Source organism: Isoptericola sp. 178, assembly GCF_030586525.1.
Classification (GTDB): domain Bacteria; phylum Actinomycetota; class Actinomycetes; order Actinomycetales; family Cellulomonadaceae; genus Isoptericola; species Isoptericola sediminis.
Genome location: NZ_JAUQYN010000004.1, coordinates 114702 through 207580, shown reverse-complemented (window position 1 = coordinate 207580; position 92879 = coordinate 114702). Strand labels below are relative to the sequence as shown.

The 92879-nt window shown below is 72.5% G+C and carries 73 protein-coding genes, 1 tRNA gene, 1 pseudogene and 1 riboswitch (1 of these 76 only partly in view); of the genes and pseudogenes, 45 read left to right on the top strand and 30 right to left on the bottom strand.

The window, feature by feature from the left end; genetic code table 11:
- Nucleotides 1-277 precede the first annotated feature (277 nt).
- The 3 genes from Q6349_RS14135 to Q6349_RS14125 all read left to right on the top strand — a co-directional run bounded on the left by Q6349_RS14135 (nucleotide 278) and on the right by Q6349_RS14125 (nucleotide 2612).
- A complete protein-coding gene (locus Q6349_RS14135; RefSeq protein WP_171248401.1) occupies nucleotides 278-736 on the top strand; it encodes an Rrf2 family transcriptional regulator in 459 nt (152 codons plus the stop codon).
- A 129-nt stretch (nucleotides 737-865) separates the two neighbouring features.
- On the top strand, nucleotides 866-1777 hold the full coding sequence (locus Q6349_RS14130; RefSeq protein WP_304604620.1) for a sulfite exporter TauE/SafE family protein: 912 nt from the start codon (nucleotides 866-868) through the stop codon (nucleotides 1775-1777).
- A 106-nt stretch (nucleotides 1778-1883) separates the two neighbouring features.
- Nucleotides 1884-2612 (top strand): PAS domain-containing protein, encoded by a 729-nt coding sequence (locus Q6349_RS14125; protein WP_304604619.1) that lies wholly within the window; start codon nucleotides 1884-1886, stop codon nucleotides 2610-2612.
- 89 nt (nucleotides 2613-2701) lie between these two features.
- Here the strand turns inward: Q6349_RS14125 and Q6349_RS14120 are convergent, their stop codons facing one another.
- Nucleotides 2702-2986 (bottom strand): DUF4235 domain-containing protein, encoded by a 285-nt coding sequence (locus Q6349_RS14120; RefSeq protein ID WP_304604618.1) that lies wholly within the window; start codon nucleotides 2984-2986, stop codon nucleotides 2702-2704.
- A 106-nt stretch (nucleotides 2987-3092) separates the two neighbouring features.
- Nucleotides 3093-3196: riboswitch (TPP riboswitch) on the top strand.
- 57 nt (nucleotides 3197-3253) lie between these two features.
- Between Q6349_RS14120 and Q6349_RS14115 the strand changes: the two genes are divergently transcribed.
- Genes Q6349_RS14115 through Q6349_RS14105 form a run of 3 tightly spaced genes read left to right on the top strand, consistent with a single transcriptional unit; the run spans nucleotide 3254 to nucleotide 6836 of the window.
- Nucleotides 3254-4357: a thiamine ABC transporter substrate binding subunit gene (locus tag Q6349_RS14115; protein WP_304604617.1), complete on the top strand. Its 1104-nt coding sequence runs from the start codon at nucleotides 3254-3256 to the stop codon at nucleotides 4355-4357.
- Nucleotides 4354-6090 (top strand): ABC transporter permease, encoded by a 1737-nt coding sequence (locus Q6349_RS14110; protein WP_370375404.1) that lies wholly within the window; start codon nucleotides 4354-4356, stop codon nucleotides 6088-6090. The genes Q6349_RS14115 and Q6349_RS14110 overlap by 4 nt, the downstream gene beginning before the upstream one ends.
- Nucleotides 6090-6836, top strand: a complete 747-nt coding sequence (locus tag Q6349_RS14105; protein WP_369810848.1) for an ABC transporter ATP-binding protein — start codon at nucleotides 6090-6092, stop codon at nucleotides 6834-6836. The genes Q6349_RS14110 and Q6349_RS14105 overlap by 1 nt, the downstream gene beginning before the upstream one ends.
- Before the next feature lie 46 nt (nucleotides 6837-6882).
- Here the strand turns inward: Q6349_RS14105 and Q6349_RS14100 are convergent, their stop codons facing one another.
- The 8 genes from Q6349_RS14100 to pgi form a co-directional block, all read right to left on the bottom strand.
- Nucleotides 6883-7995 (bottom strand): PrsW family intramembrane metalloprotease, encoded by a 1113-nt coding sequence (locus Q6349_RS14100; protein ID WP_304604616.1) that lies wholly within the window; start codon nucleotides 7993-7995, stop codon nucleotides 6883-6885.
- A 9-nt stretch (nucleotides 7996-8004) separates the two neighbouring features.
- Nucleotides 8005-9609 carry a SpoIIE family protein phosphatase gene (locus Q6349_RS14095; RefSeq protein WP_304604615.1) on the bottom strand — a complete coding sequence of 535 codons (1605 nt, stop codon included), beginning with the start codon at nucleotides 9607-9609 and terminating at the stop codon, nucleotides 8005-8007.
- Nucleotides 9606-10841, bottom strand: a complete 1236-nt coding sequence (locus Q6349_RS14090) for a HAMP domain-containing sensor histidine kinase (protein WP_304604614.1) — start codon at nucleotides 10839-10841, stop codon at nucleotides 9606-9608. The genes Q6349_RS14095 and Q6349_RS14090 overlap by 4 nt, the downstream gene beginning before the upstream one ends.
- 8 nt (nucleotides 10842-10849) lie before the next feature.
- Nucleotides 10850-11872 (bottom strand): SpoIIE family protein phosphatase, encoded by a 1023-nt coding sequence (locus tag Q6349_RS14085; protein ID WP_304604613.1) that lies wholly within the window; start codon nucleotides 11870-11872, stop codon nucleotides 10850-10852.
- A gap of 32 nt (nucleotides 11873-11904) precedes the next feature.
- Nucleotides 11905-12321 (bottom strand): ATP-binding protein, encoded by a 417-nt coding sequence (locus tag Q6349_RS14080; RefSeq protein ID WP_304604612.1) that lies wholly within the window; start codon nucleotides 12319-12321, stop codon nucleotides 11905-11907.
- On the bottom strand, nucleotides 12318-12719 hold the full coding sequence (locus Q6349_RS14075) for an STAS domain-containing protein (protein WP_304604611.1): 402 nt from the start codon (nucleotides 12717-12719) through the stop codon (nucleotides 12318-12320). Before Q6349_RS14075 ends, Q6349_RS14080 begins: the two co-directional genes overlap by 4 nt.
- Nucleotides 12716-13546, bottom strand: a complete 831-nt coding sequence (locus Q6349_RS14070; RefSeq protein ID WP_171248391.1) for an STAS domain-containing protein — start codon at nucleotides 13544-13546, stop codon at nucleotides 12716-12718. The genes Q6349_RS14075 and Q6349_RS14070 overlap by 4 nt, the downstream gene beginning before the upstream one ends.
- 91 nt (nucleotides 13547-13637) lie before the next feature.
- Nucleotides 13638-15347 carry a glucose-6-phosphate isomerase gene (gene pgi / locus Q6349_RS14065; RefSeq protein WP_304604610.1) on the bottom strand — a complete coding sequence of 570 codons (1710 nt, stop codon included), beginning with the start codon at nucleotides 15345-15347 and terminating at the stop codon, nucleotides 13638-13640.
- A 213-nt stretch (nucleotides 15348-15560) separates the two neighbouring features.
- On the opposite strand from pgi, the gene Q6349_RS14060 reads away from it, so the two are divergent.
- The 4 genes from Q6349_RS14060 (at nucleotide 15561) to Q6349_RS14045 (ending at nucleotide 19361) form a co-directional block, all read left to right on the top strand.
- Nucleotides 15561-15935 (top strand): hypothetical protein, encoded by a 375-nt coding sequence (locus Q6349_RS14060; RefSeq protein WP_304604609.1) that lies wholly within the window; start codon nucleotides 15561-15563, stop codon nucleotides 15933-15935.
- A gap of 80 nt (nucleotides 15936-16015) precedes the next feature.
- The gene (locus tag Q6349_RS14055; RefSeq protein ID WP_171248388.1) at nucleotides 16016-17227 is read left to right on the top strand and encodes a phosphotransferase; all 1212 of its coding nucleotides are present in this window, start codon (nucleotides 16016-16018) and stop codon (nucleotides 17225-17227) included.
- Nucleotides 17203-18708 carry a cell wall metabolism sensor histidine kinase WalK gene (locus Q6349_RS14050; RefSeq protein ID WP_171248387.1) on the top strand — a complete coding sequence of 502 codons (1506 nt, stop codon included), beginning with the start codon at nucleotides 17203-17205 and terminating at the stop codon, nucleotides 18706-18708. The genes Q6349_RS14055 and Q6349_RS14050 overlap by 25 nt, the downstream gene beginning before the upstream one ends.
- Nucleotides 18705-19361 (top strand): response regulator transcription factor, encoded by a 657-nt coding sequence (locus tag Q6349_RS14045; protein ID WP_304604608.1) that lies wholly within the window; start codon nucleotides 18705-18707, stop codon nucleotides 19359-19361. The genes Q6349_RS14050 and Q6349_RS14045 overlap by 4 nt, the downstream gene beginning before the upstream one ends.
- Nucleotides 19362-19387: 26 nt before the next feature.
- On the opposite strand, the gene Q6349_RS14040 is transcribed toward Q6349_RS14045, so the two are convergent.
- A complete protein-coding gene (locus Q6349_RS14040) occupies nucleotides 19388-20455 on the bottom strand; it encodes a LacI family DNA-binding transcriptional regulator (protein WP_304604607.1) in 1068 nt (355 codons plus the stop codon).
- 200 nt (nucleotides 20456-20655) lie between these two features.
- Here Q6349_RS14040 and Q6349_RS14035 point away from each other — a divergent pair, with 200 nt between their 5' ends.
- The 6 genes from Q6349_RS14035 (at nucleotide 20656) to Q6349_RS14010 (ending at nucleotide 28627) form a co-directional block, all read left to right on the top strand.
- A complete protein-coding gene (locus tag Q6349_RS14035; protein ID WP_304604630.1) occupies nucleotides 20656-21948 on the top strand; it encodes an ABC transporter substrate-binding protein in 1293 nt (430 codons plus the stop codon).
- Between the two features lie 8 nt (nucleotides 21949-21956).
- Nucleotides 21957-22982 (top strand): carbohydrate ABC transporter permease, encoded by a 1026-nt coding sequence (locus Q6349_RS14030; RefSeq protein WP_304604606.1) that lies wholly within the window; start codon nucleotides 21957-21959, stop codon nucleotides 22980-22982.
- Nucleotides 22979-23863, top strand: a complete 885-nt coding sequence (locus tag Q6349_RS14025) for a carbohydrate ABC transporter permease (RefSeq protein WP_369810849.1) — start codon at nucleotides 22979-22981, stop codon at nucleotides 23861-23863. The genes Q6349_RS14030 and Q6349_RS14025 overlap by 4 nt, the downstream gene beginning before the upstream one ends.
- Nucleotides 23864-23939: 76 nt before the next feature.
- Complete coding sequence (locus Q6349_RS14020) at nucleotides 23940-25673, top strand: glycoside hydrolase family 43 protein (RefSeq protein WP_304604605.1); 1734 nt, start codon at nucleotides 23940-23942, stop codon at nucleotides 25671-25673.
- A gap of 116 nt (nucleotides 25674-25789) precedes the next feature.
- Entirely contained in the window at nucleotides 25790-28156 is a 2367-nt protein-coding gene (locus Q6349_RS14015; protein ID WP_304604629.1) for a glycoside hydrolase family 3 N-terminal domain-containing protein, read from the top strand.
- Between the two features lie 111 nt (nucleotides 28157-28267).
- Nucleotides 28268-28627 carry an RNA-binding S4 domain-containing protein gene (locus Q6349_RS14010; protein ID WP_171248383.1) on the top strand — a complete coding sequence of 120 codons (360 nt, stop codon included), beginning with the start codon at nucleotides 28268-28270 and terminating at the stop codon, nucleotides 28625-28627.
- A gap of 44 nt (nucleotides 28628-28671) precedes the next feature.
- On the opposite strand, the gene Q6349_RS14005 is transcribed toward Q6349_RS14010, so the two are convergent.
- Complete coding sequence (locus Q6349_RS14005) at nucleotides 28672-29040, bottom strand: MerR family transcriptional regulator (RefSeq protein WP_304604604.1); 369 nt, start codon at nucleotides 29038-29040, stop codon at nucleotides 28672-28674.
- A gap of 222 nt (nucleotides 29041-29262) precedes the next feature.
- Between Q6349_RS14005 and Q6349_RS14000 the strand changes: the two genes are divergently transcribed.
- Nucleotides 29263-30834, top strand: coding sequence for a SulP family inorganic anion transporter (locus tag Q6349_RS14000; protein ID WP_369810850.1), 1572 nt, complete (start codon nucleotides 29263-29265; stop codon nucleotides 30832-30834).
- Nucleotides 30835-30879: 45 nt separating this feature from the next.
- Complete coding sequence (locus tag Q6349_RS13995) at nucleotides 30880-31998, top strand: dipeptidase (protein WP_304604603.1); 1119 nt, start codon at nucleotides 30880-30882, stop codon at nucleotides 31996-31998.
- A 39-nt stretch (nucleotides 31999-32037) separates the two neighbouring features.
- Here Q6349_RS13995 and Q6349_RS13990 read toward each other — a convergent pair whose 3' ends face one another.
- The gene (locus Q6349_RS13990) at nucleotides 32038-32277 is read right to left on the bottom strand and encodes a hypothetical protein (protein WP_246246830.1); all 240 of its coding nucleotides are present in this window, start codon (nucleotides 32275-32277) and stop codon (nucleotides 32038-32040) included.
- A 208-nt stretch (nucleotides 32278-32485) separates the two neighbouring features.
- Here Q6349_RS13990 and Q6349_RS13985 point away from each other — a divergent pair, with 208 nt between their 5' ends.
- From Q6349_RS13985 to Q6349_RS13975, 3 genes are all read left to right on the top strand, one after another.
- Complete coding sequence (locus Q6349_RS13985) at nucleotides 32486-34579, top strand: hypothetical protein (RefSeq protein ID WP_304604602.1); 2094 nt, start codon at nucleotides 32486-32488, stop codon at nucleotides 34577-34579.
- A 153-nt stretch (nucleotides 34580-34732) separates the two neighbouring features.
- A complete protein-coding gene (locus Q6349_RS13980; RefSeq protein WP_304604601.1) occupies nucleotides 34733-35272 on the top strand; it encodes a hypothetical protein in 540 nt (179 codons plus the stop codon).
- 23 nt (nucleotides 35273-35295) lie between these two features.
- Entirely contained in the window at nucleotides 35296-35943 is a 648-nt protein-coding gene (locus Q6349_RS13975) for a response regulator transcription factor (RefSeq protein WP_304604600.1), read from the top strand.
- Here Q6349_RS13975 and Q6349_RS13970 read toward each other — a convergent pair whose 3' ends face one another.
- Complete coding sequence (locus tag Q6349_RS13970; RefSeq protein ID WP_304604599.1) at nucleotides 35944-37566, bottom strand: GAF domain-containing sensor histidine kinase; 1623 nt, start codon at nucleotides 37564-37566, stop codon at nucleotides 35944-35946.
- Nucleotides 37567-37691: 125 nt separating this feature from the next.
- Between Q6349_RS13970 and Q6349_RS13965 the strand changes: the two genes are divergently transcribed.
- Nucleotides 37692-38609: a universal stress protein gene (locus Q6349_RS13965; protein WP_304604598.1), complete on the top strand. Its 918-nt coding sequence runs from the start codon at nucleotides 37692-37694 to the stop codon at nucleotides 38607-38609.
- Nucleotides 38610-38700: 91 nt separating this feature from the next.
- Here Q6349_RS13965 and Q6349_RS13960 read toward each other — a convergent pair.
- A pseudogene (locus Q6349_RS13960) lies at nucleotides 38701-39096 on the bottom strand (GNAT family N-acetyltransferase); the annotation flags it as partial.
- A gap of 37 nt (nucleotides 39097-39133) precedes the next feature.
- A complete protein-coding gene (locus Q6349_RS13955; RefSeq protein WP_171248374.1) occupies nucleotides 39134-39709 on the bottom strand; it encodes a 1-acyl-sn-glycerol-3-phosphate acyltransferase in 576 nt (191 codons plus the stop codon).
- A gap of 63 nt (nucleotides 39710-39772) precedes the next feature.
- Between Q6349_RS13955 and Q6349_RS13950 the strand changes: the two genes are divergently transcribed.
- Nucleotides 39773-40444: an O-methyltransferase gene (locus Q6349_RS13950; protein WP_304604597.1), complete on the top strand. Its 672-nt coding sequence runs from the start codon at nucleotides 39773-39775 to the stop codon at nucleotides 40442-40444.
- 82 nt (nucleotides 40445-40526) lie between these two features.
- On the top strand, nucleotides 40527-41495 hold the full coding sequence (locus tag Q6349_RS13945; protein WP_370375623.1) for a cold-shock protein: 969 nt from the start codon (nucleotides 40527-40529) through the stop codon (nucleotides 41493-41495).
- Nucleotides 41496-41541: 46 nt separating this feature from the next.
- On the opposite strand, the gene Q6349_RS13940 is transcribed toward Q6349_RS13945, so the two are convergent.
- Nucleotides 41542-42612, bottom strand: a complete 1071-nt coding sequence (locus Q6349_RS13940; protein WP_304604596.1) for an acyl-CoA desaturase — start codon at nucleotides 42610-42612, stop codon at nucleotides 41542-41544.
- Nucleotides 42613-42839: 227 nt separating this feature from the next.
- Between Q6349_RS13940 and Q6349_RS13935 the strand changes: the two genes are divergently transcribed.
- The 7 genes from Q6349_RS13935 to Q6349_RS13905 all read left to right on the top strand — a co-directional run bounded on the left by Q6349_RS13935 (nucleotide 42840) and on the right by Q6349_RS13905 (nucleotide 50157).
- A complete protein-coding gene (locus Q6349_RS13935; protein WP_304604595.1) occupies nucleotides 42840-44078 on the top strand; it encodes a septum formation family protein in 1239 nt (412 codons plus the stop codon).
- A gap of 101 nt (nucleotides 44079-44179) precedes the next feature.
- Nucleotides 44180-45340 (top strand): MFS transporter, encoded by a 1161-nt coding sequence (locus tag Q6349_RS13930; protein WP_304604594.1) that lies wholly within the window; start codon nucleotides 44180-44182, stop codon nucleotides 45338-45340.
- 169 nt (nucleotides 45341-45509) lie between these two features.
- A complete protein-coding gene (gene dnaK, locus Q6349_RS13925; RefSeq protein ID WP_304604593.1) occupies nucleotides 45510-47399 on the top strand; it encodes a molecular chaperone DnaK in 1890 nt (629 codons plus the stop codon).
- Nucleotides 47396-48052 carry a nucleotide exchange factor GrpE gene (gene grpE, locus Q6349_RS13920; RefSeq protein ID WP_304604592.1) on the top strand — a complete coding sequence of 219 codons (657 nt, stop codon included), beginning with the start codon at nucleotides 47396-47398 and terminating at the stop codon, nucleotides 48050-48052. The genes dnaK and grpE overlap by 4 nt, the downstream gene beginning before the upstream one ends.
- Before the next feature lie 120 nt (nucleotides 48053-48172).
- Nucleotides 48173-49180 (top strand): DnaJ C-terminal domain-containing protein, encoded by a 1008-nt coding sequence (locus tag Q6349_RS13915; RefSeq protein ID WP_304604591.1) that lies wholly within the window; start codon nucleotides 48173-48175, stop codon nucleotides 49178-49180.
- A 38-nt stretch (nucleotides 49181-49218) separates the two neighbouring features.
- On the top strand, nucleotides 49219-49677 hold the full coding sequence (locus Q6349_RS13910; protein ID WP_171248365.1) for a heat shock protein transcriptional repressor HspR: 459 nt from the start codon (nucleotides 49219-49221) through the stop codon (nucleotides 49675-49677).
- Nucleotides 49678-49848: 171 nt separating this feature from the next.
- Nucleotides 49849-50157 carry a DUF1540 domain-containing protein gene (locus Q6349_RS13905; RefSeq protein ID WP_304604590.1) on the top strand — a complete coding sequence of 103 codons (309 nt, stop codon included), beginning with the start codon at nucleotides 49849-49851 and terminating at the stop codon, nucleotides 50155-50157.
- Nucleotides 50158-50229: 72 nt separating this feature from the next.
- On the opposite strand, the gene Q6349_RS13900 is transcribed toward Q6349_RS13905, so the two are convergent.
- On the bottom strand, nucleotides 50230-50991 hold the full coding sequence (locus tag Q6349_RS13900; RefSeq protein ID WP_304604589.1) for a hypothetical protein: 762 nt from the start codon (nucleotides 50989-50991) through the stop codon (nucleotides 50230-50232).
- A gap of 179 nt (nucleotides 50992-51170) precedes the next feature.
- On the opposite strand from Q6349_RS13900, the gene Q6349_RS13895 reads away from it, so the two are divergent.
- Nucleotides 51171-55175, top strand: a complete 4005-nt coding sequence (locus tag Q6349_RS13895; protein WP_304604588.1) for a sigma-70 family RNA polymerase sigma factor — start codon at nucleotides 51171-51173, stop codon at nucleotides 55173-55175.
- Between the two features lie 33 nt (nucleotides 55176-55208).
- Here the strand turns inward: Q6349_RS13895 and upp are convergent, their stop codons facing one another.
- On the bottom strand, nucleotides 55209-55844 hold the full coding sequence (gene upp / locus Q6349_RS13890) for a uracil phosphoribosyltransferase (RefSeq protein WP_171245974.1): 636 nt from the start codon (nucleotides 55842-55844) through the stop codon (nucleotides 55209-55211).
- 98 nt (nucleotides 55845-55942) lie between these two features.
- Nucleotides 55943-57523, bottom strand: coding sequence for an LPXTG cell wall anchor domain-containing protein (locus tag Q6349_RS13885; protein ID WP_304604587.1), 1581 nt, complete (start codon nucleotides 57521-57523; stop codon nucleotides 55943-55945).
- Between the two features lie 286 nt (nucleotides 57524-57809).
- Here Q6349_RS13885 and tadA point away from each other — a divergent pair, with 286 nt between their 5' ends.
- The 4 genes from tadA (at nucleotide 57810) to Q6349_RS13865 (ending at nucleotide 61298) form a co-directional block, all read left to right on the top strand.
- Entirely contained in the window at nucleotides 57810-58241 is a 432-nt protein-coding gene (tadA, locus tag Q6349_RS13880) for a tRNA adenosine(34) deaminase TadA (RefSeq protein ID WP_304604626.1), read from the top strand.
- Nucleotides 58242-58411: 170 nt separating this feature from the next.
- Complete coding sequence (locus Q6349_RS13875; RefSeq protein ID WP_304604586.1) at nucleotides 58412-59761, top strand: sensor histidine kinase; 1350 nt, start codon at nucleotides 58412-58414, stop codon at nucleotides 59759-59761.
- Nucleotides 59749-60408 (top strand): response regulator transcription factor, encoded by a 660-nt coding sequence (locus tag Q6349_RS13870; protein WP_304604585.1) that lies wholly within the window; start codon nucleotides 59749-59751, stop codon nucleotides 60406-60408. The genes Q6349_RS13875 and Q6349_RS13870 overlap by 13 nt, the downstream gene beginning before the upstream one ends.
- Complete coding sequence (locus tag Q6349_RS13865) at nucleotides 60405-61298, top strand: DUF4097 family beta strand repeat-containing protein (protein ID WP_304604584.1); 894 nt, start codon at nucleotides 60405-60407, stop codon at nucleotides 61296-61298. Before Q6349_RS13870 ends, Q6349_RS13865 begins: the two co-directional genes overlap by 4 nt.
- A 10-nt stretch (nucleotides 61299-61308) precedes the next feature.
- On the opposite strand, the gene Q6349_RS13860 is transcribed toward Q6349_RS13865, so the two are convergent.
- Genes Q6349_RS13860 through Q6349_RS13850 form a run of 3 tightly spaced genes read right to left on the bottom strand, consistent with a single transcriptional unit; the run spans nucleotide 61309 to nucleotide 65888 of the window.
- A complete protein-coding gene (locus Q6349_RS13860) occupies nucleotides 61309-62817 on the bottom strand; it encodes an NAD(P)/FAD-dependent oxidoreductase (RefSeq protein ID WP_304604583.1) in 1509 nt (502 codons plus the stop codon).
- Between the two features lie 9 nt (nucleotides 62818-62826).
- Nucleotides 62827-64923 (bottom strand): acyltransferase family protein, encoded by a 2097-nt coding sequence (locus tag Q6349_RS13855; protein ID WP_304604582.1) that lies wholly within the window; start codon nucleotides 64921-64923, stop codon nucleotides 62827-62829.
- A 56-nt stretch (nucleotides 64924-64979) separates the two neighbouring features.
- Nucleotides 64980-65888 (bottom strand): Sir2 family NAD-dependent protein deacetylase, encoded by a 909-nt coding sequence (locus Q6349_RS13850; RefSeq protein WP_171245981.1) that lies wholly within the window; start codon nucleotides 65886-65888, stop codon nucleotides 64980-64982.
- Nucleotides 65889-66159: 271 nt separating this feature from the next.
- On the opposite strand from Q6349_RS13850, the gene Q6349_RS13845 reads away from it, so the two are divergent.
- The 3 genes from Q6349_RS13845 (at nucleotide 66160) to Q6349_RS13835 (ending at nucleotide 77152) form a co-directional block, all read left to right on the top strand.
- Nucleotides 66160-75897: a calcium-binding protein gene (locus Q6349_RS13845; protein WP_304604581.1), complete on the top strand. Its 9738-nt coding sequence runs from the start codon at nucleotides 66160-66162 to the stop codon at nucleotides 75895-75897.
- A 192-nt stretch (nucleotides 75898-76089) separates the two neighbouring features.
- Nucleotides 76090-76950 (top strand): SDR family oxidoreductase, encoded by an 861-nt coding sequence (locus Q6349_RS13840; protein WP_304604580.1) that lies wholly within the window; start codon nucleotides 76090-76092, stop codon nucleotides 76948-76950.
- A gap of 116 nt (nucleotides 76951-77066) precedes the next feature.
- Nucleotides 77067-77152 (top strand) — tRNA-Ser (locus tag Q6349_RS13835).
- A 138-nt stretch (nucleotides 77153-77290) separates the two neighbouring features.
- Here the strand turns inward: Q6349_RS13835 and Q6349_RS13830 are convergent.
- The 6 genes from Q6349_RS13830 to Q6349_RS13805 form a co-directional block, all read right to left on the bottom strand.
- The gene (locus tag Q6349_RS13830; RefSeq protein WP_304604579.1) at nucleotides 77291-77953 is read right to left on the bottom strand and encodes a DUF2625 family protein; all 663 of its coding nucleotides are present in this window, start codon (nucleotides 77951-77953) and stop codon (nucleotides 77291-77293) included.
- Between the two features lie 54 nt (nucleotides 77954-78007).
- Nucleotides 78008-79216, bottom strand: coding sequence for a site-specific integrase (locus tag Q6349_RS13825; RefSeq protein WP_304604578.1), 1209 nt, complete (start codon nucleotides 79214-79216; stop codon nucleotides 78008-78010).
- Nucleotides 79217-79219: 3 nt separating this feature from the next.
- Nucleotides 79220-79450 (bottom strand): helix-turn-helix domain-containing protein, encoded by a 231-nt coding sequence (locus Q6349_RS13820; RefSeq protein ID WP_304604577.1) that lies wholly within the window; start codon nucleotides 79448-79450, stop codon nucleotides 79220-79222.
- A gap of 196 nt (nucleotides 79451-79646) precedes the next feature.
- Nucleotides 79647-81239 carry a replication initiator gene (locus Q6349_RS13815; RefSeq protein WP_304604576.1) on the bottom strand — a complete coding sequence of 531 codons (1593 nt, stop codon included), beginning with the start codon at nucleotides 81237-81239 and terminating at the stop codon, nucleotides 79647-79649.
- A complete protein-coding gene (locus Q6349_RS13810) occupies nucleotides 81232-82797 on the bottom strand; it encodes an FtsK/SpoIIIE domain-containing protein (RefSeq protein WP_304604575.1) in 1566 nt (521 codons plus the stop codon). The genes Q6349_RS13815 and Q6349_RS13810 overlap by 8 nt, the downstream gene beginning before the upstream one ends.
- Nucleotides 82797-83228, bottom strand: coding sequence for a plasmid replication, integration and excision activator (locus Q6349_RS13805; protein WP_304604574.1), 432 nt, complete (start codon nucleotides 83226-83228; stop codon nucleotides 82797-82799). The genes Q6349_RS13810 and Q6349_RS13805 overlap by 1 nt, the downstream gene beginning before the upstream one ends.
- Nucleotides 83229-83395: 167 nt before the next feature.
- On the opposite strand from Q6349_RS13805, the gene Q6349_RS13800 reads away from it, so the two are divergent.
- On the top strand, nucleotides 83396-84163 hold the full coding sequence (locus Q6349_RS13800) for a GntR family transcriptional regulator (RefSeq protein WP_304604573.1): 768 nt from the start codon (nucleotides 83396-83398) through the stop codon (nucleotides 84161-84163).
- Nucleotides 84164-84176: 13 nt separating this feature from the next.
- Entirely contained in the window at nucleotides 84177-84824 is a 648-nt protein-coding gene (locus Q6349_RS13795) for a YdcF family protein (protein ID WP_304604572.1), read from the top strand.
- Nucleotides 84825-84870: 46 nt separating this feature from the next.
- On the opposite strand, the gene Q6349_RS13790 is transcribed toward Q6349_RS13795, so the two are convergent.
- Nucleotides 84871-85476 (bottom strand): TIR domain-containing protein, encoded by a 606-nt coding sequence (locus tag Q6349_RS13790; protein WP_304604571.1) that lies wholly within the window; start codon nucleotides 85474-85476, stop codon nucleotides 84871-84873.
- A 91-nt stretch (nucleotides 85477-85567) separates the two neighbouring features.
- On the opposite strand from Q6349_RS13790, the gene Q6349_RS13785 reads away from it, so the two are divergent.
- The 3 genes from Q6349_RS13785 to Q6349_RS13775 all read left to right on the top strand — a co-directional run bounded on the left by Q6349_RS13785 (nucleotide 85568) and on the right by Q6349_RS13775 (nucleotide 88183).
- A complete protein-coding gene (locus Q6349_RS13785; protein ID WP_304604570.1) occupies nucleotides 85568-86458 on the top strand; it encodes a DUF4231 domain-containing protein in 891 nt (296 codons plus the stop codon).
- Between the two features lie 387 nt (nucleotides 86459-86845).
- Entirely contained in the window at nucleotides 86846-87445 is a 600-nt protein-coding gene (locus Q6349_RS13780) for a hypothetical protein (RefSeq protein WP_304604569.1), read from the top strand.
- Nucleotides 87446-87739: 294 nt separating this feature from the next.
- The gene (locus Q6349_RS13775; protein WP_304604568.1) at nucleotides 87740-88183 is read left to right on the top strand and encodes a DUF4304 domain-containing protein; all 444 of its coding nucleotides are present in this window, start codon (nucleotides 87740-87742) and stop codon (nucleotides 88181-88183) included.
- Between the two features lie 384 nt (nucleotides 88184-88567).
- On the opposite strand, the gene Q6349_RS13770 is transcribed toward Q6349_RS13775, so the two are convergent.
- Complete coding sequence (locus tag Q6349_RS13770) at nucleotides 88568-91519, bottom strand: discoidin domain-containing protein (protein WP_304604567.1); 2952 nt, start codon at nucleotides 91517-91519, stop codon at nucleotides 88568-88570.
- Nucleotides 91520-91810: 291 nt separating this feature from the next.
- Between Q6349_RS13770 and Q6349_RS13765 the strand changes: the two genes are divergently transcribed.
- Nucleotides 91811-92879 carry the 5' portion of an extracellular solute-binding protein gene (locus tag Q6349_RS13765; RefSeq protein ID WP_304604566.1) on the top strand. 215 nt of this gene lie beyond the right edge of the window, so 1069 of the gene's 1284 nt are visible here — the first part of the coding sequence; the start codon lies at nucleotides 91811-91813; its stop codon lies beyond the right edge, outside the window.

Genomic DNA, 92879 nt, shown 5'->3' with positions numbered 1-92879 from the left:
CAGCGCCGATGGTACTGCCCTGGAGACGGGGTGGGAGAGTAGGACGCCGCCGGACACCCTTCACAGCAGGCCCCCCACCACAGGTGGGGGGCCTGCTGCATTTCCCCACCGAACCCCCGAGACCGCAGCGGACCGCGCGGACGGCGTCCACCCGGCCCGCGGCGGCGTGCCGGCATCGCGGACGGGTCCGTGGCGGACGGCCCGCTCTCCACCTCTACGATGAGCGCAGGGTGCGCGGTGAGCGTGCGGGGCGGACTGCTGAACGGGAGGAACCAGGGTGAGGGTCTCGGCGAAGGCCGACTACGCGGTGCGAGCGACGGCCGAGCTCGCCGCGGGCGACGACGGTGCACCCGTGCCCGCCGAGTCGCTGGCCGAGGCGCAGCACATCCCGCACCGCTTCCTCGAGTCGATCCTGCGTGACCTGCGCCGCGAGGGCATCGTGGCCAGCCGCCGGGGCGCGCGGGGTGGCTACGTCCTGGCACGACCCGCCGACCAGGTGACGGTGGCGGACGTCGTGCGGGCCGTCGACGGCCCGCTGGTGTTCGTCCGCGACGAGCGTCCCGCCGACCTGGACTACGAGGGGGCCGCCGCCGACCTCCTGCACGTCTGGGTGGCCCTGCGGGCCAGCGTGCGGCGTGTCCTGGAGGAGGTCACCGTGTCCGACCTGGCGGCGGGATCCCTCCCGGACGAGATCCGGTCGTTGACGTCCAGCGACTCCGCCTGGCAGAACCCCTGATCGCGGCCCCCTCCGGGTCCGGCGACGCAGATCCGACCAGGATGTTGCGCGTCGTTAAACCCGACTAGCCCGATCGGATATAGTCACTTCAGCGGGGTCGCCGACCACGCACGGACGGAGGGACTCGTGATGCAGACACTGGTGCTGCTCGCTCTCGTGGGCCTGGGGGCTCAGCTCGTCGACGGCAGCCTGGGCATGGCCTACGGCGTCACGTCGACGACGCTGCTCCTGGCGATCGGGACCAACCCTGCCGCGGCGTCGGCCACGGTGCACCTCGCGGAGATCGGGACCACGCTCGCGTCGGGGGCGTCGCACTGGCGGTTCGGCAACGTGGACTGGCGCGTCGTCGCGCGCATCGGCGTGCCGGGGGCGATCGGCGCGTTCGCCGGGGCGACGTTCCTGTCGTGGCTGTCGACCGATCTCGCCAAGCCGGTCATGTCGGTGCTGCTGCTCGCGCTCGGCGTGTACGTGCTGTCCCGGTTCACGTTCCGCGGCCTGCGCACCGACAAGATCGGCCAGCCGCTGCGTCGCCGCTTCCTCGCGCCCCTCGGCCTGGTCGGCGGCTTCCTCGACGCCACCGGTGGTGGCGGCTGGGGGCCGGTCGGGACGCCGGCGATCCTCGCCAGCGGACGCCTGGAGCCCCGCAAGGTCATCGGTTCGATCGACACCAGCGAGTTCTTCGTCGCCGTGGCGGCCAGCCTGGGCTTCTTCGTGGGCCTCGGGACGGCGGGGATCGACCCGATGTGGGCCACCGCCCTGCTGCTGGGCGGCCTCGTCGCCGCGCCGGTCGCGGCCTGGTTGGTCCGGCTCGTGCCGCCCCGGGTGCTCGGATCGGCGGTCGGTGGCGTCATCGTGCTCACCAACAGCCGGACCCTGCTCGCCACGGTCGACCTCGCGCCGGCCTGGACGACGGTGGTCCTCGCCGCCGTCGTCGTGCTCTGGGCCGCGGCGGTCGCGTGGTCCGTGCGGGCGCACCGCCGCGAGCAGTCGGTGACCATGGCCCGGACGACGACCCAGGACGCGCACAGCGTCGGCGGGTGAAACCCGCGGGTGAAGACGTCCGCCCAGGTGGCGCTCGTGACTCCGCGGAGTACGGTGGGCCACACCGGCCCGGCCCGGCCCGGTGAGATCGTCGGGAGGAGAACACATGAGTTCGCTGTCGTCGTCGCGGATCATGAAGAGTTCCGCGCTCTCATCGGTGACCGACGCACTCTCCACCGGGACCCAGCTCGTCGTGGGTCAGTACCGGATCGACGCGCCCTCCGGTGCCGTGTGGTGGTCCGACGAGGTCTACCGGATGTACGGGTCGGAGCCCGGCGATCTCACACCCACCGTGGACATCATCCGGGCGCGGACCCACCCGGACGACCGGGCGCGCGTGTCGCGGACGGCGATCGTGTCCCTGCGGGCCGGGCGGCCGTTCAGCAGCGCCCACCGCATCATCGACCCGCACGGCAAGGCACGTACGGTCGTCGTCACGGGTCGGGGGCAGCTGGACGAGGACGGGGCCATCGCCCGGGTGGGCGGGTACGTGCTGGACGTCAGCCCGGTCGCTCGCGAGGTGCTGGACCGCGAGTCCCACCGTGCCGTCGGGCGGGCGATGGTCTCCGCCGCCGCCGTCGAACAGGTCAAGGGTGCCCTCATGATCGTGCGGGGCCTGGACGAGGCCGACGCCACGGACCTGCTCGGCGAGGTCGCCGCACGAGCCGGGATCCCGATGCAGTCAGCGGCGTCACAGGTCGTCAGCGAGCTCCGCACGTCCCGTGGAGAGCCTGACGACCGGCTGCAGGCCGCGCTCGACGCGGTCCACAGCGTGGACCGCCCGCACGGGCACGAGGCCCAGCTGGCCCGTCGACGTCAGAGCACCCGGCGCTGAGCACCGGTACCGGTCCGACCTCTCGCGAGGCGCGCCGGTCACCGTCCGACCGCTCGCGGGGCGAACGAGCCGCCCCGCGAGTCCGGGACTCAGACCGTCGAGATCTTCTTGGCGCGGCGGTCGACCGCCTTGACGACTCCCTGCTTCGCGAGCCGGCGGGCCATCACCGCGGCGCCACCCGTGACGGCGGCGAACGTGATCGCCTGGACGATCGGGATGTCGTCCGCGTCCAGGTCGATCGGGGCTTCCTTGCCCGTGGCCTTCTCCCAGATCGTCTTGATGATCTTCTGGGCCACCCAGCCGGCGGCGAGGGTCGCCGCGATCGTCCCGACCTTCACGGCCAGCGTCGGCTCGGTGCTCTTGGACAGCTCCACGGGTCCTCCAGTCGTTCGGTGCGCCGGGCGGTCACGGACGGACTCCGTCGGGAGGTCCGCGCCACGGACGCCACCACCGTAGCGTGCTCGAGGTGTGTAGGCTCGGGGGGAACGACAGGGGAGCGCCATCGGCGCTGAGAGTGCGGACCACCGCAGACCCTCGAACCTGATCCGGTTAGCACCGGTGGAGGAAGTCGGGCTTCTCGATCCCGTCGCCTCGGACCCTCCGAGCGGCGGACCCCCTTCTCGAACGTCTGAGGAGGACACATGAGTCATCGTCTCCGTCGCACCGTCGCGACCACCGCCGTCGTCGCGCTGCTGCCCGCGCTGGCCGCCTGCGGCGGCGAGGAGTCCCCCGGAGCAGCGCCCAGCAGCTCCGCGGGCTCCGCCGACGCGAGCGCCACGCCGGAGCTGTCCGGTACCGTCACGCTCGTCACGCACGACTCCTTCGCCCTGAGCGAGGGGGTCCTGGAGTCGTTCGAGGAGGAGACCGGGCTCACCGTCGAGCAGGTCGCCGCCGGCGACGCCGGCACCTTGGTCAACCAGCTCGTGCTCACGGCCGACAGCCCGCTCGGCGACGTCGTCTACGGCGTGGACAACACCTTCGCCTCGCGTGCCGTCGAGGCCGACGTCTTCGAGCCGTACACGCCGGCCGACCTCGACCCGTCCGCGACCGGGCTCGTCGACCCGGCGCTCGAGGGGCTCACCCCGATCGACAAGGGCGACGTCTGCCTCAACGTCGACACCACCTGGTTCGAGGCCGAGGGCGTCGAGCCGCCGAGCACCCTCGAGGACCTGACCGACCCCGCGTACGAGGACCTGACGGTCGTGACCAACCCGGCGACCTCGTCGCCCGGCTTCGCGTTCCTGCTCGCCACCGTCGACGCCTTCGGGGAGGACGGCTGGCAGCAGTACTGGGCCGACCTCTCGGACAACGGTCTCAAGGTCACCGACGGCTGGTCGGACGCCTACTACGTCGACTTCTCCGGGGCCGGCGAGGGCGGTGAGCGGCCGATCGTGCTCTCCTACGCCACCTCTCCGGCCTTCACCGTGACCGAGGACGGCAGCGAGAGCACCACCGAGGCGCTGCTGGACACCTGCTTCCGCCAGGTCGAGTACGCCGGCGTCCTCGCCGGCACCGACAACCCCGACGGCGCCCGGGCCCTGGTGGACTTCCTCGCCTCCGCCGAGGTGCAGGCCGACATCCCCGCCAACATGTACATGTACCCGGCCGACGACACCGTCGAGCTGCCGGCCGAGTGGGAGCAGTTCGCCCCCCTCGCCGAGGAACCGTTCGACGTCGCGCCGGACGAGATCGCCGCGCACCGTGACGAGTGGATCGAGCAGTGGACGGCCACGGTCATCGGGTGACGCCCTCCACCAGCGGCGGGGCGTCCCTGCGGCCGCCCCGCCGTCGGCCCGCCCCGGGGACCTGGCTGTGGTGGGTCCTCGCCGCGGGCCTGCCCCTGCTGTTCCTCGGGGTGTTCTTCGCGTGGCCCGTGGCGGCGCTCGTCGTCCAGGGGTTCTTCACCGACGACGGCGGCACTCGCGCGCTCGACCTGTCCGGGTTCGCGGAGGTCCTGTCCCAGCCCCGCACGTGGCGCGTCGTCGGGCAGACCCTCGCCCAGGCGTCCGTCGGCACGGTCCTGGCCGTCCTGCTCGGGCTGCCCGGCGCCTACGTGCTCTACCGGTGCCGGTTCCCGGGCCGGGCGCTGGCACGCGGCCTGGTGACCGTGCCGTTCGTGCTGCCGACCGTCGTGGTCGGCGTGGCCTTCCGGGCGCTGTTCGCCCCGGGCGGCACCTTCGGGTGGCTCGGCATCGAGGAGTCCTTCGCCGGGGTCGTCGTGGCCCTGGTGTTCTTCAACTACGCCGTCGTCGTGCGCACCGTGGGCGGGCTGTGGGAGCGGCTCGACCCGCGGGCGGAGCAGGCGGCCCGCTCCCTCGGCGCGAGCCCGTGGCGGGCCTTCCGCACGGTCACCCTGCCGGCGCTGGGGCCCGCGATCGCGTCCGCGGCCGCCGTGGTCTTCCTGTTCTGCTCGACGGCGTTCGGCGTCGTCCTGGTGCTCGGGGGCATGCGGTACGGCACGATCGAGACCGAGATCTGGATCCGCACCACCCAGTTCCTCGACCTGCGCGCCGCCGCCGTGCTCAGCATCCTGCAGCTCGTGGTCGTCACCGGAGCACTGCTCGTCAGCGCCCGGCTGCGTGCCCGCCGCGAGCGCGCGCTGCACCTGACCAGCGACCGGTCTGCGGCGCACCGCTTCTCCTGGCGACGGGCCAGCGACGCCGTCCCGGCGGCCGCGACCGTCGCCGTCGTCGGCCTGCTGGTCGTCGTGCCGCTCGCGGGTCTGGTCGCCCGCTCGCTGCGGACGCCCGACGGCACCTGGGGGTTCGACAACTACGTCGCCCTCGGCACGACCGGGGGCCGCAACGCGCTGTCCGTCACCGTGTGGGAGGCGACGGCGAACTCGCTGCGCACGGCCGTGCTGGCCGCCCTCATCGCCGTCGTCGTCGGCGGGCTCGTGGCCCTGGTCGTCTCGCGCCGTCCCCGGTCGGCCGGGCTGCGCCGGGCCGTCGGGGCGCTGGACGCCGCGTTCATGCTGCCCCTCGGGGTCTCCGCGGTGACCGTCGGGTTCGGGTTCCTCATCACCCTGGACCGGCCGCTCGGGCTCGACGTCGACCTGCGGACGTCGGGCCTGCTCGTGCCGATCGCGCAGGCGGTCGTCGCGATCCCGCTCGTGGTCCGCACCGTGCTGCCCGTGGTGCGGGCGATCGACCCGCGGCTGCGCGAGGTCGCCGCCACCCTGGGTGCCGCCCCGGGCCGGGTGCTGCGAACCGTCGACGGCCCCCTGACCGCCCGGTCCCTCGGGCTGGCCGTCGGGTTCGCGTTCGCGGTGTCGCTGGGCGAGTTCGGCGCGACGTCGTTCCTCGCCCGGCCCGACGCGGCGACGCTGCCGGTCGTCATCTTCCGGCTCATCGGCCGGCCCGGGGCGGAGAACTACGGGATGGCGCTCGCGGCGTCCGTGGTGCTGGCCGTGCTCACCGCGACGGTCATGATGGTGGCGGAACGCCTGCGCGGTGACGCGGGCGGAGGGGAGTTCTGATGTCCGGGGCCGAGGGCCTGAGCGTCCGTGACGTCGTCGTGCGCTACGAGGGCACGCGGCACGAGGCGGGCACGACGGCGGTCGACCACGTGTCGCTCGACGTCGCGACGGGCGAGGTCCTGGCGCTGCTCGGGCCGAGCGGCTGCGGCAAGTCGTCGCTGCTGCGCGCGGTCGCGGGGCTGGAGCCGCTGGTGGCGGGGTCGGTGTCGTTCGCGGGGCAGGACCTGGCCCGGGTGCCGGTGCACCGGCGCGGGTTCGGCCTGCTGTTCCAGGACGGTCAGCTGTTCCCGCACCGGGACGTGGGCCGGAACGTCGCCTACGGGCTGGAGATGCAGGGGATCCCCGCGGCGCAGCGGCGCGACCGGGTGGCCGAGCTGCTCGCGGACGTCGGGCTGGCCGGGTACGCGCGGCGGGCCGTGTCGACGCTGTCCGGCGGGGAGAAGCAGCGGGTCGCGCTGGCCCGGGCCCTGGCCCCGCGGCCGCGGCTGCTGCTGCTCGACGAGCCGCTGTCCGCCCTGGACCGGCAGCTGCGCGAGAAGCTCGCGATCGACGTGCGCGACACGCTGCGGGCGACCCGCACGACGGCGGTGTTCGTCACCCACGACCACGCCGAGGCCTTCACGGTGGCCGACCGGGTCGCCGTGATGGACGCAGGGCGGCTGCTGCAGGCCGACACCCCGGAGCGGCTCCGCGCCGCACCCGCCTCGGCGCGGGTCGCGGAGTTCCTCGGGCTCGAGCTCCCCTGACCGTCGCCGGTGGGCCCTGCCGTAGACCGTGGGCCGCAGCCCTCCGTCAGCGCGCGAAGACGACCCGTGCGTGCCCCATGAGCAGCAGCAGCGGGTCGCGGCGGGCCACGAACGCGTCGTCGTCCACCAGGCCCAGGTCGTACCGGCGGTGCAGCATCGCCAGCTCGGTGGCGGCCTGCTGGTAGTCCGCCAGGGCCCGCGCCGCGCCCCGGCCGAGGGCACCGCGGACCTGCTCGCGGGCCCGCTGCCGTGCCCGCAGCGACGACAGCATCCGCAGGTCGCCCGTGCCGATCACGCCGAGCTCCTGGTAGCGGGGCAGGTGCCGGCGCACCAGGCCGACGATCCGACGGCGGTCGCGGTGCAGCACGACGCCGAGCGCCACCAGCACGCCGGCGCCCAGCAGGTACGCGACCCCGAGACCGAGAGCACCCGCCGCCGTCGAGGCGTTCCACAGGGCGTGCAGCGCGGTCGCCCCGGCCACGCCGGCCACGACGGGCAGCGCACGCCGTCCGGGCCGGCGCAGGGCCGCCGCGGCCACGCCCACGCCGATCAGGGACGTGCACAGGGGGTGCAGCAGCGGGGAGACGATCCCGCGCACGACGAAGGTCCCCGCCAGCGTCCCGGCCGGAGCGGTGGCGTAGTAGCTGATGTTCTCCACGGTGGCGAAGCCCAGCGCCACCGTGGAGCCGTAGATGATGCCGTCGGTGGGGCCGTTGAGCTCGTGACGCCTGAACCAGAGCAGCCCCACGAGCACCGCGCCCTTCGCCAGCTCCTCGACGACCGGGGCGGTGAGGGACGCCGTGGCGTACCGGCCGAGCTCGGCGCCGAGCATCGGCCGCCACACGAGGTCCAGCCCGGCGGTGTTGAGGAGCGTGGCGAGCAGGACGGCGACGCCCGCACCCCAGCCGAACGCGGCGACGAGGACGTCGGGGGGTTCGGGCTCGAGGCGGTCGAGCGCGAGGACCCCGGCGAGCAGCAGCGGCAGGGGGACGAGCGCCAGGACGACCGCCGTGACCAAGCCGTCCGCACCGTCCCGCAGCAGCAGGGCGAGAGCCACCGCCAGGCACAGGGAGGACGTGGCCACCGTGACGACGACCCCCACCGACGGCCGGGCGGTGGGCCTGCCGGCCAGGATCGCCCGTGGCTCCAGGGGTGGCATGCCCTGACCCTACTGAGCGGCCCCGCTCGTGCGGCGCACGATCACCACGGCCACGTCGTCCTCGCGCGCGCCGTCGTCGAAGGCGTCGAGCAGGTGCTGGCACGCGTCGTCGGGGCAGGTCCCGGGGATCTGCGCGGCGGCGGTCCGGAGCCGGGCCAGGCCGTCGCGCAGCGAGCCGTCCCGGCGCTCGACCAGTCCGTCCGTGGCCAGGACCAGCAGGTCACCGACCGCCAGCGTGGTGCGGTACGGCGGGCGGCTCTCCGGGCTCGGCAGCCCCAGCAGCCGGGAGGTGGACTTCACCGGCCGTGCCGTGCCGTCGGAGCGGACGAGCATCGCCGGCAGGTGCCCGGCGTCGGTCAGCTCGACCTCGCCGGTGACCGGGTCCGCGAGGCAGACGCACACCGTCGCGGTCTCGGTGTGGTCGGTGCGCAGCACCTCGTTGAGCAGCTCCAGCGCGCGTTCCGCCCCGTGCCCCTCGCGCAGGTAGGCGCGCAGCGTCAGGCGGAGCTCGCCCATGACGGTGGCGGCGTGCAGGGAGTGGCCCTGGACGTCGCCGATCACCACCGCGACCCGGCCGTCGGGGAGGTCGAAGGCGTCGTAGAAGTCGCCTCCGACGTCCAGCAGGTCGTCCGAGGCCTCGTAGCAGGCGGAGACGTCGAACCCGGGGCGCACCGTGAGGTCGGACGGGAGCAGCGCGTCCTGCAGGGCGCGGGTGATCCGGTGCTCCTCGGCGAGCAGGCGCAGGTTGGCCAGCGCCACCGCGGTCGCCTGCGTGAACCGTCGCACGGTCTCCCGGTCGTCGTCCGTCGGGCCGGTCTCGGAGTCGGCCAGCTGGACGCCGAGGCCGCCGACGAGCCGCCCGCGGGCGTCGCGCATCCACGTGGTCCACCACGAGGAGGGCCTCACCCCGGCCTGCGTGAGCAGCTCCCGCCACGGCGCGGGGACGCGGTCCCTCGGCAGCAGCGCCGAGCTGACCCCTCCCGGCGGCGGGACGGGCGTCTCGCCGGCACCGCGGACCAGCGGGGCGCCCGGCGCCGGGCACACGGTGCGCAGGACGTGGTCGGCATCGACGACCACCATGGCGATCGCGGCACGTCCGAGGACGCTCGACGCGCCCCGGGCCGCGAGGTCCACCGCCTCCTCGGCGGAGCGCGCCGAGTGCAGGGGGACCAGCGCCGTGCCGAGGTCGTCGAGCCGCTGCGCGGTCCGGTGCGCCCCTCGCTTCTCGTCGTAGCTGCGGCACAGCGCGCCCACGGTGGCGAGGAACTCGTCACGGTCGAGGGGTTCGGGCAGGTAGGCGTCGGCGCCGTGCTGCAACCCGGCCGTGCGGGCCGCCGCGTCGATCGACGTGGCCGACACGTGCAGGACGGGCACGGGGGACGTCTCCGGCCTGTTCTTCAGCTCCCGGCACACCTCCGCCCCCGAGACGTCCGGCAGGTTGACGTCGAGGACCACGGTGTCGAACTCGGCCGAGGCGCGCTGCAGCGCCTCGCTCCCGGTGGCGGCCTCCGCCACCGCGTAGCCGGCGGCGCGCAGCCAGGTGGCCATGAGGTAGCGGTGGGCGTGGGTGTCGTCGACGACGAGCACCCGTCGCCGTCCGTTCTCCTCGATCACGGTCCTGCTGTCCCTTCGGTGTCGAGTGCCGCGACGAGTGCGGCACGGTCGATCCGGTCCTTCGGCAGGAACCGCGCCGTGCGCGTCCACGGGCCGGGGGCGGGGCTCGGTCCGCTCGACATCAGGACGGCTGCCAGGCCCGGCCGTTCGTCCAGCATCCGAGCCAGCAGCGCCGTGCCGGTCGTGTCCGGCATGCGCACGTCCAGGACGACGGCGTCGACGTCGTCCTGCAGCATCGCCAGGGCCGTGCCGGCGTCGTGGGCGACGCTGACCCGTGTCGCCTCGTCGCGGAGCAGACCGGCGACCGAGGAGCCGAAGGCGTGGTCGTCGTCCACGACGAGGACGTGGCCGACGCGACCGCTGCGGGCACCGGCGGGGGCGTCCGCCCCGGCGGCGTCCTCCAGCGAGGGCAGGGTGAGCGTGAAGACGCTCCCCTCGCCGAGCGTCGAGGTCGCGGTGAGGCTGCCGCCGAGCGCCTCGGCGGTGCGCCGCGCGTACGGCAGCCCCAGACCCGTCCCCCGCGCGCCCGGCTGCAGGTGGTGGGGCACCTGGACGAACTCCTCGAAGATCGCGTCGAGCTGGTCCGCGGGCACGCCCAGCCCCGTGTCCCGGACCTCGCACCGCGCGCCGTCGGCCGTGGGCGTGACGACCAGGTGCACCGACCCGCGCTCGGTGAACTTCACCGCGTTGGTCAGCAGGTTGCGGAGCATACGCGCCACGAGGCGCCGGTCGCTGCACAGCACGGGCACGCCCGGCCGGTCGACGACGAGCTCGACGCCGTCCCGGACCAGCGGGCGCGTGGTGCCCTCCAGCTCGGCGAGGAGCTCGGCCATGTCGAACGGGGCGGGGTGGACGTCCTGGTGCCCGGCCTCGGCGCGCGCCAGCTCCAGGAGCTCGTCCACGAGGGTCAGCAGCGTGTCGGCGCTGTCGCGCACGAACCGGACCTGCTGGGCCTGGTCGTCGTCCAGCGACGACTCGGCGAGCAGTCCCGCCAGGCCGATGATCGAGTTGACCGGGCTCCTCAGCTCGTGGCTCACGTTGCGCAGGAACCGCGACTTGGCCTCGTTCGCCGCGGCGAGCTGGCGGCCGCGCTCGTCCAGCTCGGCGTAGAGCGCGACCACGCCGGAGTTCGTCTCCTCCAGCTCGGCCGAGAGCTGTTCGTACTGGGCCGTCAGTGCCTCGTGCGCCTGCTCGAGCCGGGCCAGCCGACGCTGCAGAGCTGCGGCCTCCACCGCCCCGCTCATGGCCGTGTGGCCCCTCGGACGGGCAGGACCACCACGCAGGCGTCGTCGCGCCGGACGGCGAAGTCGCGCATGATCACGCCGGCGACGACGGTCGCGGAGCGCAGCAGCAGACCGGGGTAGTCCACGAGGTTGACCCGGTCGGTCAGTCCGTCGGAGTACAGGGTGACGACGTCGCCCTCGCTGACGGCGTGCGTCGTCTCCGAGATCGCGGGGGAGCGCGACCCGCCGATGCCCGGGGGGCTCAGCAGGCTGCGGGTGCGGGTGCCGTGGATCGCCCCGGCGATGTTGCCGATGCCGGCGTGGCGCAGGGTGGAGCCGATCTGCTGCACCACCGCCACGGCGGCGCCGCGCGTGCCCGCCAGGGCACGGTGCACCCGCTCGAGGAGGATCGCGGGGCCGGCCGCGGGAGCCGCGCGGAAGGCCCGGACGGCGGCCTGCGAGGCCGCCGCCGCGAGCGGGCCGTGACCCAGCCCGTCGGCGACCAGCACGCTCGACGCGCCGTCGTCCACGCGGACCGCGAACGCGTCACCGCAGACCTGCTGACCCGTCATGGCGCGGGTGATGCCGCTCGGGGCGCCGGCGGTGGACGCCGGACGCTCGTCGCCGGCGACGGGACGGCGCGCGTCGAACGCGGCGGACACGACGGTCCCGGCGCCGGGGGCCGACCACGCGTCCCACGAGCCCGCCAGCCGGGGCAGCGTGCCCAGACCGATGCCGAGGGTGCCCCGCGAGGAGACACCGTCCCGCATCGCCGCCGCGACGTCGCGCATGCCCGGCCCCGAGTCGACGGCGAGCACCGTCAGGCGGGCGCACCCGTCCGTCCGGTCGACCGCGAGCAGCATGCGGCCGGAGCCCGCGTGGCGGGTCTGGTTCGTGGCCAGCTCGGACACGACGAGCCCGACCTCGGCGGCACGGCTCTCGTCGTGCCCGAGCCGGATCGCGGTCGTCACCGCCGCGCGGCGCACCCGGCCGACGGCCGACGGGTGGTCGACCGTGTACCAGGCGCCACTCTCGAGCACACTGCGTGGCTCGTCCGGATCGACGACGCCGGTCATCGCGCCCAGGCCGCGATCTCGACGCGGGTCCCGACCCCGGGCGTCGTGTCGATCGCGAAGTGCTCGACCAGACGACGCGACCCCGACAGCCCCAGCCCGAGCCCGCCGCCGCTGGTCCAGCCGTCGGTGAGCGCGAGGTCGAGGTCGGCGATGCCGGGGCCCTGGTCCGAGAAGACGGCACGGACACCGGTGCGCCGCCCGCTCGTGACCAGCTCGACCTCGGCCTCGCCGCCGCCGCCGTGCACCAGGGTGTTGCGCGCGAGCTCGCTCGCCGCGGTGACGAGCTTCGTCTGGTCGACCAGGGACAGCCGCGCCTGCTGGGCGAGCCGTCGCACGGCCTGGCGGACCCGGACCACGTCCGAGTCGTCGCGAACCGGTTGTCGGGTGCCGGTGGTGGGAGAGGTCGTGGTCATCCGGCGTCGCGTTCGACGGCCGCGAGGAGGACGTCTTCGGCCGCCACGCTGTCGGGACTGAGCAGGGCCAGACCGCGGTCGACGTCGAGCGCCGTCTGCACCCCGTGCAGCCCCAGCCCGAGCTCGACCATGGTGATCGCGACGGCGGGACGCATCCCGACGACGACGGTGCGGGCGTCCAGCACCCGCGAGACGGCGGCGACGGAGGCCAGCATGCGGCCGATGAAGCTGTCGACGATCTCCAGGCCGGAGATGTCGATGATGACGCCCCGCGCACCGGTCCGGGTGATCCGGGCGGCGAGGTCCTCCTGGAGCTGGAGCACGGTGTCGTCCTGCAGCTCGACCTGGATCGACACCAGCAGCGTCGACCCGATCTTGAGGATCGGGACCTCGTTCACCCGCGCACCTCGCTGGTCGGTCGCTTCTTCTCGCGCAGCGCGTCGACCAGGGCGTCGGCCAGGGACGCGCGGGTGCGGATGTCGCCGAACTCGATACCGAGGGCCACGATCGTCTGGGCGATCTGCGGCCGGATGCCGCTGATCGTGCACTGGGCGCCCATGAGGCGCGCCGCCACGACCGTCTTGAGCAGGTGCTGGGCGACCTGGGTGTCGACCGCCGGCACACCCGTGATGTCGATGATCGCGTGCTCGCTGCCCGTCTCGACGAGGGTGTTGAGGAGCTTCTCCATGACGACCTGCGTGCGGGCCGAGTCGAGGGTGCCCACCAGCGGCACCGCGACGATGCCCTCCCACAGCTTCACCACCGGGGTGGACAGCTCCATGAGCTGCTCCGCCTGCTCGGTGATGATCGCCTCGCGGGCGTCCGCGTAGTTCTCGAACGTGTACAGGCCGAGGTCGTCCACCAGCCGCATCAGCGGCGTCAGGTGCGCGCGGACGTCGTCGTCGACCAGGCTGTACAGGCCCTCCTTGAGCGCGAACACCGCCATCGCCGTCTCCCGGGGGGTGAACCCCAGGCGGGCGCGAGCACCGGAGACGTCGGCCAGGATGCCCCGCAGCTGGTCGAACGCCGCGTCGCCCAGCTCGGAGCCGCCGTCGCGCAGCCCCTCCACGAGCGCGTCGTAGATGTCCGACTGCTCGCGCTCGAGCTCGCCGCGGGTGCTGCGGCCCCGCAGCTCGACGCTCGACGCGTCGAGCCACGCGGCGCGGACGGCCTCGGCGTGGTCCGTGAGGATCGTGGAGAGCTGGGCACTCCGGGCAGTCGGCACGTGGGCTCCTTTCGGGCGGCGCGAGGGTGGATCGCGGAGACAGTGTAGGAGCAGAACGCCCCCGCGACCCACCGGTTCGCGTCGCCGCAGGTCAGGCCCGGTGTGTCCGGTAGAACTCCACCAGCCGGCGGGTCGAGGAGTCCTGTTCCGCCAGGGCGGCGTCGTCCCCGGACACGGCCGGGGCGACCTCCAGGGCCAGCTTCTTGCCGAGCTCGACGCCCCACTGGTCGAAGGAGTCGATGCCCCACACGACGCCCTGGACGAAGGTGATGTGCTCGTACAGCGCGACGAGCTGACCCAGGACGGACGGCGTGAGCGCCGGCGCCATGATCGAGGTCGTCGGACGGTTGCCGGAGAAGGTCCGGGCGCTGACCAGCTCCTCGGCGGTGCCGTCGGCCCGCACCTCGTCGGCCGTCTTGCCGAACGCGAGGGCCTTGGTCTGGGCGAAGAAGTTCGCCAGGAACAGCTCGTGCACGTCCGCGCCCGGCGCCACCGCCTTGCCGTCACCGACCGCGTCGACCAGCGGGTAGGCGGGGGTCGCGAACGCGACGAAGTCGGCCGGCACGGTCCGGGTGCCCTGGTGGATGAGCTGGTAGAAGGCGTGCTGGCCGTTCGTCCCCGGCTCGCCCCAGAAGACCTCGCCGGTCTGCGTCGTGACCGGCGACCCGTCCCAGCGCACCGACTTGCCGTTGGACTCCATCGTGAGCTGCTGCAGGTAGGCGGGGAAGCGGTGGAGCTGCTGGGCGTAGGGGAGCACCGCGTGGGTGTGGGCGCCAAGGAAGTTCGTGTACCAGACGTTGAGCAACCCCATCAGCGCGGGCACGTTCCGCTCGAGCGGCGTCGTGCGGAAGTGCTCGTCGACGGTGTGGAAGCCGGCGAGCAGCTCCCGGAAGACCTCCGGGCCGAAGGCGACGGCGAGCGAGGTGCCGATGGCGGAGTCGACCGAGTACCGACCGCCGACCCAGTCCCAGAAGCCGAACGCGTTGGCGGGGTCGATGCCGAACGCCTCGACCTTGTCCAGCGCGGTGGAGACGGCGACGAAGTGGGCGCGGACCGCGGCCTGCTTCGCGTCGTGGTCGTCCTCGATGGCGCCGACCGCGTGCAGACGCTCCCACAGCCAGGCCCGGGCCAGGCGGGCGTTGGTGAGGGTCTCCAGGGTGCCGAACGTCTTGGACGCCACGATGAACAGCGTCGTCTCGGGGTCCAGGTCGGCGGTCTTCTGCGCCAGGTCGGTGGGGTCGATGTTCGAGACGAACCGGACCTCGAGGTCCTCGCGCCCGTAGGGCTTGAGCGCCTCGTAGACCATGACCGGGCCGAGGTCGGAGCCGCCGATGCCGATGTTGACGACCGTCCGGACCGGCTTGCCGGTGACGCCGCTCCACTCCCCGGAGCGCACCTGCTCCGCGAACGCCCCCACCTTGTCGAGCTCACGGGCGACGTCGGCGTCCACGTCCTGGCCGTCGACGACGAGCGACGGCTGCGTCCCGGGGGCCCGGCGCAGCGCGGTGTGCAGCACGGCACGGTCCTCGGTCACGTTGATGTGCTCGCCGGTGAACATGGCCTCGATGCGTTCGGGCAGGTTCACCTCGTGCGCGAGACGGACGAGGAGGTCGAACGTCTCGTCGGTCGCCAGGTTCTTCGACAGGTCGACCAGCAGGTCCCCGGTGGTGTGGCTGAACCGCTCGGCGCGGCCGGGATCGGCGGCGAACCAGCCGCGCAGGTCCCCGCGGAACTCCTGGTGGTGGCGGAGCAGCTCGCCCCAGGCGGGCGTGGTGGTGGCGTCGACAGGAGAGGTCGTCATGAGGCCTACCGTAATGACCGCGACGAGCGTCTGCGCGCCCGGTCCGCGGTCCGGGAGGCCCGTGCCCACGGCGACGGCCCGTCCGGCCCTCGGCGGGTCGCGCCCGGAGGATGAGAGGACTCTCATGCTCGTCTCCGCGAGGTCTCATGCCGGCGCCGAAGGATGGTGCACGTCCGCAGGCAGCGGATGCCGTCACCGTTCGAGGGAGCAGCCATGAGACCGTCCGTGAAGAAGCGTTGGATCGTCGTCGGCACCGCCGCGGCCCTGGGCATGGGCGTCGCGGGCGCCGCCGCCGTCGGGACGAGCGACCAGGACGACCCGTCCGGGGGCGTCGACGCCGTCACGCTGGACGGCCCGGAGGAGGGCGCGACCGACGAGTCGTCCGTCGACGAGTCGTCGGGCTCGACCGGTCCCGCGTCGACCGACGTCAGCGACCCGTCCCCGGAGTCCTCCGACTCTCCGACCACCGCCGTCGACACCTCCGACTCGCCCGACGACCCCTCGACGCAGAGCGCCCGCAGCGCGGAGACCGCCTCGCCCTCCCCGCAGCACGTGCAGAGCGCGGACTCGGCCGATTCCGACGACTGAGCACCGTGCCGGTCCTGGTGGGGATCGCCGACCGGAGCGGTGAGCGCGCGCTCCGCGCCGGTTCTGGCGAGGATGGACCGATGGCACAGAGCGACCTGGACCTGTTGACGGGCGAGGAGGCGACCGAGCTCCTCGCGACCGCGGTCTCGACGGCGGGCGGCGAGCTCGTCGACTGGTCGGTCCGGCAGGTGGACCACCGCCCCGGACGGTCGACGACCGTCGCCTACCGGGCGCGCGTGCGGTGGGGCGAGGGCGTCGAGGCGGGGCGGGTGCGTACCGAGACGCTCGGGGCGTCGCTCGGCCGCCCGGGCGACCAGCAGGTCCCCGGTGTCCTGACCCTCGACGACGGCGAGCACGCCGTGGCCGTGTGGCGGTTCCCGGGCGATCCGGCGCTGCCGGCGCTGGCCACGGCCTACGACGCGGAGGCGGTCGCCACCCTGCTGGGCGACCTGGGCGTGCCCGAGGTCGCGCGGGGCCCCGTCACGCTGAGGGTCCGTGCCTACCGTCCCACGCGCCGCGCGGTCATCGAGGCGAGCACCCCCGGGGCCCGGGTCTTCCTCAAGGTCGTGCGCCCCGAGAAGGTGGACGACCTGCACGCCCGCCACGCGCTGCTCGCCGGCGCCGGGCTGCCGGTGCCGAAGCCGCTCGGACGCAGCGCCGACGGTCTGCTCGTCATCGCGCCCCTGTCCGGGGAGTCGATGCGGCACGCGGTCCGCGACGGGGGAGCGGTCCCGAGCGCCGCCGAGGTCGTCACCATGCTCGACCGGCTGCCGGACAGCGTCGCCGAGCTGCCGCTGCGCACCTCGTGGAGCGAGAACGCGGGCCACTACGCGTCGGTGATCGGCGCGGCGATGCCCGCGGAGGCCGACCGGGCACGGCACCTCGCCGAGACGATCGCGACCCGGATCGCCGGGCAGCGCCCGGACGAGCCGACGCACGGGGACCTGTACGAGGCCCAGGTCATGCTCGCCGACGGGCGCATCACGGGTCTCCTCGACGTCGACTCGGCCGGTCCGGGCCGGCGCGCCGACGACCTGGCGTGCCTGGTGGCGCACATCGAGACGCTGTCCTTGCTGCGCGGGTGGGACAACGAACGTCTGCACGCCCTGGCGCTCGAGTACGCGGCGGGTTTCGCCGGGCAGGTCGAGCCGGTGGAGCTGTCGGCGCGGATCGGCGGGGTGCTGCTGTCGCTGGCGACGGGGCCGCACCGGGTCCAGGAGGCGGACTGGCCGCTGCAGACCTCCCGACGGCTGGACGCCGTCGAGCGATGGCTGGGCGGCGTGCCGGGGTGACCGGGCGCGGCCGGCGGCTCCGTCCGTCGGCGCTGCCGGTCCGCACCAAGGCGGTGCTCTCGGTGCTGCTGCTGTCCGCCCTCGGGCTGGCGGTGGCATGGGCGGTGACCGACACGATCCACGCCCGGGCGGTCCTCGAACGGATCGACGGCGAGCTCGACCAGGAGGTCGAGGAGTTCCGGGTCCTGGCCGAGCGGGGCGTGGACCCGGACACCGGGGAGCCCTTCAGCAGCGTGGAGCAGCTGCTGCGGGTGGCGATCGAGCGCAACGTGCCGGGCGCCGACGAGATGCTGGTGACCTTCGTCGGCGGCGACGCCGACCTGTACTCGCCGTCGTGGGCCTCCGCGGTGGTCGACGACCCGGACCTGGTGGGGCTGGTGGGCGACCTCGGGCCGCAGGCCCGGAGCGCGGTCGAGGAACGGATCCCGACCGCCGTGGGTGAGATGCACGTGATCGCCGTCCCGGTGCAGGTCGCCGACGGCTCGGAGCACGGCACCTACGTCGTCGGCGTGGGGACGGATCTCGCGCTGGCCTCGCAGCAGGAGCTCCGCCGGACCTTCGCCCTGGTCTCGCTCGGCACGCTCGTCCTGGTCGGGGCGGTGGCGTGGTGGGTCGTGGGGCGGCTGCTGCGGCCGCTCGAGCTCCTCGCGGCGACGGCGCAGCGGGTCGGCGGCGACGACCTGACGCTGCGGGCCCCGGTGCACGGCGAGGACGACGTCGCCACGCTCGGCCGGGCCTTCAACACGATGCTGGACCGGGTGGCGGCGGCCTTCGACGCCCAACGGCAGTTCCTGGACGACGCCGGTCACGAGCTGCGCACCCCGTTGACGGTGCTGCGGGGACACCTGGAGCTGCTCGAGCCGGACGACCCGCACGACGTCGCCGAGACGCGAGCCCTGCTGCTGGACGAGACCGCGCGGATGAGCCGCATCGTCGAGGACCTCGTGCTGCTGGCGAAGTCCGAGCGCCCCGACTTCGTGCGGTTCGGCGAGGTCGACCTCGGGCCGCTGACCGACGACCTGCTGGACAAGGCGCGCGCCCTGGGGGACCGCGCCTGGCGGGTGGACGCCCGTGCCGAGGGGGTCGTGCCCGGCGACGAGCAGCGGCTCACCGAGGCGGTGCTGCAGCTCGCCGACAACGCGGTGAGGTTCTCCCGTCCCGGGACGCGGATCGCGGTCGGCAGCGCCGTCACCGGCTCCACCGCCCGCCTCTGGGTGCGGGACGAGGGGCCCGGTGTGGCACCGCAGGACCGCGAGCGCATCTTCGAGCGCTTCGTCCGGGTGGGCGACGCGGACGTCCCCGGGTCGGGGCTGGGCCTGGCGATCGTCGCCGCCGTCGCGCACGGGCACGGCGGGACCGTCACGGCGGAGGCCGGGTCCCCGGCGTCCGACGGCGTGGGGGAGCACGGGCTGCGTGTCACCGTGTCGTGGCCCGTCGCCGGCGGCCCGGTCGGCGGGGTCCGGGAGGGGACGGTCCGATGAGCAGGATCCTGGTGGCGGAGGACGAGGACCGCATCGCGCAGTTCGTCCGCAAGGGGCTGCGGGCCCACGGGTTCGTCCCGACCGTCGTCTCCGACGGCGCGTCGGCCGTCGAGCACGCGCTCAGCGGCGAGTACGACCTCATGGTGCTGGACATCGGGCTGCCGGAGGTCGACGGGTTCGAGGTGCTGTCCCGGCTGCGCGGCTCCGGGTCCACGATGCCCGTGGTCATCCTCACCGCCCGGGACTCCATCACCGACCGGGTCACCGGGCTCGAGGGCGGTGCGGACGACTACATGGCCAAGCCGTTCGGGTTCGAGGAGCTGCTGGCCCGCATCCGGCTGCGGCTGCGGGAGCCGGGACGCGCCGAGCGGGAGGTGCTGGAGCACGGCGGTCTCGGCCTCGACCTGGGGTCCCGCCGTGTGACGGTGGAGGGCCGGTCCGTCGACCTGTCGGCCCGGGAGTTCGCGCTGGCGGAGGTGTTCCTGCGCAACCCGGGACGGGTGCTCTCGCGCGAGCAGCTGCTGTCGCGGGTGTGGGGCTACGACTTCGACCCGGGGTCGAACGTGGTCGACGTGTACGTGCGCTACCTGCGCCGGAAGATCGGCACGGAGCGGATCGAGACGGTGCGGGGGATGGGCTACCGGCTCGTCTGACCCGTCGGGCGGGGGACCTCCGCCGCCTACCTCGCGGGCGGAGGGGGAGGGGCCGTGCTGCCGCGCACCACGAGCGAGGTCGGCAGGCGCAGGTGCTGGTCGCGGGGGGTGCCGTGGAGCAGGTCGAGCACCATGCGCAGCGCCTCGGCGCCCATCTGGTGCAGCGGCTGGGCGACGGTGGTGAGCGCCGGGGTGGTGGTCATCGACTCGGGGACGTTGTCGAACCCGACGACGGACAGCTCCTCCGGCACCCGGATGCCGAGCTCGGCGGCGACCTCCATCAGGTGGATCGCGGAGAGGTCGTTGGCGGCGAACACGGCGGTGGGCCGCGCGTCGCCGGTCGCGGTGAGGAGCTCGCGCGCGGGGGTGTCGGCGGTGTCGGGACGGTAGCCGCCCACCCGCACCAGGTCCGGGTCGACGTCGATGCCGGCGGCCTCGAGCGCCTGGCGGTAGCCGAGCTCGCGCAGCCGCGCGGACTGCAGGTCCGTGCGTCCGCCCAGGTGCGCGATGCGCCGGTGCCCGAGTCCCAGCAGGTGCTCGACGGCCTCGCGCGCACCGGTGACGTTGTCGGAGTCCACGGTGTGGGTGCCCTCGGGGCCGGTGTGCGGGTCGATGGCCACGACGGGGACCCCGTAGGCGCCCGACATCACCATGGTCGGGGTGACGACGATCGCGGCGTCGATGAGGGTGCCGGCGAGCCGGGACAGCGATCGGCGCTCCCACCCGCCGGGCACTCCGCCGTCGGACCCGCCGCTGTAGGCGAGCAGCTCGTAGCCGGTGCCGCCGACGGCTGACGAGATCCCCTTGAGCAGCTCGGTCGAGTAGGGCTCGAACTCGGCCACCAGCACGCCGACCACGTTGGTGGACTGGCGCCGCAGGCTGCGGGCGACGAGGGAGGACTCGTAGCCCAGCTCGGCCACGACGGCGAGGACGCGCTCCGCCGTCGACGAGGCGACCCCGTACCGGTTGTTGACGACCTTCGAGACGGTCGCGACCGACACGCCGGCGACGCGCGCGACGTCGGAGATCGTCACCCGTCCGGCGGGCGGGCTGGTCCTGGGACCCGCGGCGGACGGGTCGGCGGCGGTGCTCACAGGAAGACGGTATCCCGCGCAGCCCGGGGTGACGAGCCACGGAAGGCAGTGATGAAATCGTTATCGAAAACGTTTGACGAAAGCTGCGTCCGTCGGAAACGCTAGGGGCTGGCCACACCCGTGCAGGTGCGGGTTCAGGTGCCGTCGTGGGGAACACCCCCAGCGGTAGGCATTCTCGACGAGGAGGATCAGTCATGAAGATGCGTTCGCGAAGGTCGCTCGCGGTCACGGCCGCCCTGGTCATGGGCCTGGGCACGCTGACGGCCTGCGGAAGCGGTGACGAAGGCGGCTCCGCCGAGGAGGGCGGCCCGGTGACGCTCACCGTCTGGCACAACTCGACCACGGGCCCGGGCAAGCAGTACTGGGAGGACGCGACCGCGGCCTACACCGAGGAGCACCCGGACGTGGACTTCGAGATCCAGTCGATCCAGAACGAGGACATGGACGGCAAGCTCCAGACGGCCGTCAACTCCGGCGACATGCCCGACGTCTTCATGGCCCGCGGTGGGCAGAAGCTGGCGGACATCGTCGCCAGCGGCAACGTGAAGGACCTGACCGGCACGCTCAGCGACGAGGCCAAGGACACGATGGGCGCGGCGCTGTCCGCCTTCACCGTGGACGGGAAGAACTACGCGATGCCGCTCGCCGTCCTGCCCGGCGGCATGTTCTACTCCCAGGACCTCTACGACGAGGCCGGCGTCTCGGGCACCCCGACGACGATCGACGAGCTCGAGCAGGTCGACGCGCAGCTCAAGGACGCCGGCATCGAGCCGATCGCGCTCGGCGCTAAGGCCGCGTGGCCGGCCGCGCACTGGTTCTACTTCTTCGCCCTGCGCGAGTGCTCGCAGGAGACGATCGAGAGCCTGTCCACGTCCGCGGACTTCTCGGACGAGTGCTGGCTCCGGGCCGGCCAGGACCTCGAGGACTTCGCGGCCACCGAGCCGTTCCACGAGGGCTTCCTGACCACCGATCCGCAGGAGGGCGCGGGGTCGTCGGCCGGGCTGGTCGCGAACCACGAGGCCGCCATGGAGCTCATGGGTGGCTGGAACGTCGGTGTGATCGCCTCCCTCACCCCGGACCAGCAGCCGCTGGACGACCTCGGGTGGTTCCCGTTCCCCGAGGTCGAGGGTGGCGAGGGTGACCCGACGGCGATGATGGGCGGCGTCGACGGCTTCAGCTGCTCGCAGGACTCCCCGTCCGCGTGCGAGGACTTCCTGAACTTCATCGCGACGAAGGACCAGCAGGAGCAGTACGCCGAGGCGTACCAGACCATCCCGGCCAACCAGGACGCCCAGGAGGTCGTCGAGGACCCGGCGCTCCAGCCGATCATGGAGGCGTACAACGACGCCGCCTACGTCAGCACCTGGATGGACACCGTCCTGGGCCAGAACGTCGGCAACGCGCTGAACACGGCCGTCGTGGAGCTGCTGGCCGGTCAGGGTGACGCCGCGGGCATCGTCTCGACCATGGAGACGGCCGCCTCGCGCGGGTGATCGCACCGATGTCCGACTCACAGGTCATGGCGCCTGAGGGTCCCTCGGCCGCAGGGGGCGGCAGCACGCCGCCCCCTGCGGCACAGCCGGCGGCCGAGCCGTCCCGGCGAGGGGCCGACTGGCGCAAACGCGCAGAGATCACGCTCCTCACCGGCCCCGCGATCCTCGTCTTCCTGACGTTCGTCATCGTGCCGGTGCTCATGGCGGCCTACTACGGATTCTTCCGCTGGAAGGGCTTCGGCCCGCCGACGGACTTCGCCGGCCTGCAGAACTACGTCTCGATCCTGACGGATCCCACGTTCCAGGACGCGGTCCGCCACAACTTCATCATCGTGGTCCTGTCCCTGGTCATCCAGGGCCCGGTGGCCATCCTGTTCGCGCTGCTGATGAACCAGAAGATCCGCGGGCGGTCCGTCATCCGCATGCTGATCTTCGTGCCCTACGTGATCTCCGAGGTCATCGTCGGCACGGGTTGGGCGCTGATGATGTCCGACACCGGAGCGGTGAACACGGTCCTGGCCAAGATCGGTCTGGAGAACCTGCAGCAGAGCTGGCTCGCCGACCCGAACATCGCCATGGGCACCCTCATGCTCATCCTCACGTGGAAGTACGTCGGCTTCGCGGTCATCCTCATGCTGGCCGGTCTGCAGTCCATCCCGGAGGAGCTGTACGAGGCCGCCGCCATCGACGGCGCCTCGTTCTGGCAGCAGCAGTTCCGCATCACGCTGCCGCTGCTCGGACCGACGATCCGCATCTGGGCGTTCCTGTCGATGATCGGGGCGCTGCAGCTGTTCGACCTGGTCAACATCATCTGGGGGCAGTACGTCGCCGCCACGGCGGGCACGTCGACGATGGCGACCTACATGTACCTCAACGGTCACCTGGCGGGGAACTACGGGTTCGGTAGTGCCGTCGCCGTGGTGCTGTTCATGATCTCCCTGGTCGTCGCGCTGTTCTACCAGCGCTTCGTGCTGCGCCGCGACACCGAGGGCGCGGTGACCGGAAACTCAGGCCGGAAGAGGAGGAAGAAGTGAGCGCCTCGACCGTTTCGCCCACTCGCCCGCAGACGTCGCCGCAGGTCCTGCGCCACTCCACGGCGTTCGCGTGGGGCAGCCCGGCCACCTACCTGATCGCCGTCGTGCTCATCGCGGCGTGCATGGGACCGGTCCTGTACATCGTGCTCGGCGGCTTCCGCACGAACTCGCAGATCACCGAGGACCCGTCCGGGCTGCCGTCGCCGTGGGTCACCACGAACTACACCGACGTCCTGGCCAGCAGCGAGTTCTGGGTCGCCATGGTGAACTCGACGATCTCCGCGCTCGCGACGACGGTCGGCACCGTCGTCCTGGGCGTCATGGCGTCGTTCGTCATCGCCCGGTACGACTTCGTCGGCAAGGGAGCCATGTACTCCCTGTTCGCCGCCGGGCTGATGTTCCCCATGACCGTGGCGATCACGCCGCTGTACCTGATGGTGCGCATGCTGGGCCTGACGAACTCGCTGATGGGCATCATCCTTCCGCAGATCGCGTTCGCTCTGCCGGTGACGATCATCATCCTGGTGCCGTTCCTGCGGGCGATCCCTCAGGAGCTCGAGGAAGCGGCGAGCATCGACGGGGCGAGCCGCCTCGGATTCTTCTGGCGGATGGTCGTCCCGCTGTCGATGCCCGGCGTGATCACCGTCGGCATCCTGGCGTTCATCAACGCCTGGAACAACTACATGCTGCCCCTGTTCATCCTCAGCGACCCCGCGACGTTCACCCTCCCGCTGGGCGTGGCGAACTTCGCGTCGCAGTACTCGGTGGACACCGCCCGGGTGCTGGCGTTCACCTCGCTGTCGATGATCCCGGCGCTGCTGTTCTTCACGCTCTTCGAGAAGCGGATCGTCGGCGGACTGACCGGCGCGATCAAGGGCTGAGCCCGGCCCGCGAGGACGACGTCCCGGCGACGCCCCGACGTCGTCCTCGCACCCCGTCCTGTGGAGGTGGACTTCCGTGTCGCTCGTACGCAACCCCGTCCTGCCGGGCTGCTATCCCGACCCCAGCGTGTGCCGGGTGGGGCAGTGGTACTACCTGGTCTGCTCGACCTTCGAGTACCTGCCCGGACTCCCCGTCATGCGCTCGCGTGACCTCGTCACGTGGGAGACGGTCGGTCACGTCGTCGACCGTGAGGGCATGCTCGACCTGGGAGGTATCCGCTCGTCCGGGGGCCTCTACGCTCCGACGATCCGTCACGACGGCGAGCGGTTCTGGGTCGTGTGCACGCTCGTGGACCAGAACGACGACCAGCGGGGCGGCAACTTCGTGTGCCTCGCGGACGACGCGGCAGGACCGTGGTCGGACCCGATCTGGCTCGACGAGCGCGGCATCGACCCGTCGCTGTTCTTCGACGACGACGGGCGGGTCTGGATGCACGGCACCCGTCTGGTCGATCCGGACCGCGCGGAATGGCACGACCAGACCGAGGTGTGGATCCGGGAGCTCGACCGCACGTCGATGAAGCTCACCGGGCCCGAGCACCTCGTCTGGAACGGTGCGCTCACGAACGCCGTCTGGGCCGAGGGGCCGCACCTGTACAAGGTCGACGGCACGTACTACCTGCTCGCGGCGGAGGCCGGGACGGAGTTCCACCACGCGGTCTCGGTCGCTCGCGCCGAACGCGTGACAGGTCCGTACGTCGGGAACGCGGGCAACCCGGTGCTGACCCACCGACATCTGGGCAGGCGCCACCCGGTCGTGGGTGTCGGGCACGCCGATCTCGTGGAGACGCCCGACGGCGACTGGTTCGCCGTGCTGCTCGCCATGCGTACCTACGGGGGGTACCACTACCCCCTGGGCCGGGAGACGTTCCTCGTGCCGGTGGTGTGGGAGGACGGGTGGCCGGTCTTCGCGCCGGGAGTCGGCATGGTGCCTCGCGAGGTCGAGGTACCGGGTGCGTCGGCGGCCCCCTCGGGATGGAACCCCGGGGGCCGGCCCGGAGTCGTCGCCCCGTCGGACCGGCGGTGGACGGCGCTGCGTGCCCTGCCCGCCACCGTCGCCGCGCCGGACGGCGACGGGTGGCACCTCCCGGTCCGGGCGGACGGCCTCGGCGAGCCGGGCGTGCCGGCTTTCGTCGGGCTTCGCCAGCAGCACCAGGACGTCGACGTCACGCTCGAGCTGGACGTCGCCGCGTTGCAGGTCGGCGAACGAGCAGGGCTCGTGCTCCGGCAGTCCGAGCAGGACCACGTGACGCTCGACGTCACGCCGGAGGACGGCCGGCTCGTCGTCCGCGCCCGCCGACGTGCCGGTGCCGGCGGCGAGGGCGTCCCGGGGCGTGCCGACCCCCGGGCGGACGCCCTCCCGGGCAGCGGTGAGCCGATGGGCCACGCCTCCGTCGCCGCCGACGCCGGACGGATCGTGCTGGGCATGAGGGCACGGGGCACCGACGTCGACCTGTTCCACAGGGCACCGACGCCGGACGGCCCCGGGCGTGAGCACCACGTCGCGACCGCCGATGCGCGCTGGCTCGACACGGTCACCACCGGCGGATTCCTCGGACTGTGGATCGGTGCGTTCGCCACCAGCGACGGGAGACCGGCCGCAGGGTCGGTACGCGTCCGGCTCGCCTATCACCCCGCGGGAGGGAGCATCCCGCGCCACCAGACCACCACCACGTCGCTCTCGACGCACGACGCCGCCGCAGGCAGCCTCGAGTCCGAGCTCGTGTCCACCGAAGGAGACCGACCGTGACCCACGTCCAGCCGAACGCTCAGGGCAGGTCGGACACCGTCGCCGACACCGCGGGCCCGGGCACGCCCGGCGCGGCGCCGCACGCCTCCGACCGGGTCGTGGCGCTGCACGCGCGGATGAGCCTCGAGGAGAAGGTGGCCCAGCTCGCGGGCTACTGGCTCGACCAGGGCGGCGACGTCGTGGCCCCCCTGCAGGACGAGATGGCGGCCGGGCAGGCCGGGGCCGACCGGCTCGGTGACGTCACCCGGCACGGCATCGGTCACTACACCCGGGTGTACGGCACCCGGCCGGTCGACCCCGTGGAGCGTGCCCGGTGGTTGTGGGGCGAGCAGCGGCGCCTGCGCGCCGAGACCCGGCTGGGCATCCCCGCCCTCGTGCACGAGGAGTGCCTGACCGGGCTGGCGGCCTGGCAGGCCGCCACGTTCCCGACGCCGCTGGCCTGGGGTGCCGCCTTCGATCCCGAGCTCGTGGCGGAGATGGGCGCCCTGATCGGCGAGTCCATGCGCTCCCTCGGCATCCACCAGGGCCTGGCACCCGTGCTCGACGTGATCCGGGACCCGCGCTGGGGGCGCGTCGACGAGTGCATCGCCGAGGACCCGTACCTGGTCGGCACCGTCGGCACGGCCTACGTCCGCGGCCTGCAGGGAGCAGGGGTGCACGCCACCCTCAAGCACTTCGTCGGGTACAGCGGGTCGCGGGCCGGACGCAACCACGCACCGGTCTCGGCCGGTCCGCGCGAGATCGCCGACGTCTACCTGCCGCCGTTCGAGATGGCGGTGCGTGACGGCGGCGTCCGGTCGGTCATGGCGTCCTACAACGACATCGACGGCGTGCCGCTGCACTCCTCGGACGAGTACCTCACCGGGGTCCTGCGGGACCGGTGGGGGTTCGACGGCGTGGTCGTCGCGGACTACTTCGGGGTCGCGTTCCTGGAGGTCATGCACGGGGTGGCCGCCGACCGCGGCGAGGCCGCGGCGACGGCGCTCGCGGCCGGGGTGGACGTCGAGCTGCCCACCGGCGACGCGTTCCTCGACCCGCTGACGGCCGCGGTGCGCGACGGCCGTGTCGACGAGGCTCTCGTCGACCGGGCGGTGCTCCGCGTCCTGGCGCAGAAGGACCGGCTGGGACTGCTCGAGCCCGACGCGTTCGCCGACGAGCCGCCCGCCGACGTCGACCTCGACTCGCCACGCCACCGTGAGGTGGCGCGGCGGCTGGCCGAGGAGTCGGTGGTGCTGCTGTCCAACGACGGCGTGCTGCCGCTGGGCCGCTGGACCAAGGCGCCCGGACGGGTCGCGGTCGTCGGCCCGAACGCGGCCCGCGCCGACGCGCTGATGGGCTGCTACTCGTTCGCCAACCACGTGCTCGCCCACCACCCCGAGCACCCGCTCGGGTTCGAGATCCCCACCGTGCTCGAGTCCGTCGGTGACGCCTTCACCGCCGCCGGGGCGGCTCGTCCGGAGGTCGTGCACGCCCGCGGTTGCGACGTCGCGGGAGAGGACACCTCGGGGTTCGCCGACGCGGTGGCCGCGGCGTCCTCGGCCGACGTGGCCGTGGTCGTGGTCGGGGACCAGGCAGGGCTGTTCGGCCGGGGCACCGTCGGGGAGGGCAACGACGTCGAGTCGCTGGACCTGCCCGGCGTGCAGCGGGAGCTGGTCGAGGCCGTGGTCGCCACCGGGACCCCGGTGGTCATGGTGGTCCTGTCCGGTCGGCCCTACGCGATCGACTGGGCGCTGGACGGTGACCGCGGTCCCGCGGCCGTCGTGCAGGCGTTCTTCCCCGGCGAGGAGGGCGGTCCCGCCGTCGCCGGGGTGCTGACCGGTGCGGTCACCCCGTCCGGACGGCTCCCGGTGTCGTTGCCGCGGTCGGCCGGGGCGCAGCCGTACTCCTACCTGCACCCCGTGCTCGGTGGCCCGAGCGACGTCACCTCCACGGACTCCACGCCGTTGCGGCCGTTCGGGTTCGGGCTGTCGTACACGACGTTCGAGTACAGCGAGCTCCGGGTGGACCCGGCCGTGGCCACCGCCGGGACGCTGTCCGCCACCGTGCGGGTCACGAACACCGGGGACGTGGCAGGTGCCGACGTCGTGCAGCTCTACGGCCACGACCTCGTCGGGTCGGTCGCTCGGCCCGTGGCCCAGCTGCTGGCGTACCGACGGGTGGCGCTCGCGCCGGGGGAGTCGGTCGAGGTCGCCTTCTCGGTGCCGACGGCCCGGTTCGCGTTCAGCGACCGGCGTCTGGACCGGGTGGTCGAGCCGGGAGCGGTGGACGTCTGGGTCGGGTCGCACGCCGCTGCCGTGGCGGGCGAGGCCGGTGACCTGCGGCACGTGACGGGCGGTGCGATCCGGAACGAGCGGGTCGCCCCCAAGCGTCAGGTGCCCGGGACGGCGACACCTCGGGCCCGCGTGGACCTCACGGGTCCGGTGCACGCGGTGACCGGTGCCGACGCCCGGGTCGCGACCGCCGTGGTGGTGCGCGAGCCCTGACCCGCGGGTCAGGACTGCTGCCCGCGGCTCAGGGCTGCTGCGCGCGGGTCAGGACCGAATCTGCCGGGTCAGGACCGATTCGCGCGAGGCAGGACGTGGCAGAGTGGACGGATGCGGATCGACATCTGGCTGTGGGCGGTCCGGCTCTTCAAGAGCCGGTCGGTCGCGGCCTCGACGCTGCGCTCCGGCAAGGTGCGCGTCAACGGCACCGTCGCCAAGCCGGCCACGCAGGTCCAGGTCGGCGACCGCGTGACCTGGCAGGACCCGCTGCGCCAGCGCATCGTCGTGGTGCGCGAGCTGCTGCCCAAGCGCGTCGGCGCACCGCTGGCGGTCAAGGCCTACGAGGACCAGAGCCCGCCGGTGCCGACGCGTGCGGAGCGGGCCGCGGTCGGCCTGCGGGAGCGGGGTGCCGGCCGGCCCACCAAGAAGGAGAGGCGCGAGATCGACAGGCTCCGGGGAGGACGGCGGTAGTCCGGGCGTCCTGACCCGCGCGGATCGGTGCTGACCCGGCGCGGTCAGAGCCGGTGCAGCAGCGCGATCAGCTCGTCGGCCATCTCGAGCTTGCGCGCCAGGTCGGCCCGCCGTTCCTCCGCCGCGGTCACGTAGCCGGCGAGCCGGTCCCGGGCGGCAGGACGCTCGTCCGGGCCCACGGCCTCGGCACCGAGCGTGTCGGCGACCCGCAGCAGGTCCGACATCTCCTCCAGGGAGAACCCCAGCGGCTTCATGCGGCGGATCAGCAGCAGCCGCTCGACGTCGGCGTCGGTGTAGAGCCGGAACCCGCCCTCGGACCGTGCCGAGGGGCGCAGCAGCCCGACCTCGTCGTAGTGGCGCAGCGTGCGCAACGACAGGCCCGTCCGCTCGGCGACGGCCCCGATGTGATGCATGGCCGGATCGTGAGACACGAGGATGAACTCTACCCTCACGTGAGGGTAGAGTTGCCCCGTCGCGGGCCGACGTGCGTCCGGCGCCGTCGGTCGCGACACCCGAATCCTTCGCGCGACGCCGCGCCCCTTGAGCCCTGTCCCCGGCCGGGAGCCCGTCGTCGAGCGGTCCCTCTCGGTCTGCCGTGCGCCCACGGCGCCACCGAACCGAGAGGAAGCCTCCGCGTGTCGACCGACCTGCGTGCCTCCCTGCCCGACCCGGCCCCCGAGCCCCAGCCCGTCACCGGCGCCCCCGAGGCGACCTCGTCCGGCTCCTTCCGGGCCGCCTTCAGCTCGATGACGCGGCTGCGCACCGAGGTGCTCGCCGGGCTCGTCGTGGCGCTGGCGCTCATCCCCGAGGCCATCGCGTTCTCGATCATCGCGGGCGTGGACCCCAAGATCGGGCTGTTCGCCTCGTTCACGATGGCCGTCACCATCGCGTTCGTCGGCGGCCGGCCGGCGATGATCTCCGCCGCCACCGGTGCCATCGCCCTGGTCATCGCCCCGGTCGTGCGCGACCACGGGCTGGACTACCTCATCGCCACCGTGATCCTCGGCGGGGTGATCCAGGTCGTGCTCGGCCTGATCGGCGTCGCGCGGCTCATGCGGTTCATCCCCCGCTCGGTGATGGTCGGGTTCGTCAACGCCCTCGCGATCCTCATCTTCACCTCGCAGATCCCGCACCTGTTCGGCGACGCGGTGCCCTCCGACCAGCGCTGGACGGTCTTCGCGCTCGTGGCCGCCGGCCTCGCGATCATGGTGTTCTTCCCCCGGCTGACCAAGGTCGTCCCGGCGCCGCTGGTCGCCATCGTGCTCCTGACGATCCTCACCGTCGTCGCGGCGATCGCGGTGCCCACCGTCGGCGACCAGGGCGACCTGCCCGACTCCCTGCCGGCGCTGTTCTTCCCGGACGTCCCGCTGACCCTGGAGACGCTGCAGATCATCGCGCCCTACGCGTTCGCCATGGCGCTGGTCGGGATCATCGAGTCGCTGCTGACCGCCAAGCTCGTCGACGACGTCACCGACACCCACTCGAACAAGACCCGCGAGACGTGGGGCCAGGGCGTGGCCAACCTCGTCACCGGGTTCTTCGGCGGGATGGGCGGCTGCGCCATGATCGGCCAGACGATGATCAACGTGAAGGTCTCCGGCGCGCGCACCCGGCTGTCGACCTTCCTGGCCGGCATCTTCCTGCTGATCCTCGTCGTCACCCTCGGTGACGTCGTGTCGGTCATCCCGATGGCGGCCCTCGTGGCCGTGATGATCATGGTCTCGGTGGCCACGTTCGACTGGCACTCGGTCCACCCCTCGACCCTGCGCAACATGCCGTGGGCCGAGACGGGCGTCATGCTCTCGACGGTCGTCGTCACCGTGTGGACGCACAACCTCGCCTACGGCGTGGTGGCCGGTGTGGTGGTCGCGGCCGTGCTGTTCGCCCAGCGGGTCGCGCACCTGACGACGGTCACCCGGCTGGACGCCTCCGACGAGGACGGCGAGCGCGTCTACGCCGTCGACGGCGAGCTGTTCTTCGCCTCGTCGAACGACCTCGTCTACCAGTTCGACTACTCCGGCGACGAGCAGCGCGTGATCATCGACATGTCCAACGCCCACATCTGGGACGCCTCGACCGTCGCCGCGCTCGACGCCGTCGAGCACAAGTACGCCGTGCACGGCAAGACCGTGGAGTTCCGCGGGCTCAACGACGACAGCCGGGAGCGGCTGGACCGCCTCGCCGGCAAGCTCGGCGCGGAGCACTGAGCCGCCGCTCGGCCGGCGGGGGCGACCGGCGCTAGGGTCGCCGACATGGTGAGCGATCGGATCCGCGCCCTGCTGGCCGAGCACCCCGTGGCCGACGGGCACAACGACCTGGCCTGGGAGGCCCGCGAGCAGGTCGGCTACGACTGGGACCTGCTCGACATCGCGGGGCCGACGGCGGACCGCACCCACACGGACATCCCCCGGCTGCGAGCCGGGGGAGTGGGGGCGCAGTTCTGGTCGGTCTACGTGCCGACCACCATCCCCGGGGCGGACGCCGTGGTGGCGACGCTGGAGCAGATCGACGGCGTGCACCGCATGGTCGAGCGGTACCCGGACCAGCTGCAGCTCGCCACGACCGCCGCGGAGGTCGAGGACGCCTGGTCCAACGGGCGCATCGCGAGCCTGCTGGGCGCCGAGGGCGGGCACTCGATCGACGGCTCCCTCGGCGTGCTGCGCATGTTCCACGAGCTCGGCGTGCGGTACATGACGCTGACCCACAACGACTCCACGCCGTGGGCGGACTCCGCCACGGACGAGCCGAGCGAGCACGGCGGCCTGAACGACTTCGGCCGCGAGGTCGTGCGCGAGATGAACCGCCTCGGCATGCTCGTCGACCTCTCGCACGTCGCCGCGGGCACCATGCACGCCGCGCTCGACGTCACGACGGCGCCGGTGGTCTTCTCCCACTCGAGCGCCCGCGCCGTCTGCGACGTGCCGCGCAACGTGCCGGACGACGTCCTGGGCCGGCTGGCGGGCAACGGTGGCGTCTGCATGGTCACCTTCGTGCCGCACTTCGTCACGCCGGCGGTGGCGGAGTGGAAGGACGAGGCCGCCGCGGCCGCCGCCGAGCAGGGGATCCGCGCGACCGACTACCTGGCGTTCAGCGCGTTCCTCGCGGACTGGCGCGAGACCCGGCCCGCACCGCCCACGCGCCTGGCCGACGTCGTCGCCCACGTCGAGCACGTGCGCGAGGTGGCCGGCGTCGAGCACGTCGGCCTCGGCGGGGACTACGACGGTGCCAGCGGGTTCGCCCCCGAGCTCGCGGACGTGTCCGGCTACCCGGCGCTGCTGGAGGCGCTGGCGGAGCGAGGCTGGTCCGACGCGGACCTCGGCCGCCTCACCAGCGGCAACGTGCTGCGCGTGCTCCGCGACGCGGAGCGCTGACCGCGCACTCCCGTCGCGGGGGCACGCGGGACGGACGACTCAGACGCCGAGCGTCCGGCGCGACCAGGAGATGCCGAGCGCCTGCAGGACGGTCCCGGGCTCGCGCGCGGTGGCCTCCGAGTAGGCCCGCAGGGACAGCACCGACGCCGTGAGCATCGTGGTCATCACCTGGCGCGCCAGGTGCGCGTCCTGGCTGGCCTCGTCGAGCAGCTCCTGGACGATGGTGGAGCGGATCCCCAGGTCCGGTTCGGAACAGGCGGTCAGCAGTGCGATCGTCATGGCTCCGGCGTCGTTCTGCATGAGGTACCCCCAGGTCGTCGACGCTGACCCTCCCGGTGTACCGCACGCCGTGTCAGCACGCGAGCGGGGCGGCCTCGACGGTCGCGGGCCGAGACCGCGCCTGACCAGGCCTTCTGCTGCGGCGCGCCAGCCGCTACGATCGGCGCGCGGCGGCCACCGTGACCGCCGGGACGACGACGGGGTGTGTGTGGCACGGACGGACCAGACCGAACGCAGGCGCGGGGGACGGTTCGTCCGCCGCACGATGACGACGCTGCTCGTGGCGGGACTGGCGCTGGCCGGCCTCGTGGCCGTGCCGGCGGGTGTCGTCCCGGCGGCCGCCGCGGGCGGGATCACCGAGGAGTCCCACGCGCGGTACGTGGTGTCGAAGAAGGGCAAGGTCACCGCCACGGTGACGACCACGATCACCAACGTCACCCCCGACCGGGGCAACACCTACTACTACTGGGACGCCTACGGCATCGGCGTGCCGTCCAGCGCGAAGAACCTCCGGGCGAGCAGCGGCGGCGTCGACCTGAGGATCTCGACCGTCGACTCGGAGGACCCGAACATCCGGTGGGCGACCGCCGGGTTCTCCCCGCTGCGGTACGGCCGGTCGCGCACCATCGAGTGGACCTACACGATCGCCGGCGACCCGATCCGGTCGGACCGCTGGGCGCGGGTCGGCCCGGGGTACGGCACGTTCGCGGTCTTCGCCTACGGCGACGAGGGCAGGACCAGCGTCGAGGTCGACGCCCCGAGCTCGATGACGTTCGACGCCACCGCACGCTTCACCCCGGACACCGAGGGCAAGCGCACCGTGTACTCCCTCGACGACCACATCGAGGACGTGGGCACCTGGGCGGTGGTGTCCCTGCGTGACCACGAGCGCTCCGACGAGCGGGAGATCGAGGTCGGGGACACCAGCCTGACCCTGCAGGCCTTCCGCGGTGACGACGCGTGGCTCTACTTCGCCGCCGACCGGGTGTCGCAGGGGCTGCCGGTGATCGAGGGGCTGACCGGATCCGACTGGCCGGGCGACATCGAGGTCATCCGCGAGGACGTCTCCCCCCAGGTGCTCGGCTACGCCTGGTACGACGAGACGGGCCGCGAGATCGTCCTCGCCGAGGACCTCGACGAGGCCACGCTGTTCCACGAGCTCGGGCACGCCTGGTTCAACGAGGACACGGTGCGCGAGCGCTGGCTGTCCGAGGGACTCACCGAGGTGACCGCCTTCCGCGTCATCGACTCCCTCGACGGCAAGGGCACCCCGCGCAAGGCGCCGAAGCGGGACGCCCAGGGGGCCGTGGCGCTGAACAAGTGGTCCGACGGAGGGAACGTCGCGCGCGAGGACTACGGGTACGCCGCCTCCTACACGGTGGTCGAGAAGCTGCTGGGCGACCTGGACGACGAGACGTTCACCGAGGTGGTCCGGTCAGCGGTGGCCGGCGAGAGCGCCTACGAGCCGGCGGGCAGCACCGAGCACCGCTTCGGCACGGTCGACTGGAAGCGGTTCCTGGACCTGGCCGCCGAGCGCGGCGGGGTGGACGGCACGAAGGTCTTCCGGCAGTGGGTGGCGACGGGACCCCAGAAGAAGCAGCTCGCCGAGCGTGCCGACGCCCGGGCCGAGTACGAGCGTCTCGACACCGCCGACGGCGACTGGGCCGCCCCGTACACGCTGCGCCGCGCCATGACGGTCTGGGACTACGACGAGGCGGGAGAGGTGTTCGAGGTCCTCGACCCGCTGACCGTGGAGGCGTCGGCCCTGCAGGAGGCCGCCGCACGCACGGGCCTGGGCGTCCCGGACAGCATCCGGGCCGCTTACGAGGACGCCGGGTCGGTCTCGGACCTCACCGAGGTGGGCGACCTGCTGCCCCGGACCACGGACACCCTGGAGCAGGTGCACGCCGCCACGGAGGCGGTCGCCGCCGACCGTGACCCCGTCACCGAGCTGGGCGAGCGCGTGCTCGCAGCGGAGGCGTCGGCGGCCGAGGCCGCCGAGGCGCTCGCGTCGGGGGACCTCGAGAGGGCGCAGCTGGCCGCCACCGAGACCACGGAGCGGGCCGACCGTGCGCTGTGGGTCGGGATCGCGCTCGTGATCGGTGCCCTCGTGGGACTGGCCCTGCTGGTGCTGGTCCCGTGGCTCGTCGTCCGGCGACGACGTCGGCGGCCGGCGGCCGTGCTCACGGAGCCCCGGGTCGTCGCCGTCGTGGCCGCGCCCGGCGTCGACGGGGACCGGGACGGCACCGACGGCCAGGGGACGGACGCCGAGCGCGTCCCCGCGGAGCCCTCGGTGTCCTGATCGGGACCTTCGGCCCCGGGGGCGGGACCATGGGCCCGCAGGTCAGGGCCGTTGCACCCTGCCCCCGGGGGCACGGGACCGCGAGTCTGGTGCTGACACCGGGAACCGCCCGGTGCCCAGGACCGGAGTTCCCGGTCGAAGGAGGAGATCGTCATGACCACCGCCTCCGCGCACCAGGCATCGACCCCCACCGTGCGCGAGACCTCGCTCTCACCGGCCGCGGCGTACACGTTCGCCGTCGTCCGGCTGCTGCTCGCCGTCGAGTTCCTCTGGGCCTTCTTCGACAAGACCTTCGGTCTGGGCGTCGCCACGCCCGCCGAGCGGGCCTGGATCTCGGGCGGCTCGCCCACCACCGGCTACCTCAGCAACGCCGAGGGGACGTTCGGCGACTTCTTCAGCTCGCTCGCGAACAACGTCTTCATCGACTGGCTGTTCATGCTCGGGCTGCTCGGCATCGGCCTCGCGCTGCTGCTCGGTATCGGCATGCGTGTCGCCGCCGTCTCCGGCGCGATCCTCATGCTGCTCATGTGGCTCGCCTCGCTGCCGCTGGAGAACAACCCGTTCGTCGACTACCACCTGGTCGACGCCGTCCTGCTGGTCGGCCTGGCCGCCATCCTCGCCGGCGACACGCTCGGTCTCGGCAAGCGCTGGGGCTCCACCGAGCTGGTTCAGCGTCTCCCCTGGCTGCGCTGACGTCGACTGCGTAGCGTAGAGCCATGGGCGAGCCGAGTGTGCGGGTCTTCCTCGTGGACGATCACGAGATCGTCCGTCGCGGTGTCGCCGACCTCATCGAGGCCGAACCGGACCTCGAGGTGGTCGGCGAGGCCGGCACCGCCGCCCAGGCCCTCGCACGCATCCCCGCTCTCACCCCGGACGTCGTCGTGCTGGACGTGCGCCTGCCCGACGGCGACGGGGTGACCGTGTGCCGGGAGCTGCACTCGCGCATGGACGTGGCCTGCCTCATGCTCACCTCGTTCGACGACGACGAGGCGCTGTTCGACGCGATCATGGCCGGTGCTGCCGGCTACGTGCTCAAGCAGGTCCGCGGGACCGACATCGTCGCCGCGATCCGCACGGTCGCGGCCGGGGGTTCCACGCTCGACCCCCGCACCACCGCCGCGGTGATGCAGCGCATGCGGGCGCAGGACCGCCACGACGACGACCCCTTGGCCGGGCTGACCGAGCAGGAGCAGCGGGTCCTCGCCCTCATCGGGCAGGGGATGACCAACCGGCAGATCGGTGCCGAGCTGTACCTGGCCGAGAAGACCGTGAAGAACTACGTCTCCAGCATCCTGGCCAAGCTGGGGCTGGAACGCCGCGTGCAGGCCGCCGTGCTCGCCACCCGCCTCGAGGACCGGCACTGATCACCGTCTGAGCGGCACCCGCCAGCGGACCGTCGTGCCGCCCGGGCCGGTGTCGACCTCGAACGTCCCCCCGAGCTCGGCCGACCGCTCCTCCATGTTCCGCAGGCCGCTGGGGGCGGCGTCGTCCGGGATGCCACGTCCGTCGTCGCGCACGACGAGCCGGAGCGACTCGATCGCGTCGACCGAGACGTCGACCCGTCCGGCGTGCGCGTGCCGGGCCACGTTCGACAACGCCTCGCGCAGCACGGCCACGAGGTGGTCCGCGACGACCGCCGGCACCACCGTGTCGATCGGGCCGGACATCCGCAGGGCGGGATGGAATCCCAGCGTCCGCGCGGCCGCGTCGCACTCGGCGATGAGCCGGGCCTTGATGCCGGCCCGACGGTCCTGCGCCTCGGGCTGGTGCAGGCCGTGGATGGTGGTGCGGATGAGGCTGATGGTGTCGTCGAGGTCGTCCACGGCACGTCCCACGCGGTCGGCGTCCTGGTCGAGACCGTCCCGCTCCAGCCGGCGCCCGACCGCCTCCAGGCTCAGCCCGGTGGCGTACAGCCGCTGGATCGCCAGGTCGTGCAGGTCGCGCGCGATCCGGTCGCGGTCGCGGATCACCGCGAGGCGTTCCCCGTCCCGACGACGTTGCGCCAGCTCGAGCGCGACGGCGGTCTGCGCCGCGAAGGCCTGCAGCGAGTCGATGGCGACGCTCGAGAACGGCGGGGTGTGGCGTCGCCGGCCGACGGTGAGGATGCCGATCGTCTCGCCCGGCCCGCCCAGGGGTACCGCGGCCAGCGGGCCGACGACGTCGACCGGCCGGAACGCCGGGGTGGTGCGGTCGTCGGTGGCCGCGTCCGCCGTCGTCACGGGCTGGCCGGAGACGTAGGCGTCGGCGGCGAACGTGCCACGCGTCGGCAGGGCCGTGCCGACCAGGCCGTCGACCCCGGCGCCGCAGGCCGAGCGGATGACGAGCTGGTCGGCGTCGTCGGCGCGGATGGCGAGCACGGCCGTGTCGGCCTCCGCCACGTGCATGGCCTCACGGGCGACGACGTCCATCACCGAGTCCGGCGACGAGCCCGAGGCGATCTCCCGGGAGATCTCGTGGTTGCCCCGCGCCCACCGTTCGCGCAGCCGTGCCGCGGAGTACAGCCGTGCGTTCTCGACGGCGACGCTGGCCGCGGCCGCGAGCCCCTCGGCCAGGTGCTGGTCGCGGTCGGTGAACTCCCCGCCGCCCTGCTTCTCGGTGAGGTACAGGTTGCCGAAGGGCCGTCCGCGGACCCGCAGGGGGACGCCGAGGAACGACCGCATGGGCGGATGGTGCGGGGGGAACCCGACCGACCGGGGGTCGCCGCGCATGTCGGCCAGGCGGAGCGACTCCGGGTGCCGGACCAGCTCCCCGAGGAGGCCCTTGCCCGTCGGGTAGGGGCCGATCGCGCGGATCTCCTCGGGGGTGAGCCCGACGGTGAGGAACCGCGCGATCCGTTGGTCCTCGCCGAGGATCCCGAGCGCGGCGTACCTCGCGTCGACGACGTCGGACGCCGTCTCCACGAGGCGCTGCAGCGTGGTCTCGAGGTCGAGACCCCTCCCGACCGAGACCACGGCCGCGAGCAGGCGGTCCACGTCGTCGTCGTGCACCTGTTCACCGTAGCGGGACCAGGGCTGTCCGGCCCGGGACCTTCGGCCTGCCAGGGGGAGGCGAGAGGCACTGCCGGGCGGCGGTGCGTCCGTGGCCTACTAGGGGCAAGACCAAGGAGGTCGTCATGAAGAGCACACGAGTGATCGTCGGCATCGACGGTTCGATCGCCGGTGAGCAGGCCCTCGACTGGGCGGCCGCCGAAGCCGTACGCCGACAGGGAACCCTGACCGTGGTGAGCGCGTACACCGTTCCGACGACTCCGGCCGAGCCGGGCTTCGGCCTCGGGGAGCAGGCGATCCGCGAGCGGGCGGAGGAGGGGATCTCCCGGGCCGCGGAACGGCTGGTCGAGCTCCGCGAGCACCGGCCCACCGCAGCCCCCGTCGCGGACGAGGTCTCGTGGGAGGTCGTCTCCGGCACGCCGGCCGGCGTGCTCGTGGGCCACACCGGTCCCGAGAGCGTCGTCGTGGTCGGCCAGCGCGGCCTCGGCGGCATCGACCGGGTGGTGCTGGGATCCGTCTCGTCCGCCGTGGCGGCGATGGCGCACGGATCTGTCGTCGTCGTCCCGACCGACCCGGTCGCGCAGCACTCCGTCACCCCGAGCGACAGCGTCGGCCCGATCTGGCGGGTCGTGGCCGCCGTCGACACCGACGAGCAGGCCGACCGCGTCCTGGAGCAGGCGTTCGGGGAGGCCGACTGCGCCGCGGCGCCGCTGCTCGTGGTGCACGCCGTGCACCCGGACTTCATCGCCGGGCCGTACGCCATGGCCAGCGCGCTCTCGCAGGAGTACCGGGACGAGGCCATGAAGGCGATGACGGACATCATGTCGCGCTGGACCGACAAGTTCCCGGACGTCGAGGTGTCGACGGAGGTCGTCACCGGGGTGCCGATCGACGTCCTGCAGCAGCGGCTCAACCGGCACGACCTCGCCGTCGTCGGCGGACGCAAGCACTCGCCGATGGTCGGCCGGGTGCTGGGGTCGATGCCCGACCGGCTGGTGCGGCACGCACCCTGCCCGGTCCTGATCGCCCACGAGCCCGCGTAGGACCCGTGGGACACGTCCCGTCCGGCCGTCTTCCCCCGACGGCCGGGCGGGACGCTGCTGTGTGCAGGCCCGGTCGACCAGCGCCGACGTCTCAGTCGTGCAGGATCCGCTGGAACAGGACGTGGTCCTGCCAGGCGCCCGCGATCTGCAGGTAGCGCGGGGCGTAGCCGATCTTCTCGAAGCCGGTCCGGGCGAGCACGCCCTGCGAGTCGTGGTTGTGCGGCAGCGTCGCGGCCTGCAGACGGTGCAGACCGACGGCGTCCCGTGCATGGGTGACGAGCGCCTCGACGGCGGCGGTCATCACGCCGTGTCCCGTGACGGCGCCGGCGAGCCAGTAGCCGAGGTGGGCGTTGCGGAACGGGCCGGCCACGACGTCGCTCAGCGTGACGCGGCCGACGACCTCGCTGTCGCGCGCCAGGACGCACGGGACGGTGCGGCCGGCGCGGTGCGCGGCGAGCTCGTCCGGGACGGTCCGCGCGTGGTGCTCGGGGGTGAAGTACGACTCCGGCCGCTCCGGTTCCCGGTCAGTTGTCCTCGGAGCGCAGGCGCGGTTCGGTGCGTAGCTCGGGCCGGACGCCCGCCTTGTCGGCGTAGAAGGCGCGGATCCGGTCCATGTCCATCGTGACCTCGCCGGTCAGCTCCATGGTCGGGCCCAGACCCGTGGTCATCGTGGTCCGGTCGACGTACCCCAGGGTGATGGGCAGGTCCGCCTCGCGGGCGATCCGGTAGAACCCCGACTTCCAGCCGTTGCCCGAGCGGGTGCCCTCGGGTGTCACCACGAGGTGGAAGGTCTCCCCGGCCGCGACCCGGTCGACGATGTCGTCGACGACGCGCGACGGGTCCCGGCGGTCCACCGGGATGCCGCCCAGGGCGCGCATGATCGGTCCCCGCCACCCGGTGAACAAGGTGTGCTTGCCCAACCAGCGCACGTCGATCCCCAGCCGCCAGGCGATGGCGAGCATGAGGACGAAGTCCCAGTTGGAGGTGTGCGGGGCGCCGATGAGGATGCCGGTCCGGTCGGGGGCCGGTTCGGTCTTCAGCCGCCACTGGCTGATCCGCCAGTACAGACGCGCGATGCCGCGACGGAGCGAAGTGAGCACGCGACGATCCTACGGCGTGCCACGACCGCCCGTGCGGACGGGTTCGGTGCCATCATCGGCGGTATGGCGAGCGCGGAGCAGGGCTGGTCCGAGGTCGACGCCTACCTGGCCGGCGAGCTCGTGGAGGAGGACGCGGCGCTCGTCGCCGCGCGGGACCGCGGGCGGCAGCGCGGTCTGCCCCCGATCGAGGTCACGGCGACCCAGGGGGCGTTCCTCGCGCTGCTCGCACAGGTCTCCGGTGCCCGGCGGGTGCTGGAGATCGGCACGCTCGCCGGCTACTCCACCATCTGGCTCGCCCGCGCGGTGGGGGGAGCGGGGCACGTGACGACGGTGGAGCTCGACCCGCGGCACGCCGAGGTCGCGCGGGAGAACGTCGACCGCGCCGGCGTCGGCCCGCTGGTGCGTATCGAGGTGGGGCGCGCGCTGGACGTCGTGGCACGCCTCGCCGACCGCGGTGCGGAGCCGTACGACCTCGTGTTCGTCGACGCCGACAAGGCGAACATGCCCGCCTACCTCGAGCTGGCGCTGCGCGTGACGCGGCCCGGCAGCGTCATCGTGGGGGACAACGTGGTCCGCCGGGGAGCCGTCGTCGACCCGGAGGACGACGACCCGGACGTCGTCGGGGTGCGGGAGTTCCTGCACGCCCTGGGGAGCGACCCGCGGCTGACCGCGACCGCGCTCCAGACGGTCGGGGCCAAGGGGTGGGACGGGTTCGCGATCGCGCGCGTGACCTGAGCGGTGTGAGGTTCCGGACAGGCCCCGGGGGCGACGGGGGCGGCCGGGCGCACCTGTCAGGGGTGCTGTGGGGGGACACTGGATGACAGCACCGTCCACCACCAACGAGGAGCTCTTCGTGCACCAGGGAACCGTCCGATGGTTCGACGCCGACCGAGGGTTCGGTTTCATCGACCGAGGGAACGACGCCGACGACCTGTTCGTGCATGCGTCCGAGATCGTCGGCGGTGGCACGGGACCGAAACAGCTCCGCGAGGGGCAGTCCGTCGAGTTCGAGGTGGGCGAGGGTGACCGGGGCCCGCAGGCGCGCCGGGTCCGTGTCACGGGCGACCAGCCTGCCGATGCGCCGCTGGGCGTGCTCGGCACGGTCAACTGGTACGAGCCGACCAAGGGCTACGGCTTCGTCACGCCTGACGGCGGTCGTGCCGAGATCTTCGTCCACAGCTCGGCCATCGTCACCGGCGGCGTCATCACGGAGGGGCAGCGCGTGGCGTTCCTCGTCGTCGAGGGGGAGAAGGGGCCGCAGGCGGACCACCTGCTCCCGCTCGCGGCGGAGGCCGCGAAGCCGGCCTCGGACGGTGCCGACGGCACCGTGTCCTTCTTCGACGAGGCCAAGGGCTTCGGGTTCATCGCTCCGGACGCGGGCGGCGAGGACGTCTTCGTCCACGTCAAGGCGCTCGGCCGGGGGACGTCCGAGCTCGCCGAGGGCGCGCGGGTGACGTTCGACGTCGTCGACGGCGACCGGGGGCCGAACGCCCGCAACGTCCAGGTCGTGCGGGGCGCGGGGAGCGGGCGTGACGTGGCGGGCCGCGGACGACCGGGCCGTCCGCCCGCATCCCGCGGGCCGGTGCGGGGAGGCGAAGGGACCGTCGCACGGTACGACGCGGACCGCGGCTTCGGGTTCATCGCGCCCGACGACGGCGGCGAGGACCTGTTCGTGCACGTGTCGGTGGTGCGGGGCGCCGAGATGCTGGAGGAGGGCGACCGGGTCCGGTTCACGGTGCGCCAGAGCGACCGGGGACCGCAGGCGGACCGCGTCGAGATCGTGTGAGCGCGGCGGCAGGTCCGAGCACCGCCGCCGCCCTCGCCCCGACTCCTCAGCGCCCGCGCAGCTGGTGGAACATCGGGCAGTCGAACGGGTCGCGGGCCTGGAGGCCCACCCGGTTCAGGTAGCGCACGACGATGCCGTAGGAGGCCACCAGGCTCGTCTCCGTGTACGGGATGCCCAGGTGCGCACAGTGCTCGCGGACGATCTCCCGGGCCCGGGCCAGGTGGGGGCGCGGCATGGAGGGAAACAGGTGGTGCTCGATCTGGAAGTTCAGGCCGCCCATGAGGATGTTCATCCACCAGCCGCCGCGGATGTTGCGCGAGGTCAGCACCTGCTTGGACAGGAAGTCCAGCTTGCTGTCCGCGGGGATCAGCGCCATGCCCTTGTGGTTCGGGGCGAACGAGGCGCCCATGTAGACGCCGAACACGGCCATCTGCACACCGAGGAACGCGAAGGCCAGCCCGACGGGCAGGAACACGAACAGCACCGCGAGGTACAGGCTCAGGCGCAGGCCGATCACGACGAGCTCGTTGATACGGGCGCGCAGGGTGTCCGGCCTCCCGGTGAAGAGGGACCGGATCGAGGTGACGTGCAGGTTCACGCCCTCGAGGGTGAGGAGCGGGAAGAACAACCAGCCCTGGTAGCGGTTGACCAGCGCCAGGAAGCCCTTCTGCTCGCGGGCCTGCTCCTCGGTGAACGCGATGGTGTCCATCGCGATGTCCGGGTCCTTGCCGACCTTGTTCGGGTTGGCGTGGTGGCGCGTGTGCTTGGACATCCACCAGGAGTAGCTGATGCCGGCCACCCCGTTGGCGAGGATGCGCCCGACGCGGTCGTTGACCGGTCCGGAGGCGAACACCTGCTTGTGCGCCGCCTCGTGCGCGACGAACGAGAACTGGGTCAGGACCAGGCCCAGCGCACCGGCCATGAGGAGCTGGAACCAGGAGTCACCCAGGAGGACGGAACCCGTGACGATCCCGCCCAGCGCGGCGGTGAGCACGCCGAGGGTCCACAGGTAGTAGCGGGGTGTCCTGCGCAGCAGACCGGCGTCCCGGACGGTGCGGGACAGGGCGGCGTAGGTGCTGGTGACAGGGTTGTCGGCGCGCAGTGCGGCGGAGGTCATGGACGTCCTCGTCGTCGGGGGTGTCGACTTCTCAGCCGCGGTCGTGAGGTGATGCCTGTGATGTGAATGGCTTCACACTAGGGGGTCGGCCGTACCGGGGGAGCAGACGACTCGTGAACGAACGGTGCACGTCCGTCCCGTATCAGCGTCGGTGCGGTGTCGCTCTCCTCCGGTAGATGGTGCTCGACGGCCCGCCGGGCCGTCCGTCGATCGCGTCGGAGCGGATCATGTCCGAGGTCGAGGGCTCGCCGAGGAGCCCGCTGTCGCTCGTGCGCGACGCGGTCACCGTTCACGCGGTGCCGCAGGTCAGGTCGCGAGCACGCGAGCTGCACGGCGGCTTCGTCGATCTGTGCGACCGCCGCTGGCTCCCGATGCACGGGCTGGCCTGGGCCGTCACGGCGGTCGTTCTGGTCCTCCTGCTCCGAGCGACCCACGTCGTCCCGGTAGATCCGTGGGTCTCGGTGGTGGCGTTCGGCAGTGCGGCCACGGCGGTCGTGCTCTTCTTCGTCAACCGCGCGACGGGGCACCACGGCGTGCGCCCCGGATCGATGGCCGCGCTGTCCGCCCTCTGGTTCATCTTGTGGATGGTCTACGGCGTCGCGGCGCTCGTGGGGTCGGGAACGTCCTTCGCCCGGGCGGGGGAGCTCGTCTTCTGGATGACCTGGGACGCCTTCCCGCTCGACGTGCCGGCCACGCTCGGGTGGGAGCAGCCCGTCACGGGTTACGAGTTCGACGTGGGCCTCGCGCTGGTGATCGTGCGGGCGTTCGTGATCTTCGGCGTGCTGCGGTTCCTGCTGAGCATCGTCGAGCACGACGTCGACAAGAAGCAGCACGGCCCCGCGCCGGCGCACACCTCGTCGAACGGGGGTGCATCGACGGGAGCAGGTCCGTCCGGTGCGGCCGAGGAGCCGGTCCCGCGCCGCCGGACCCCGTGGTGGGTCTGGCCCGCCGTCGTCGCGCTGGCGGTCGCCTTCGGCGGGGGAGCGGTGTTCGGCGACACCGTGGAGACCAAGGACCGGGGTGCGCTCCGGGCCGGAGACTGCCTCGACCTGACCGAGCCCGAGGCCCCGGAGGCAGCTTTGGGGCAGGTGGGTGTGCTCGACTGCGACGAACCGCACACGGGTGAGGTGGTCGAGACGGGGGCCTGGCCCGTGCTGGTGCTGGACGACGCTCCCCGGGATCCCGTCGAGTACCCCGGTGAGTCGGAGCTGGCCAGGCGCGCCACCGCGTCGTGCCGCCAGCAGGACCTGTCGGTCGAGGGCGGGTATCGCGTGGACGTCGTCGCGGTGTACCCCACCGCCGCCGCCTGGTACCAGTTCGACGACCGGGCGTTGGCCTGTCTCGCCTACGTGACGTCGGGCTACGCCGGGTCGGCCGAGGGTTCTCAGGAATGGGCCCCGGTCCCGGTCACGGGGTCGCTGGCGGATGACACCGTGGCTGTGGTCGATACCCCGACGGACGGATGACAGGTCTGTGCGCGACCTGTTCCCCTTGTCAGGAGCAGCCACGGCTGGTGGGCTGGAACCGGGCCGCGTGCGAGAGACCGGCTCGCGGCCGGGAGGCACGCATGACTGTCGGACCGTGGCACGTCGGACTGGCCGGGATGTCGATCATCGGGGTCTCCTTCGGGTTCGCCCGTTACGGCTACGGACTGTTCGTCCCGGTGTTCGAGGACGAGTTCGGCCTGTCGACCGAGACGCTCGGACTCGTCTCGGGTGGTAGCTACGCGAGCTACCTGCTGGCACTGCTGGCGGGCGGCGTGCTCGCCGCCCGCTTCGGCCCGCGGCTGCCCGTGGTCCTGGCCGGGGCGTGCGCGACCGTCGGGATGACGCTCATCGCCCTGGCCCCGCACGCCGGTGTGATGGCGACGGGTGCACTGCTCGCCAGCACCAGTCCGGGGTGGGCGTGGGCGCCCCTGTCGGACGCCGTCTCCCAGCTGGTCCGTCCGCGGAGCCGGGACCGGGTCCTGTCCGTCGTGAGCACCGGAACCGCCGTCGGGCTGGCCGTGGCGGGACCTGTCGCGCTGGTCGCCGGTGGGTCCTGGCGTCTCGCGTGGATCGTCTTCGCGGCCCTCGCCCTCGGAAGCATGCTGTGGAACGCGCGGCTGCTGCCCACCCAGCCCTACCGGCGGACGGCCACCCGACGTCGGGCCGGTGGGCCGGGCTGGCGGTGGTTCGTCAACGGTGACTCGTGGCCGCTCCTCGCGGTGGCGCTCCTGTTCGGGGTGTCGAGCGCGTTCTACTGGACGTACGCCGCCGATCTGGCCCTGGACCGGGGCCTGCCCGAGTCCACGCGGTCGGTGCTGTGGGCGTGCGTCGGCGTCGTCGGGGTGGTCGGCCTCGTCACGGGCGACCTGGTGAGGCGGTTCGGCCTGCGGCGGATCCTGTTGCTCGCACTGGCTCTGCTGGCCGGTGCCATCGGGCTGCTCGGGCTGTTCCCGGGCACCTGGTCGGGGGTCGTGGCCTCCGGTGCGCTCTACGGGCCGGGCTTCATGATGATGTCGGCGCTGCTCGCGGTGTGGAGCGGGCACGTCTTTCCCGAGCGACCCTCCGCCGGCTTCAGTGCGACGCTCCTCGCGTTGGCGGTCGGTTCGATCATCGGCCCCGCGGCGCTGGGACTTCTCGCGGGGTCGACGGACATGGCCGTGCAGTTCCTGGTGGCCGCCGCCGTCACGGTGGTGGGCATGGCCTGCGCCGTCCCGGCGACCAGGCGGACTGCGTCGATGTGAGGCGCTTCACCGTCGGCGAACATGTCCTCCGACCTGTGGGAATATCGCCGCTCCGTGCAAGGTTGAGTGAGGCAGACTCAACTTCGTCCCTCTCGACTGGACAGCCGCCGGGCGGCGTCTTACGTTGAGTGCAGACGACTCAACCCCCGCACGAACAAGGAGTGCCAACATGTCCCGAGCTGTCGGAATCGACCTCGGCACCACCAACTCGGTGGTCGCCGTCCTGGAGGGTGGCGAGCCCACCGTCATCGCCAACGCCGAGGGCGCCCGCACGACCCCGTCGGTCGTCGCGTTCTCCAAGACCGGCGAGGTCCTCGTCGGCGAGGTCGCCAAGCGCCAGGCCGTCACCAACGTCGACCGGACCATCTCCTCGGTCAAGCGCCACATGGGCACCGACTGGTCCACCGAGATCGACGACAAGAAGTACACCGCGCAGGAGATCAGCGCCCGCATCCTGGGCAAGCTGAAGCGCGACGCCGAGGAGTACCTGGGCGAGCCCGTCACCGACGCGGTCGTCACCGTCCCGGCGTACTTCAACGACGCCGAGCGTCAGGCCACCAAGGACGCCGGTCAGATCGCCGGCCTGAACGTCCAGCGCATCGTCAACGAGCCGACCGCCGCCGCGCTGGCCTACGGCCTCGACAAGTCCAAGCAGGACGAGCTCATCCTGGTCTTCGACCTCGGTGGCGGCACCTTCGACGTCTCCCTGCTCGAGGTCGGCAAGGACGACGACGACTTCTCCACCATCCAGGTCCGCGCCACCTCCGGTGACAACCGCCTCGGCGGCGACGACTGGGACCAGCGCATCGTCGAGCACCTCATCAAGCAGGTGAAGAACACCGAGGGCGTCGACCTGTCCAAGGACAAGATCGCCCTGCAGCGCCTGCGCGAGGCGGCCGAGCAGGCCAAGAAGGAGCTCTCCTCCGCGACGAGCACCAACATCTCGATGCAGTACCTGTCGATGAGCGAGAACGGCCCCGTCCACCTGGACGAGAAGCTGACCCGCGCGCAGTTCCAGCAGATGACGCAGGACCTGGTCGACCGCACCAAGGAGCCGTTCCACGCCGTCATCCGCGACGCCGGCATCTCCGTCTCGGAGATCGACCACGTCGTGATGGTCGGCGGTTCGACCCGGATGCCGGCCGTCGCCGACGTCGTGCGCGACCTGACCGGCGGCAAGGACCCGAACAAGGGTGTCAACCCGGACGAGGTCGTCGCCGTCGGCGCCGCGCTGCAGGCCGGTGTCATCGGCGGTGAGCGCAAGGACGTGCTGCTCATCGACGTCACCCCGCTCTCCCTCGGTATCGAGACCAAGGGCGGCGTGATGACCAAGCTCATCGAGCGCAACACGGCCATCCCGACCAAGCGCAGCGAGATCTTCTCCACCGCCGAGGACAACCAGCCCTCCGTGGCGATCCAGGTCTTCCAGGGCGAGCGCGAGTTCACCCGGGACAACAAGCCGCTGGGCACCTTCGAGCTCACCGGCATCGCCCCGGCCCCGCGCGGCGTCCCGCAGATCGAGGTCACCTTCGACATCGACGCCAACGGCATCGTGCACGTGTCCGCCAAGGACCGCGGCACCGGGACCGAGCAGTCGATGAAGATCACCGGTGGCTCCGCGCTGCCGCAGGAGGACATCGACCGCATGGTCAAGGACGCCGAGGAGCACGCCGAGGAGGACAAGAAGCGTCGCGAGGAGGCCGAGACCCGCAACCAGGCGGAGTCCTTCGCCTACTCGATGGAGAAGCAGATCGCGGACAACCGTGACAAGCTTCCCGCCGACGTCGTCTCCGAGGTCGAGGGCGACATCGCCGCGGTGAAGACCGCCCTGGAGGGCGAGGACGCCGAGGCGATCAAGTCCGCCTACGAGAAGCTCGGTGCCTCCTCGCAGAAGATCGGCGAGGCGCTCTACTCGGCCGAGCAGGCCGCGGGTGCGGACGCCGGCACCGCCGGCACCACGGCGGGCGACGCGCCGTCGTCGGAGTCCGAGAGCTCCGACGAGGACGTCGTCGACGCCGAGATCGTGGACGACGAGGACGAGAAGAAGGACTCCCAGTGACGTCCGACGAGACGCAGGGCACCCCCGAGCCGCCGGAGAACGGCGGCTCGGGGGACTCCCCCTTCCACTTCACGGACAAGCGCAAGGTCGACCCCACCACCGGCGAGAAGCGCGAGACGCCCGAGGGCGCCCCCGAGACCGACGAGGCCGCGGCGTCGTCCGGCGAGGGCGACCCCCTGGAGGCGCTCGACTTCGAGCCGGTCGGCGAGGCCGCCGAGGACTCCGAGCTGCTGCAGGCCAAGGCCCAGGCGGCCGAGAACCTCGACGCGCTCCAGCGGGAGCGCGCGAGCTTCACCAACTACCGCAACCGGGCGCTGCGTGACCAGGAGGCCGCGCGGACCCAGGGCACGCAGGACGTGCTCGCGGCGCTGCTGCCCGTGCTCGACGACATCGAGCGGGCCAAGTCGCACGGCGAGCTGTCCGGCCCGATGGCGGCGATCGCGGAGAAGCTCGACGCCTCGCTCGGCAAGTTCGGCATCGAGCGGTTCGGTGCCGTGGGCGAGGAGTTCGACCCGACCGTGCACGAGGCGCTCATGCACAACACGGACGCCGAGGCGACCGCCACCACGGTGAACCTGGTGGTCGAGCCCGGTTACCGCATCGGTGACAAGGTGGTCCGCGCCGCCCGCGTGGGCGTCGTCGGACCGGAGTAGCCGCACGACGCCGGCTTCGTTCGGCAGTTCGTGCCTCGTTCGGCAGCCTGAGCTGCCGAACGAGGCACGAACTGCCGAACAGCGGCCGCGGCTCGTGCACGTGCAGCAGAAAGGAACGTCGTGACCGGCCAGGACTGGATCGAGAAGGACTTCTACGCCGCGCTCGGCGTTCCCAAGGACGCCGACGAGGCGGCCCTGAAGAAGGCGTACCGCAAGCTGGCGCGCCAGTACCACCCGGACCAGAACCCGGGTGACGCCGCCGCCGAGGCGCGGTTCAAGGAGATCGGCGAGGCCTACGCGGTGCTCTCCGACCCCGAGCAGCGGAAGCAGTACGACGCGCTGCGCTCCATGGCCGGCGGCGGCGCCCGGTTCGCCGGAGCGCCCGGTGCGGGTGGCGGCCAGGCCGGGTTCGAGGACATCTTCAGCTCCATGTTCGGCGGCGGTGCCGGCCGGGCGGGCGGCCCCGGAGGCCCCCGGGTCCAGTACCAGCAGACCGGCGGCGGCTTCGAGGACATCCTCGGATCGATGTTCGGCGGGGGCGCGGGCGGACGCCCGGCCGGGTTCGGCGGGCCCCAGCGCCAGAAGGGCGCCGACGTCGAGACGCGGGCCACGCTGCCCTTCCGCGCGGCGGTCGAGGGCACGACGGTCGAGCTGACCGTCGACGGCCGGAAGATGACCGCGCGGATCCCCGCCGGGGTCCACGACGGCCAGAAGATCCGGCTGCGCGGCAAGGGCCGGCCCGGCATGAACGGTGGCCCGGACGGGGACCTGCTCATCAAGGTGCACGTCGAGTCCCACCCCGTGTACGCGATGGACGGCGCGAACCTGCGCATGACGCTGCCGGTGACCTTCGCCGAGGCGGCGCTCGGCACGACCGTCGAGGTGCCCACGCTGTCGGGCGAGACGGTGCGTCTCAAGGTCGCCGCGGGCACGCCGTCGGGCCGCGTGCTGCGGGTCAAGGGTCGTGGCGTGGCGACGGCGAAGCGCACCGGCGACCTGCTGGTGACGATCCAGGTCGTCGTGCCGCAGAAGCTCAGCAGGTCGGCGAAGCAGGCGCTGGAGGAGTTCGCGGCACAGGTGGACACCGGCGACGTGCGCGCGGAGCTCGGCGCCCAGGCCGCCCAGTAGGCACGCACCGGTAACCTCAGGGCGCGAGGGAGGTCGAGATGGTCACCGACGACGCACCGGTGCTGACGGTCTCGCAGGCCGCGCAGCTGTCCGGCATGCACCCGCAGACGCTGCGCCAGTACGACCGGCTCGGTCTGGTCGTGCCCCGGCGCGCCCGCGGGCGCGGGCGCCGCTACTCCCGGCGCGACGTCGCCCGGTTGCTCGAGGTGCAGCGCCTCGCCCAGGAGGAGGGCATCAACCTCGCCGGGATCAAGCGCATCCTCGACCTCGAGCACCAGGTCGGCCAGCTCGAGCGACGGCTCTCCGAGCTGGCGGGGCTCATCGCCGCGCGGGACGAGGCGGAGGGTCGCGTCTTCGCCGCCGGCACGGGTGGTGACGTCGTCGCGGTGCCGCTGGGCCGCCGCGTGCGACGCTCGGAGCTGCGGCTCGACATCGACCCGCGGCGGGAGCGGGGCGGTGCACTGGTCCTGTGGCGTCCCTCGCGCGACCGCGGGTGAGGCGACGGCGCCGACCGCGGAATTTGGAAATGCCGTCCTTTCGCAATTCACGAATCGCTCGGTAAGCCTCCCCTGATCTTTCGAGGTCGCCTTTGGTTTCTCGGCAGGAATGTCGAGACGCGCCTATCATCGAAATGGTTCGGCGATGATCCAGCGACCCGAGGAGCGGCCATGACCACGCTGATGGAGATGCCCGAGGTCACCGAGTGTTCGGTGGAGGGCTGCAGCTACAACCACGACCACGACTGCCACGCGGGTGCCGTCACGATCGCCGGGGTCCCCGGTGACGCCGCCTGCGCCACGTTCATCCCGCTCGGCACCAAGGGCGGGCTCGACAAGGTCGTCGCGCACGTCGGCGCCTGCCAGCGCATCGACTGCGTCCACAACAAGGACCTCGAGTGCGGCGCCTCGGCGATCCGCGTCGGGTCCGGTCCGCAGGACGACCACCACGCCGACTGCCTCACCTTCACCGAGGCCTGAGCACGCCGCGCAGCACGACCAGAGCCCCGGACGGGAGATCCGTCCGGGGCCCTCGTGTCGCGGTGCGGGCCGTCAGCGCCGCAGGTGCTCGAGCAGGTCGAGCGCCGCCTCGTGGTCACGGGGCAGCCGCTCCATCCACACCCGGACCGGCCGACGCATCGTCTCGGAGACCCCGAGGATCTGGGCGTTCCGCTCGATGATGCGACGCACGCCCTGGGACAGGCGCGGGATGTCCGCCGACCGCTCGCACAGGACGGCGAAGACGCCGTCGCTGAGGGACGCCATCGGGTGCCCGCCGCCGAACACCTGGTCCAGGGTCCGCCCCACCGACGCGGCGCGTGCCATGCGTTGCCAGGGGTCCAGCGCCTCGACGGCCACGTCCACCACGACCAGGCAGTGGGACTCGGACGCCTCGACGCCGTCACGTTCCGCCCGTCCGTAGGTCTCGCGCAGCCGCTCGCCCAGGTAGTCCCCCGTCGGCAGGCCGGTCGCGGGATCACGGACACCGCTCAGGGCGGGCCGGCGCTCCCGTCCCAGCGCCCAGCCCAGGGCCGATCCGCGGACCGCGTCGACGTCGACCGGGGAGCCCACCGTCCGGAACAGGCAGGCGACGTCCTCCAGCGTCTCGTCCAGGGAGATGCCGGCGGCGCTGCGGGCGTTGCCCAGCCGGTGCGCGGGGGCCTCGGGCGAGCGGCCCTCGATGATGGCCTCGACGACCGCGTCCACGGCCGGGTGGTACCAGTCGCCCGGGCGCAGCCAGACCTCCGTCAGGCTCGTGGTGCGCCAGCGTTCGCGCGTGGCGACGGCGACGGTGTCGCCGGGCGGCAGGCTCATGCTGATGTGACTCTCATGGCCCCCCACTATGACGCAGAAACCCGCGACGTGTGCGGGTGAAACCGGCCCGGATCAGCCCGCTCGGCCGGGCGGCGACGTGCACGGGGTACGGATAGAGTGTGAGCGTCCCGTGTCGACGCGGGTGCAGAGGCCGACAACCGGGCGAGAAGCGGACGAGTGTGACCGACGTCTACGTGGGATCGGACGGATCAGCTCCCAGCGACGGCGAGCTGATCCTTGAGGTGCGCGGAGGCAGCCTCGAGGCCTACGGCGCCCTCTACGCACGGCACAGCGGCGCCGCCCGGGTCCTGGCGCGCCAGTACGTGCGGTGCGACGGCGACGCCGACGACGTGGTCTCCGACGCCTTCCAGCGGGTCCTCGGCGTGCTGCAGCAGGGCAACGGACCGGACACCCACTTCCGCGCGTACCTGTTCACCGTCGTGCGCCGTCTCGCCGCCGACCTCGCCCACGGCGCGCGCCGCACCCGGCCCACCGACGACGACGGGACCTTCGAGGACGCGATGGGTCCCTCCTCGTCCCCCGAGGACCCCGCGCTGGCCGGGTTCGAGAGCTCCGTGGTCGCCCGTGCCTACGACGGCCTCCCCGAGCGCTGGCAGGCCGTGCTCTGGTACACGGAGGTCGAGGAGCTCTCACCCGCCCAGGTGGCGCCCATCCTCGGGCTGACGCCGAACGGGGTCTCGGCCCTGGCCTACCGCGCCCGGGAGGGGCTGCGGGTCGGCTACCTGCAGCAGCACCTCTGCGGCGACCCCGCCGACTCCTGCCGGGCGGTGAACCCCCTGCTCGGTGGTTACGTGCGCGGCGGGCTCGCCCGCCGTGAGGTCGCCAAGGTCGACCGTCATCTCGAGGTGTGCCAGGACTGCCGGACCCTCGTGCTCGAGCTCGGCGACGTCGCCCACGGCATGCGCGCCGTCGTCGCGCCCCTCGTCGTCGGCCTCGCCGGGACCGCGATCCTCGGTGCGCTCCCGCTGGGCACCGCGACGATCGGCGCGGGCGCGGCGGCGGGTGCCGGCGTGGGAGCCGGTGCCGCGGGTGCAGGGGCGACGGCCGGGACCGTGGGGACCGGGGCGACGGCCGGGAGCGCGGGCGCCACGGCCGCCGGGGCCTCGACCGTCGCCGGGACCTCCACGGCCGCCGGTGCGGGTGGGGCCGCGGCCGCCGGCGGGGCCGGAGCGGCCGGCGCCGGAGCAGCCGGCGCCGGAGCAGCCGGTACCGGTGCCGCGGGGGCCGGCGCCGGAGCGGCCGGTGCGGCCACCGCGGGCACGGCCACCGGGGCGGCCGCCGGCGGATCGGCCGTCGGCGGAGCGGCGGCAGCCGCCGGTGCCACGGCAGGGGCTGGTGCCGCCGGCGCCGCGGGAGTGTCCGGGGCGGCTGTCGTCGCCTCGACCGGCGCCGTGGCCGCGGCCACGGTCGGGGTCGTCTCCGTGCTCGGGGTGATCAGCGACGCCGACGCCGCGCAGGAGGTCCCGGACGGCGCCCCGGTGGCGGTCGAGGCGTCCCCGTGGCCGTCGGCGGACGCCGAGGGGCGGGCCGACCCGTCTCCCGGCCCGGACCCGCAGGAGGACCCCACCGACCCGGCGAACCTGCCGTGGCTCGCGGACGACCCCGGCATCCCGGTGCCGGCCGCGGTCAGCGTCCATGTGCCCGACGCCGACGCCGAGCTCCGGCCCCGCGCGACCGACTACCTCACCGTCCAGGTCTCCAACCCCGGAGGGCTCCCGGCCGTGGACGCCCACGTGCGGCTCACGTTGCCGGCGGGCATGCAGCACGCTCCGTCCTCGGCCATCCAGGGTGCCGGCGGCACCGTGCCGCGTCCGCTGACGGTCGAGACCCTGCCGTGCACCGCGACCGCGGAGCCGCAGCGGGTGCTGTGCCGGCTCGGCACGATCGACGCCGACGAGCAGACCACGGTGCGGGTGCCCGTCGTCGTGCGGGACGGCGGGTCCTACGACGTGATGGCGGAGGTCTGGGCGGAGGGCCTGGAGGTCCGCCGGCTGGCTCTGCCGCCGACCCGCGTGGGCTCGTTCGGCCCCGAGCTGACGACGCGGGCCGCCGACGCCGAGCTCGCCGCCAACCCGGGTCTGGGCACGGTCCCGTTCTCGGTGCGCAACACCGGCGACCAGCCCACCGGCGACGGGTGGGCCGTCCGCCTCCGGGTGCCGGCCGGGCTGGTGCCGCACTCCGTCACCGGCGGGCTGGACTGCGAGCCCTCGGCCGGCGGCGCCGGGGTCTGGTTCTGCTCGGGTGCCGTGCTGCAGCCGGGGGAGGCCGTGGACGCGGCCGTGAGCGTCGTCGTCGACGGCAGCACCGAGGCCGGTGCGTATACCGTCGACGTGGAGCCCGTCGCCGCCGACGACGGTCCGACGATCGCCGCCGCGTCCTCGGTGGGCGTGCCGGAGGGCTGGGCCGGGGTGCTCGCCGGGGTCGGTGGGGTGCAGGCCTCCTGCCGTGCCACCGGCGGCGTCGGCGTGGCCGACGCCGTGGTCTCCGGCACCTACACCAACACCACCGGCTGGACGGTGACGGTCGCGCTCGCCGCCGCCGGGTCGACCGCGACGGAGCGCCCGGTGCTGGTCCCGGGGGCGCGGGCCACGCTGACCGTGCCCGACGGGCTGCGGGTACCGGCGGGCAGGGCGACCTGGACGGTGTCGACCGTTGTCGCCGGGGAGACGTACAGCCGCGTCGTGGCCTCGGGCGCCCACGGCGCGGCCGAGTGCTACGACCCCCGGTGGGAGGTCGAGACCACCGCCGAGGCCGTCAACGTCGAGGGGCGGGTGAGCGTCCGGGGCACCATCGTCAACCGCGGTGACGAGCCGATGCAGGCGGGGATGTCGGCACTCGGTCGGGAGGCCGACCGGGTGCGGCTCGGTGCCGGCGAGAGCAGCACCTTCACGGTCCCGACCGGCAGCACCGCGACGGACGCCGGCCGCGTGACCTTCGACCTGTACCGCTGGGTGCTCGACGTCGACGGGGACGAGCCGGTCGTCGGGGTCGTGCCGGCCACCGCGCCGACGGCGACGTACCCGGCGGCGGCGATCGCCCCCGCCGTGGGCAAGGTCGTCCCCGCGGGTGCCTGCCGGTTCGACCCGGCCGCGGAGGTGTCGACGGGCACCTTCACCGTGCCGCTGGACAACTCGGCCTCGACGCTGCCGGTGGTGTTCCGGGTCGAGCTCGGCGACCGGTTCGAGCAGCTGCGCCTCGGGGGCGGGGAGTCCGCGAGGTTCGAGGTCGAGGTCCCGTGGGGGACCGACGAGGCCGTGGTCAGCGCCGACGGACGGAGCCTGGTGACCGTCGACGTCGGGTTCGCCGGGTGCGCGACCGCACCCGCTTCGCCGGACGTCGACGTCACGGCCGCCGCCCGGTGCGAGGACGGTGACGCGCGGCTGGTGGTCGACGTCCGTGAGCGGGACGGCCACGACTGGCGCGCGACGCTGCTGCGCGACGGCGACGAGGTCGCGGCCCGCGACCTGGCGGCCGACGGTGCCGTCCGGTTCGTCGTCGACGCCGACGGCGCGCGCCTCGCCGCCGGGGAGGTGACGGTCAGCCTGACCCGGAGCGTGGAGGGCACCTCGACCACGGTCCGCCGGACGGTCGAGCACGGAGGCACCCGCTGCGTGGTGATCGCCCCCTCCGCGTTCCTCGACGAGGGGTCCCTCGAGACGGAGTCCTCCGGCGACGGGACGACCTCGTGGCGCGAGGTCGGGGTCGTCCTGGACAACACCGGCTCGACCGTGGAGGTCGACTTCCGCGTCGAGGGTCCCGGGGGCGACACCGAGGTGACGGTGCCGGCACGCGCGACGCGGACCACGGAGGTCCAGCGGGTCGACGGCCGACAGGGGGGACGCTGGACGGTCTCCACCGAGACGTGGTCCACGACGCTCGACGTCGCGGCGTTCACGGGGGCCGAGGCCGGCTGGTGCGCCGAGCCGATCGGCTGGGGCCAGCGCTACGCCACCGGTGAGGTGCGGTCGTGGAACGGCGTCGACTACCGCTACCGCGGCGTGAGCGGCGACGAGGGGGACCCCCCGGGGCAGGTGGGGCGGTCCGAGCGCAACGGACGGGCGCCGGGCGGGACCGACGGCAGGTTCGACCGGTCCGAGCGGACCGAGACCTGGGCCGGCGGCTGGTCCCGCTGGGAGCAGGTCGGCGACTGCGAGGAACGCTGAGCCGGCCGGCGGGCGGCCGGCCGACCCCGGTGCTCAGACGACGCCGTAGAGGCGGTCTCCCGCGTCACCCAGGCCGGGCACGATGAACTTGTGCTCGTTGAGCCGCTCGTCGACCGCGGCGGTGACGATCTGGACGTCGGCGCGCTCGCCGATCGCCTCCTTGACGACCTCCAGGCCCTCCGGCGCGGCCAGCAGGCACACGGCCGTCACGTCGCGCGCGCCCCGCTCGAGGGCGTAGTCGATCGCTGCCACGAGCGTGCCGCCGGTCGCGAGCATCGGGTCCAGGAGGAAGACCTGCCGGTCGGTCAGGTCGTCGGGCAGACGGTTGGCGTAGGTGACCGCCTCGAACGTCGACTCGTCGCGCTGGAGCCCGAGGAACCCGACCTCCGCCGTCGGCAGCAGTCGCGTCAGGCCGTCGAGCATGCCGAGGCCGGCCCGCAGGATCGGGATGACGATCGGGCTCGGGTGACTCATCCGGACACCGGTGGTCGTCGTGACCGGCGTGCGGATCTCCTTCTGCTCCGTCCTGACGTGCCGGGTCGCCTCGTAGGCGAGCAGCGTCACGAGCTCGTCGACCAGCAGCCGGAAGATCGGCGACGGTGTCGACTCGTCACGCAGCACGGACAGCTTGTGGGCGACGAGCGGGTGGTCGGCGATGTGCAGGCGCATGGTCACACGGTACCGGTCGCGCCCGGGCGCGGACCGCACGGCGGCGGGCCCGGCCGGTCGTGCCGGCCGGGCCCGCCGGGTCCCGCGTGCGGTGCCGGTCAGCCCTGCCGGAGCCGGCGTCGCACCAGGAACAGGCTCGCACCGGCCGCGACCAGCAGCGCGGCGACGGTGATGGCGATGCCGACCGCAGCCCCGGTGCGGGGCAGCTCGGCGTCCGGTGTGCCGTCCGCCACGGGCACCGGTCCGTCCGCCTCGTCGCCGCCGCCCGCCGGGGTCCCGCACCCCTCGGACGGGGGTGTGACGTCGACGACGGCGGGCTCGCCGGGACCAGCCCCGAAGCTCACGCGCAGGGCGTCGCCCGGAGCCTGGCCGGGCCACGCGAGCCGACCCGCGAGGGGCTGGTCGGTGAGCTCGACGGCGGACCCGTCCTGCGCCAGGAACGTCACGGTCAGGGGCCTCGCGTCCTCCGGCTGCGCGCCCTCGGGCAGGGCGACGTCGTAGACCAGGACGGCTTCACCCGCCTCGCAGACGGCGGTGACGTCGCGGGGTTCGGGAGCGCAGGTCGCGTCGGTGAAGGTCACCAGGTCCCGGGGGTACAGGGCCGTGGTGGCGCCGACCGCGGTGTACCCCTCCGGCAGCTCGCCGAACGTGCTGCCCTCGGCGGCCTCGGCGACCACGCCCTCGTCCGTCGTGGTGTAGGTGACCTCGACGCCGTCGCGGGGGGCGACGAGCTCGTCGCCGGCCGTGCCGCAGAGGTCGACGGGCGTCGGGGGCTCGGGCACCACGACGACGGGTCCGTCGTCGTCGCACCCTGTCCGGGAGAACTCGAAGGTCCACGACGTCGCGGCCCCGTCGGCGAGCAGCACGTCCGCACCGGGGGTCGCGGTGACGGTGGCCTGCGAATGGTCGTCGGCCCAGGTGACCGAGTACTCGGCCAGCTCGGACTCGGGAAGCTCCACGCGGCCCTCGGTGTCGCACGCCTCGACGGGTGCCGGCTCCGGCAGTGTCACCGGTTCCGCGACGTCGCACGGGGGCACCGTCACGAGGTCGTCGAGGTCGTCGTGCCGCCAGTCGACGAGGTGCCCGGCGAACCCGCCGTCCGGCCAGACGATCCGCGTCGGGATCTCGAAGCCGTCGCTGACGTCGGCGACGTCCTGCTGGACGCCCCAGCCCGTGCCGCAGACGTCGGCGGGGAGGTTCTCGACGGGGAAGTCCTCCTCGTCCCAGAAGCTGTGCCCGTCGCGCTGGACGAGCAGCTCCTGCGGGCCGGAGTTGTGCCATGCGGCCGGCTGGTCCGGGTGCACCTTCTCGTAGAGGTACAGGCCGGTGACGAGACGCTCCTCGGGGGCGGCCTCGGCGGCACAGGGCGTCGTCTGCCCCGACCACTCCCGGTCCCACTGGTCGTCGTCGAGCGCATCCACGGCGACGTGCCAGGTGTGCGCGACGGAGCCGTCGTGGTCGAAGGACGCGGCGTACCGGGAGGTGAACCCGGCGTCGTCCAGGATCTCGTCGTCCACGGTGACGGTCACGCGGGCCCCGTCGTAGTACCGCAGCTCGACGTCGAGGCCGTCGCACGTGGCGGTGACGTCGGGGGTGTGGGCGGAGGCCGGTGCCGCGGCGACGAGCAGGCTCCCGAGAGCCAGCGTCGAGGTCGCGATGCTCGCCAGCAGTCGTCTCACGATGATGGTGGTCCCTTCGGCAGGAGGTCGAGCGCGCGCGGTGGCGCGCCCGATGTGGTGGGGGAACGATGCTCATCCCATCACCGGACCGGCCGAAAAGGAACAAAGATGACAATCCTCTGAGGGTTTTCACCCGCTGCCACCGGTGCGGCGGGCCGCCTCTACGCTGGTCGGGGGACGACGACGAGGAGCAGCCGTGGACGAGCGTGGCCTGGCCCTGCCGTGGGCCGACGATGCCTTCCCGCCGCGCACGCTGAGCGAGCGTCGCGTCGTGTGGGACCACCTGATGGGCCTGGCCCTGCACGAGGCGACCCACGCCCTGGCGACGGACGACGTGCCCGTCGGTGCCGTCGTCGTCTCCCCGGACGGGCGGCTGCTCGGCCTCGGGCACAACCGCCGCGAGCAGACCGGGGACCCCACGGCGCACGCCGAGGTGCTGGCGCTGCGCCAGGCCGCGGCGAGCTGGGGGGAGTGGCGGCTGACCGGCTGCACGCTGGTGGTGACGCTCGAACCGTGCGTGATGTGCGCCGGGGCGCTGGTGGCGGCCCGGGTGCAGCGCCTCGTCCTCGGCGCGTGGGACCCCAAGGCGGGGGCGACCGGCTCGGTGTGGGACATGGTGCGCGACCAGCGGTCCCTGCACGAGGTCGAGGTGATCGCGGGCGTCCGTGCCGAGGAGTGCGGTGCCGTGCTGCGGGAGTTCTTCGAGGCGCGCCGCTGACCGCGCCCGATCGCTGTGGGTATGAAATCTGCAGCTCTGGAGCTCTCGAGGCTGCAGATTTCATGCCCACAGCGGTGTGGACGGCGAGCCGTGGGGTCGGGACAGCCCGACCATGAGGACGTGGGTCCACCGCATTCCGCGCCGGCACGCGCCTGCCTAGTGTCGAGGACATGACCAGCACACCTGCGGCACCGCGCGACACCGCGCCGGCCGTCACGAGCCTGCCGGGGCTGCTGCGTGCACCCTGGGCGGGGGCCACCTGGCGCGGCCTCGCCCAGCTCGCGCTGGGTTACCTCTGGCTCGTCTCCGTGGGCCTGGTGGTCTTCGACCTCGTGCTCGTGGCGGCCTCCCTCGTGCCCGCGCTCGGGCTCGGCCTCCTCCTGCTGCCGCCGGCCCTGTGGGTGGCCCGGTGGTTCGCCACCGCCGAGCGTGCTCGCCTCGCCGCCCAGACCGGCGTCGTGCTGCGCGACCCGGGACGGCGGCGCCCGACCCGGCCCGGCTGGTGGGGGTGGACGACGGCGGAGCTCGCCGACCGGCGCGGCTGGCTCGCCACGGCGTACACCCTGGCCGGACTGGTCGTGGCGACCGTGTTCCTCACGCTCGCCGTGGCCGCGGCGAGCGGTGCTGTCGCGGCCGTCGTCCTCGGGGCGCGCCGCGTGACCGAGGCTGATCTCACCGCGCTGTGGGCGGTGCCGATCGCCGTCGTGCTCGCCTGGTTCGCCGCCGTCCTGGCCCAGCTCGGCACCCTGGCGACGACCGCGTTGGCCCAGGCGATGCTCGGCGTCTCCCCGGCGGCCGAGGCACGTACCGCACAGCGCGCCGCCGAGGCCGAGGCGCGCGCTGCCGAGACCGATGCCGCCACGGCCCGGCAGCGTGCCGTCGAGCTCACCGCCACCCGTGCCGCCGCCCTGGAGGCGGCCGACGCCGAACGGCGCCGCATCGAGCGGGACCTGCACGACGGCGCCCAGCAGCGTCTCGTCGCCCTCGGTGTCGCGCTCGGCTCGGCCCGCCGCGCTGCCGACCGGGACCCGTCGGCCGCGGTGGCGGCCGTCGAGCACGCGCACGCCGAGGTCAAGGAGACCCTGGCCGAGCTGCGCGACCTCGTCCGCGGCATCCATCCGGCGGTGCTCGCCGACCGCGGCCTGGACGACGCCCTGTCGGCGCTCGCGGCACGCAGCCCCGTGCCGGTCCGGGTGGAGGCCGGCCCCGGCCTGGACGCCGTGGGCGCCGGGGTGCAGGCCGCCGCCTACTTCGTCGTCGCCGAGGCGCTGACCAACGTCGCCCGGCATGCCGCGGCCACCCGCGCCCACGTGCGTGCCGCCGTCGTCCCCGTCGCCGAGGGCACCGACCGCCTGCTGGTCGAGGTGTCCGACGACGGCCGCGGCGGCGCCGAGGCGCGTCCCGGCTCCGGGCTGGCCGGCCTGCGCGGCCGTGTCGCCGCCCTGGACGGCACGTTCGACCTGACCAGCCCGCCCGGTGCGGGCACCCGTCTGCGAGTGGAGCTGCCGTGCGTGTCGTGATCGCCGAGGACTCCGTCCTGCTCCTGGACGGCCTGACCCGGTTGCTGCAGACCGAGGGGCACGACGTCGTCGGGCACCGCACCGCCGAGGAGATGGTCGCCGCCCTCACCGCGCCGGGCTCGTCGCTGCCGGACCTGCTCGTCACCGACGTGCGGATGCCGCCCTCGCACACCGACGAGGGTCTGCGTGCCGCCGTGCACCTGCGCAGCCTGTATCCGGAGCTGCCCGTGCTCGTGCTCTCGCAGTACGTCGAGCAGCGGTACGCCGCCGAGCTGTTCACGCACGGCACCCGCTCGGTGGGCTACGTCCTCAAGGACCGCGTGGCCGACGTCGACGAGTTCCTCGACGCCGTCGCGCGGGTCGCCGCCGGCGGCACCGTCCTCGACCCCGAGGTCGTCTCGCAGGTGCTCGCCCGATCCCGGCACGACCTGGACGACCTCACCGCCCGGGAGCGCGAGGTCCTCGGGCTCATGGCCGAAGGACTGTCCAACTCCGCGATCGCGGACCGGCTCGTCGTCGGGTCCGCGGCCGTGGAGAAGCACGTGACCAACATCCTCACCAAGCTGGGGCTGCCCGTGGACGCGGACACGCACCGCCGCGTCCTGGCGGTGCTGCGCTGGCTCGACCGGAACGGAGACGCACGATGAGCCAGGACCTGTCCCCCTCGGAGCCGCGCCGCAGCGGCGCGGCCCGGGTACTCCTCACGATCGGCGTCGTCGTCGGCGTGCTGATGGTGGCCTGGGCCGCCCTGCTCCTGGTGGACCGGGCGCTGTCCGAGACGCGCACCGACCTGGAGTCCTACGACCCCGTCGGGCAGGTGGAGCTGGTCGCCGACGGCGACGTGACCGTGCGGGCCGACGACGACGCCACGGACGTGAGCGTCGAGGTCGTCTCCCGCGGCGGACTGGCCACCCCGGAGTACACGGTCGCGACCGGTGACGGGTCGCTGGTGCTGGAGAACATCTGCCCGGACCGGGTGTGGTGGTCGTGGACCTGCGCCGGGGAGCTGCACGCCGTGGTGCCGGCCGACACGGTGGTGATGGTCCACACCGCCAACGGCGAGGTGCGGGCCGAGGGGCCGACGGGCGCCGTCGAGCTGCAGACGTCCAACGGCGACGTGGTCGCGACGGACCTCGGCGGTTCGTTGGAGGCGCGGACCTCGAACGGCGAGATCGACGCGACCCGGGTCGGCGGGGACGTCGACGTGCAGTCCTCGAACGGCCGGATCGGCGTCGTGGACGCCGCCGGCGGGGTCGTCGCCCGGTCCTCCAACGGCGACGTCGAGCTGCGGGACGTCGGCGGGGACGCCGAGGCCCGGACCTCCAACGGCGAGATCGACGTCTCGGGCGCCGCCGGCGACGTCGTGGCCCGGACGAGCAACGGCGACGTCACCGTGGTCGGCGACGGCGAGCCGGTGGCGCTGACCATCGAGACGTCCAACGGCGAACAGGTCATCGAGGCCCCGACCGACCCGGGGGCGTCGCGGACCGTGGAGATCCACAGCTCGAACGGGGACGTCGCCTACCGGGCGCCCTGACGCGGCCGCCTCAGATCGCCGGGATACGGATCCCGAAGACCTCGTACGCGGCCCGGCGTGCGGCGTGCCAGCCGGACATGCCGTGCACGCCGGGCCCCGGGGGCGTCGACGCCGAGCACAGGTAGACGTGCCCCGCCTGCCGGTAGGGGTTCGCCGCCGCGGTGGGCCGCGCGATCATGCGCCACAGGCTGGTCCGCCCGCCCGCGATGTCGCCGTCGACGAGGTTCGGGTTGTGCCCGGCCAGCTCGGCCGCGGGGGTGCACCGGGAGGCGACGACGGCGTCGCGCACCCCGGGGGCGAACCGCTCCAGCTGGTCGACGACCACGTCCGTGACGTCCCGGGTCGACCCGGCGGGCACGTGCGTGTACGCCCACACCGGCCGCAGGCCGCCGACCTCCCGCGACGGGTCGGCCACCGACGGGTCGCTGACCAGGCACACCGGCGCCGCCGCGTGGTCGCCCGCGGCGACCGCCGCCTCCGCCCACGCCATCTCCGCCCGGGTGCCGCCCACGTGCACCGTGCCCGCCCGCGCGACCTCCGGGTCCGCCCAGGGCACCGGTCCGTCGAGCACCAGGTCGACCTTGGCCGCCGCGTTGCCCGCGGGGAACCGCGACAGGGCGCGCCGGCAGGTGGGGAACAGGGCGTCGCCGATGACGTCGAGCAGCGTGCTCGCCGGGGTGTCGAACAGGTACACGTGCGCCGAGGGCAGGTCCGTGCACACCCGCACGGGGTGGTCGGTGACGACGGTGCCGCCGTGCGCCTCCAGGTCGGCCACCAGCGCCGCCGCGATCGCGCCGGACCCCCCGCGCGGGATCGGCCAGCCGCCGTCGAACCCTGCCGAGGTCGCGCCGCCCGGGGACGTGCCGGCGCCGTCGGGGACGGCGTGACCCAGCGCCCCGAGCAGCAGCGCGGTGCCCGCCGCCCCGAGCGACGGCATCGGGGCGATCGTGTGCGCCGCGACACCGGTGAGCAGCGCGGCGGCCTCCTCGGTGCGGAACCGGGCGCTCCACGCCCCCGTGCCCTGCTCGAGCATCGCCGCCCCGAACTGCGCGGCACCGAGCAGGCCACCGACGTCGGCCACCCCCCGGGGCAGCGACCGCTTGTCGCTCATCCCGACGGCGACCACCGCCTCCCAGCGCGCGGCCAGCGGCCCCAGCAGGGACCGCCAGGCGCCGCCGTCGACCCCGAGCCGGTCGGCCGTGCGCTCCAGGTCGCGGTAGGCGATCCCGGCCCGGCCGTCGGGCAGCGGCTGGGCGTAGGAGATCTCGGGGGTGACCAGCTCGACGCCGTGGGCGGGCAGGTCGAAGGCACGGAAGAACGGTGACGCCCACGCCATGGGGTGCACGGCCGAGCAGACGTCGTACGTCAGCCCGGGTGCCAGGTCGAGGTCCAGCGTGCGGGCACCGCCGCCCGCCGTGGGCAACGCCTCGAGCACCGTCACGGACAGTCCGACCCGGGCGAGCGTGACGGCGGCAGCCAGGCCGTTCGGGCCCGACCCGACGACGACCACGTCCTCCATGCAGGAAGCCTAGGACTCCTGGCGCAGCCCCGCGCGCACGGCCCCCGCGACCTCGGGGGCCAGGGTCCGGGCGAACGTCGTCGTCAGGTGCCCGTGGTCGAAGTACGCCGTGACGCCGCCGACCACCGGGTGGCAGACGTCGTCGCACATGAGGTCCTCGACGCTGGTGACGCTCACCGCACCGGTGGTGTCGGCGCTCGCGGCCGCGGCCAGGGGGTCCGGCTCCAGCGCCACCTCCGGCGGCGCGCCGCAGGCGTCCGGGTCGTCGCGGTGCTGGGTGAGGCAGTCCGGCACGTCCTCGGGCATCGCCGGGGTGTCGCGCAGGACGACGACGGGCAGCCCGGCGTCGGTGAACGTCGCCAGGGTCTCGGCGTAGGCCTCCTGGGCGACGCGTTCCTGGTCCTGCGGTGCCACGTCCGCCAACGGCTGGTGGGTGCGGTTCGACATGATCACCAGGTCGTAGTCGCCGCCGACGATGCTGTCCACGGCCCACCGGTTGGTGTCCCGGCAGGCCTCGGAGACGCCCTCCCCGGGGAGTTCCAGGGGCAGGTCGACGGTGTAGCAGACGGACTGCAGGTAGGTGTCGAGGCGCCAGCCCTCGGTGGCGATCGCGTCCTCGAGCGCGGGCAGCCAGTGCCCGGCGTGGGAGTTGCCCACCAGGGCGATCCGCGCCGTCGGGTCCTCCTCCTCGCCGTAGGTGCAGGTGTTCCGCGTGGTGAAGGGTGAGTTGTTCCAGCAGCCGTCGTCGTACACGGCGGGCTTGTCGTCGGCGGCGGCCTCGGGCGGCCAGACCAGGCCCGGGTCCGCGCAGGAGTCGTCCCGCACCACGGTGGCGCCCACGCACGGGGCGGCCTCGGCGACGGCGGCCCGGGCCTCGGTGATCGCCTCGCGCTCGTCCGCGGTGGCCTGCGCGGTCACGGCCGCGGCGGTGCCGCCGACCACGACGACGGTCCCGGCGAGCAGGACGAACGTGGCGGCGAGCCGCCGGGTCAGCAGCGGCTGCCAGCGCAGGCGCTCCTCCACGTACCGGCGGGAGACCGCGGCCAGCAGCAGCGTCACCGCGAGCACCGCGAGCATGTCGGCGGCGGTCAGCTCGCGCCCGATCGCGAACGGCACGATGACCACGAGCGGCCAGTGCCACAGGTAGGCCGAGTAGGAGGTGTCGCCCAGCCACTGCACCGGCCGCACGCGCAGCAGGGCGCCGGGGCCGGTGCGGGTGTCGTCGGCGTCCGCGGCGATGACCAGCGCGGTGCCCACGGTCGGCAGCAGCGCCGTGTAGCCCGGGAACGCGGTGGCGGAGTCGTAGGCGAGGACGGCCGCGACGATCATCGCCAGACCGAGCCAGGCGGTCGCGGCGCGCACCCCGTCGTGGCGCAGCAGCATGCGCGATGTGCCGGCGCGGACGGCGAGCACCGCGGCGAGCAGGCCGCCGAGCCCGAGCTCCCAGAACCGGGTCGTCGACACGAAGTAGGCGGCGGCCGGCTCGACCCGGGTGGCCCACACCGACCAGCCGAGGGACGCCACGACGACCGTGCCGGTCAGCGCGACCGCGAGGACCGCCGTCGGGCGCTCGCCGTCGAGGCGTCCCGGGCTGCCAGCGCGGCGGCCGAGGCGCACGCCGAGCCAGGCGACGGCGGCGAGGAGCAGGGGCCACAGCAGGTAGAACTGCTCCTCGATGGACAGCGACCAGTAGTGCTGGACGGGGGAGTGCAGCTGGTCCGCCGCCAGGTAGTCCGTCTCGCTCGCGGCCAGCACCCAGTTCTCCACGTACAGCGCCGAGGCGAGCACCTCCCGGCCGACCTGCGCCAGCGCGGTGACGGGCAGCCACACGGCGGCGGCGACCAGGGTGACGAGCAGGACGAGGCTGGCGGCCGGGATCAGGCGGCGGACGCGTCGTCCCCAGAAGTCCAGCAGGTCGCGGCCGCTGCGGATCGGGCGCCGCAGCAGGTGGCTGGTGATGAGGAACCCGGAGACGACGAAGAACACGTCCACGCCGACGTACCCGCCGGTGACCGCGGCCGGCCACAGGTGGAAGCCGAGCACCGCGGCGACGGCGACGGCACGCAGACCCTGGATGTCGGTCCGCGGGGAGGAGGGGGTGGACACGGGTCAGAGCATCTCATCCACGGCTGGGAGCGGCGGCCCGGCGGTCGGTCGCCGGCTCAGAGCAGCTCGGCCAGCGCCGCGAGCGTCTCGCTCGCCCCGGCGTCCACCTTGACGGTGGCCAGCGGGTCGCCCCGGGTCTCGCCGCGGTTGACGATGACGACGGGCTGACCGTTCTTGGCGGCGCGGCGCACGAAGCGCAGGCCGCTCATCACCGTCAGGCTCGTGCCGGCCACGAGCAGGGCGTCGGCCGACTCGACGAGCGCGAAGGCTCGCTCGACCCGCTCGCGCGGCACGTTCTCGCCGAAGTAGACGATCTCGGGCTTGAGCACCCCGCCGCAGAACTCGCAGTCGGCCGGGTTGAAGTGGGAGGTGCGGGCGATGACGGCGTCCGCGTCGGGGGCGACCTCCACGTCGGCGACGGTGGTGCCGCCGTCGAGCACGGACTCGATGAACCCCGGGTTCAGGGCGTCGAGACGCTCGGCCAGATGGGCGCGGGAGATGGTGCGGCCGCAGCTCAGGCAGACGACCGAGTCGTAGCGTCCGTGCAGGTCGATGACGGTGCGTGACCCCGCGTCCTCGTGCAGCAGGTCGACGTTCTGGGTGATGACCCCGCGCACGATGCCGCGGTCCTCGAGGTCGGCCAGCACCCGGTGGCCCTCGTTCGGGTGGGTGCGGTGCACGTGCCGCCACCCGACGTGGTTGCGAGCCCAGTAGTGCCGGCGGAAGTCCGGGTCGCCGACGAACTGCTGGTATGTCATGGGGTTGCGGGGCGGGGAGTCGGGGCTGCGGTAGTCGGGGATCCCCGAGTCGGTGGAGATGCCGGCGCCCGTCAGCGCCGTGAACGTGCCGCCCCGCAGCAGGCGCGCCGCGTCGACGACGTCCCCGTGCTGGATCACCGCGTCGGGCGGCAGCTCCCAGCGACGTTCCTGATACGTCGGCGCGAGCGGTCGGGCGGCGGGTTCCACCCGTCGAGCGTACGACGACCGGACCTCCGGAGCGGTGGCTCGGGTCACGCCCCGGCTGTCGTGCGGGTCACCCGGGCGTCGGTCCGCGGACGGATGTCCCGGGTCGTCACCACGACGGTCGCCGTCGCGCCGAGGCTCCGACCAGGGGTGAAATCGCCGGCCGCGCCAGCGAGTGACCTGGATCACAGGAAGCGTGGTGTCTTGTACGCAGCGCGGGGGCACTGTCGAGTCCGCCCACCACCGAGGGCGGACCAGGACGCGGGAGCGGGACATGCGCAGACTGCGCGAGTCGGCCGGCATCGGGATCGTCACTGCAGCAGCCGTCACCGCGACGGTGCTCGTCGCACCACCGGCGTACGCCGATCCGGTGGACGACTTCGCCGAGGACGTCGCCGCGTGGGCCCTCGGATTCGCCGAGCAAGAGGTCTGGGCGACCCCCCTGCCGGTGGTCAACGTGTCCCCGGCGCAGGTGCTGGCCGACGCGGACACCGGGTTCGGCAACGACCTGTCCGCCCTGGGGGGCGGCCGCTACCGACTCGAGGTCAGTCAGGACGTCCCGGCCGCGTTCTCGCTCGAACCGGGATTTCCGCTGTCCTCGGGTCCGGGCGAGGTCACGGTGGCGGTGAGCGTGGGGCTCGAGTTCACGGTCGGCTCGGAGGAGGTCGGCGGCACCGACGAGTACTTCGTCGTCGCGACCGGGGCGGACGCTCCCGAGCTCTTCGCCACCGTCGACCTCGACGGGTTCGGCGGTGCCGTCGCCACCTCGGTCGGCCTCGTCGGTGGCCAGATCACCAGCGACGACGTCGCGCTGCACGCGACCTACGGCGGGACGCTCGACGACCCCGACGGCGACGGGCGGCTGGCCTTCGCCGGCACGGACGGCACGCCCGGGGACGGCGAGCTGTCCGTCGACGGGTCCGCCGTCGGCCTGAGCACCGTCGAGCTGACGTCGTCCTCCGCGAGCGGGAACCTCACGGTCACCACCGAGGCCGGGTACGTCCCCGCCGTCGCGGGCGGCATCGCCTTCACCTGGACCGACCTGAGCGACGCCGCGACGCTCAGCGTCACGCCCGACGCCGACTTCGACGTCCTCGGCGACTTCCTCAACATGTCCCAGCGGGACGTCGCCGAGGGGCTCGTGCTGCTCAAGTCGACCGTCGTGGCGATGCAGCGCACCCCGGACAACGTCGACCTGCCGTTCATGCGCGGCACGGCGGCGGACGCCGTGCACCTGGCGGAGAACCTCACGACGTTCCTCACCGACGAGATCCCCCAGGAGGGCGACGACGCCGGGATCCCCTCGTGGACCAGCCTCGAGGAGCTCTTCACCGCGATCAACGCCTCCGGCACCGGCCTCGGCGTCGCCGTCGCGGACTACGACGCCACGAACCACCGGCTGCCCTTCACCCTGACGTTCACCCGCAGCGACGAGGGCCCCGGCGACCTGTTCGTGCCCACGCCCGGCGCCGAGGAGGCCGGCGTCAAGACCGGTCTGGTCGAGCTCGGCAACCTGCTCACGGCGCCCGGGGGCCAGCAGGTCACCGGGGCGAACGAGCCGGAGCAGACCCCGGGTGCCCAGACCACCCGCGACTACAGCGTCGAGATCGAGCTCGCCCTCGACCTGCAGGACCCCGTCGTGTTCGACGAGCCGCAGCCGCAGACCGGCCCCGACGGGGAGGTCGTCGCCTATTACGACGAGGCACCCATCGGTATCGACCGGATGCTGTTCCGCTCGGCCACGGCCTCGGCCTCCTTCCCGATCACCGCCAGCTTCACCACGGCCGGGCAGATCGGGTTCGTCGGCGTGGAGGTGGACGGCAGCCTCGCCGTCGGGCCCGAGACCGGGGGCGACCCGATGCTGACCCTGGCCCTCGGCGGCACCGAGTACCGGACGCTGGGTGAGGTGATGGACGAGATCACCGCGGTGCCGTCCGGCGTGACGGCCGCCGTGGACCTGCACGTCACCGGCTCGGGCCAGGTGGACGTGCCGCTCGAGGGGCGCAGCTTCAGCTCCGACGGCGGCGCCGCCACCTTCTCCGTCGACTGCGACGTGACCCAGATCCCGGACTCCTGCACGCCCACGATCGAGTCGGGGCTGACCGACCTGCTCGCCCTCGACGTCGACACCGACGACCCCCTGGCGATGCTCGGCCGGCTGCTCACCGTCCTGACGCTTTTCGACGCCGGGCTGCGCTCCACCGACCTGCTCGGGGACACCGCGGACGTCTCGCTGCCGCTGGTCGACACGAGCATCGGCGACGTGCTCACCGGCGCCTCGGACGGGCTGGCCACGGCGACCGAGCTCTCGGCCGTGCTGGAGGAGGTCAGCACCACGCCGCCGGAGAACCTGCAGGACCTGCTGGGGCTGCTCGAGGACGCCATCGGCGCCGACCTGCCCGTCGAGCTCACCGAGGTCGACGGCACCCCGGCGCTCGTGCTCGACGTCGCGGTCGCCCGGTCGTACCAGACGTCCGCGCCGCTCTCCTTCGACCTCGGGGACGTGCCGCTGGTCAGCGCGAACGCCGACGCCGAGGTGGACCTGTCCGCCGAGGTCGACGCCAGCGCGGGGCTCGCGGTCTCCCTCGGCACGCCCTTCGAGGACGCCGGGGACGCCGCCACCCTGCGCGTCGTCGACCCGAACGTCACGGCGTCGGCCAGCGGGTCCGTCGACGGGCAGTTCGCCGTGTCCGTGGCGGGCCTGTCCGCCCAGCTCGGCGACGGCGGCACGCTCGGTGCCGTCGGGCTGACCGGCTCCTACGGGGCCTCCGGCGCCGTCGGGCTCGGGGACCTGCTCGGCGGTGACCTGTCCCTGACCGGCACCGACGACTGCTCCGGCGGGCCGCGGCTGCTCTGCGTGGACGCGCCCGTGTCCGTCGTCGGCACCTCGCTCGGCACGCTGTCGGTCACCCAGGACCTGCCCGGTGACGGGACGCTCAGCGGCGGCGAGGCGCTGCCGGCCCCCGACATCGACCTGCCCGACGACCTGGGCGACCTCACGGCGCTGCTCTACGACTCCGAGCTCGACCTGCTCGCGCTGCCGGAGTCGCTGCTGACCTACCTCGGGATCGTCTCCGAGGCGCTGCAGACGCTCAGCGGCGGCGGGAACTTCCCCCTCATCGGCCAGCAGCTCGCCGACGCCGCCACGACGCTGGAGGACGCCCGGACCGAGATCGAGCAGCTCGTCGAGGACACCGACGCGGCGCTGGAGACCGGCTACGCCGACGCCAAGGCGACGCTCGAGTCCGCGCCCGGGGTGACCTTGAGCGAGTACTGCGGCCTGCTGGAGCCCGCGACGGGTCTGTCCGTCTCCGCCGTCGACACGGTCACGGCGGACACGACCTACACGTACGCGATCGTGGCGCACAACGCCGACGGGGACCCCACCGGCTGGTCCGGCACGGACTCCGTCGACAACGACGCGGCCCTCGCCGCGGAGGGCCCGCGCAACGAGCTGACCTGGACGGAGAACCCGCGTGCCACCGGCTACTACGTGGTGCGCAGCACCGACGGCGGCACCACCTGGGAGCAGATCTCCGACGTGGCCGGCGCGAGCTACGTCGACGACGGCACCGGGACCCCGTCCGCGGCGCCCGACGACCCGGCCGAGGCCGACTACCCGCAGGCCGACTGCACCGCGAACGTGCGGGCGATCGACACGATCGTCCTGGAGTGGGCCTACGACCCGGGCAGCGGCGGCGACGCCGGCGCCCCGGAGTTCTCCGAGACCGTGCCGCTCGACCTGGGCATCCCCGGGCTGGCGCTGCGGGCGAGCGCGGCCGACGGCGCCGGCGGCGTCGGGGTCAGCCTCGACTACGGCTTCCGGGTCCGGCTGGCGCTGGACAAGGAGTCCGGCGTCGTGCTGCTCACCGACAACGGCGACGACGACGTGCCCGAGGGCTACGCCGTCGCCACGGCCCGGCTCGAGGACGCCGGGTCGGACCCCGACCTCCAGGCGGAGCTCGCGGTGCTGCAGGTCACGGCCGACAAGAAGGACGCGGCGTCCGACGAGCTGCAGGCCGAGCTCAGCATCGACCTGACCGGTACCCCGGACGCGATCACCATCGACGGCGAGGACCTCGAGGCGCTGCCCGTGGCCGACCTCGTCTCCTCGCCGCGTGACCACGTGGACCTGGCCGCCTCGTTCGACATCGACGTGTTCTGGGCGCTGGCCGCGGCACCCGAGATGGACGGGCAGACGCTACCCGGCATCGCCACCGACTTCTGCCTGCGCTGGTCGGTGGGCTGGGAGAGCGGCGGGGGCGGCGGGGGCGGCGGCTCCGGGTCCGAGTGCGAGGCACCCGACGACGCCGGGACGTACGCACCGACGTTCGGCAACGCCTCCAACGGCGTCGTGGGGACGCCGTCGATCGCCTTCACGGACATCGGGCTCGACCTCGGGCAGTTCCTCAGCGGGCAGATCAAGCCGGCGATCGACACCATCAACCAGGCGATCGACCCGCTGCGCCCGATCATCGACACCCTCTACGCGCCCATCCCGGTGCTGACGGACCTGTCGCAGGCCGCCGGCGGACCGGAGATCTCGCTCGTGACGCTCGCCGAGCTGTACAGCACGCTGGCGGGCGGCACGGACGTCACCGCCGTGAAGACGATCCTGCAGATCGTCGAGACGGCGAACACGGTCGACGACCTCCTCAGCAGCGCGGCCCCGGAGGACGGCGGCGTCATCCTGCCGATCGGCGACCTGGCGCTCGACGGCGCCGCGGCGAAGACGACGGCGGCGACCCCGGACCAGCTCGAGAAGCTCAAGGCGTCCTACGCCGCCGGGCCGGCGCCGACCGGCGGGGCCGCTCAGGTCGTCGCGGACCTCAGCCCGACCAACATCACGACGGCGGGCTTCGACTCCGAGCGCTACGGGTTCACCTTCACGTTCCTCGAGCAGCCCGAGCAGGTCGCGAACCTGCTCGTCGGCGGCGACGTCGAGATCGTGCGGTTCGATTCCGGGCCCCTGAAGCTCGGCTTCTCGATGAAGCAGTCCTTCGGCCCGGTGTACGCACCGCCGCCGGTGCTCATCACCCTGTCGGGGTCCGCGGGCGTCGAGGCGCGCATCATCGCCGGCCTGGACACCTACGGGCTGCGCAAGGCCGTCGAGGCCTGGCGCGACGGCACCGGCGTCGGCGTGCTGGACGCCCTCGACTCGCTGTACTTCGCCACCACCGACCTCGACGGCAAGCCGGTGCCGGTGCTGACGTTCTACGGCGAGCTGGCCGCGGGCGTCGCGGTGTCGCTGGTGGTCATCGAGGTCAGTCTCACCGGCGGCGTCGGGCTCACGATCTCGTTCTTCTGGAACGACCCGAACGACGACGGCAAGTTCCGCCTGTCCGAGATCGGGGAGCAGGTCAAGCGCAGTCCGATCTGCCTGTTCACGATGAGCGGGCGCGTGTACCTGTTCCTGCGGCTCGGGATCACGCTCGGCGTGAGCATCTTCTCGGTGAGCTTCACCCAGACGATCGCGGACATCACCCTGCTCGACTTCTCCGCGGAACCCGACTGCGAGCCCCCGCCGCCGACCCTGGGCGCGGTGGACGAGGTCGACGGCACCGACTACCTCGTGGTCTACGCGGGCCGGCTCGGCGTGGACGGCAAGCGCGGCGACTCCGCGTGGGACGCGCACGAGGACCCCGAGGACGACGCCGAGGTGTTCACCGTCATCGAGCGCCACGACTACTCCGCGGGGACCGAGCCCGAGGGCGGCTGGCCCGTCGTCGGCTACACCGTGCAGTGGAGCGGGTTCACCTCCAGCTTCGACGGCGAGGTCGACCGCGTCCTGCTCGACGGTCAGGGCAAGCAGACGCCGCTGCAGGTCTCGTTCGTCGGGGACAGCGAGGCGCCGCCGCCCGGGGACGACCCGGGTGACGTCGGCAGCGAGGTGGCCGCCGGCTTCCGCACCGCCGTCGTCGTGCGCGGATCCGAGGCCGACGACGTGATCCGCACCGACATCGGCCCGGCCTGGGTCGACGCCCGGGGCGGCGACGACAAGGTCGTGACCGCCAACCCGGACGGCGTCACCGTGCGGGTCTCCGGCGGCGCGGACGACGACACGATCGGCACCGCGCAGGGCCGCGCGTTCGTCGCGGGGGACACCACGCTCGACGCCACGGTCGCGACCGTCGACGGCGTCGAGGTGGCCGTCGCCCTCGGCGACCCCGGCGAGCAGGACGGCGGCGGTGACGACACCGTCAACGTCGGCCTGAACCGCAACGTGGTCTGGGGCAACGGCGGGGACGACGTCATCGGCGTCGTCGGCGAGCAGGGCGCCGACCGCGGCGGGGCGACGAACCTGCTGGCCGGCGGCCACGGTGCCGACCGCATCACCGCCGGCCCCGGGGACGACATCGTCTTCACCGGTCAGCGGGCCGACCTGCCGTTCGGCGCGAACGCCGACGTCACGATCCAGGGCGAGGCGTACACCCCGGGGTCCGCGCTCAGCGCGGCCCAGCTCGGGGCGCTCGCCGACGGCGACGGACGTCCGGACAGCGTGGACGACCCGGCGCAGGCCAACAACGTCGACACCGGGGCCGGCAACGACCTGGTCATCGGCTCGACGGTCCGCGACGTCGTCCAGGCGGGGTCGCTGGGCAGCCCGCCGCCGCAGCGCGCGTACCTGTTCGGCGGGGCCGACGAGGACATCCTGTCCGGCGGCTTCGGCGGGGACTGGGTGTTCGGCGGCCCGGACGACGACTACGTGCTCGCCGAGCCGCACGAGCTCTCGTTCGGCACCGGCGACGACGGGTTCGGCCCGGACCACGAGGTCACCCGCCTGCCGCTGCCGGAGGACGCCGTGCCGCAGGAGGACGTGCTGGTCGGCGGTGCCGACCGCGACCACGTCGTCGGCGGCGACGGTGGCGCGCAGGCCTGGGGCGACGCCTACCGGCCCGGCGAGCTGTGCGTCGCCGGCGACCCGGTGGCGAGCGACTCCGACATGCCGGACGCGGACGAGCCCGGTGCGCCGAACGCGGCGGACGACGACGACCTGATCCTCGGCGGTATCGGCGTGGACGTGGTGCGTGCCGGCGGCGGGGCCGACCGGCTCGAGCTGCGGGCCGCGGACGACCGCGGGTGCGGCCAGTCCGGGACCGACACGGTGTTCGCCGGCGCCGGGGCCGACCAGGTCTGGGGCGGCAGCGCGAAGGACGTCGTCCACGGCGAGAGCGGGCCGGACCTGCTCTACGGCAACGCCGGCCCGGACGTGATCTACGGGCACGGCGAGGAGGACGTCGCCGAGGGCAACGCCGGGTCCGACGTCGTGTCCGGTGGTGGCGCCGACGACATGCTGGTCGGCGGCACCCGTGCCGCCGGGCGGGCCGACACCGACGACCGGGTGTTCGGCGACGCCGGGGCGGACGTGATCGCAGGCGACAACATGACCATCGAACGGGCCGCGCCCGGCGCGCCCGGGGCACCGGTGCTGGCCGGCCGCGACACCGCCGACCGCGTGCTCGTCGAGCACGAGACGGGTTCGTCCCCGCCGGCGAGCACCTCCGGGCCCGACCGGCTGTACGGCGGCGCCGACGACGACGCGATCTTCGGCCAGGGCGCCGGGGACACGCTCTGGGGCGGACCCGAGGACGACCTGACGATCGGCGGGCGCGGCGAGGACACCGTGTTCGGCGAGGCGGGCCGGGACGACGTGGTGGGCGGCAGCGTGACGCCGCTCGGCACCGGGGAGCCCGGCGGCGCCGGCACCGAGGGCCAGCCGGACGACGGCGACACCCTGCGCGGCGGGTCCGAGGGCGACGTGATGCTCGGCGACAACGGTGTGGTCACCGTCGCCGCGGACGGTGCGGTGACCCCGCTGCTGCTGGGCCGCGACCGCGGGACGACGGAGCCGCGCACGATCCGGCTGCTCGACCTGGGCGTGGCCGCCGACGGCGACGACGCCGGGGACGACTGGCTGCGCGGCGACGGCGACGAGGACGTGCTCCTCGGCCAGGCCGACCCCGACCGGCTCGACGGCGGCGGCGCGGACGACGCCGTCGAGGGCGGACCGGGTGTCGACTGGGTCGAGGGCGGACCCGGCGACGACGACCTCGTGGGCGGGTCGACGACCCCGGCGGCGACACCGTCGTCCGACGAGCCCGGCACCGGGACCGGGGCATCCACGGGGCAGGGCGACGACGGCGACCTGCTGTTCGGCGAGACCGGCGACGACGCGATCCTCGGCGACGACGGGACGATCCTGCGCGGCGAGGGGGCCACGACCTCGGTGCTGGTGCGGTCCTCGACCGACGGCTCGCTCGTGCAGCAGCGCTCGGTGGTCCCGTACGACCTGGCCTCGGCGCAGGGTGGTGCCGACCTCGTCTCCGGCGGGAACGGCGTCGACCTGGTCTGGGGACAGGACGGTGGCGACGCCCTCAGCGGCGGGCCGCACGACGACTACGTCGAGGGCAACGGGGCCGCGGACGTGATCCGCGGCGACGCGCTCGTGGTGGAGATCGTCGGCGACGAGGCGGCGGCGCTCGGCCACTCCGTGCCGGTGCCCTCCGGCCTGTGGCGTGGGACGCCGTCGGTCCTCGCCGAGACGGGACCGGACGGTCAGGACGACCTGATCGGCGGGTCGGCGATCGCGGGCCACCGCGACGCGGGCGACGTGGTCTCCGGCAACGGGGAGCACGACGTCGTCCTCGGGGACAACGGCACGCTGCTGCGCGACCCGGTCGAGGACACCGGGAGCTGGGCCGACCGCGTGGAGCCGGACCGCTACCCGGCGGACACCGGTGACCCCGCCTACCCCGACCGGCTGTTCACGGTGCGGCTGCACGACCCGGACGCGCTACCGGCCGGGCACGACGGCGTCACCCGGTTCTGCACCGAGGACCAGGACACCTGCGAACCCGCCGGTGCGTTCGGCGACGACACGATCGACGGCGACGCCGGCGACGACCGGCTGTGGAGCCAGGACGGTGACGACACCGTGCACGGCGACGCCGGGTCCGACGACGTGATCGGCGGGCTCGGCGACGACGAGCTGTTCGGCGACGGGGGCCAGGACACGATCCTCGGCGACCGCGGCGGCATCGTCGGCCAGTGGATCGACACCACCGAGGAGGGCACCTTCACGGTCTCGGTCAAGGGTGTGCCGGACGAGTCGTACACCGGGCTGCGGCCGGGCACGTTCGACCGCCGGGTCGACCTTTTCTCCGACGTCGAGGACCGGGCCTGGGTGGACACGGCCGACGCGCCGATGCCGCACCCGGGCGAGACCGTCGGCGGTGCCGACCGGATCCGTGGCGGTGCCGACCGTGACGTCGTGTTCGGCGCCGCGGGTGACGACCTCGCCAACGGTGACGACGGCGGCGACTCCGTGTTCGGTGGTGCCGACTCCGACGTCTTGTGGGGCGGGCGCGGGCTCGCCGACGGGTCGCCGGATCGGGGTGACGAGGACCAGTACGTCGACCTCGTCTTCGGCGGGGAGTCGGTGCCTGGGTCCGGGACGGACTCCGTGGTGGGCGCGGACATCCTCGACTGGAAGCCGCGTGGCTCGGTCGACGACCCGGGCGTCACCTGCACGCTCGCCGACACCCCGCAGGGGACCCTCGGCGAGGTCGTGGACCCGTGCGCCTGGTTCACCATGACGAACACCGACGACGGGGACGTCACGAACGACCAGCACCACCACGGCACGGACTGGATCTACGGCGGACGGGACCGTGACGTGATGCAGGGCAACGAGTCGGCGAACGGGCCGAGCGACCAGGACGACCGGCTCATCGACTGGAACGGCGCGTTCAACCTGTACTCGCACTGCAACGCGGCGTACGGCGGGTGGAACGACATCCGCCAGCACAGCCCGTCGATGAAGGCGTTCCTGCAGGGTGTCGCCTACGGGGCCGGCGCCGGCCGGACGCCGGACGAGGCCGCGGACGACGGCACCTCGGCCTACCTCGAGCTGGCGATCGTCGAGCCGGGGGAGAAGGAGCACGGGTCGGGCAGCGCGTTCCCGACGACGCCGGGGCACTTCGACTCCCCGGCCGCCTGCGACGCGCCGTGACACCGGTCGGCGCGGGCCGGGATATCCCGGCCCGCGCCGATTCTTGCGGTCCTGCCGACTTCCGGGGAGTCCTGTGACGTGCCTGGACGTCCGCACGACGGCGCTCCGGTCGCCGGAACCCGTTGTCCCACCTAGCGTGGACAGGGCTGTTGCCCTCGGCGACGGCACCTCGACCGACCACGGAGGACGACCATGGCCGACAAGACTGCCTTTCCCCGCCAGCAGCAGGACCCGCCCGGCTGGACCCGGCAGATGGACCCCGTGCCCGACCACGGCGAGGAGTCGTACCAGGGCAGCGGGAAGCTGGCCGGCCGGTCCGCGCTGATCACCGGTGGCGACTCCGGCATCGGCCGCGCCGTGGCGATCGCCTTCGCCCGGGAGGGTGCCGACGTCGCGATCAGCTACCTGCCCGAGGAGCAGGAGGACGCCGACGAGACGGCGCGCTGGGTGCGCGGGGCGGGCCGCAACGCGGTGATGCTGCCCGGCGACCTGACCGACGAGGCCACCGCGCGGGCGCTACCCGGCCTGGCCGCCGACGAGCTCGGCGGGCTGGACGTGCTGGTGAACAACGCCGGCTTCCAGATGGCCCGGCGGGAGTCGTTCGAGGACGTCACCACCGATGAGATCGACCGCGTCCTCAAGACCAACCTCTACGCCCTGATGTGGGTGACGCAGGCGGCGCTGGAGCACCTCAACGAGGGGGCGAGCATCATCAACAACTCGTCCATCCAGGCCTACCAGCCGTCGACGTCGCTGGTGGACTACGCCTCGACCAAGGCGGCGATCAACAACATGACGGTGAACCTTGCCGCCGAGCTCGGGCCCCGCGGGGTGCGGGTCAACGCGGTGGCGCCCGGTCCCATCTGGACGCCGCTGCAGCCGGCGACCCAGCCCCCGCACAAGCTGGAGAGCTTCGGCCAGGACACCCCGCTGGGCCGGGCGGGCCAGCCGGCCGAGGTCGCGCCCGCGTTCGTCTACCTGGCGTCCCCGACGGACTCCAGCTACGTCTCGGCCACCGTACTGGGAGTCACGGGCGGCAAGCCGGTGTTCTAGTCGGCGGATGCCGGTCCGCGGCGCGGGACGCCAGGCGGTGACGGACGTCGCACCCGGCGGGATTTCGTGGATGCGGACCTGTTCGGTATCCTCGTATGGCCGGTTCGTCCGGCGAAGGTAGCGTGTCCGAGCGGCCGAAGGTGCAGCACTCGAAATGCTGTGTGGTTCATAGCCACCGTGGGTTCAAATCCCACCGCTACCGCCCTCTGAAGGGCCCCTGACCAGGTGAGACACCGGTCCGGGGCCCTTCGTCGTTCCCCGTACTCCGTTTTCACTCCGTTTTGCCCACGGCTCGCGGCGCAGGATGAGTGGGACACGGGTCGGCTGGTGCGGTGGGCTCTCAGAGCTGCGAGGCGGCCTCGTCGTAGAAGGCGAAGAGCTCGTGCAGCGGAACCGGGCGACGCGACACCCTGTTCACGTCGCGGCCCTCCTCGCTGAAGGGTGGCGGGTACGCGCTGAATCCCTGATCGAGCGCCACTGCTTCGACGTCGCGTTGCCAAGTGCTCCAGCGCAGATCGGCGAACGTCTCGCCCATCGTTCCGCTGATGACCGCCTCCACGAAGGCGGAGTGTCCACCGCCGAGCCCGTTCCATTGCAGCGTGTCCGGGCCGAAGTAGCACACCTCGCCTGGAGCCACACCCAGACCGCCGCCGTCGATGGCAAAGCGGCCCCCCATGACGTCGTACCCGACGAGCAGAGATGAGGGCGGCGCCGGGTTCGTGTCGGGGCTCAGCTGGTTGGCGGTCGCAAGGTCCGGCAGCCCGTCGCCTCCTCCACCCAGAACGCGGAACCACCCGTGGTCGGCGACGATCGCCCCACAGTTGAGGGCGAGAGCGCCGAGAGTCGACCGAGCTGTGACCTGGAGAGCTTCCAGCGCGTGGAGCCCCTGGGCGCGCGAGATGGGCAAAGCCCGCGCACCGGGCGCGGCATCGATGCGTTCGAAGAGGCCGGGCCACGCAGGATCGTCTACGTCGGCGAGTTGAGCGCCACTCTGGGGAGTCATGACCCCAGTATCGAGCCTGGACACCGCAGCTGATCCTGAGGGATGTGGCGTGACTCACGGAGCATCACCCTTCGCCTCTGCCGCCTGCGTGACCAACTGGTCGATCACCGTCCGCAGGTCCGGGGCCACGTGGGTCCGCTTCACGTAGTGCCGCACGGTGGTGCCCTCGTCGGCGTGACCGAGCAGCGCGGTCGCGTTGGCGATGGTGGTCGAGTTGGCGACCTGGGTGGCGACGGTGCGCCGGAAGTCGTGCGGGGTGACGACGACGGCGCTGCCGGCCTGAGCCTCGCGGAGCTGATCGCGGATCCGGCTGGGGGAGCGCGGCGTGCCCCGCGTCGAGGGGAACACCAGGCCGTCCGACCCGCCGTCGAGCCCCAGGTCCAGCGACTCGGTGATTGCCGCCACCACGAAGGCCGGCAGAGTGATCGTCCGCCGCGAGGAGTCCGACTTCGGCTTGGTCTGGCGCATCAGCCGGCCCTCGACCCGGACGACCGTCCCGGTCACGGTGAGCGTCGGGACGTCGGCTTCCAGATCGAGGTCCGCCTCCCGCAGCGCCAGGCACTCACCGATCCGCAGACCGGTGCCGAGCATGGTGTCGACGATCTGCGGCAGCAGCGTGATGTTCCGACGGCCACGAACCCGAGCCGGCCGGTCCTCCCAGGCGCGGACGGCCTTGCGCAGCAGCGCGATGTCCTCGAGCCCGAGGGTGCGGACCTCGGCACGCTGGGGCTTGCGCACCGTGACGGAGTCGCGGACCGGGTTGAACGACGCCGCCCCGTAGCGGACGCACAGCATCATGACCTGCGACATGACGTTGCGCGCCTGCCGGGCGGTGTCGTACTTGCGGGCTCCGCTGAGGGCCATGAGCACACGGTTCACGGCGACTGGTGTCACCTCGCGGACTCGCAGGGCAGCGAAGGCCGGCCTGAGGTCACGCTCCAGCACGCCGAGGTACGTGGTCAGCGACTGGGGCGTGATCTGGCCCTCGACGCGCTTCTCGGAGACCCACTGGTCGAACACGACACCCATGCGCGTGTCCGGCGTGATCGTCGCCCCGCCGTCGGCGACGCCCTCCGTGCTCGCACGATGCAGTTTGTCCTCGAGACGCCGCTGAGCCGCCGCGCCCGACGGACCCCGGGACTCGTACTTGTGGAGGACGCCGGCGAAGTCGCGGTACTGCGCCTGAGCCCGCCAGACGCCGGGGGACAGCTCCCTGCGGCTGATGTTCCCCCAGCGGCCCGGCTCGATCGGCTTGCGCGGCACGGATCAGCCCACCACGCGGTTGTCGGTGACCTGGTCCAGCCAGGCCTCGACGTCGTCGGGGCGGTACCTCAGTCGGGCGCCGACCCGCAGCACCGTGGGGCCGCCGCCGCGGCTCGACCACGCGTACACGCAGTGCAGGGTCACCCCCAGGTAGTCGGCCATCTCCTCCGGCGTCATCAGGCGCCGGCGGCGGGTGGGGCTGTCGGTCTGGCGGGTAGTGCTCTGGGTGCTCATCGTCTTCCTCCTACGTCGTTGTAGTGGTTCCTGTCGTGCTGGTGTGGCTTCTCGTTCACAAACTCCTGGTACTGCCCTCGTGAAGGCCGGTAGCGTTGGCATCACCCCGCCCAAGGTGCGTCTAGCCGGTAACAACGCACCCAGCCCGCAGTTGGAGAGGGTGGCAGCCCGTTCAAGCCGGGCCGGGTCCGAGGAGTCACCCTCCGCTGCGGGCGGTGTGGTGGCTCCGCCCCTCAGGGGCCAGGACCTCTCGCCACGTGCGCCGTGCCGCCTTCCACTGCGCGTACTCGCGAGCCCGCGCGGCTGCGGCGTCGGCCAGGGCCTTGTCGCCGGGGTTGGTCCAGCCGGTGCCCTGGTAGGTCCAGGAGCCGACGACGAGCGTGGTCTCCTCGTCCTCGGACAGCAGGCGGTTCTCGAGGTCTGTGGTGTCCATCGGGGTGCCGTCGCGGTCCGCGTCGGCCTTGAGCCGCTGGAACCGCATCCGGGCCCGGCGTAGACGGCCGAGCGGGATCGAGTATCGGCGCGACTTGCTCGAGAAGTGGCCGCGGAAGCCGAGCATGTGAGCCCACTTCGCCAGGAGCCGGTATGGGCTGTCGGCGCACTGCCCGCAGACGCAGCCGGCGTCGTCCTCGGGGTCCGGGCCGGCGAGGCCGCGGCAGGCGGTGGCGGCGCGCTCGGCGAGCCACCGGCAGGTGCGGATGAGCCGGCGGTGGTGCGGCCGCGGGGCCGACGGGTCGGTGCCAGTGCCCTTGGTCGAATACTTCGCGAGGTAGCCGGCGACCTGTTCGGGGCGGAGGTCGTCCGAGCCCTCGTCGTTCTCCGGCACGCCAGAGCGCACGCACCGCACGTCGAGCTGCTGGCCGAAGCGCAGCACGCGCGGGACGTCCGCACCGTCGACCGGAGGCGCCGTGACGGAGACCGCCCGCGCAGCCTCTCGGACAGCCTCGCCCAGCACCGCGCCGGGAAGCGGAGCGGCCGAGCCGGGGCCGTCGGGTCCGTCGAGGCGTATGAGGGCGTGGAAGTGCACGAGCCCACGCACCTGGTACTCGGCGACCTTGGCGAACTGCACCGAGGCGACGTCGCGGAGCGCCGACTCGCGCACGCCCAGGGCTTCGGCGACCTGGCGACGCATCGCGATGGTGAACCGCCGCCACAGCTCCGGGGCGTGCCATTGCCACACGACGGCGGACTTCCAGTCGTAGCAGGCGTCGCACAGCGGTCCGCCGACGGCGGGGTCGTGCTCGGAGTGCTGCGCGGTGCAGGAGCGCGGGACGCCGTGCGGGCAGATGCCTCGACCGTGGGGCCGGCAGCGGCCGGCGCCGCCGTTCTTGGAGCGGGTGCCGTGCACGTGCCCGAACGACGGCGCGGTGAGCGTCGCGAAGACGAGTGGGTTGTCCGCCACCTCTGCCGGGACGGTCTTGCCGCCCAGCAGCCCGGCACGGATCATCTCGAACGTGTCGCGGGCGTAGATCCGGGAGCAGGCCGGGCAGACGGACTCCCGGCGGTTGCCACACGCCCGGTAGAGGACGCCGAGCGGGGCGTCGGCGGAGCTGAACTCGGCCAGGACCTCACCCGTGGCGGCGTCGATGGTTGTCGACGACCCCTTGAGCCGGACCGGATGGGAGCAGAAGCCCACCCGGGCAGCGGCCTTGGAGAAGGCACCGACGGAACGGTCGCCCAGCCGGGCGGTGATGCCGGCGACGGCGGCGGGGGAGAGGTCCCCGAGGTCGAGCGGGGCGTCCTGCCCGAACCCCGGGAACCCTCCCGCCACGGCGTGCACGTCACTCACCGCGGGCCCCCGAGGCGGCGGGCTGACGAGCGGCACGGGGCGCGCGCGGCTTCCGAGCGCGAGGCGCGGGGTCGTTCCTCACCGGCTGTGCATCGCCGGTGCGGGCCGCCGAAGCGCCGGTCGCGACGTCGACCGGGGCCACGTTCTCCTCGTCCACCGGGGCCACGTTCTCCTCGTCCGCCGGGATGGAGTCCGGAGCCTCGTCCACCTGCGGCGACGCCACCTCGGGCTCGTGCCGGTCGGGTGCCGGGTAGGTGTCCGCCACCATCCGGATGAAGGTGTCCTCCCAGAAGTCTGCCCGTACCCGCTCCACGTGACCGTCGTCGGCCACCACATACCCGGTGCCCGGGTGGGCTGGGCTGATCTGGTGGGCCGGTGCGACGTCGGCCATGCCCTCGCCGAGCACCATCGACGTCTCGGACGCCGAGCGCAGCCGTAACGCGACGGTCTGCGTGAACAGCCCACGCATCCCGATGGTCTCCTTGCGCGGGTCCTGGACGAACGCGGCCACGACCACGCCGAGCGCACGCCCCTGGGTGAGGATGCGCCGCAGCAGGTCCGACGCCTCGACCTGGACCTTCTTGGAGGCGTAGGCCGTCAGCACCGCGAGCTCGTCGATCATCAGCACGTGTACCGGGTCGCCCGGCGTTGGCTCGAAGTCCCGCGTCCGGCCGTACATCTCGCGCTGGCGGCGATCGACGACGGCGAGCAGGTCGCGCAGCGCCTCGATGGCCCGGTCCTCGTCGGTGGCGACCCGGTAGAAGACGCCGTCACCCATGCCGATCTCGATCCCGCCCTTGAGATCGATGCCCCACAGGCGAACCAGCCGGGCTTCCACAGCGGGGGCGAGGTTGCCGGCGATTCCCCAGAACACCGACCCCTTGCCGGACCCGGAGCAGCCGACCACGAGCGTCTGCCGGCCACGCAGCGTGAGGCGCCACCGGGAGCCGCCCTGGTTCCGGCCGAGGTCCACACCGTGCGGGTTGGCGCCCTCTGGGATGGTCGCGTAGACCGGCTGGTCGAGCAGGTCCGCCATCGTCAGCACGATGTCGAGCACGCGGGGCCGGACCCGATGGCTGGTCGAGCTCTCCGCCTCGAGCGAGGTCTCGATGGCCGGCACCGCCTTGCGGAGGTCGTCGAGCGTCTGGCCGGCGCGAGCTCTGATCCGAATCCGGAGCGTGTTGCCGCGAGCCCGGACCCGCACCAGCCGGGGAACGATCCGGTAGTCCTCGATGACGCGACTGGCCAGCCCGCAGGCGCAGGCCAAATCCTTCCAGTGCCGACGGACGTGGCGACGCCAGCCGAGGCGCCGCAGCGGACCGCCGAGCAACGGCTCGTACGACATCGGACTGAACACCGCCCAGAACGCCCGGAACAGGTTCCAAGCCGGTCCGGAGACGAGAGCCGCGACGCTGAGCAGGTCGTGCCGCATGATGCCGAGCACGCCGTAGGCCATCATCGACGCGATGAGCCACCAGTAGCCGCGGGCGGTCCACCGAAGCGCCAGCCACAAGGCTGACAACACCCGGCGGACCGCCTGCCAGAGTCGCGACGTCATCACGCTGCAGCCTTCGCGGTGGACTTCGCACCCTGGTTGGCCTGACCCGGCGTGACCATCTCGGACGCGCGGAACGACCAGGCGACCCGCGGGCGCATGCCGTTGTCGTCGACGTACGGCAGAGCCATCAGGCCGACGAACTCGACGGGCGTCCAGGGGAACCCGGACTTGTTCTCCGGCGGCACCGGCTGGTGCTTGGCCACGAACTTCACCGTGACGCCGATGTCCTTGCGGCCGGCGTCCTCGTCGCCGTCGATGACCACGCACTGCCACATCGGCAGGCCGGTCTCCTTGTCGAGCTGCTGCGGGCGCGAGCCGTCCGGGCCGGCGGCCGCGTTGAAGTCCGCCACGGGCTGGACCTCTCCTCGCAGGAACGCGCCCTTGGGGAACGCCACCGCGTGGTCGATCTGGAACCGCTGCTTCAGTGCCATGTCCTAGCTCCTTCGCTCTCTGCCCGGTTCGACCGGGCCGACCCCTCCGGGATAGAGGTGGTTCTAACGAGAGCGTAGCACTCGACGCGAGATAGAACCACCTCTAACTGCCTGGCGTCGATCAGAGGGCCGCATACCGCTACCGTTAACCAGGGAGGAGGTGGGCCATGACGCACGGCTACAAGGAGTTGGCGACAGTCCTGCGGGACGGCATCCAGCGCGGTGACTACCCGCCGGACACGACACTGCCCAAGCAGGCCGACCTCGCCGCGGAGTACGGGGTCAACATCAAGACGGTGCGCAACGCCGTCGCGCTGCTTGAGTCCGAAGGGCTCGTCACCCCGGTCAGACGTCGAGGCACCGTCGTGCGATCACGCCCACCGATGCGCCGGCTCGGCATCGAGCGGTACGCCAAGAGCAACTGGAAGTACGGCGACCGGGTCGCGTTCGCGGCAGACCGCGAGGCCAACGGGCAGTCGTGGGAGCCGGCGGACCAGACTCAGACGGTCGAGCGCGTCCCAGCGCCGAGCCGCGTAGCCGAGGCACTGAGCATTGAGCCCGATGCTGAGGTGTACGCCCGGGCGAGAACCGTGCGCCAAGACGGCACACCCACCCACACATTGACGAGCTACTACCGCGTGGAGGACGTCGACGGCACACCCCTGGTCGACCCGACGCCAGGGCCGGCCGGTCGTGGAGGCGGATTCGCGGTACTCACGCTGCAAGGGCTGGAGCCTGACCAGATCACCGAGACGCTGACCGCCCGGATGCCGAGGCCCGACGAGGCCGCGATGCTCGAACTGCCCGGCGGCGAGCCTGTCATGGTGCTGCAACGCACCACGCGAACGAAGGAAGGCAGAGTGGTCGAGTACGCCGAGGGCGTGCACGCGGCTTCGCGGTTCGCGTGGACCTACACCTTCGACATGCCCGACTGACGAACGGACACCCATGAGCGTGATGGACGACGCCCAGATCCTCTGGGACTATCACCAGCTGCACCACGAGCCTAGGAACACCGACATCGCGATCGGGCTCGGGAGCCACGACATCGGCGTCGCCGAGCACGCTGCCGAGCTGTGGCACGAGGGTCGGTTCCCGCTGATCGTCTTCACGGGGGCCAATGCGCCAACGACGGTCGACGTCTTCCCCCGAGGGGAGGCGGTGCACTATTCCGAGCGCGCCCAGGAACTCGGTGTCCCGGCCGATGCGATCCTGACCGAAAAGCGGGCCACGAACACGGGCGAGAACTTCACCTTCACGCGCGAGCTGCTCGACGGCCTCGGGCTCCATCCTTCGTCGGCCACGATCATCAGCCGGCCATACCAGCAGCGCCGCGCCTATGCGACAGCCCGCAAGGCCTGGCCCGACCTCGACGTTGTGTGCTCGGCGCGAACGCAGTCACTCGCTGACTACATCGAGTCCATCGGAGACACCGACCGTGTCCTAAATATGCTCGTAGGAGATACCCAGCGTATTTGGAGGTATGCAGAAGCCGGCTTCGCTGAGAGGCAGAAAGTTGGGCAGCGTGTCCTAGGCGCATACGAGCGGCTTGTGCGGGCCGGATTCGATCGACGACTTCTAAGCGACTCGGCGTAGCTGGGCAACTAAGTTGAAAAGGGTGAAAGCATCGTTAGTTCTTCGCTCACGGGTTGCAGACGCCATTTCGCTGCCGGCGTGCCCGAGAGTTATCTAGCAAATGGGCCCGGCTAGTGCGTGCATCGAATGCATCGTCGATCCAGCCGCGAAGTTGCGAGCGGGTTTGCGGATAGACCCAGTACCTCGCATACCCGAGATCCCTCCCGTCTTTGTCGCGAGAGACGTTGTCGTTTAGGCGGTCCGGAAGCTTCCCGCCAGTTTGGGCGGCGCTGGGCAACTGTATTGCGACGAGCCCGTTGACACTGCTGTGTTTACTCGCTCGAAGGGAAGAATAAATCTCCCAGTCCACGTATCTCCGCACGCTGGTGCAAGAGCCGATAAGCACGACGGTTACACTAGAGTCGCCCAGATACTTTGTGCGGATGCGATCCATGATGTAGCCAGTATCGACGCTATCAATGAAGTCGTCTTCGTCGGTAACGCCAATTGTCTTCGCGATGAATTCGGTGCCGAAGTCCTCGAGGAACTGCTTTACTTCCTCGGTGTCTTCGGCGTGGTAGGAGATGAAGCACTTGTGCCGTGTTCGGTCGATTTTCTGCGCAGCAACCCGCTCTGCTACTTCCTGCAGCTGTAATTGGCGGTAGTGACTCACTTGAGAGACCCTCCGGATCGGTGCATAAGTCTTCGGGACACCGTACCGCGCCCCGAGCTGCAACGCGACGGCGAGGGTGCACAATGTGTGGGTGAACCAGACACCTTCGGTCGTCGACGGCGACCTGCCACAGTTGTTCCAAGCGGCGGACGTTGCTTCGCAGGCTGGACAGCGTGCCTACGTGGGCATGACCCGTTGGCGTCTCGTGATGCTGAGCGCGGCCGCGACTGTGAGTGTCGCCTCGTGGCGCGTCGGCTCAGGAGATATCGACGTCCTTGCCGGGGTGGCAGCGTTGCTTTTCGTTGCCGCACTTATGCTAGAGGTTGTTCTTTGGAGAAGTCGGCCGGACAAGGCTTGGTATGATGGTCGAGCGGTGGCTGAGTCCGCGAAGAGCGTTGCATGGAAGTTTGCAGTTGGTGGAAATCCGTTTCCAGTCGATGCCGATTCCGAGGCGATGCGTGCGAAGCTGATTCGCCGCCTCAAATTCATCAGGGAACAGTACCCCGAACTCGAGCTCGAACCAATCTCGGCGCCAGCAATATCCAATTGGATGATCGAACAAAGAGAGCAGGATCTTGACTCTCGGAAATCGGTGTATCTGAATGAAAGGGTGCGGGGCCAGCGTAGTTGGTATGAGAAGAAGGCGCGATACAATCGTCGCAGGCGCAGCCAATGGAGGGTTGCGAGTCTCGCGTTAGAGTTTGCCGGATTCTTGGCGTCCGCTCTTGGTGTGGTCATGGATATGCAAGTTGTGGTTGCGCCGGCAATTGCAGCTATCGCTGGCGGTGTTGTTGCCTGGCTGGAAACGAAGCAGCACGACAACTTGTACCGCGCCTACTCCGCCGCAGTTTCGGACTTGACTAATATCGAGGCTTCTCTGCAGATTGTCCGTGATGAGGATCGATGGGTTCTCGAAGTCGATGATGCAGAAGAAGCTATTAGCCGCGAGCACGTGGGGTGGAGGGCGTCCCGGAGCCGCTGAATGCTAAGTGTGCGGGGGACCCCGGGCATAGGTCTGTGTGAGGAGTTTCCTTACTGATTCAAGGCGCGGCTTCGCCGCGCTGGCGTCGGTCAGGCGGGGCCTGCGTCGCGGGGCCCCGCGCTCCGCTCGCACGCTCGCTACGCGCACCCCACGGCGCACCGATCTGACCTACCGCCTGCCCTACGACGAAGGCTGCCCCGGTGAGTTCCGGCACCGCCGGGTAGTCCTGCGCTGACTTTCTGGTTGGCCGTCAGACTCCGCTCATGGCCGAGCTCCTGTCCCCAGCCGACCGCCCGAGAGCGAGCTTCGCCCTGACGGACAAGCACCCGTGGTCGCTTCCGATACGCTTCGCGCACGCGACGCCGGTTCGCCAAAGGGAGCACAGTCATGGATGACGAGGACTACGTCGAGACGCAGTACAGCGAAGCCGCGAAGGATGAGTATCGGCGCCGCGCTGACGAGTTTGTGGCAGCTCTGCGCGAACACGTCGAGCTCGTGCTGACGCGCAAGGGTCGCGAGCGCGAGATTCCCGAGTACTTCGGCTCCACAACAAACCTTGAGAACGCGGCGGAAGCCTTCAACGACGCGGAGTTCGAGTGGTGTGGCTCGTTCCCGCTCGCCCTCGCATCGACGGAAGACGATGACGACGACCTGGACGAGGAGGAAGAGCCGGAACGCCCACTCAACCCGGTGGTGACGATGGTCGGCCGCTGGGACTTCCGCGTCACGGACGAGGATGCACTCATCGAGTCCGGCCGCGCTGCCTATCTCGACGCGTGGCCCGATGAGGATCGAGAGGATGCCGAAGCCCGGGTTCGGTCCCTCGTCGCTGCAGCAGCCGAAGTGTCCCACCGCGGCGGGCCCGGGGCGCTGGAGATGGCCGATGGACTGGAGCCTGAGCGTGCAACTTTTGAGTTCGTTCTCCACGAAGGTGGGGATGACGACGAGTTCGACGACGACCCCTTCGCGATCGTCCACCGCTCTTGATCGCCCCCGGCCGGCGTGCCGCTGTGGAGATCTAGCCTCTCTCGCCACGCTGCCGTAGACATGAGTGCGGTCACGGCCCCGCACCGATCGCCGAGCATCCGGCCGGCTACAGCCCGCGTCAAGGGCGCCTGCGGCGTCGCTGCGCGATGGCCTGCGGCCACCCTTGACCCGGACCTCCGCCGACCTCTGGTGCTCCGCTATCGGCACGGCGCCTCCGAGTGTTCGCGCGGAACGCCTTGGGCGCGTAGTCGGGACGTCCGACGGGCCTGGGTGGGCCCCTTGTATGGTCTCAACGTGGTGACTGCTCAGGAGCGCTTCCGCGTCGTCGTCCGGGAGCGGGTCGCTCCTGCGCTGCGTTCGATGGGGATGCGCGGGTCGGGTCAGACCTTCACGCTTCCGTCCGAGACCTGCTGGGCGCAGCTCGGCATCCAGCGCAGCGCGTTCAGCGACCGTGAGCAGATCCTGTTCACGGCCAACTTGAGTGTCGTCAACCGAGTGGTGTGGGCGCGGTCCGTTGCGGAGCGCCCGAACCTTGGCGCGAAGCCGACGCCGAACACCTTCTCGATGTCGCCAGAGCGGTTCCAAGAGCGAATCGGCCGCACGGCCGGTGGCGGTGACTATTGGTGGCGCCTGTCCGCTGATGGTCACGACGAGGATGCGACGTGCGACCACTTTCTGACGACGATCGAGGCCTACGGCGTACCTGCGCTGAAGCGTGAAGTCCGCTCCCGTAGCTGAGTCGACCACGGCGAGAACCGGCCGGAGGTCTCCGGATTGCCGCCGCTTTCGTCGGCGGAGCGGTCCCGACGGGTGCAAGGACGTCCACCGGCCAGAGCCGCGAAAGACCAGGTCAGGTGCTAAAACGACCCAGCCAAGCAGGGTCAGCAAACTCGCCGCTCTCAAGCCCACCGCTACCGCCCTCCGAAGGGCCCTCCATCCGCAGCATCTGTGGATGGAGGGCCCTTCGTCGTTCCCTGCCGAGAGTTCACCGCTCACCGAGCGACATCATCGGCTGCCGTGCAGGTGACTCGATCTCGCTGCCGGTTCGCGGAAGGCCCTCACGCCGAGGACTGGCGAGTGCCTTCGGCGGGCCTGCCGCGCCGTACGACGCGGCACAGTGACTCAGCAGGATGCGGCGTCGTACGTCGCCGACACGACCCCCATGCCTTCGACGTCGACCTCCACCTCGCCTGCGTCGATCTGCGCCTCCCGAGTCGTGAATGCCTGGTAGGCCCAGGCCCCCGGGGCCACGTCCTCGACGTCTCGTGTCCCGTAGGGCGTGACCAGGCGCATGTCGAGCGCGCCGTCGCTCGTGTTCTTCGCTCGGACGGCGACGGCGGCCGTTCCACCCAGGCACGCGGACCGCGCTGTCACGTCGACGGGCACCTCGGCGGGACGCCCGAAGATGTCGATCTCGGCGACGCTGGTGTATTGCAGGCCGTTGGCCGATCCGGTGGCCAGGAGCCTGACGTAGCGCGCGGTGCCGGGCTCGAGCTCGACGTGGTCCGGAGCTGCCGTCCCGTTGAACTCGCCGGATCCCACGGTGGTCCAGGAGGCGCCGTCGAGGCTGGTCGCGATCTCGTAGGTGGAGATCCGGCCGTTCGTCCCGCCGTCCTGACGGGACAGGTGCCGCAGACCGTCGATCTCGTACTCACCACCCAGGTCGATGGTCAGTTCGTGGGGCAGGGGAGCGATGCCGTCGGAGTAACGGGAGTGCCAGATCGTCCCCCTCTCTCCGTCGATCGCTCGAGCAGCGGCACCGTTCTCGAGAACGGTCTCCTCGCTGTCGGCCGTCGCGCTCCAGCCGGTCTTGTCCAGCGGGGACCGGGACGGCTCGCTCGGTGTCGGCTCCTCGTCGCTCGCGACCGCCTCGAGGATCACGACCTCGTAGGGGTCGAGCTCGAGCCGGTACTCGGCACCTGCGCCGGCGACGAATCCGTCGTGCACCCCGTCGCGATCGGAGAAGGCGTAGGTGTCAGCGGCGCCGGCGGGCGGGTCGAACACCTCCACGACGTCGATCGCGAACTCCTGCGGGTATCCGGCCGAGTTCCGCAGCATGAGCATGCCCTGATCCGGAGTGGATCCCGTGCTTCCCGGCGCCCATGCCGCAGTGCCGTAGACCCCGCCGTACGCGGCGTCGCCGCCGACCCAGTGCGTGTCCGCCAACAGGTTCTCGTGGTCGCGTGCCCACCGGGCATTCTTGGCGAGCTCGTCCCAGAACCACTCGGCGCCCGGCTGGTCGGGCCGCACCATGGTGTTCCGGACGTACAGCTCCTGCAGGCCGAGCCCCAGGGCGAAGTAGGCCCGCATGTCCTCAGCCACCTCGTCGCGGACCAGCGGGTCCGACAGGTCGGTGCTCATGGGGACGCCGCTGAGGTCGGTGAAGGTGAGCCCGTGGTTCATGAGGGACGGCACGGGGAACAGCGGGTTCTCGTCCACGATGTTCCGATACGTCTCCGAGTCGCGGTAGTTCACGGACTGCTGGCGAGGGCTGCCCTGACCCGACTGTCCGTAGTCCGAGCCGTCGCGCCAGATCGAGTCGGCGTACCAGAGCCAGTAGGGGGAGCCCCACGTGCCCACCGTCGCGTTGATCCAGACCTCCGATTCGTGCTCGCGCAGATCCGTCATGAGGTCCAGCAGCGCCTCGTAGTCCCCGAGGTACTCCGGGTTCGGGCCCGACTGACGGATTCCGCCTCCGATGCCGTCGAACTTGAACCCGCGCACCCCCTGGTTGTCGACCATGTCGAAGATGACCTCGCGGAAGCGCTGGCTGTAGCGCTCGCCGCCCAGCGCGAAGTACCCGCTGTCGTTGGTCTCCAACCGCTCGTCGGCCGGCTTGCTCGCGTTGAGAGCGCGGCGGTTGACGGAGCTGAGGCCGTACCCGCCGTACGGTGACATCCACACGGACATCGACGCGTCGAACGTCGACGCGATCTCCTTCTGGGGGGCGAAACCGTCGGGGAACTCGGTGGGATCGAAGTCCCAGACCGCGAGATCGGACTCGTCCTCCACGGCGGGTGACCGCACGTAGTCCCACCCGTCGTCCACCCAGAAGCTGTCGATGGTCGCACCACGACTGGTCAGCTCGCTGCCGAAGAGAGTGATCGCCTCGTTGAGCTCGTTCGCGTCGATGACCTCCGACGGGGGCTTCAGGTCGAGCCAGCTCTGGTAGTGGAGGAACGTGCGGCGCGCGTGGACGCGCTCGCGCTCGACGTAGTGGCGAAAGGCGCGCCGCAGCTGACCCTGCGGCACCGTACCGATGCTGGTCGTGTAGCTGATCTCGGTGTCCGGGACGAGCGGCGCGGAGCGTGGGACGTCGATGCGCAGCTTCCCGCTCTCGACGACCGGTCGCGACATGGGGTTCTCCACGCCGACGAAGAACGTCTCGTGTCCCGGCTCGCCGATGACGACCGGGCTCCCGTCGTCCTCGCCCTCGACGCGCGCTCCTGGCCAGTCCGCGTCGACGAGGTCGACGGAGGTGACGTCGAACGACCCCCGGACGTCGCTCAGCGTGAAGCGCTGCCCCACGGTCGCCGATCCGTCCCGCAGCGAAGCCGCCCAGGTCAGGTCGACGCCGTTCCCCGAACCGTCGTCGTACCGGAACGTCGCCGTGATCTCGACACCACCGTCGCGTTCGGCCCAACGCGCCGCGTCGGCGGACGGGGTCAGCTCGCGCACCGTGGGGCCGTCGATCCGCGTCATGGCGCCGTCAGAGATCTTCGTTCCGTCAGCCAGATGCAGCGTGAGGAGGCTCGACGCATCGATGGCGGCCGCGTGGCCGGTCGCCACGTGCTCGAGCGCGGACAGGCGAGCGGTGTCGCCGCCGAACGACCACGTGACGGAGATCGCGTCGTTGTGGAGCGTGAGGTCGGTGCCGGACTCGTCGATCTCGGCGGCGCCCGGGGGCGCCCCTGGATACCTCGAGGGTGTGTCCACCGGCTGCAGCGAGGCCGGATCGGTGACCTCGGACGCGGTCGCGACCACCGGGGCCACGGCGCCGGCCATCGCGACCGCCAGGGTTCCCAGGACGGCCCCGACCGTGCGGGAGGTGCGGGTGACTGACTCCGACATCATTGACGGACTCCAATTGATTTGGCGTTGATTCGATCACAAACTGTCACACGCCATCGGTGCTGTCCAGAGGCGTTTCGCGCCGCGGACCGACGAGAGCCGGCCGGGCCCGCTCAGCTGCACGGCCAGCAGGCCGCGCGATCTTGCCACTGGACGCACGACTCCGTTGCATGCTTGAATCTGATCCGAACGAGCAAAAAACGTTCATGATCCATCAGTAGGGATGGCAGGTCCGTCGCTCTGTGGCGGGCACGGCAGGATCGCCCTCGATGCAACGACGCGGAGGATTCAAGGATGAAGAACACGATGATGCGGCCGACGGCGACGCGGCCACGACGGTTCATGACCGTGGTCGCGGGCATGGCCCTGACCGGACTGGCGTTGTCGGCGTGCGGCTTCGGGACGGAGACGGGCGACGCCGAGGAGGGTGACGGAACCGCCCTCGACCTGCTCGTCCCGACCTACTCGGACCAGACGAAGTCGCTGTGGGAGGACGTCATCAGCGACTTCGAGGCCGAGAACCCGGACGTCTCCGTCAATCTCGAGGTCCAGTCCTGGGACAACATCAACGACGTGGTCCGCACCAAGGTGCAGTCGGGCCAGGCGCCGGACATCCTGAACATCGACGCCTTCGCCGGGTTCGTCGAGGACGATCTGCTCTACCCGGCCGCCGACGTGCTCTCCCCGGAGACCGTCGACGACTTCCAGGCGTCGTTCGTCGACAACGCCTCCATGGGCGGCACCCAGTACGGGATGCCTCTCATCGCATCGGCCCGGACGATGTTCTACAACAAGGACCTCTTCGAGCAGGCGGGGCTCGACCCCGAGAACCCGCCGGCGACCTGGGACGAGCTGCGCACGGCGGCCGACGCGATCTCGGCTCTGGACGGCGGGATCTACGGCTACGGGCTCCCGCTCGGGTCCGAGGAGGCCCAGGCCGAAGCGGCGATCTGGTTCTTCGGCAACGGCGGCGGGTACGGCGACTCCGAGGCGATCACCGTGGACACGCCCGAGAACGTCGAGGCCGCCGAGTTCTTCCAGGGACTCGCCGTGGACGGCCTGACGCAGCCCGACGCCGGAGCGACGGACCGCACCCCTCTCCTGGACGTGTTCGTCCAGGGCAAGATCGGCATGATCGTCGGCCTGCCGCCGACCATCGGCCAGATCGCCGACAAGAACCCGGAGCTCGACTACGGCACGGCGCCGGTGGCGACGGCGGACGGCATGCCGGTCACTCTCGGTGTGGCCGACCACCTGATGGCCTTCAAGAACGACGGCGACAAGAGCGAGGCCATCACCGCGTTCCTCGACCACTTCTACGCGGCGGACGTCTACGGTCCCTGGGTCGACGCCGAGGGATTCC

Coding starts and splice junctions, on each gene's coding strand:
- Q6349_RS14130 (WP_304604620.1), top strand. CDS start 866: ATGCAGACACTGGTGCTGCTCGCTCTCGTGGGCCTGGGGGCTCAGCTC.
- Q6349_RS14125 (WP_304604619.1), top strand. CDS start 1,884: ATGAGTTCGCTGTCGTCGTCGCGGATCATGAAGAGTTCCGCGCTCTCA.
- Q6349_RS14115 (WP_304604617.1), top strand. CDS start 3,254: ATGAGTCATCGTCTCCGTCGCACCGTCGCGACCACCGCCGTCGTCGCG.
- Q6349_RS14105 (WP_369810848.1), top strand. CDS start 6,090: ATGTCCGGGGCCGAGGGCCTGAGCGTCCGTGACGTCGTCGTGCGCTAC.
- Q6349_RS14100 (WP_304604616.1), bottom strand. CDS start 7,995: ATGCCACCCCTGGAGCCACGGGCGATCCTGGCCGGCAGGCCCACCGCC.
- Q6349_RS14080 (WP_304604612.1), bottom strand. CDS start 12,321: ATGACCACGACCTCTCCCACCACCGGCACCCGACAACCGGTTCGCGAC.
- pgi (WP_304604610.1), bottom strand. CDS start 15,347: ATGACGACCTCTCCTGTCGACGCCACCACCACGCCCGCCTGGGGCGAG.
- Q6349_RS14060 (WP_304604609.1), top strand. CDS start 15,561: ATGAGACCGTCCGTGAAGAAGCGTTGGATCGTCGTCGGCACCGCCGCG.
- Q6349_RS14055 (WP_171248388.1), top strand. CDS start 16,016: ATGGCACAGAGCGACCTGGACCTGTTGACGGGCGAGGAGGCGACCGAG.
- Q6349_RS14050 (WP_171248387.1), top strand. CDS start 17,203: ATGGCTGGGCGGCGTGCCGGGGTGACCGGGCGCGGCCGGCGGCTCCGT.
- Q6349_RS14045 (WP_304604608.1), top strand. CDS start 18,705: ATGAGCAGGATCCTGGTGGCGGAGGACGAGGACCGCATCGCGCAGTTC.
- Q6349_RS14035 (WP_304604630.1), top strand. CDS start 20,656: ATGCGTTCGCGAAGGTCGCTCGCGGTCACGGCCGCCCTGGTCATGGGC.
- Q6349_RS14030 (WP_304604606.1), top strand. CDS start 21,957: ATGTCCGACTCACAGGTCATGGCGCCTGAGGGTCCCTCGGCCGCAGGG.
- Q6349_RS14015 (WP_304604629.1), top strand. CDS start 25,790: ATGAGCCTCGAGGAGAAGGTGGCCCAGCTCGCGGGCTACTGGCTCGAC.
- Q6349_RS14010 (WP_171248383.1), top strand. CDS start 28,268: ATGCGGATCGACATCTGGCTGTGGGCGGTCCGGCTCTTCAAGAGCCGG.
- Q6349_RS14005 (WP_304604604.1), bottom strand. CDS start 29,040: ATGCATCACATCGGGGCCGTCGCCGAGCGGACGGGCCTGTCGTTGCGC.
- Q6349_RS13995 (WP_304604603.1), top strand. CDS start 30,880: ATGGTGAGCGATCGGATCCGCGCCCTGCTGGCCGAGCACCCCGTGGCC.
- Q6349_RS13990 (WP_246246830.1), bottom strand. CDS start 32,277: ATGACGATCGCACTGCTGACCGCCTGTTCCGAACCGGACCTGGGGATC.
- Q6349_RS13980 (WP_304604601.1), top strand. CDS start 34,733: ATGACCACCGCCTCCGCGCACCAGGCATCGACCCCCACCGTGCGCGAG.
- Q6349_RS13975 (WP_304604600.1), top strand. CDS start 35,296: ATGGGCGAGCCGAGTGTGCGGGTCTTCCTCGTGGACGATCACGAGATC.
- Q6349_RS13965 (WP_304604598.1), top strand. CDS start 37,692: ATGAAGAGCACACGAGTGATCGTCGGCATCGACGGTTCGATCGCCGGT.
- Q6349_RS13950 (WP_304604597.1), top strand. CDS start 39,773: ATGGCGAGCGCGGAGCAGGGCTGGTCCGAGGTCGACGCCTACCTGGCC.
- Q6349_RS13945 (WP_370375623.1), top strand. CDS start 40,527: ATGACAGCACCGTCCACCACCAACGAGGAGCTCTTCGTGCACCAGGGA.
- Q6349_RS13940 (WP_304604596.1), bottom strand. CDS start 42,612: ATGACCTCCGCCGCACTGCGCGCCGACAACCCTGTCACCAGCACCTAC.
- Q6349_RS13935 (WP_304604595.1), top strand. CDS start 42,840: ATGTCCGAGGTCGAGGGCTCGCCGAGGAGCCCGCTGTCGCTCGTGCGC.
- Q6349_RS13930 (WP_304604594.1), top strand. CDS start 44,180: ATGACTGTCGGACCGTGGCACGTCGGACTGGCCGGGATGTCGATCATC.
- dnaK (WP_304604593.1), top strand. CDS start 45,510: ATGTCCCGAGCTGTCGGAATCGACCTCGGCACCACCAACTCGGTGGTC.
- Q6349_RS13910 (WP_171248365.1), top strand. CDS start 49,219: ATGGTCACCGACGACGCACCGGTGCTGACGGTCTCGCAGGCCGCGCAG.
- Q6349_RS13905 (WP_304604590.1), top strand. CDS start 49,849: ATGACCACGCTGATGGAGATGCCCGAGGTCACCGAGTGTTCGGTGGAG.
- Q6349_RS13900 (WP_304604589.1), bottom strand. CDS start 50,991: ATGAGCCTGCCGCCCGGCGACACCGTCGCCGTCGCCACGCGCGAACGC.
- upp (WP_171245974.1), bottom strand. CDS start 55,844: ATGCGCCTGCACATCGCCGACCACCCGCTCGTCGCCCACAAGCTGTCC.
- tadA (WP_304604626.1), top strand. CDS start 57,810: ATGGGCCTGGCCCTGCACGAGGCGACCCACGCCCTGGCGACGGACGAC.
- Q6349_RS13875 (WP_304604586.1), top strand. CDS start 58,412: ATGACCAGCACACCTGCGGCACCGCGCGACACCGCGCCGGCCGTCACG.
- Q6349_RS13865 (WP_304604584.1), top strand. CDS start 60,405: ATGAGCCAGGACCTGTCCCCCTCGGAGCCGCGCCGCAGCGGCGCGGCC.
- Q6349_RS13860 (WP_304604583.1), bottom strand. CDS start 62,817: ATGGAGGACGTGGTCGTCGTCGGGTCGGGCCCGAACGGCCTGGCTGCC.
- Q6349_RS13845 (WP_304604581.1), top strand. CDS start 66,160: ATGCGCAGACTGCGCGAGTCGGCCGGCATCGGGATCGTCACTGCAGCA.
- Q6349_RS13840 (WP_304604580.1), top strand. CDS start 76,090: ATGGCCGACAAGACTGCCTTTCCCCGCCAGCAGCAGGACCCGCCCGGC.
- Q6349_RS13830 (WP_304604579.1), bottom strand. CDS start 77,953: ATGACTCCCCAGAGTGGCGCTCAACTCGCCGACGTAGACGATCCTGCG.
- Q6349_RS13820 (WP_304604577.1), bottom strand. CDS start 79,450: ATGAGCACCCAGAGCACTACCCGCCAGACCGACAGCCCCACCCGCCGC.
- Q6349_RS13810 (WP_304604575.1), bottom strand. CDS start 82,797: ATGACGTCGCGACTCTGGCAGGCGGTCCGCCGGGTGTTGTCAGCCTTG.
- Q6349_RS13805 (WP_304604574.1), bottom strand. CDS start 83,228: ATGGCACTGAAGCAGCGGTTCCAGATCGACCACGCGGTGGCGTTCCCC.
- Q6349_RS13800 (WP_304604573.1), top strand. CDS start 83,396: ATGACGCACGGCTACAAGGAGTTGGCGACAGTCCTGCGGGACGGCATC.
- Q6349_RS13795 (WP_304604572.1), top strand. CDS start 84,177: ATGAGCGTGATGGACGACGCCCAGATCCTCTGGGACTATCACCAGCTG.
- Q6349_RS13780 (WP_304604569.1), top strand. CDS start 86,846: ATGGATGACGAGGACTACGTCGAGACGCAGTACAGCGAAGCCGCGAAG.
- Q6349_RS13770 (WP_304604567.1), bottom strand. CDS start 91,519: ATGATGTCGGAGTCAGTCACCCGCACCTCCCGCACGGTCGGGGCCGTC.